The organism is Mucilaginibacter sp. 3215 (assembly GCF_050433785.1).
Taxonomy (GTDB): domain Bacteria; phylum Bacteroidota; class Bacteroidia; order Sphingobacteriales; family Sphingobacteriaceae; genus Mucilaginibacter.
This window is the reverse complement of sequence record NZ_JBNPWO010000010.1, coordinates 115,343-205,472: the sequence shown is the minus strand read 5'-3', so window position 1 is coordinate 205,472 and position 90,130 is coordinate 115,343. Positions and strand designations below refer to the sequence as shown.

The window sequence follows — 90,130 nt, the reverse complement described above, 5'->3', positions numbered from 1 at the left end:
ATAAAAAACATGCTCATTGAACCTAAGAAACGGAAAAAAGCAGCCTTTGAGATTGTTTACGACATATTCAATCCCTTAGGTTAACGGATATGGTGACAACACCAACATCGGCGAAGAGTAATTCTACTGGTTACAACATCAACATCGGAGAGAGGCTTATCGATCTCTTCTTTTTTAAAGAATAGGATACTGTGTAAGGAAAAAATAAACTCCTGCCAAAATAATAAATGCAAGTATAAAAATACTGAGGGCAATTCTTAAAGGAGTCCAAAACATAGTAAGAAGAAAATTGATAGAGCTAAGATAATGAATCAATGCTCTTTGAGACGCTAAACTTCTTCATAAATTTCCAATTTCATTACAAAAGCTACAAAGTCTGTTGCAATTAGAAATAAATCATTACCAGGCGGACTTTCGTGATGGAAATAATAAATGTATTCGTAGTCAGCCTGCCGAAGGCTCATACATATAATATCTCCTAATTCGCCATCACAGATTGGTAATAGGCCAACGGGTAATTGTTCCTGAAAAGTTGAAAGAACTTGAGTTATTGATAATCCATTATTTCCGATAATACAATAAAAATCGCCAACACTTATTTTATTTCCCTTTAGCATAATTGGATTTACGTCAATACATTTCGCGCAAATAAGTTCTAAAAAGGAAAAAGCACCTATATCTATATATAAGTCTTTGTAAGACTGCGGCAAAAGCGAATTAAATGTTACCTCTATACTTAGAAAGGCGCTTTCCACTTGTTGCTTATGATCGGCACAAAAGAGATTCTTTTCAACTCCTCCAATTGACTTAAGCTTTTCAATCATGTTATTGTAATATAAACTGGCGTGAATTCGTCCCTTCTTGCGCTCGTTTTCAACGAGTGCTTAATATGGTTTGGCGATTGTATCGCCTGTGCGTTATAAACGCAAACCCAGCTACGCACTCGTTACAAACGAGCGCGAGCTTTTTTCTTCCCCTTTGCCTGTGTCCTCACGGGCAAATATCATCATAATACCATCTGCTCAAACAACCTGTTCAGCGTAGCCTCCGCATCAGCAGTCATACCCGGATGCACTTTGGACGCCTGTACCACCGTACTGCGTGTAGCCGTAAGCCAGCGGAAGCGTGAGGGCTGATCAAGCTGCGCTATTGGCCCTGCATCCTTTTCGCCATTGCAGATGCGCTCAAGCGAATTGATATTTTCCTTCAGGCAATCCAGGTCCAGGTCACCGCAAAAGGCAGCTAACCTTGCATCATCAGCCTTGAACAATACCTTTAAAAATTTTTGTTTGGGACAAAACAGGATCACCCCTATATTGATAAACTCTTCGCGCTCCACCCTTGGTACAACGCGGATTATGGCGTACTCAAATACCTGCATATAGGGCTTGTTTTGCGGCGTTAACAAATACTTCTGAAGCGGCCAACCGGGTTATCAAAAACTCGGCATATATATTCCGCACTTCGTCAGGCGTTTCTTCAAAATCGCGGTAGGTGATCCATTCATCGGGGATCAAGGCTACAATATCACGGATCTTTTCGGGTGTTAGTATCTCCTTAAATTCGACATCAACAATGTCAAGCTGGTTGGCGCGGGGCAGCAGCACATGGTCTTTCACCTGTAAAAACGGGCGGGTAGCCATTTCCTGCCAGTTATTCCATGAGTGATGAAAATACAGCGCGGCGCCGTTATCAATCATCCACAATTCTTTATGCCATATCAGCATATTGGTATTACGGGCGGTACGGTCCACATTGGTAAGCAAACAATCGAACCAAACTATTTGCGAAGCCAGTTTGGCATCAACCACAGTAACTGCCGGGTCGAAAGTGATTGCACCCGACAAATAATGCAGCGCAAGGTTAAGCCCTACACTAAATTTCAGTAAATCCTGAATTTCTTCGTCGGCTTCTGAGCGACCGAAAGCTTCATCAAGATTGGCGAAAACCAATTCGGGCACTTTAAAACCCAACAGGCGTGCTATTTCGCAGCCAATAAGTTCGGCAATGAGGGCTTTTACGCCCTGTCCCGCTCCGCGGAATTTCAGTACATATAAAAATTCGTCATCAGCTTCGGCAATGGCCGGTAATGACCCGCCCTCGCGCAAAGGCGTTACGTAACGGATCACGTTAACGGTGCGGAGCTGTGGTGGAGTGTAGTTCATAGTTTAAATTAGCAAAAGCCAGCGTTAGGGATTGCAGCGGATACCGGCCTGTGGCTAATGCCTGTGCAGTATGAGCGGAAAGCCCGGCCAACGCCCAAATTATTCTTTAATTGGGCTTAGGTTTTAACCAACATACATTCGCCGCTCAATTGCCGCGGTGGCTGTTACTTTTGTCTTGATGCAAAAGTAACCAAAAAATCAAGTCAGCAGAGAGGTTTCTTTGCCGCACAGGCTGCCCTCCATGCCTCGCCATGCCTTTGCCCTGCAAAACAGGCATAACCACGGCTGCTAAATTTTGCCTGGCCTTACCCGTTCTTCTTCCGGCAAAATTCGCTAATGCCCTTGCAACCACACAAGCCCAACATTGTTCTGCCTGTTTTCACCCGAAACTTATCTGCTGACGGAAAAGTTCCGTTTTATATAATCATTTATCTAAAAAAGAGAATCCGATTAATCCTAAAATCCCAAAAATCACGGTTCAGAAAAATAATATTACCCTCCCCGGTGCCTGCTGACATAGGGCTGTCATTACCCCTTTGTTATTTTACATCATAAAACAAACAACAACACTTATGGACACTTTGAAATCGTTATTGCAGGAGATGGAGCAGGAAGCTCAAACCACCGAAAAAATGCTGAGCCGCATCCCCGACGATAAATACCAGTGGAAACCGCACCCTAAAAGCATGACCATTGAACAGCTATCTACCCACATTGCTGAATTACCTACCTGGGTTACTATTACCTTAAATACCGACGAACTGGATTTTGCCACAGTACCTTACGAGCCTAAAAAGGTAAGCGGCACTGCCGATTTGCTGAAGTTGTTTGAGGATTCATTGGCCGACGGCTATTCGAGCCTGCAAAAAGCTGATGGTAGTACGTTTGATAAAACATGGACGCTGCGTAATGGCGAACAGATCCTTAGTCAACGTACAAAAGCAGAAGTGATCAGGATGACTTATTGCCAGATTGTGCACCACAGGGCACAGTTGGGAGTTTATTTACGTTTACTGGATATCCCGATACCGGGCAGCTACGGCCCAAGTGCGGATGAGCAGGGCTTCTGAAAAAACAGGAGTAATAAGATCAGTTTTTAAATACAAAAGCAAAGCAGGCAAAAGCGTGCTTTGCTTTTGTATGTTTTGCACTCAACTACGGTGCTTTGACAGCTTGCCTGTGTTTATTTCTTCAAGGAAGCCATTTTCATTAATAGCATATCGGGCCTCAGAGGTATCGGTATCTATCTTATAATTAACGGTCTTTACTTTTTTGTTCCTGATCTTTTTGCCAAATATGAACATCGGCAAAATGAAAACCGCAAGCAGGACTACAACTTGTAACAGGGTTGTGTACATAACGTCTAACATAAAAATTTAAGTCTGATTGGTACCCATATAACGTTATCGGGAGAGAAATGGTTCGCCTTTTTAATGTTATTTTATACCCATCATGTGTACATACAGCTAAATGTGTGCCATACTTATATCTGACGCTCTGTGTTACCTTAATATTACATTTATGCTGATATTTAATTGATTTATAATTAAACGTACCAAACACTGCGCTATCATATTGATAATAGAGCCTATCGTTTTGAAATAAATAATATACAGTACAGATTAGTGATTTTAGTACAGTGGCGAAGTATCGTTAACAGGCGAAATTTCATGGCTTAAGACTTATCAAACCATGTCATATCGATGGCGCTTTTTATTTGTTTTTAAACTGCCTCTGAAATGGACAGGATTTTAAATAGCCGGAGATATTTCAAGAGAAATCCAATAAATCCGAATAATCCGCCCAAATCCCGGTTCAGAACATGGGCGTTGCCTGCGGCCCGTGCTATACGCTCATACTGCACAGGCATTAGCCACAAGGCAGGTATCCGCTCCTATCACTAACGCGCCCCGCGCACCATCTTTAAATGTATTTTACACGTCATTACGATTTTTTCAGGGGAGCCGCGGTGGTTATCCAATGACATAAATTACAAAAGCGTTCGTGAGGACACCATATGTGTTCGGAAGATTTTTAATTCCCTCCCCTGGGAGGGGTGCGGCTGGATTTCGTGGTGGCAGGGAGGGGTTTATACTTCATTTCGGGCGAATAAGTCTGTGAATGAAACCCCTCCCAAGGGAGGGAATCGCACAATCCTCGCTTTTTTTTCTTCCAAACACTTCTGGTGAGGACACGAACGCCGGGTAATGAATTAATTTAATCTCCCCAATCCGTGTCCCCCACGGATCGCCTGTCATTTGCATCAACAGTAACACCAGCTACAACCCGTAAAAAGCAGCCGCATTCGCACCAAAAAACAACTCTTTCTCTGACGCAGAAAGTCTTTCGGCATACAGGTTCATTACCTCCATTGTTTTTTCATAGCCTCCGGCCAGCAAACATACCGGCCAGTCGGAGCCGAACATTACCCGGTTGATACCGAAAGCGTTGAATACAATATCAATATAAGGGATAAAATAAGCTGCCGGGGTGTTGTCCCAGTCGGCTTCGGTAAGCAGGGCCGATACCTTGCAGGATACATTGGGATAGCTTGCCAGCTTTTCGATATCCTGTTTCCAGCCATCTATTTTCCCGGCTTTGATGTAGGGTTTGGCCATGTGGTCGAGCACAAACTTTTGATCCGGAAATTCAGCTACCAATTGCGCGGCATATGGCAAATGGTTAGGAAAGATGAGGATATCATAGGTATAGCCGTGTTTACCCAAAGCGGCAATCCCTTTTTTAAATGCCGGATCAAGCATATATTGCTCATCGGGCTCCGACTGCAGGATATGCCGGAAGCCTTTAAGCTTTTCGTATTTCTTAAAATGATCCAGGCGGTCTTCCAGGTCATCGGCTTTCAAATCTATCCAGCCTACTACCCCTTTGATGAAGGGGTTAACGGATGCCAGATCTAACAGAAATTCTGTTTCCTTTTCCGACTGATCGGCCTGAACGGCGACACTGCCATCCATGCCGTGTTTTTGCAGTACAGGTAACAGGTCTTCGGGATAAAAATCCCGCCCTATTACCTGCATGTCTTCAGTGATCCAGCTGTCCCTTACCGGGTTGTATTGCCAGAAATGCTGATGTGCATCAATTTTTAGCATAAGCTATCAGGTTTTGTTTTGATTCGCCAAGGCCTTCAATACCTAATTCTACCACGTCGCCTGCTTTTAAGTAGATCGGCGGCTTCATCCCTAAGCCAACACCTGCAGGTGTACCTGTCGAGATAATGTCGCCCGGCAGCAGGGTCATGAACTGGCTGGTATACGAGATCAGGTGCGGCAGGTTAAATATAAAGTTTGAGGTAGTACCGTCCTGCATGGTTTCGCCGTTAACTTTTAGCCACAGGCGCAGGTTATGCGGATCAGCAATTTCATCAGGTGTAGCTAAAAACGGACCAAGCGGCGCAAAGGTGTCGCAGCCTTTACCCTTATCCCAGGTACCATTACGCTCCAGTTGAAATTCGCGCTCGCTTACGTCATTGTGCAGCACGTAACCGGCTACGTAGTCCATAGCCTCGGCTTCTTCCACATACGATGCTTTTTTGCCGATAACCACAGCCAGTTCCACTTCCCAATCGGTTTTTACAGAGTTTTTAGGGATCATGATGTCATCAAACGGACCAACAATAGCGGTGGTTGCTTTCATAAAGATCACCGGCTCGGGCGGCAGCGGCGCATTGGTTTCTTTAGCATGGTCGGCATAGTTAAGACCAATACAAACCAGTTTCGAAGGGCGCACGATAGGACTGCCTAAACGTACATCATCAGCAACTTCGGGTAGTAAGTTATCTTTTATAAAATCAGCAAGGCGGCTAAGTCCGTCAGTTTCAAAAAACTGTTCGGTGTAATCTTCGCCGAAGGCCGATACATCGTATTTTTTATCATTCAGGATAACTCCCGGTTTCTCTTTACCGCTTTCGCCAAATCGTATAAGCTTCATTTGTATGTTTTTAGTTAGTTGTCAGTTTAATAATAGTATCGTTAGGGTCGGTTGCCACACCGCTAAGATATACAAACACGCCCTCGGTTTGTTGTTTAAATTTCACCGCGCTGCCATCGGCCAGTAATGCTGCTTTAGTTACTTTTCCTTTTAATTGCGGAATGAAAACGTATGGTTGTTGCGGTGCTGTCATCACATGCACATACAGGTTTTTATCTTTTTGAGTGATAACTCCCCATGGCTGTGCCGGAATACCGCTGCCGCGGGTACCGTAAATCGCTTCGCCATTTTTTTGTACCCAGGCGCCTACAACAGCCAGTGTATCGGTAAATTCAGGCTGAATTTTGCCGTTTGGCATCGGGCCTATGTTCAATAAAAAGTTGGCGTTCAGGCCGGCCGCGTTAACCAGGTAATGGATAATGCGTTTAGATGATTTAAAGCTCCTGTCGGTAATGTTAAAGCCCCAGCTATTGTTAATGGTTTCGCAGGTTTCTAGGGGCAGGGCACCAATTTTCGATTTGCCGCTGAAACCGGTGGTGTTAGCGCCAGGCAGGTCTTTCTCAAACATCTGGAAATCCTCGCCTTCTTTAGGTTCAAGGTGATGGTTGTTGCCTACCAGTATAGCAGGGTTCAGTTTATGGATCAATCCGTAGATCTCGTCATAATGCCAGTTAACATCACGCTCCCAGTGGCCATCAAACCAAATGCCTTTAACGCCGGGGTATTTGGTAATGAGCTCCGTAAGCTGCGCTTTCATGAAATTGATGTAGCTGTCCCAGTCGCCATTTGCGGGCTTGCCGTCAACTATCGGACTGCCGTAGGCGTAATCTTTACGGCCCCAATCCAATAGCGAATAGTAAAAATGCAGTTCGATGCCTTCCTTAACGCATTCCTGCGCCAGTTCCATCAAGGGATCTTTGTGGTAAGGCGTAGCATCAACAATATTGTACGGCGATGCTTTAGTACCAAACATGCTGAACCCGTCATGATGACGCGAGGTAACGGTGATATACTTCATGCCGGCTTTTTTGGCAAACATCACCCAGTCGTGGGCATTAAAAGCCTGCGGATTAAAGAAATCGGCCAGGCGTTTATAACTATCATAAGGGATATGTTTTTCGTTCATCACCCACTCGCCCGCGCCCAGTTCACTATAAATACCCCAGTGAATAAACAAGCCAAATTTCATATCCTGGAAGTTTTGCCTTGCAGCAAGGTTGTCGGCCGTTGGCGTGTAGGTTTGAGCGCCCGCGCGTACGGCGCCAAGCAACATACCCATTAATAATAGCTTTTTAATCATATCAAGTCAGGTTTAATTGTTCAGGGTGATAAAGCCGCCATCGATAGGGTAATCGGTACCGGTAATGAAACCAGCCTCGTCCGAACACAGGTATAGAGCCAAAGCGGCTACCTCTTCCGGTTTGCCCATCCTGCCTATCGGCTGGCTTTTAGAGAGCTTTTCGAAGATCTCCTCTTCCCTGCCCGCATAGTTTTTAGCAATAAAGCCATCCACAAAAGGAGTATGCACCCTTGCCGGTGAAATACAGTTACAACGGATATTATCATGCAGAAAATCACGTGCTACAGATAAAGTCATGGCGTGGATTGCACCCTTGCTCATGGAGTAAGCAAACCTGTCGGTAATGCCAACGCTGGCTGCTATGGAAGCCGTGTTGAGGATCACGCCGCCGCCATTGGCTTTCATTGCCGGGAGGGCCGCGTAAAGGCAGTTGTAAGCGCCTTTAACATTCACGTTAAACACACGCTCAAAATCCTCGGTACTGGTATTATCTGCCCTGCCAATATGCGCTATGCCCGCGTTATTGATCAGGATATCTATCTTACCTATTTTGGTAAAAGTATCAACCACTTGCTGCTGGTTACTAACATCACACGCATAGCCGGTTGCTTTGCAACCTGCCGAAGTTATTTCAGTTACGGTATCGGCTGCCGCCTGGTCATTTAATTCGATGATATGAACTTCGGCACCCTGTTGTGCAAATAATACGGCCATAGCTTTACCTATGCCGCTGCCGCCGCCGGTTACAATTACTGATTTATTGGTTAGTTTGAACATAAGCCCTCTCTAAATCTCCCCCTAAAGGGGAAGACTTTGTTTTTATGGTTTATCAATATTTCTTCTTTGCTTCCCAAAAACGATGGGAACGCGCGATTCCCCTCTTGAGAGGGGTGTAGGGGTGTGTTTATGCTTCGAAAACAAATCGTAAAAACACACCCCTGCTTACGCCCTTTCCCTTCGCGCCCCCTCTCAAGAGGGGATTTAAAAACTTCGCCGTTGTGGTGTTGTCAGCAACAACTTTATGCCTCCACGCCATTCAAAAGTCCTCCCCCTCCGGGGAGGGTTGGGTGGGCCTGCTTACAACTTCGCCGTTGTTGGTGTTGTCACCAACAACCTTCTATATTACAACGACACCCCTCTCTTCCACGGAATAAAATCATCCTGGCCAAGTTTTACCGATTTTGGTTCTGCTTCGCCGCTGGCTACTTTTATCACGTAATCCAGAATCCGCTCGCCGGCCTGGTGAATGGTCTCAGAACCTTCAATAATGGTACCGCAGTTAATATCTATAATATCGGGCATGCGCTCAAACATGGCCGTATTGGTTGATAGTTTGATGACCGGGGTAACCGGGTTGCCTGTAGGCGTACCCAAACCTGTGGTGAATAGTACGATGTTGGCGCCTGCACCAACTTCGGCAGTGGTGCTTTCCACATCGCTGCCGGGGGTACATAGTAAATTCAAACCCGGTTTGGTTACTTTTTCCGGGTAGTCCAATACCGCTGTTACCGGTGAAGTGCCACCCTTTTTCGCCGCACCGGCCGATTTGATAGCATCAGTGATCAATCCATCGCGGATATTACCCGGCGATGGGTTAGCATAAAAGCCCGATCCATCCGCCTCTGCACGTGCATTGTAAGTAGTCATGAGGTGCATGAAACGGTTAGCGGTTTCAACATCGATACAACGGTCGCTCAGTTCCTGCTCCACACCGCAAAGCTCAGGGAACTCTGAAAGGATCACGGATCCGCCCATGGTAACCAGCAGATCGGATAAATAACCCAATGCCGGGTTAGCCGAAATGCCCGAAAAACCGTCCGAGCCGCCGCATTCCAAACCAACGCACAATTTTGACAACGGTGCAGGTTGACGGGTAGTTTCATTGGCTTTCACTAAACCCGCGAAGGTTTGCTTCAAAGCTTGTTTTAATAATTCGCTTTCGGTACCTACTTTTTGCTGTTCCAGTACAACCAGCGGTTTACTGAAATTGGCATCGCGTTTGGCAATTTCATTTTGCAAAATGCTTACCTGCGCATGCTGGCAGCCTAAGCTTAATATGGTTGCGCCGGCCACGTTGGGATGGGTAACATAACCGGCTATTAAGCCGCAAAGTGTATCGGAATCCTCACGCGTGCCGCCGCAACCCATACTATGGCTCAAAAATTTAATGCCGTCGATATTTTTGAACAAGCGTTTAGAGTTTGGCTTATCTTCGGATGCCTGGATATCAGCGTTCAAAATTTCCTCAACAGATTTACCGGCCTGGTAAAGTTCCATCAACTGCTCCACATCGCCCTCGTAGCTTTTGGCTTTTTTGTAGCCCAGCTTATCAACCAGTGCTTCCTTTAATACGTTGATATTCCTGTTTTCGCAAAAAACCATCGGTACCACAATCCAGTAGTTACCTGTACCTACCGAACCATCGGCACGGTGGTAGCCCATAAAGGTTTTGCCTTCAAAGTTAGCCGTATCAGGCTGGTGCCATTGTAGTTTGCGCTCGCCAAGGTGAAAACCTTCGGCCGCGTGGTGTACATTTTCGGTAGTTAACAAACCACCCTGCGGTATGACGGCCGAGGCTTTGCCTACCAGTACGCCGTACATGTAAATTTCCTTGCCTACCGGCAGCTCGTTAATGGCGAATTTATGTTTAGCTGCTACTTTATCTACCAGTGTAAAAGTCTGTCCATCAAACGTGATAACGGTTCCCTGCGGCAGGTCCTGTAAGGCTACGAGTACGTTATCATGCGGATGGATCCTTAAATATGTTTCTTTTTGTGTTGACATTATTTGTATATGATCGGTCCTTTTTTTAGTAAGGACAATATTTTTTGCTTATTGCTGAAGCGTAAGTTCAATTACCGGAATTTCATACGGCGGTTTTTGTGCAGGCAGCGTTAACTCCAGGTCGTCACCGCTGCCCTCCTTATATAAAAGCTCCGAGCTGTCATTTAAAAACTGCGCGTATTTGATCTTGCCTTTGTAACCAGGCAAAACCAGCTTGCCTTGCGGATAGTTAAACAAATGTATATACAGTTTACCGGCGGCTTTGTTATAAGTAAGCTTGGTTCCCTCGGGTATTTTATAAGTATCAGGAGCAAACGTGCAGTTGTATACCGATTTGCTGTTGGCGTGCATCCAGTAAGCCAGGCTATCCAGCGCGCGGGTAGCACGATAGTCAAACTCGCCGCGGGCGGTTGGCCCTACATTCAGGATCAGGTTGCCGCCATTGCTTACCGAAGTAATTAACAGATCGAGCAGTTGACGATGGGTTTTCCAGGTATTTTCATCACGGTAGTACCCCCATGAGCCCGAAAAGGTTTGGCAGGTTTCCCAGGTCTTGCCGCGGTATTTAGCTAACTCGGCGGTGCTTACCTGTTCAGGGGTTTCAAAATCGGCGCCGTCTTTATACTCTTCCAGGTTAAGGCGATTATCTACAATGATGCCTGGCTGTAACTTCCTGATCAGCTTAAGCAATTCAACTGATCCCCAATCGTCTTTACCTTTACCATGCCCATCCTTACGGGGGAAAGAAAAATCAAGCCAAAGGATATCGATTTTACCATATTTGGTTAACAACTCGGTGATCTGATCGCGCATATACTGGCGGTATTTGGCCATATCGCGTCCTTTGTTCAGCTTAGCGTATGATGCATCACTTTTATCGGCAGGTGACTGCGGATGATGCTCATCTATTATATAATCGGGATGGTGCCAGTCTAACAGTGAATAATAAAAACCCACTTTTAAACCCTGTGCCCTGAAGGCGTTCACATATTCACGTACCAGGTCGCGTTTGGCTTTGGTATTGGGAGCTTTATAATCGGTAAATTTTGAATCGAACAGGCAAAATCCTTCGTGGTGCTTGGTGGTCAATACCGCGTATTTCATTCCGGCTGCTTTGGCTTGCTTTGCCCATTTTTGCGGGTCAAAAAGATCAGGGTTAAACTGGTCGAAATATTTCTGGTAACCTGCATTATCAATTTTTTCGTTATGCTTTACCCATTCGTGGCGGGCGGCCTGCGAGTATAGGCCCCAGTGAATGAACATGCCAAAACGGTCGTCCTTCCACCATTCCATGCGTTTCTCTTTCTGGGCGTCGGTTTCGGTGCCTATCATTTTTTGCGCAAATACCGATGGGGCCATCAGCAATACAAACATCAACAGTAATTGTAGTTTCTTTAGCATAACTATTCTATTTATAAGGAGAAAATTTTGTCCATTAAAACCCATTTTGCACCTGCGGGCGCATTTTTTACCGGCGACTGATATCCCCACATCAAATCTTCCCATTCCTTTACTTTAGGGTTTGCCGCATCTAAAGCTGCCGATTTTTCGAAACTGAAAGTATCATCAACCTCCATGATCATGAACATGCGGCTATCAAAACGGTAGATCTCCATTTTGGTGATTCCTTTGGCGATAATACTGTCATGAATTTCGGGCCAAATAGCCTGGTGATATTTTTCGTATTCGGCAATGAGCGCCGCGTCATCTTTCAGATCGAGGGTTAAACAGTATCGCTTACTCATAGAATAGCTCTCAAAAAAGTTTATATCGGTAATACAAAGAAATAAGGTTTGCAGGTAAATAGTTATCGGGAATTAAACAAAATGTTCAACTATTTTGGCATAGATCAGAACCATGCTTTTCAGGATTAAAGGATTGTCCTGATTTTTTCTGAACCGGGATTTTCAAGGAATCTATTGGGTGAACCGGCTTTTTTTGAATTGTTTAAATGGACAAAATTTAAATATTTCGACTATCATCCCGGCAATCCTTTAATCCCGAAAATCACGGTTCAGAATCAATCAAATCCTAAATATTCCTTTTGGTGTACTTCTACCGAGCCGGAGATATTATCATGATTAAGGAATATTACGATATGGAAAAAATCATTATCAAACAGATAGATGTCGTTTTTAATATCAGAGCCGTGGAGTTTCATGATCAGGCCCATATGTTTTGCCTGGCCTATTAAGTTAATGATGTGTTGCGGTGTAGAAGTGGTATAGGTAACGGTACGCAATATAGCCCCGCTGCTTAGCTTGCTGTTAACGCCTATTACAATGGTTTCTTCCTTATTATCCGGCCCTATCCTGTTCAGGTGCTCAATGCTGTTGCCATTAACATCCTGGAGATACTGGCGCTTGAATTTTTTTCCGAGGGTAAGATAGTTGTGTGCTTCGGCGTTTGAAAGATTGGAGATATTTGCCAGATCATTAATGGTTATGCTTTGGGCAAATAACGTTGCGCTGCAAAACAACAATAAGGCAATTAACAGGGTTCTCTTCATTTTTTAACTTACCAAATATACTTTTTACTATTTAAAATAGTCGCCGGGATGATAGGTGCGCTGCGCATGCTTTAAAACATCTTTTTTGTAAAACAGCACGTCCTTAAATTTACCGTCAATAATGCCCTGCTCCTGATCGGTGAAGTTTTTTGATGCAGGGTCAAAAGAGCTGCCGCCGTTTACGATGCTTTTAGCCCTTAACCGTGTACCAAATTCCACAACAGCGATAAAACTATTGCCCGAATATCCATACCGCTTGTTGGTGTTCATGGTGCGGCTCTGGAACGAAGGCAGCTGTCCAAAGCCCGATCCTGTTAAACCAACCGGGATACTGGGTTTGTTATCATCAAAGGTAATGCCATCATCCGGGCGCTGGTAACGGTTCATCTCTCCCCACTCCACTTTCCAGGTGCCAAAACGGCTTTGCAAATTTTGAAGTACATCGTTTAACCAGGCCAACTGCTGCGCCGGACTTATGGTTTTAACCAGCGTTTGAAAGCGCCGGGTAATAAAAGTGCTTTCCTGATCGGTTTGAGGCGGCGGCAGCGCTTTCATCATCAGGGTGCCCCATTCAATAGCAAGCGAACTGGCTACAGAATGGATAGCGGTATTCCTGTCCCACTGCTGCAGGACCTTTATTGGCCCGGCAAGCGATTGCTTAACCGAATCGGGAGCGGCGTCATAAGCTTTGAAAAGTGATGGTAACAGATCATCAAAAGCGGCCAGGTAGTGGTCATACCCTTTGGCTACCAGGTCATCAAGCGTAAGGTTTTTCGCATCTTTTAAAATCCTGATAGCAGTTACCGCCCGGTAGTTTTCACCGTCGGGGGCCATGTAAACCGGGTATTTACTTTTATCCGGACTTGACGTGCCCGACGCCGTATACGGCGTTGAATTACTGTTCTGGATCCAGCCGGTGGCGGGGTTGGTATTGGTGATGATCTCGCTCAGTTTGTGGACACCCTCCCATTCGGTAGCTGATGTGCTGCCATCAACCGGCAGGCTCCAGTCATACTTAGGGTTGCGTTTAGGAATATAATTGCCATACCAAAAAATGATATTCCCTTTATCATCGGCATAAACAGTGCTGTTTGTAGCGTTTGATACCATGTTCATGGCCTTTTTGTATTCGGCCAGGGTATTGGCTTTGGTGATCAGCCATGACTCAACCAGGGCATTGTATGAACGGTTGTTGGCTTTAAGTGCCAGCCATTTACCATCCCTTGCACCCAGCACCGGGCCATGATGGGTATAATAGCCTGTTATAGAGCGCTGTTCAATCTCATTGTTATTCTTTATTTTGAAAGATAGTTCGCGGGTGATAACGGGCCTTAGCTTACCATCATATTCGTAATACCATTTACCATCCTTTTTGCTCACCTTTTCGGCATAAAGGTCGGCTACGTCGGCATAGGCACTGGTATGCATCCATCCGCAGTGCTTGTTGAAACCCTGATAAATAAAAAACTGGCCCCAGGTAACGGCCCCGTACGCATTAAGGCCTTCATCGCTTACCAGCTCAACCTCACTGCGGAAATAGAACGGCACATGCGGATTGATATACAACAAAGCATGGCCCGATGCCGATTTGGATGGTGCTATAGCAAAGCCATTTGAACCGGTTTCGCGCTCGTTCACCATATCATAAATATTTTTTGCGGGCTGGCTGATCACCGCGCCAAGCTTTTCGGGGGCGGTACTGTAAAAGTCTTTGGTTTCGCTTAGTTTAATGCCCCCGGTTTCGGTAGCGGCAACGCTGCCATCGGTAAACATCAACGCGTACCAGGGTTCAAAATGTTTAAATACTTTGGGTTTTACTTCGGGATGTTTGTACAGGTAATAATTAATGCCATCGGCAAAAGCATCCAATAGTTTCCGGAACCAAGGGGCGCTTGTTTTGTAATCTTTGATGGCGTCGGCACTATCGGCAATCAGTTGCAGCTGCACATCGGTATATAAATTAGTTTCGCCGTCAACCTCGGTCTGTTTACCTAACTGGTAAAGGTAGTTACGTTCAATGCCTTTAAAGTTATCTTCGCACTGGGCATACATCAATCCGAAAACAACAGCTGCATCTGTTTTTCCATAAATGTGAGGAACTCCCCAATTATCCCTGATAATGGTTACTGACTTTGCTAATGTTTTCTCCCGTTTTATTTCCTTTTGATTAATTTTTTGAGCAAAAACCAAAGCAGGAAGAAACATTGAAACAATAATAAAATTTGCTTTTATAGTAACAGCAATTTTACCAAACAATTTATCCATATAAATGTGAAGTAAACGAGGCTTTTTAAAGATTTTGAGGTAAATTTGGAGATTAATTCATAATAATTACATAGCAGCGCCGTTTTTATTCAAATATTTACAATCGGCTTTTTGAGGTAATTATTTGCTGTACTTTAAAACTGTACAGTTAACATTTGATAAATTTCTGTACCGGTTTCCACTCCGGTATCCGAATATAAAGAGCTTGGGTACACATTTAAGATGATATCTGAGATTTAGTTGATTCAATATCATTTGAGACGTGATATTGTGTGCGTTCCGGGGTGAGATACGGAACGCATTTTTTTTATCTGCTACGCTCAATTTCACTTCGCGTCATTTTGCTTCGCGTCATTAGGTCATTTACCTTGAGTCATTTTGCTTTGCATCATTAAGTCATTTGTTTGTATTTCATGGCTCAATAATTCCAAAAAACAGTTGCATATCGCCTTTCAAAATGACTCAATGACGCGTAGCAAAATGACGTAAAACAAAATGACGCGAAGCTAATGACGCGAATCCGATGACAACCATTGGTTTCGGTACCACGCCATAGCTAACAACACCATGCGGTTATAGGTTTCGAGGCCCTGGGGCTGGTTGTTGGCTTTCAGGAAATTATCGTAAAAAATACTGCTTATAGCACCCAGCTTGTTTTCATAGGCCAGCCAGTAATTGCGCTCGGTGATATAATCGCTGCGTACATCTTTACTGATGAGCGCTTTGAGTTCTTTATGAGCAAGGGTATCACGGGCACCAAGCGAATGCATGAATTCCTGCACGGCGAGATGATATGCCGAATAACGCAATAACCTGTCGTGCGATTTTACGGCGATGACAAAACCCGCAAAATCAGCTTCATCTTCGGCCCCATACCCCATTTGGTGCGACATTTCATGACATACCACAAAGGGCCGGTTAAAAATGGGCATCTGGTAATTTACCTGGGCTTCGGAGGTGAAAGGGTTATAATAGCCCGAGGTGCCAATATAATTTAATAAGAGCGTCAATATCGATGGTTTAATATCAGGATTATAAGCCCTGAAATTAACAGAATCTTTACTGAGTACGCCAATGGCATGCCGTGCTGTATTATAAATATGGGTATTACTTTGGGCCCAGTCTGCCGGTGTAAGCCGTGCACGGGTAACGTTGGCGCTGTCAATCAGGATGCGGGTTACGGCTTTAAGATCGGCGGTTGTAAAAGCCGTGTCGCTGAGCCCAAGCCGCTCGGAGGCCGGCAGCCTGAAATAGTTCATTCCCCACAACAAATAAAAAGCCACAATACCCGCCTGGATACCTATAACCAATCCTAAAAAAAGTCTCCCCGCCATTTGGAACCTTTTTTTAAACAGCAAGACCATTAACCTGATCACCGCATAGATCAAATAAATAACCACGGCTATATATATAATGTCGCCAACACTAAACGGAAATACGTTTAAAATGGAATGAAAAACCCGGCAAATGATAATGTAAAAACCATTGGCATAATAACGTTCAACAGCGGCCGGATGATCAGCAAACAGCATCAGCAAAAAAATAGCCAATGCCAATGATATTATCGCGATGATCCTTTTTAGTACAGGTTTTTTGTTGGTTGGGTAGCGCATTATCTAAGGTAAATATAGCGCTTTAGGGTTCAGGTTTAAAAAAGAATGCTTTTGCGCGCTAAAAACCCGGGTAATAGAAAAAGCCCCCTTGGCAGGAGGCTTTCAAAATTGTGAAAAATAAGGTTACTGAATATCATTTACTTACAGACACCGGCACTACAATCTTATCCCAGAACATGCAAAAGCTTTTTGCATCAACTGTATAAACTAATCTTTCGTGCATCGGCGCGGCTTTGGTTTTTACGTTTACACGCAGGGCGTCTTTTGACTCATCGTATTTAAACGCGCCCCATTGTTTGGCCACTTTGTTAAAGATAGCTGTCCAGGTACCGTTTTCGGCAGGGACCAGGAAGAAGCTATAAGTACCCGCTGCCAGTGGTTTACCTTCAACTTTGATATCTTTTGTTGTTGTGAAAGTTGTGGCCTCGTTAGCACCTGCACGCCATACTTTACCGTAAGCTTCAAGACCGCCCCAAATTTTACGGCCTTTAACCGATGGGCTGCCATAGTTAATAGTAATAGTTGAACCAGCCGCTGTACCGCTAACGCTATCGCGCGGGCTTGCTGGTTTGTCCTGGGCAAAGGTTACCGCTGATACTAATAAGGCGAAAGCAAACAGGAATGCTGCTTTGAGCTGAAATGATTTTTTCATAAGATTTCTCATAAATTGTTTAATATAAAGATAGATTGAAATTTGGTTTAAAAACAACTATTCGTTTAAATACCTTCGAGAGGTGATTTTAACACATAAAACACTGAAAATAAACACCTGGTGGTTAAACTATTTTGATTTTATATTGTTTAATAATTGAAAGATCATATTGCAATTAGGAATCGACCGGAGGGATTCATAGCCCAAAGGTTAAACAATTGTTGTGGTTTTTTTACCCTGCCTACCATGGCAGGGTTTTTTATGCGCCGGCATCATTGTACCTTATAAGTTAATATGCTCCGTCCTATATTGCCTGCTTCATCAATACCCTCCATCACCAAACGGTAATTACCTTTGCTATCTGCATTAAAAAAATCAAACGAGGCATTGCCATCTTTGTCAGTTACAATATCGGGGTTCCAATAAATAGCGGTTCTTGCGTCAGGTTTCTTATCAGCACCTGTTGATGCTTCATAAACCGGTGAATAAAAGGTACGGGCTTTGTAAAAACCCCTTGCTGTAAAATACAGTAAGCCTGGCGACATCACATTATTTGAAACAACCGGAGCTTGAGTTTTCCGCAATTTGAGCACCAATACCCCATTTGCCCCTCTTACACCATATATGGTAGCATCGTTATTTTTTAACACATTTACACTTTCAACATCAGCAGCATTGTAATTATCGATACTTGTTCCGGCCGGTATTACGGTATCATCAACTACGATCAACATTGGCCCTCCCTGCATGGCCGGGTTCACCTTATCAGCCAGGTAGGGTACGCCTTGTCTCAAAACAACACCATTTAAACGGCCCTGCAACCCGTTTGACAGGGTGCTTTGGTCTCGCAGGTTATTTTTCCCCAAAACCTCTGTAGTAAGTTTACCGGCATTAATACCTCTTTCATTAATAGTAACCGCATTAAGTGCCCTGCTATTCGCATCAGCTATGTAAACCGGCTGTTGCGTTGTTTTATCAAAGCCCGCACCGTTTACCCCCTGTGCCGGGCTCATCAAATCTCCGGTTTTAATATTTGTTAACGCCTTTGCCAGAGAAATGGATATTTTGGTATTACTTTTCCCTTCGGCTGTTTTAGCCTGGATCATGAACGGGGTTTTATCATCATAAACCAGGTTTTTGAAAGTAAAATTACCATCCTGATCGGTGGTTTGTGTTAATAAAGCCCCGCCTGCCTGCGGCATCAGGGTTACCGTACCGCCATCAACCGGCTTCCCCGAAATTGTTTTTACCTGGCCCGATACATCGAAACCGTTTTCGGCAGTATAAGCTACGGCAGTGTTGTTGTCATTGAGCACTTGCTTCCACTCAAAGTGGCGATACCCCTGGGTTAACATCAATACATCCAGGTTAAACCGGGTATCATTGCTAACATCAGCAAAATAATAATTGGGCTGCTCAATTGCCCCTTTCAGATCAGACGTTAGCAGCAGACTTGATAATATGCTATTTTCATCATCTCCGGTTACAGACGCTTTACCGGCATCAATAACTGCTGCTGATAAATAGCTTTTAACCGCCTCTCCGTTTTTGTTTTTAGTATTGATAGCAATATGCACCTTTCCTCTTACCGGGTATAAAGGTTTATCGCTAACAGAGGTAATTGTTAACAGGTCGGGATTTTGGATAAATACCAGGCGCTCATTGAGTGGTTCGCCCTGCTCCGAAAAAAGCGTTATCCGGGTTATACCTGTTTTAAAATCTTTTTTATTAAGATTTAGGTCGAGCACCTGGTTATCAAGCACGGTTTTTACCGAGCGGATACTACCGGCCGAATAAATAATTATACCTATTTCTTTGTTCTTATTTTTAAGGTAATAAGCTTTATTGGCATTTATTTCAATGCCAAGTTTATCCGGATTATCATTGTTAACCATCAATGTGATCCCCTCGTTATCGGCTTTCGGTAAATCAACTATCGCTTTGGTACCATCGGCATATGTTAAATCAGCTTTATAAATTTTACCTGCTTCGGCAGTAATAAATATAAGCCCCATGCCCAGGTGTTTCGATTCAAACCTGGTTACTTCGGCATTGGTGTTATCAACCACAACACCTTTAACATCAAGCCCCGGCCCGTTTGCACTTACAGCTTTAAAGGCCAGTTTGGTTGGTATACCGTTTACAAAACTTCCCCCTTCCGGAAAAAAAGCGATGTTAGGTTTACCTGCTTTAACCACTAACGCTTTATTGCCCGCAAATGCCTTCCCATTGACGTTTACCTGCCGGTCAAATAAATTCTGCCCGTTATCGATCATCCATTTAGTATAAGCCCTGATACGATAGGTTCCTCCGGGCAAGATACCGGGAAGACTAAAATCACCTGCGGCCGAGCCATTAACCACTTGCAGCGGGATTGTTTGCAGCAGAGAATCGGAGGGGGTAACCAGGTCGACATGCAACATGCCGCTTAACTTTGAAGGCTCATGCTGTTCGCCCAGGGTTACATATGCTTTAAAGTATATGGTATCGCCTGCATTGTAATTAGGTTTATTCAAATGCAAGTACACTTTTTCAACCGCTTTATTGGCCGATAAAGTTTGCAGGCGCGATACCACAGCATCTAAAGAAACGGAAGGTAAAACCGGTTTATTATTTTGTGAAAAAACAGGCACAGAGCAATACCATGCCGCTAACAGCGATAAAACTATCTTTTTCATAAGCGGGATAATAGCAGGTTAAACTGGTTATATAATGGCAATTAAATATAAGTATTTATTTGCAAAAACACTCATTTTAAATTAGTTATACCCCCTTGCAAAACCGCGCCTGCTATTGCGTCAGTTCGGCATCCTGCTTCATTTCTTCCCAGTAGAGTGTTTCAAGGTAAATACCGTTTTGAATAGCTACACGCGCACGTATTTTTTCTAATTCGGCTTTCACTTCTTCATTGCTGAGCTCCCTACCCAGCGAATGGTAATAAATGGCGTAACCTGTTTTGCTGTTTACGCATTTATAATGCTTTTCCCCGGCTTTCATAATTGGATTGACTAATATAAATACAATACTGCAGATGGCAGGATTGTTTTAATTAAACTTAAATGTTACACAATTTTCTTCATTCAATATACGAGTTTCTTTTCACTTTAAATCAACAAGTTATAATATCACTAATTTTGTTTTATTACATTGGCCTAACTATTCTTAACATTAACTTAACATTTGGCATCATATTAATGGTTACTTTTATCCGCTGAATAATTTATAGTGACATATTTTAAAATCCGCTTAATATAGCTACTGTAAATTCACGACTGATAAGACAGATCAATGAAGAGCACTAACTCAAAATCGATATTTCCGAACTCAAACCAGGTTTTTTACGATTTGTTCAACACTGCTGTAGCCAATGTTACCGAAATGGCCAGGCTGTTGGATGAAGCCGTTAACGCCTCAACATCATACGAGCAAAAGTTTAATTTTGCTCATATTGATAAGCTGAAATTTAAGAGTTATGAGATAACACACAGGGTATTTTCAGAATCGGGCCGGACGCTGATCTCGCCGTTTAACCGTAAGGATATGTGCGACCTGGCATCGGCAATTGATGACGTAGCTGACAGGATCACCATGGCCGCCCGCAGGATAAATCTTTACAATGTCCCCGCTATCACGCAGCCTATGGTAGAGTTATCGGCACTGATTCTTAAAACCAGTACCGAGCTTGAGAAAGCTGTTAACGCGATGAATAACCTGAGCAAATCGGCAGAGATTTTTGAACTTTGCAGCAATATCAAAAAACTGGAGGCCCAGGCCGATTCAGTTCATAATAAAGCCTTTGCCGACCTGCTCAATAACGAAAACGACCCAATCGAATTAATTAAATACACCGACGTTTTTGCAGCCATGGAAACTGCAACCGACAGCTGTGAAGATACAACGCTGATCATTGAAAGTATTTTGATCAAGAATGGATAACCTCACCCAACCCTCTCCAAAGGAGAGGGCTTTAAATAGATATTTTAAACAAAAAAAGCGATGATAACTAATCGCTTTTTTGTTTTTAAAGTCCTCTCCTTTGGAGAGGGTTGGGTGAGGTTATTTCCCTTTATCAGTTTGAGGGCCATTGTCACCTCCATTATTATCCTGATCATTGTTTCTCTCTTTTTCCCGCTCCTTCTTAAATTCAAGCTTGCCAAACTTATAACTCAGGCTTATGCCGAACGACTGTACCGGCACCAGCCTCACGTTGGTTGAGTAAAAGTTGCTGCCAAAGGTTGATGAGCTTTGACTCACATATTTAGCAAACGGATTGGTAGCCGTAAGGCCGATGCTTGCTTTTTTATTCATGAACATTTTGCGCATGGCAAAATTGTAAAACACAAATTTGGGATTGGTACCCTGGATGCCCTTTTGCGATGAGTTGTAGTTACCAAAAAACTCGGCGCTCAAATCATGACCAAAGCTATATTGCGCGTTGAGGTTAAGGCGGTACGCGAAAGCGCTTACATTGGCGAAACCAGGGTTGGTGCTGCGTCTGTCGCTGAAAATCATATTGGTACGCAGGCTTAGCTTACTGGTTACCGGCACCGAAGCATAGATATTGATGCCGATGCGCTCCTCCGAGCCTATATTATAACGCTGGTTTAATGACACATCGGTATAAGTAGTACCGTTTACATCAAACGTGGAGTAAAAGGTAGTGAACTGTTGGATATCATCGGTATTACGGCGATAGAAGGCCGCTATGTTGATATTGGCTCCCTTATCATATGATTTGTTATAACCCAACTCAAAGTTGTCGCCCTTTTCGGGTTTAAGATTTGGGTTACCGGTGCTGATATTATGCGGGTCGCTGATGTTCAGGAAAGGGTTCAGGTCGCCATAATCAGGGCGCTGAATGCGGCGGGTGTAGCTTAATTTAAGTGATTCGCCGCCGTTTCCAAACTTATGAGAGAAAACCAATGATGGCGCAAGGATATTATAAGATGGGATATTTACACCCTGAAAATCGGCTGTAGTAGTGGTATACTCATCCCTTAAACCAGCTTTCACATCCAAAAACTTATCAAATACCGATGTTGATGCCGACAGGTAGTAAGCATACACTTTACGGTCGTAAGTAAAACCATAGGTTTGGCTTGGGTTAGGCACAAAGGTATTACCGCCAAAAAGCGTATCCGTTATAACGTTGTTGTTAATATGATTAAATACAAGCTTACCACCTGTTTCCAGTGTAAAGTTTTTGCTTACCGGCTGGGTATAATCAACAGAAATATCGGTCTCCCTGTCCTTACCCGGATTGTTGTTGGAGATACCGGATGAGGTTATGCCCGAATCATAATCCTGCCGCTGGAACGAACTGAACGAATTACGGCCAAAACTTGATGAATATAATACATCAAGCTCCTGTCCTTCTTTGGCGAAAGTTTTTTTGTAATTCAAACTTACATCGGTTGAGTAGCCACTGAATTTACTGCTTGAGTTACGGATACTCCTGATATCAGATATCGGGTTACCTGCTGCGTCAACCTCGCTTTGATCCTGGTTGGTAATTCCGTTGCCATGGTTACCGAAGTGGTTAAAACCTACGCCTGCGGTCAGCTGATCTTTAGGGGTAATATCCCACGAAAAATTGATCCCTGATTCGTAACCATTACGTTTAAAGTTATTACTTCCCTGCTGGAACAAGGTAGTTTTATTATTGGCCGAATCAGTTGATACGCGGTTACGGGTATTAGGTGCATTAGTATTAATTTGGGCATTACCGCTAAAAAAAGCATTAACACCAAAATTGCCTTTGCGGGCATTCAGGTTAAATGAACCGTTTTCGCGGCGGGTACCTGCCGATAGGTTAACGCTGCCGTTAATGCCCTGCACTTTGCTGTCTTTCAGGATAATGTTTACGATACCTCCCGTACCGGCCGCGTCATACTTAGCGCCCGGGCTGGTAATCACCTCAATACTTTTGATCTGGCTGGCCGGGATGCTGGCCAAAGCATCGGCAAGGCTGGCCCCGAAAATGCTTGATGGTTTGCCATTGATCAAAAAACGGATATTAGCATTGCCCTGAAGCTCCACATTACCATCAATATCAACCGTGATCTGCGGTACTTTTTTCAATACATCAATAGCTACACCGCCCTGTGCACTTAAATCGTTTTGAGGGTTGTAAACCATTTTATCTATCCGGTTTTCAACAGTAGGTACTTTGGCAGTTATGGTTACGCCTTTTAGTTCATTGGCAACCGGAGCCAATTTGATCTCGCCCAATGATACGGCTCCATCTTTAACCATTACATGTTCGATAGTTGCTTTCTGATAACCTAAAAATTCGGCGGTTATTTTATACTCCCCGGCGGGGATGTTATTTATGCTAAAATTTCCTTTGGGATCGGTGCTGATGCCATTGAAGGGTGAAGCGGCGCCTTGTTTAAATACAGATACGGTGGCATAGTCAACCGGCAGCTTTGTAGTGGCATCGGTAACTTTACCGGTGATTTTCCCCTTGGCTCCGGGGGCAGTTTGGGCGTGTAAGGTGGTTAAAAAAATAAAAGAAAATAATATCAAAAAAACAGATTTCATTATAAAATACGGGTGTTTGGAACCACAAATTTTATAAGAAAGATTGGATTAAATCTGAATTAAATGGTATTGAAGTGTATTTGTTACAATATGTTTTTGTTATGTATATATGCTTGTTACATTGTATATGAGCATGTTACAAAAAGATTAGAAAATCAATACAATTGTGCCGCCGATGATAAGCAGCGCGCCTATAGCGTTTTTTAAAGTTAAGGGTTCGCCGAGGAAAATAACAGAAAGCGCGATGGCCAAAGCAACACTTAGTTTATCAACCGGCGCAACCTGGCTTACCTTGCCCAATTGCAGGGCGCGGAAATAACAAATCCATGAAAGGCCGGTTGCACAGCCAGACAAGATGAGGAAAGTCCAGTTGGTTTTAGTAAGACTGCCGATACCGCCATGAGTTCCTTTAAAAAGTGCTATGGCCCAGGCCAGGATTAGGATTATGACGGTGCGGATGGCCGTAGCGAGATCGGTATCAACTCCTTTAATCCCTATTTTGGCAAAAATGGCTGTAAGCGCTGCAAACAGTGCCGAAAGTAATGCGTAGATCCACCACATAATGATCAGATTTTGTATTTAACTTGCAACAAGCTAAATGCAAATTTGCTTAGGCATTCTGTACAAAATCTGTGAGATAGCTGTCAGTCGTACTCAAAATCCAGAATCTGTACAAATTGGCGTTTTAACTTTATCAAAAAAACGTTTTGAAAATACTCATCATCGAAGACGAAGAAGGCCTGCGCGAAAGTATTGAAGAATATTTTACCGAAGCCGGTAACATTTGTGAAACCGCGGCCAGCTATGCAGCAGCGCTCGCTAAGGTTGAATTATACCGTTACGATTGCATCCTGCTGGATATCACCCTGCCCGGAGGTAATGGTATTGATATATTAAAAAAGCTTAAAGCCAATAATTATACCGACGGTGTGCTCATTATATCGGCCAAAAATTCGCTCGATGACCGCCTCCAGGGCCTTGACCTGGGTGCCGATGATTATCTGGTAAAACCCTTTCACCTGTCGGAATTGAAGGCAAGGGTATCTGCCATCATCAGGCGTAAAATGTTCAATGGCAGCAACGTGCTTAACTTTAACGAGCTCAGTATCGACCTGATGGCTAAAACCGTAGCTGTAAACGGCACGCCGGTAAAGTTTACCCGCAAGGAGTTTGCATTGCTCATCTATTTCATCTCCAATAAAGGCAAAGTAATTTCAAAAAACGCCATTGCCGAACATTTATGGGGCGATGGCATCGACCTGGCCAATAATTTCGACTTTATTTATTCGCACATCAAAAACATCCGCAAAAAAATAATGGAAGCCGGCGGTAAGGATTATATTTATGCAGCCTATGGCATGGGTTACAAATTTGCCGATCAATAATGAAGCTTTCGGAAAGGTATAACCGGGTAAATTTAATTGCTACTATCGTTATCATGCTGATAACGGGCGTTATTTATTACCAGGCTATCAGCCTCATCCTTACTAATCAAAAAGACAATTCACTTAAGGTTGAAGAGCAGGAAGTTTTTGATTATGTAAAGCTCAATCACCACCTGCCCCAGGTTTTTGACTCGAAAGACCAGCGGATCACCTTTGTTTCGGCCGATCCTAACTCGGTTAAACGCGATTTTTTTAACACTACTTATTACCGCGAAAAAGACGAGCCGGAATCAGGCCGCGGCCTGGTCAGTTCGGTGACAGTTGGCGACAGGTATTATAAAATTCTGATAGTTGAATCGAAAGTAGAAACGGAAGACCTGATCCAGATCATCTTCGGCATTACCATTGGCGTTATCTTATTACTGCTGCTGGTGCTGGTAATTACCAATCGCCTCATATTGAGCCGGCTTTGGCAGCCATTTTACAGTATCCTGAGCGAGTTGAAACTATTCAACGTTACCGACAGCCGCGAAATGCCATCTCCCAATACTACTATCGACGAGTTTAACGAACTCCAAGCCGAAGTTACCGCCATGGCCGAAAGGGTAAAAAAAGACTATAAAGACCTTAAAACATTTACCGAAAACGCCTCGCACGAATTACTTACCCCTATCGCTGTGATCAACTCCAAGTTGGACACCCTGATCCAGACAGAAAACTTTAGTGAGCATCAAAGCAAGTTACTCAATGACCTTTACAGCGCGGTATCGCGCCTGAGCCGGCTTAATCAATCATTGTTATTACTGGTCAAGATTGAGAACAAACTACTGAATGACCGCCAGCACCTGGATTTACAGGAACTTATAGATGATTTGCTGTATCAATTAGAAGATATTTTCCACGACAAAGAAATAACAGTTATTTCAACAATTGGCGAAAAGGAAATTGATGCCAGCAATTACCTTATTGAGATATTATTAAATAACCTCATCATCAACGCGGTTCGGCATAACCGTACAGGCGGCGAGATCATCATCAGCCTCACAGCCGAAAATTTAACCATCAAAAACACCGGCGAACAGGTAGCCTTAAATCCTGAAAATATCTTTACCCGCTTTCATAAAGCATCCACATCTGAAGGCAGCGGGCTGGGGCTTACCATATCCAAACAGATCTGCGAAAGTTTGGGTTATCAGCTGGTTTACAGTTATAAAGCACCTTATCATATCTTCACGGTTAACTTTTAAATTTGTTACACCGCCCCTACCAATTTTTTCCAGAATTATCGTGTAGCTTAGCTATTATTTAACACAATACGCATTATTTTGACCATCCGGATAAAATGGGTTATCGGCTTTTTATTTTGCCTGCTTAGTGCTGCTACACAGGCACAAACCTACAATCTTGAACATTATTTGGAGCTTGCCAAAAACAACAGTCCGCTATTAAAAGACCTGCAAAACCAGGTTGCTTCAGGCCAATTGGACAGCCTCCGGATCAGGGCAGGTTACAGGCCACAGGTTAGCGCTAACAGTGCAGGACTTTATGCCCCGGTTGCCGGCGGCTATGGTTATGCGCCTGCTATAACCAACGAACATACACTCAATGCACTATTGGGTATTAATCAATCGCTGGATAGCAAAAAAAATATCGCCGCGCAGATAGATGCAGTTAAGCTGCAATCGCAATCGGTGCTCAATACCGCTAAGATCTCTGAGCAGGATCTGAAAAAAGCAGTCACCGCGCAATACATCGCCGCATTTGGCAGCCTGCAGCAGGTAAAATTTAACCAGGAAGTGATCACCCTGCTTAACCGGGAGGAAGCGCTGCTTAAAAAACTGACCCGCACCAATGTTTACCGCCAAAGCGATTACCTTACTTTTCTGGTTACCCTTAAGCAGCAGGAACTAACCCTGTCGCAGGCAAGGCTGCAATATAAAAATGACTATACAACGCTTAACTATTTAACCGGCATTGCCGATACCAGTTACATCGAATTGCAGGATCCCGGTATTCAAAAAACTATCCGGGCCGATATCAGCAACAGCATCTTTTTCAGCCAGTATAAAACGGATAGCCTTAAACTGGTGAATAGCCGTGCATTAGTTGATTTCAGCTACAAGCCCAAGATCAACCTGCTGGCCGACGGCGGTTACAATTCTGATTTCCTGAGCGGACCAGCCTATAAAAACTTCGGGGCCAGCGTTGGTTTTAGTTTTACCCTGCCATTATATGATGGAGGCCAGCGTAAGATCCAGTACCGTAAGCTTTCGTTAGAAGAGGATACCCGGCGCAGCTATAAAGCGTTTTTTGATACCCAATACCGCCAGCAGATTGCACAGTTAAACCAGCAGATCGAGGGTTCCGAAAAGCTGTTAGCACAAATTGATGACCAGATGAAATACACCGAAAGCCTGGTAAAAGTTGACACCCAACTCCTGCAAACCGGCGATGTGCGGGTAGCCGACCTGGTGCTGGCGATTAACAATTATCTTGCTATAAAAAACCTTAAAACACAAACCAATATTAATAAGCTGCAGCTCATTAATCAGCTCAATTATTGGACTAAATAATATGAAATTTAAACATATATACCTGTTTGCAGGCCTTTTAACCTTGCTGTATAGCTGCAAAGGCAATACTCAACCTGCAGATGATACCGGCGAAGCAGAAACAGCCGCTCAAACGCCCGTAACCGTAACCTCAGTCGCCGATAGTGCTATGGTTGATTACATTGACCTGAGCGCCACATCCGTTTTTCAGCAAAAAAATATTGTGAAGGCTAATGCTAACGGCTACATCCAAAAGGTAAACATCCTGCCGGGGCACTATGTAAATAAAGGCGAGTTTTTATTCAGCATAAAAACCAAGGAAGCGCAAAGCATTGGCAACAGCATCAATGTGCTGGACACTACGTTTAAGTTTTCGGGCGTAAATAAAATAAAAGCTGCCGGTAATGGCTACGTTACCCAACTCAACCATCAACAAGGCGATTATGTGCAGGATGGCGAGCAGCTTGCCGTGATCAGCGACCGCTCAAGCTTTGTATTTGTGATGCAATTACCCTATGAACTGCGTAGCTATGTAAAAAACAACCAGACCGTACAACTTATACTTCCTGGCGGCGAAAAACTGATGGCACAGGTAAGCTCATCAATGCCCGCTGTTGATTCACTATCGCAAACCCAGGGTATTGTGCTTAAGGTGAACAGCGCCAACCCTATCCCCGAAAATTTGGTGGCCAAAGCGCGGATCATTAAGTCGATACGCCCGCATACGCTATCTCTTCCAAAATCGGCCATACTAAGCAATGAAACACAAACGGAGTTTTGGGTAATGAAGCTGATCAATCCTACTACCGCTGTAAAAACTGCCATAACCAAAGGCATTGAAGCCGGCGGCAGAGTGGAAATTTTAACCCCCAAATTTTCGCCAGGCGATAAAATTGTAGCAACAGGTAATTATGGACTGGCAGATACTGCTAAAGTGAAAATTGTAGAGTAAGCCCCTCTAAATCTCCCTTAAAGGGAAGACTTTTAAGAGAGCTTTAAAAAAGAGATACAAGAAAACTTTCTGACCATCCCACGATCAGAGAGCTATGTTAAACCTTTCCGCCGATTGGCTGAGCGGGTTGAGTGGGGTTTATACTATGAACCAGCGAAAAAATTACTTCATAACCCACCGCAAGCCTTTAGGCCTGGTACTTGCCCTGATTATTATGGGCGGTTTGTTTGCCTATTCAAAACTGCAAACTTCGCTTTTTCCTGAAATCACTTTCCCAAAGATCAAAATCATTGCCGACGAGGGCCTACAGCCGGTAAATAAAATGATGGTTACGGTTACCAAACCCCTGGAAAATGCCATTAAGCAGGTGCCGGATCTGCAACTGGTACGCAGTACTACCAGCAGGGGAAGCTGTGAAATTTCGGCCCTGCTCAACTGGAATGCCGATATCGACCTGAGCCAGCAGCGTATCCAGTCGAGCATCGACCAGATCAAGAATGACCTTCCTGCCGATGTAAATATCAGCGTAGCCAAAATGAACCCTTCCATTTTACCGGTAAGCGGGTACACACTGGAAAGCCATAACCTGTCCCCTATCGAATTAAGGCAATTAGCTACTTACACGGTAAAACCATTCCTGTCGCAGGTCGACGGGGTATCGGAGATCAGGGTAATCGGCGGTAAACTCAAAGAATACTGGCTCACACTCGATCAGCAAAAAATGACCTCATTAGGCCTTACGCCTGATATTATCAGCAATACGCTTGCTACTACCAATTTTGTAAAATCAGAGGGTTACCTGTCTGATTATAAGCGCATGTACCTCACTGTTACTGATGCTACCATCAACGCCAAAGATCAGCTGGAAGACCTTGTGATCAGCAACAACCGTAAAAGGATAGTACGGCTCAAGGATTTTGCAAGCATCCAGGTTAACGAAGGGATTGAGTATACCCGCATCAACGCCAACGGGCACGATGGGGTACTGATAGCCGTAGTAAAGCAACCCAATGCCAACCTCATTTCGGTTAGTAATGATATGGCCGATAAGATTGACGCGCTGAAAAAACTACTCCCGCGGGGTGTAAGTATCCGGCCATATTATATTCAGGCCGATTTTGTGAACGACTCGGTTAGGAGCGTAAGCGACAGCCTTTGGGTAGGCTTGCTCCTGGCTATTATTGTGGCGGTTATCTTCTTAAGGTCCTTCAAAGCAAGTATTACCATATTGATTACCATCCCGGTTACACTCGGGCTTACACTGCTCATATTGTACTGGCTTGGCTATACTTTTAATATCATGACGCTGGGTGCTATCGCAGCATCCATAGGGTTAATTATTGATGACGCCATTGTGGTGGTTGAACAGATCCATCGGGTACACGAAGAACACCCGGACGAGTTGAGCAGCCATTTGGTACGCAAGGCTATTGATTACCTTTTCCCAGCCATGGTGGGTTCATCTATCAGTACCATCGTAATTTTTATTCCTTTTGTTTTGATGACGGGTGTGGCCGGGGCCTATTTCAAGGTACTTACCGATACCATGATTATTACCTTGCTGAGTTCATTCTTTGTAACCTGGATCGGTTTACCGGTAATTTACCTGCTCGTAACACGTAAGCCTAAATTAAATACAGCAAAAGCCAAGGCAGAAGAAATACACACAGTTAAGCAACAAAAGTGGGTAAGCTTCTTTATCCTGCGCCCTTATGTAAGCATTATTATTATTGCCGCGTTGGCTGCCGTAATTGTGATTGTCCCCCCATTGCTGGAAACAGGATTTCTGCCTGATATGGACGAAGGCGCCATCGTGCTCGACTATAAATCACCTCCGGGAACATCACTGGAAGAAACCGACCGGATGTTGCGCCAGATAGAAAAGCAGATCATAAAACATCCGGATGTAACTGCCTATTCGCGCCGCACGGGTACACAAATGGGCTTTTTTATTACAGAGCCTAACAGCGGCGATTATCTTATACAGCTAAAAAAAGATCGCACCAAAAGCACCGAAGAGGTGATCAGCGATTTGCGCAAAATGGTTGAAGAAACCCAACCCGCGCTGCAGGTTGAGTTTGGCCAGGTGATATCCGATATGCTTGGCGACCTGACCACATCGGCCGAACCTATCGAGATCAAAGTATTTGGTGATAATCAGCAAACATTGCAAAACCTGTCAAGGCAGATAGCCGGGCTGGTTGAAAAAGTAAAAGGCACTGCCGATGTGCTGCCGGGTATTGTTATCGCCGGTCCTTCGGTAAGCATTCAACCTCATTACAGCAAAATCGCACAGTATGGAATTACAGCTGCCGATTTGCAAATGCAGATCCAAACCGCGCTGGAAGGTAATGTAATAGGCAGCTTACTGGAAAAAGAACAACTTTCACCCATCCGCATGGTTTACCCGGGTAACCGCTCGCTTAACGTGAATGATATCCATAACCTTCACATATTTTTACCCAACGGCAAACTCATCCCTATAACCGAACTCGCTTCGGTAGAGTTAAGACCCGGCGATGCCGAGATCAACCGCGAAAACCTGCAAAGCATGAACGTAGTAAGTGCCAGACTGGAAGGCAGCGACCTGGGTACCGTAATAACGGCCATTCAAAAAACAATCCATGATAACGTAAACCTGCCAACCGGCTATCATGTGGAATATGGTGGCGCTTACGCCCAACAGCAGCAGTCATTTAAAGAGTTGCTTATCATCCTCATAACTGCCTGTTTACTGGTTTTTGGTGTGATATTATTCCTGTTCAGGCAGTTCAGGATAGCGCTCCTCATTTTGGTGATTGGCATTTTAGGTATCGCCGGCAGCTTCCTGGCCTTATTTATTACCGGTACGCCGCTGAATGTGGGCAGCTATACAGGGTTGATCATGATTGTAGGCATTATTGGCGAAAATGCCATTTTCACCTTCCTGCAGTTTAAGGAAAGCACTATCGAAAATGAAAATAAAAACATTGACGCCGCTATAACCTTTGCCATCAGTACCCGTTTAAGACCAAAACTGATGACCGCTTTGGGGGCCATTATAGCCCTGTTGCCGCTTGCTTTAGGCATAGGTGCCGGCGCACAATTACATCAGCCACTGGCTATTGCGGTTATAGGTGGATTTTTAGCGGCGTTGCCATTACTGCTTATTGTTTTACCGGCAATGCTACGTATATTGTACCGCAAAGGGTTTACCACTCATTTGAACGAAATTAATGAAAGCCACCGCGGTTAACACAGCATTTTTACAGATTCGGGACTTAATTTCATGGCAATAAACACTCCCGAAAAATGAAAAAGCAAATTTTGGCCGTAGCCTTGCTTATTGCAGGTATAACTCCTTTTAAACTGAACGCGCAATCCTATGTGGCCGATAAAACCATCGCGCTACCGGGTGATGGCGGTTACGACTACCTGGCTATCGACAAGATCAACCGTAATCTTTATGTATCGCATGGTACTGCTGTAAATGTTATTAACCTGGATACCGAAAAGCCGGTTGGCGTTATTGATAACATGAAAGGCGTTCACGGTATAGCCATTGTAAATAAACTTAATCGTGGTTTCATTAGTGATGGCAAGGCAAATGCGGTAGTAGTTTTCGATCTCAAAACATTTAAAACCATAACTACCATTGCCCTTACCGATGCTAATGGCCCGGATGCCATTATGTATGACCCCTACTCCGACCGGGTGTTTACCTTCAACGGCGAAAGCGATAATTCATCGGTAATTAACCCGGCAACACTGAAACAGGTTAGTACCATAGCACTTGGCGGCGGTCCTGAGTTTGCAGTATCGGACGGTAAAGGTAAAATCTACAATAACCTTGAAGATAAAAGCAGCCTGGATGTTATAGACAGCAAAAGCCTTAAGGTGATTAAAAACTACCCCCTTGCCCCCTGTGGTGGCCCGACGGGCTTAGCGCTTGATGCCGCTAATCAGAAATTGTTTACCGTTTGCCGTGAAAATAAAGGGGTAAGTGTTGTTGATATCAAAACAGGTAAAGTGACTGCTACCCTGCCTATTGGTGCCGGTGTTGACGCTGTAGTTTACGATCCTGAAACCAAACTGATATTTTGCTCATGCGGCGATGGCACCACTACCATCATCAAACAAAAATCGGCTGATGAATATGAGGTGATCCAAACCCTAAAAACCGCCGAAAGGGCGCGCACCATGGCACTTGATGCCAAAACCCACAAAATTTATTTGAGCGTTGCACAGTTTGAACCCGGCACACGTAAAGCCGTTCCAAATACTTTTAAAGTGCTTGTTTTTAAGCAAAACTAACGTAAATTGTATATAAAATTTATATGAAATGATCGTGAAGATTTTGTTTATTCCTAATATTACTAATTAATTTTTACAAAACAATGAACTTTTGTGTACGTTATCGTTATATTTAACGTTTTAACACTATATGATTAAAAAGACTGATTTTGTTTATTCCCAGGAGTCTGAACCTCATCGTATCCGCACAAAAAAAATCTTGAAGGAGTTTCCGCAACTGCGAAAGCTTATAGGCAAAAACCCAAAAACCATATGGGCCATAGTTGGTTTAGTAGCTTTCCAGGTTGTTTTAGCCTGGTTTGTACGTGATCAATCATGGTGGATAGTTTTTGGAGCTGCCTATTTACTTGGCGCTTTTGCCGATCACGCATTGTTTGTAATGATCCACGAATGTACACACCAGCTGCTGTTTAAAAACCGTAACGCAAACCGCTGGGCATCCATGTTTGCCAATTTACCGCAGATATTGCCAAGCGCTATTTCATTCGAAAAATACCATATCAAACATCACTCCTTTCAAGGCGTTCATGAGCTTGATGCCGATTTGCCAAACCGCTGGGAAGCAAAACTGATCAGCAATTCATTTTTTGGTAAAGCAATCTGGCTGCTGTTTTTCCCGGTATTTCAATTGTTCCGTTTGTCACGTTTAAGGGAAATCCATCCTTTTGACGGCTGGATCCTGACAAACTGGTTATTACAGGCAGCATTTACAACTGCAATTGCTTACTTTATGGGCTGGCATGCCGTAGCGTTCCTGCTGTTAAGCTTCTCGTTTTCGGTTGGCCTGCACCCACTGGGCGCACGCTGGATTCAGGAACATTACCTTACCGTTACCGAAGAACAGGAAACATACAGCTATTATGGCAATTTTAACGCGGTAGCATTTAATGTGGGCTTCCACAACGAGCATCATGATTTTCCTTCTATCCCATGGAATAAACTTCCCGAGATCAGGAAAACTGCCCCGGAATATTACGATACATTATACTATCATACCTCATGGACCAAACTGTTTTTCCAGTTTTTGTTCGACAGGGAGATCTCGTTGTTTAACCGTATCCTGCGTAAAGACCGTGGCCGCGTAGCGCTAACAGATATTTCAAAACCGGATATTGACCTCACCAAGTCCGAAGCAACAACGCCGGAGCTTATAGACGTTGAGAAATAATAAAACAAAAAGGGCCTTAAAAGGCCCTTTTTTGTTGGTAGCACCCGCTGCCGCAAGCGTCCCCGCTTGTGTCCCGCGTTTAGGTATACAACCTGATTAGCCTCTCGCATAGCTTAGCATGATACCCACAAGCGAGGACGCTTGCGGTAGCGATGGACTAATTCAATCATTTCCCGTGAATAATTTTAGTTATTCTACCGTCACTTTTTTGAATTTCAATATGAGGAACCCCACCATCCAAATTAGATGATAACGTGCCGTTAATAACCCATATACTACCATCCACCAAGGTAGCTCTGAAAGGTTTTTTATCATTCACCTGTTCTCCATAAATATTAGGCAAAACTGCTTCGGCTATTTTAATGGCGGTTGCAGCATTAGGCACATAGCCATCGGAACGTTTCCAATGAGGTTCATTGTTCTTTTTTGAACAAGCTGAAGTCATGATAAATAAGGCAGATATAAACAGTAAATGAACATTTATTTTACTCATAAGATTTAGGATCAATAGAATAAATCTACTAATGTTTTTTCACATTTCCCCTTGCATCTCACTAACTAATCTTCGTATTTTGCTAATAAAATTAGCAAAATGAAATCTATAAGTGTGGCAGCCCAGCTCATTATTTTTAGCCGTTATATCGGTCAGCAGGTTATGGTCATTAGTCTTTTAAACAATAGCGAAGTCAATATTGGCGTCCTTAGTGGAGTAAAACATAATGCCATAGCAGTTGATATTGACGATGTAATACGCTGGATCCCGCTTTATGATAACTTCAGGCTTTGCGAAATTAAGTTACTTTTAAAGCCCTTAAAAAACTTACGCCTGATGTTGTTTCTGCAGCAAACGACCTGCCCGTAAAGGCGTTCATCACTCTATATTACCAGCAACTGGGCTATGATATGCCTGTTTTTATTGAACCCGGGCATCCCTGTAATTGCAAATATGTTCAGGAGCTTGAACTGGCCGATTACCGTACCCCTGCAGAAATATTCCGGCAAAATGCTTTATTACATGCTTTTGAATCGGCATAAATGTTTCATGGTACGAATATTGTGCACCATTTGCCCTGTTTGTTACTTAATTTCATATAATCGTAACAAAATCAAATAATTAATGTCAACTTCATACTAATGCGCTTTATTTGCGTTATTGTTTGCAAGAAACAGAATGAGCCGGTCAAAAAAATTAAATATACTAATACCCCTTGTATCCCTGCTTTTCATGGGGGCCTTTGCCAAGCACAGGCTTTTTGACAGGCAGGATATTACAGGCACGCTGAATGATAAAGAGATGGATGAAACGTCGGGTATTGCGGCATCGTCTATTAGTCCCGATATCTACTATGTACATAACGATAGCGGCGATACCAGTCGTTTTTTTGCTATAACAGCCGAAGGCAAACTTAAATCAACCATTTATTTTAAGGGAGATAGTACTCAAAAGCTGGGTGTACAGGATTGTGAAGATATTGATGTTGGCCCCGGACCGGAAAAAGGTAAAAGCTACGTTTACCTTGGCGATATAGGCGATAACAATCAAAACAGGCCATATATTACAGTTTACCGCATGGCCGAAAAAAAATCATGGGCTACAGGTGATAAGGCTATTACAAACACACAAGCTGTACGGGCAGATTTTAAATATCCGGATGGCCCTAAAGATGCGGAGACGTTGATGATTGATCCGATAGGCAAACAATTGATCATTGTAAGCAAAAGAGGTGATACCGTTGCGGTTTACACCAGTCCGTTAAAATACCAGGCCAATACAACAACAGTATTAACCAAGCGCTGCAAATTGTTCTTCGCGGGTTTTAAACCTTTTAAATGGATCACGGCCGGCGATATCTCTAAAGATGGGCAGCAGATCCTGCTAAAAAGTTACGACAAAGTTTACTACTGGCGCCGCCAGCATAACGAACCCATATGGGAAACCATGGTACGTAAACCACGCGAGCTCGTATATAAAGTTGAAAAACAGGGCGAGGCGATAGGTTTTCAGCCCGATGGTAAAGGCTACTACACTACAAGTGAAGGAGTTTTTTCGCCGATATATCATTACGATGTGCCAAATTGATCTTTATAAAATCAGCTAATCAAATAAAAAGCGTCATTGCGAGGTACGAAGCAATCCCTAACTATACAGGGTGGCCCTGCTCATCGGGGATTGCTTCGTACCTCGCAACGACGCGTGTTTTTTATCTCCCTACCCTAAATCCTTACATAACCCTAATAAGCTTTACGCCATGCGGTGGGATTTTGAAAGTGTATTTGTGGTTAACCGCTATCAGGTATTTCTGTTCCCAAACATCGCGGGCTTTGGTAAAGCCTTTTAACAGCTTGTCATTAGCTTCCAGGTTAACAGTTTGATATTTATCAGATGTGTTAAAGAAACCTATTGCTTTTTCACCTTTAGTAAGCTCTTTTACCCAAATCTGCTGCTCATCTGTTTTAGAAGCCTGCCTTGCACCTTTGCCTAAGGCATCCTGGTCAATAGCCAGTACTTCATCATTGGTTAACAAGCTAAGCGTAAACCTGTCCAGGTGCCCCATATCGCAGCCGATTAACAGTGGCGCAGATAGCAAGCTCCATAAACTGATGTGGGTATATTGCTCATCATAGGTTAAACGGCTATTGTGCAGGCTTGGCCCCCAGCCTACTTTGCCAACAACCAGCATATCCGGATCATTAAAATGCCCCGGACCAGCGTAAGGCGAAGCAGGATCCTGGCTAAAGCCAATATCGCTCATACTTCTCCAGGTATCCTGGATATCGCCGGTGGTACGCCAGCTGTTACCGCCGGTTTCGGCACCCCATTTCCAAACATCGCCCCAGCCGTACTGGCAAAAACTAAACATAATATCGCGGTTTACCTTGTTTAAAGACGTCCGCATTACTTCGTATGGTTTCTTAAGTGCAGGCAGGTCGGGATGCGGCGGGGTAACTTCCGAGTACGAGCACCAGTCGTATTTTAAATAGTCAAACCCCCAGTCGGCATAAGTTTTGGCGTCCTGGTCTTCATGCTGCCAGCTACCCAAAAAGCCGCCGCAGGTGCGCGGGCCAGGCGATGAATAGATCCCCGTATGCAGGCCAAGGCTGTGTACATAATCAGTTAAACCTTTCATATCCGGAAACTTACTGTTAGCTACGATGGCACCATCGGCAGCACGGTTTTCCGCCTCCCATCCATCGTCGATATTGATATAGTTCCAGCCGTAAGCACTTAATTTCTCCGACATTTCTTTAGCCGAGATCTTTACTTTTTCATCGTTTACACTCAATCCCCAGGCGTTCCAGCTATTCCAGCCAAGGGCCGGGGTAAGGCCGATTTTATCACCAATGCTAATAGTTAGTGTTTTGGTTTTATTGCCTAAACTATTGGTAACCGTAAGCGTTACAGGATAATCTCCCTTTTGGCTTACCACACCTGTAATGATACCGGTTTTAGCATCAAGCGTTAAGCCGGCAGGCAAGCCCGCAGCTTTATAGGTAAGCGGCTTTTTACCGGTTGCCGGGATCAGATAAAGGAAAGGGTTACCCGGCCTTGCACCGTAAACATCGGCTCCGTTAATTTTTGGCCTGGGCGAGGGGTAAGGCGTAAGCACATAAGGCGTGGTTTCCGTTTTAACAATCTCTTTACCCGATTTTTGATCTGTAAAAGTATAGGCTATGGTATACGACTTTTTGGCTAACCGGGCTATCACAAACGAATAAGTAAAAGGCTTGCCGGCGGTAAAGTTTGCAGGGTTTGTTTTTTCGTAGATCACCGCGCCCGTTTCAGGATCGGTAACTTTAAAAGCCAAAGTACCCTGGTACTGGTATTTATTGGTGGTTACCAATTTGACTGATTTGGCCAGGCTGTTATTTTCCCGGAAAGTAAAATCGCCATCGGTATTAACTGTAACGCGATCCATTACATCGGCCATGGCAATAGAAAAGTTATCGCCGTAAATACCGCCATCTCCCCCGGTATCATAAATGCGGATGGCCAGCACATTTTCTTTATCCCACAAAATTGCCGGATCTGAAGCCGGGATACTATAAGTGCGCGGGCCGTAATGGCCATCTTTAATGTTTCCGCTGTGGCCACCATATTTAGCGATCAGCTTTCCATTCAGGTATACCTCGTCATTATCATCAACACTGGCCAGGCTTAAGCGGAGACTATCCTTTAAATAAGCTTTTTCCTTAAGCAATGATGGGATCACTACATGGACGCGGTACCAGCCGAAGCCATCGTAATTAGGATGCCCCTGCGGTTCCCAGGAGTGGGCTACATCAATGTTTTGCCAGTTTTGATCGTTAAAAGTTGGGGACGACCATTGGGCAGAATCACCCACAGCAAATTTCCAGCCTTTGTTAAGCTGAACATCCTGTGCAGAAGCGCCCAGATATGTACCACCCAACAATAGCAATGCGGTAAAAATTTTCTTCATTATTATAGGTTGTTTAAAAGTGAAAAGCGAAACAGGATTTCGCCCGGTTAGTATGCAGATTTAAAGGTACAATGATTTTGAATAATTGGAAATGTATCATTAACATTTATTTAGAGATAGTCAAAAAATGCCCCCAAATACAAGTGAAAGTAAAAAACTGAACCCGGCGTTAACTATCAGGCTATTGCAGTACAGTTTTTGTTCATCAATCGATAATACTACCGGCAGTAAATTTAATGTACAGTTTACGTTTTGGTTTAATATCGATTTTACATTTACCGGTGAAAACAACAGCTATGAAAAAGACTTTTTTAACCTTAGCCCTTGTAACAGTTTGTATTGCGGTTTGCTTTGCAACCATTGCCGGAATTGCCGGAAAATGGGAAGGCAAGCTTGAAACAGAAACCGGAGAAGTTTACCCACTACTTTATAATTTTCAGATTGATGGGGACAAACTAACCGGCACAGCCAAAACACCTAAGGGCGATATGCCGATTGAAGACGGCAAAATAACCGGCGACAGTTTTAAATTTACCGTAAGCATCGAAGATATCCACATTGCCCATACAGGCAAATTCTATGGCGATTCGGTAGGTGTTGATATTGAAGCCAATGGCTCAAAAGTACATAGCACTTTAAAAAGAGCGCAACAACCTTAATTTCCTGATTTAAGAATTACATGATATTTAAATTCCATACCATAAAATATCATATAATCATTTCATCCTATAAATCAAGGTGCTTATATTTATAAACCAAAATTCACATTTATGAAAAAAAAGATTTTTACTACTACGCTATTGGTAAGCTGCTTTATGATATGTCTTGCAGCTATAGCTGATCTTAACGGCAAATGGGCAGGCAAGCTAATCACAAGCGACGGCCAGGAATATCCACTGCTTTATAATTTTAAGGTTGATGGCGATAAACTGACCGGCACAGCCCTAACTCCGGAAGGCGACGTTGACATTAAAGAAGGTAAAACAAATGGTACCGACTTTTCATTTACAGTAGCCACCAGCGGTATCACAATTCCGCATACAGGTAAATTCATGGGCGATTCGATTAGCGTTGAACTGGATATCAATGGCTCAAAAAGCAGCTCGGTATTGAAAAGATCTGTTGAGAAGAAATAATTTTCAAATAAGATCGTCATGCCGAACTTGTTTCGGCACCCCACTTTCCAAGTGCAGCTTTGCATGGCCTACCTGCCTATGGGATCCTGAAACAAGTTCAGGAAGACGTGAATAAAAACATTAAAAAAGAAAAACCTTGCTGATGAGCAAGGTTTTTCTTTTTTAATTTAAACTTAAAGGCAATAAAATTGTATATAGTTTAAATTACGGCATATAGGCATCTGCTTAAACTATATCAACAATGAAAAAAGAGTTCCTGGTGATCAGTGCGTTTATTATTATTACCGCTTTCAGTTTTATTTCGATGGCCGATATTAACGGCAGATGGATAGGTTCGTTAGCGCTTCCGGGCGATGATCATTTTCCCTTAAGCTACACCTTTAAGGTAGACAGCGGCAAACTTAGGGGTACAGCTCATGCTCCGCAGGGTGATGTAGCTATTACCGACGGCATGATCAATGGCGATAATTTCTCTTTCAGTATCCCGGTACCGGGAGGCAGTTCGCCCCATACGGGTAAAGTTTATCAGGATTCTATTGGTATGAACCTGGTTTACAAAGGCCAGCACCTGCATGCTACGTTGAAAAGGGATAAGTCTTAAGTCGAAAGTTCTAAGTCTTTAGTCATAGATAGTGCGGCAATTTTTCAGGTCAAAAGTCAGATTATTGTATGACTTATAGATTGGGACTATAGACTTTGAACTAAATGTTGTGGATTAAACCCACAGGGCGTACCTTTGCGCCATGCTGCAACGTATTACAGCCTATTTACTCATCTTTTCGCTGATCACGGTCAACTTCTCGCGGTTTTTTATTTTCGCAGGTTTTGAGCTGAACAGGAATTACATTGCTACCAAGCTTTGCGAAAACAGGAACAAACCCTGGCTCCATTGCGATGGCAAATGCTACTTCGCGAAAAAGATCAAACAGGCAGAGGACAAGCAGGCCAGCGACGAAAGGCAGTCGCAAAAGAGCCTCTTCCAGGAGGTTTATGTCATCAGCTCAACTGATGTTAAATTCCACTCCAGCCTGTTGCAGGTTATTTCAACCCCTTATACCCCCACCGTACCGGCCGATCGCCCGGCTACGATATTCCAGCCTCCGCAGTTAGGATAATCATTTCATTTTTATTGGTTTTTGATTGATGGTATGGTGTGAAAACTATGTCATTGCGAGCGAAGCGTGGCAATCGCATGCTTTACAGAGTAAGCTTTTTTATCTTTTGCGATAGGATCGTATCTGCTGCGTATGATCGGATTTAAACATTCCGTCATTGAAAGGTACGAAGCAATCCCAAACTATACCGAGAGCCTTGCATAGCCACCCTCCTGATCGGGGATTGCTTCGTACCTCGCAATGACGGGTAGAAGACACCTTTACACTCTCCCGTCAATCAACCCACACCCTACTCTACCCATTTTTACACCGGGAGGTAACTCCTGTAATACTATATAATGAAACGATATTTAATCCTATTTATAATTTTTATACTCGTTAAAACCCTGGCCCTCGGCCAAACTACTATACAAGGCACCGTTACAGATGCCAATACCCATGAAGCCATCGCGGGTGCATCAATTTGCAATGCCGATGCTGCTACAGGTGCAAAGCTTGGCATGACTAACGCCAAAGGGCACTTTAGCATCAATGCACAAGACGTTAACCGGCTTAAATTTGCCATGGTTGGTTACAGCGCACGCATTATTGAAGTATCTGCCATAAAAGGCCAAAAACTTGACGTTGCCTTAGAGCCTTCAACTGTAGATCTGCAACCTGTTGTAGTAACCGCCAGCCGCGAAGGCCAGGCCAGGCAGGATGCCCCTATTGCCATCAGTAAAATCAATTCCACCCAAATTAAGGATACCAAAGCCACTGCCCTTTATCAGTTGCTGAACAAGGTTGCAGGTGTTTACATGGTGAACCTGGGTAACGAACAGCATACCATGGCTATCAGACAACCTATTACCTATAACGCACTCTATTTGTATATGGAGGATGGTGTCCCTATCCGCCCTACAGGCATCTTCAACCATAACTCGCTGTATGAGATCAATATGTCGGGCGTTAAGGATATCGAAGTGATCAAAGGGCCGGCATCATCGCTTTATGGCAGTAACTCCATTGGTGGCGCGGTTAACTTTATTACCCAGGGCCCGCCTACAGGTTATGCAGGTAATGTTTCTGTTCAGGGCGATAATTATCATTACCGCCGTGTTGATGCCGACGGCGGTTTTACCCAGGACAAATTTGGTTTGTATGCAGGCGGATATATTGCCCACCAAACCGACAGCTGGCAGGATTATTCTGATTTTGATAAGTACTCGGCCAATTTTAAAACTACCTATGATTTCAGTGCCAAAACAAAGCTTACCACTTCAGCTGCCTATAATTATCTCAACACCCAAACCCCGGGTAGTTTAGACAGCGCCCGGTTTTATGACCGCAGCTATGGCTCCAACCAACGTTTCACCTATCGCAAGGTAAAATCGTTTCGTGCCGGCACCCGCCTGGATCATCAGTGGAATGACAAGAACAGCACTTTTGTAACACTCTTCTTTCGCAATAACTCCACAGCACAATTACCAAGCTATTATATTTCCGATGTTCGCGACGTTAATGGCGTTTACAAAAGCAGCAACGGCCAGGTAAACGATCAAAAATTCAACAGCTATGGCTTACTGGCACAGCACCGGGTTGATTTTGATTTCCTGCATTCGAGGCTGATTGGCGGTGTTTATATGGATGATAGCCCGAGTTCATATTATGCCCAATATCTTGATATCACCAAAGATGTAGCCAACAACTACTACACCGGTTTCAGTAATACAGGCAGGTACATTGATAATTACAAGATCAAGTTGTTCAACACAGCGGCTTATGTCCAGTATGAAGTCAAGCCTACGGAAGCATTAAGAATTGTAGGCGGTTTACGTTATGACAGGGTACATTACAATTTTGATAATGAGATCCCTGCCGGGCAAACCAAATACAAACAACAGGAAACAAACAATTTCAATATCGTTGCCCCCAAACTCGGCATCACCTACAACGTTGGTAATAACAAAGGCCTTTACGCAAACTACAGCGTAGGTTTTCAACCGCCCGAAACCGGCGACTTGTACAGCTCGCGCCAGCTTACCCAGCTTAAACAGGCCACTTTTGATAATTACGAAGCCGGCGGCTGGTTTTCCGCTTTTAACAAAAAGCTATATTTTGAGCTGAGTGTGTTTGATTTAGAAGGCCATAACGAAATCATTAACCAATTGCTGCCGGATAACACTACCCAGAACCAAAACGCAGGCGCAACACGTCACCGGGGGATTGAATACTCGCTTACTGTGGCCCCGGTTAAAGAGCTTACCTTCAGGTTTAGCGGTACCAATGCCAAACACACCTATGTGGAATACAGTGAAGTGACCACCAATTACACCACTGGTACCAACACGGTTACCAACTATGATGGCAAACGCATGAACAACGCGCCGGCCTGGGTTGCCAACTCCGAGCTCAGCTACAAGCCGCAATACCTGCCCGGCTTCAGGATAGCAACAGAGTGGCAGCACATCAATCAATACTACACCAACCCTGCCAATACCAAAACCTATTCAGGTTATGATATTTACAACCTGCGCCTGGGTTATGATGTAAAAAGCAGCGTATTAAAAGGCGCGGGCATCTGGTTCAATGTGCTTAATTTAACCAATAAGCTTTACGCTACAACAGTAACCAGCAGCCAGTACGGCGATACTTATAATGCCGCGCCGCCACGTACTTACACCCTGGGCATCAGTTATTCATTTTCAAAATATTGATCAATGGCATCAACAACAGTAAAAAGCAACTTTTATAAATGGCACCGGGTGCTGGGCTTAACAGCCCTCATCCCGGTGATCTTCTGGACACTAAGCGGTCTTTCACACCCATTCATGTCAAACTGGTTCAGGCCTTTAATTGCGGAGGAAGTGTTTAAACCGCTACCTCAAAGCCGGATGAAACCGGTACTCAGCATCCAGCAGGTACTGGATAAAAATAATATCTCCGTTATCCGGAACTTCGGACTGGTTAACTTTAATCACAACACCTATTACCAGGTGCTGGATAAAGATAGTGTGTACAATTACTACTCAGCCAATGATGGGGTATTGTTAAAAAATGGGGATAAGCTATATGCCACTTATCTTGCCCGCTATTTTACGCAGGATTCAACATCTAACATTAAAAAGATCGATCTCCAAACAACGTTTGATGGGCAATACCAGCCCATCAATCACCTTTTGCCTGTTTGGAAGATTAGCTTTGATCGTCCCGATGGCATGGACATTTACATTGAAACCAGTCAGAGCCGCATGGGTACATTTAACAACAATACCCGCAAGGCTTTCCTTTGGCTGTTTGAACAGTTCCATACCTGGCAGTTTTTGGCTGATATCGGCGGCGATATTTTTCGAAATGTAGTATTACTCATCATCATGGTGGTAATGCTGTTCGCCCTCATCAGCGGCTTAACTGTTTATGGTTTAATGTGGAAAAAGTTTAAATCCGTAACTCAAAAGCGAAAAGAAAATGGCGGTGAGGACAAGCGCATCGTTCATCGTTATCACCGGCAGATAGGCCTTATTGTTTCCTTTGTGATGTTTACTTTCGTGATCAGCGGGGCTTTTCACCTTGCCGTAAAATTGTATAACACCGAAACACCAAAGCCTGATTATGGGCAGGTGATCGACAGGAAACAGTTGGCTATTTCCAACCTTCAGCTTCCTGTTACCGACAGTATCATCAAGAGGATAGCTGCGGTTAGCTTTGGTGGTAATACTTATTACCAGGTAACTGATAAAAAGCAGATCTCGTACTTTAACACCTTAACCGGCAAAGAACAAATTAACGGCGATGAGGATTATGCCCGTTTTTTAAGCACCTACTACCATACCAGCCTTGATGCTGATAAATTTTATGGCAGGGTAAAAGTTAACCAGGTAAAGCAGTTTGATAACGAGTACGGTTTCATCAACAAACGCCTGCCGGTTGAAAGGGTAAGTTATGCCGACGGCAGCAATTGGTATATTGAAACTACCTCATCAAAGCTGGCTACAAAAGTTGCAGGAATTGACAGGGCCGAAGGGCTTTCTTTTATATTTTTACACAAATATTTCGGCATGACCTGGGCGGGTAAAGATATCCGCGATATAGTGAGTATGCTGGCCGCCTTAGGTGTGCTGGTAGTATCGTTATTCGGGTTGGCCTCATTCATCAAAAACAAATAATCAATGAAAAAAAGCTTTATCATTTTAGCCTTAGCCGGCCTTGCCCTTGGCGCCTGTAACAGTGCGGTTAAAAGCAACGGCAAAACCGACAGTACCTCAACCGTAAAGAAAAAAGGAAAATACACCTGCACCATGCACCCCGATCTTACCTTTGATAAACCCGGCACCTGCCCTAAATGCGGCATGGCCCTGGTTGAAAGGGATACTACAGAGGATAAGAAATAATCGTTTTAATTCTGCCTCTGACCCGTCATTGCAAGGAAACACCAGGTAAACCCCGAAAAAAAAAGTAATGATGTATAAAACATATTTTAGAGATGGCGCGCGGGGCGCGTTAGTGATAGGAGCGGGTACCGGCCTTGTGGCTAATGCCTGTGCAGTATGAGCGTATAGCACGGGCCACAGGCAACGCCCATATTTATAATATCGATCAAAAAAATATATTTAATAACCAACAACTTACAATCACGTCATTATAAGATAACGAAGCAGTCCCAAACCGTACAGAGAAACGTGCATAACCACTCTGCCTCATGGGGATTGCTTCGTAATGACGCTTTTTTGTTTTGCTATCTTGCACACAGAAAATGTGCTCAATTTCTATCCGTAACAATTACAGCTTCCACCCGTCTCATACTTACAAACAATATAACTTATATCCTGTTATACCCCCTGTTACAAATAAATCACTAATTTTGGCGCTGATGAAAAAGGTGGAAGTATTAAAAATGATTGACCTGGTTGAAGAGATCAAGAAACTTGATGATCTCATACAACAAAGCCGTAAGAAAAAAACTTCTGACTTTGTGATCAACCAGTACGAGGCAAAAAAACTTAAGCTTATTGGTTCAACTATCACTGAACTGGCTTCCGCTCCCATTCAATCAATCGAAAGCTACCAGCTTATTCAAAAGATCCTAAATAAGTATTACCCCAACATTTCTGAAGAAGCTCTGCTTAATGACGATGACATCAGCAAAATAGCAACCGCTATTTAATTAAAGCCGCTTGTTAAAAAGGCGGATAAATGGATGCCGTTTGCTCCAGCGATTCATCGCCTTTCCAAAACACGGTACCGGGATGAAAATGTTTCCATGAGTGCCAGTATTCCTGGTAGGCCTGAATTTTAGCAAGGCGCTGCCCTTTTTGCAAACCTGCCAGGCATAAGCCGTCCCAATCCCAAACCGAAGCGGTTTCCTCGTCGGTAAGCATGCCTTTATCATCCAGTTTAAAATGAAGGGTTTTACCGCTTACTGATGTATTCCAGGCATGATAGCTGAGGCTGTCCTTTTCAATGCCAATAAGCAGTGAACTTTTGTTCAACTCGTCGTTTAACAGGCGTTTGGCGTACATGTGGCGCCAGTCGTAAGCTTTGGCTTTGCCGTTTATGATCACACCAATTACCCAGCTTTTACGCATCAGGGAATCTTTGTTTTTTATAGTGCTGTCGCGGTCGATAGCCTGCACACGGTCATAGTTTTTCAGGTCGGCATAGTCTGCGGTGTATAGCCTGCCGGGTTGTAAAATGAGCGTTTCGGGATGTTTCTGTAACCAGGCCGCCAGGGTTAATTGCTCATAAGGCAGCTCGGTTAATTGTTTTCCTTTCAGCTCCCCAACAGCCGCGTTACCGGTTGCCTGGTACCACCAGGTTTTGGTGTTTTCATCTTCAATTATGGCATTGTAGTGCCTTGCCCCAACCAGCCTGAAGTTTTGCCTTACTCCGTTTATAACCGGACTGTAAACCCTGCCCGTACGGCACATGGTGCAATAAGTAACCAAAACAGGTTTATCGCCTACATCGTCCTGCAGTTTATGATGATAGCCCAGGTAGATGAGCGGATAAGCCTTGGCTACACCGTTGTTTACAACACCCACTACCAGGTAGCTTAGCGGCACCCTGTTTTTTAATCCGTTGGCAAAAACAGCTTTTGTGGTTTCTTTAAACATGGTTTCGGCCTTATACATATAATCGGTTATGTAAAAGCTGCCTATACAAAGCACAAAAACAGCGGCTTTAACAGCCTTTTGTTTAAAGGTATTTTTAGCGTAGAATTTAAACAGGTACCAAACAATGAATAGCAAGCCAATCAAGCGCAGCGGCATGATCACCTTTTCGAGATAATAACACAGGGTTATGGCATTCAGATCCTGGCTGCCGGGAAATGGCATGAGCAGGTAAGCATGAACAAGGCCGGGCACCACCAGTAAAATGATACCTATCCAGAATATTTTAGCACTGTTCCATCTCATGCTTATTCAATAAATCTTCAGCGTTGGGCTGTTACCTCAATAAGTTTATAATTGGTTTATAATTTCCTAATTTATAAAAATTTACATATTACAAAAAATTATCGCCCAAATAAAACGATCGGCGATTATTGCTTTTTTCCATTCTCCACGCTTTTGATCTCTTCCTTACGGTCTTTCTTAAAATCAAAGCTGTTAAATTCCGGCGTTTGCGGCAGGTCAATGGTATAGCTTGTTAACGTTTCAACTTCAATGGTGATATCATCTGCAAGCAAATCAATGATATGGCCCCCACCGGTTTTATCATCAGATAAAAAATGGAAATGGTAGCCGCTGATATGTGCTCCTTCCATCAGTGCGGGGATCTTAAAACCCATGAGATCGCCTTTGATGTGCTTAAAATCAAAAAAATGCTGCCTGTCAAGCATCGCCGCCAAGGGCACATAAGGTTTATCAACCGGCGGGAAAGCCCTTGTTTTAACCATACTAAAATTTCCTTTGATGTGGATAGCGTAGATCCCGTTCTGGTTGGTTAAGATACTGTCGAGATAGCTAAACAGTGCCGATTTAGATAAAGGCTTATTACACTTATATGTTTTTTCGGCATGAAAAAAGCAAACCACAGCATAAGGGGTTTTGCCGGTATCGGCAAGTTGGGTTGTTTTACCCGTTGACTGGGTTTGATAAAGCTTGCCGTTAAACACCATGAGCTCGCCATCAAGCCTGCCTGGGGCGCCCAAACCAAAATCACCGTGTTGTTTTAATTGTTTATACTGATAATAGGAATCATACAAGCCGCCAATAAAGCCTGCAGCATAACCTGCGCTGAATAAATTTTTATCTGTTGTTTTTTGTTGTGCCGATGTTTTAAGGCTTGTAAAGATCATTAAGAGCGAGAAGCATCTCAGGCATAAATTCTTCATGAGGGGGACGTGTTTTTAAAGCCATAAAAGTAGCTCAAAAATCACTCTGGCATCTAACGAAGCCTGTTAAATTTTACTTTGCCCTTACGGGGTTAAGAATTACAGGCCTTAAATTTGTTTAAACATTTAAAATGGAAATGATGAAAGTAGAAATATGGTCGGATGTGATGTGCCCGTTTTGTTATATAGGCAAACGCAGGTTCGAGGAAGCGCTGGCCGGCTTTGAAGGCAAAGAACAAATTGAGATAGAATGGAAAAGCTTTCAGCTAAACCCCGATCTTAAAACCAACCCCAATATCAGCATTAACCAGTACCTGGCCGATATAAAAGGATGGACGCTTGACCATGCCGAACAGATGAACGATCATGTTACCCAAATGGCGGCACAGGCGGGCCTTACCTATAATTTCAGCAAATCGGTTGTGGCTAATAGTTTTAACGCGCACAGGTTAGCTCATCTGGCCAAAAAACATGGATTGGGAGACGCTGCCGAAGAAGCTTTGTTCAGGGCATATTTTACTGAAGGCCTCAATATTGATGATACCGAAACCCTTATTAAAATGGGCACGGCGATTGGCCTGAACGCTGAAGAAATTAAACAAACGCTTGAAAGCGACACCTACGCCGACGATGTAAAACATGATATTGCCGAAGCTCAATATTTAGGTGTGCGTGGTGTTCCGTTTTTTGTAATGAACCGCAAATATGCCGTATCAGGGGCACAGGAAGTGGCCGTATTTAAAGATACCCTTGCAAAAGCATTTACCGGCTGGCAGGAAGAAAACCCCAAACCAGCGTTTGATACAATCGAAGGCGAATCATGCAGCCCCGATGGCGACTGTAAATAATTGAAAAAATTGTAAACCTTTCTTAACATTATTTGTATCAAATAGTTTTTCTCCTACGTACAAAGAGCTAAAATACTTATATTTAAACCGTAAAACCATAAACTATCACTCTTTGTATATATGAAAAAAATTTACTGCAAAGTAATTACCCTTCTTTTAATAGCAGCTTCGGTAAGTAGCTGCAAACTTGACCCTCCTCTCGGCCCGGATAAAGAAACAAAAGCTATTGACGTTGTCCCTGCTACAAATACAGGAACGGGCACTGGTACGGGAACCGGGACAGGCACTGGTACGGGAACCGGGACAGGCACTGGTACAGGAACCGGGACAGGCACTGGTACAGGAACCGGGACAGGCACGGGAACTGGTACAGGCACCGGGACGGGGACAGGTACAGGAACGGGCACAGGAACAGGAACCAGCACTGCCGACGATGGATCTGATTACCCAGCTACTTCGCAGGGAACCATCTCCTACCAGGTTGATGGGGGTGCCAAGGTTGTAAAGAGCGGCCCTATGCTTACATCTATCGATCAAAGTCCGATATCTACTACCGGAACTACTATGATTTCGTACATCAATGGTAATGGTTCGGACATATTTCAGTTAGGAGCCAATACAGTGGTCGCAGGCACCTATGATCTAATAGATTTGAATGTTAATTTGGGTGCAAATATAGATGCTACTTTTTTGGGTGGCAAAGTTAAGTTTACAACGTTAAATCATTCAAGCGCAAGCAAAGGAAATGCAGTAGGTACTTTCAGGGCTGAGTTTAAAAACCTGAGTACCGGTATATCATATGTCGTTGTTGGCTCCTTCAATGTAAAAACTTAACAATATAAAACAAGATTATAGAAGCGTTCGCTTTCAGTCAATTACAGGCTAAGCGAGCGCTTTTCCATTTATATAGTGTTTAATTCACCTAAAAGTAAAAAACGATTTAGCTTATTAAAAGTACAATTAATTGCCTTATATTTGTGGCAATTAACCATAGTGTCATTTAGACACTATGGCAATACTAAAACATGAACAATTTCCCGCAAAAAACAGATATCATTAACAAACTAACGCTCCGCATTGCCGTGGGTGCTATGTTTTTTATGGCGGGGTTAAGTTTCTCCAGCTGGGCATCGCGTATTGCTACTGTTCAGCAAAATTTAGGTTTATCAGATGCCGGTTTGGGTGCCGTGTTATTTGCCCTGCCTGTAGGCCTTATGTGTTCCCTGCCTTTTTCGGGCTGGATCATCACCAAAATAGGCAGTAAAAAACTCGTTATCGCCGCGCTATTGGTTTATGCTGCCGCATTGGTGAGTTTAGGCCTCGCACAAAATACGTTTCAACTTATCATCTGCCTGCTATGCTTCGGCTTTGCAAGCAATTCTGTAAACATTGCGGTAAACACGCAGGCAGTGGCTACCGAGCAGCTTTACCAGCGGCCCATTATGGCTTTTTTTCACGGACTGTGGAGCCTGGCCGGTTTTACCGGAGCAGGTATAGGCACGTTCATGATAGCCAACGGCATTATCCCTTTTCATCATTTTTCATTAATGCTGATCGTGATAGCGATTGGCGTGGCCGTAGCTGCCCGTTATCTGAAAGATGATAAAGTAACCGATTCCGGGCCTGTATTTGTAATGCCCGATAAATCGCTCATCAAATTAGGTATCATAGCCTTCTGTTCCATGATTTGCGAAGGCGCCATGTTCGACTGGAGCGTGATCTACTTCAAAAAAGTGGTGCTGGCTCCCGAGGCGTTGGTTGGCATAGGCTTTACTACATTCATGTTCACCATGGCAGGCGGACGTTTTGTGGCCGATTGGTTTGCTCACAAGTTTGGCTTAAAACGCACCTTACAGGTTAGCGGCTCATTAACCGCAATGGGTTTGTTAATAGCCGTAGCTTTCCCCTATGTTTATACGGCCATGGCAGGCTTTTTACTGGTTGGTGCAGGTGTATCATCTGTAGTACCAATGGTATACAGCGCTGCCGGTAAATCAAAAACTATGTCGCCGGGCGTTGCACTGGCTGCAGTATCAACTATTGGTTTTATGGGCTTTTTAGTCGGTCCGCCGGTTATCGGTTTTATAGCAGGAATTGCTACCCTCAGGGCCTCTTTTATCCTGATTGCCTGTATGGGAATTTCGGTAGTAGTGGTATCAACAATGGCCAAAATTGATTCGGATAATACCAAAGAGGAATTACCCAACGAAACAACAACCGTTGATTTTAGTCCTCCTGTTCCAAATCCGCAGCGGCAGGATTAAGCAGGTATTCAAACTGCTCGTACCCGTTGTGAAAAATAAACTTCAGCCTTTCCTTCGGTAAATTAATATCCAAAGCCATCAGCGCAAGCGTTTCAGGCAGGTTATCCCTTATCAGTTTAAGATCCGTAACATGCGGCATCTCCACAAAAATATCATCTCCCTGGGGCTTGATCTCCCAACCATTTAAATGAGCGTTTTTCAATGTATTTATCCATTTTTGCTGATAGTTATTCATAATATCCGGTTTCATTGATAAATGTTTTATGGCCGGGTTTTGTTTTAATACGATGTAATCGGCAGATCATCTCACCAAAAAATCAAACTTAATCCCTATTTTAGGCATCTATGAAACAAAGCTACCCTATTGATAAAATCACGCAGCCGGTAAGCAAATTCATAAACCAGGAACATACCGGCGGCATAGTGCTTTTTATCAGCGTAATTGCGGCTATCATATGGGTAAACTCGCCTTTTCGGCACAGTTACCACCAACTTTGGGAACTCAAACTATCGCTCGGTTTTGATAAATATGTTTTAAACCATCCCCTGCACCTTTGGATCAACGACGGCCTTATGGCTTTGTTTTTCTTTGTGATAGGCCTCGAGTTAAAACGCGAGTTCATGGCCGGCGAACTATCCTCTGTAAAAAAAGCTTCATTACCGATGTTTGCCGCGTTGGGCGGAATGCTGGTGCCTGCTTTCATCTTTTTCCTTTTTAATACCGGTAAGCCATCGGCCCATGGCTGGGGGATTCCGATGGCTACAGATATAGCCTTCGCGCTGGCTTTACTATCTATGGCGGGCAAACATATTCCATCCTCTGTAAAAGTTTTCCTATCAGCATTGGCCGTTGCCGATGACCTCGGCGCTGTTTTAGTTATTGCTCTTTTTTACAGCAGTCACATAGCGCTTGTGCCGCTTACCTTTGGGGTTTGGCTGCTGGTGCTGCTGCTTATCGGCAATAAAATGGGGATCAGGAGTACCGCTTTTTATTTGATCATAGGCTTCGCTGTTTGGATAGCTTTTTTACTTTCAGGCGTCCACGCAACTATTGCGGGTGTATTGGTGGCTTTTACTATTCCAGCACGTACCCGCATCAGCGAGATCAGTTACACCCAATCTGTAAAGCAATACCTTACCGATTTTGAAAACGAGCAGCCCAACAACAGTACGCTTATAACGCCCGAACAGCACCACATTATTGATAAAATAAAAAAGCTGAGCCTTGACGCCGAAACTCCGCTGCAAAAAATTGAACACATCCTGCATCCCTGGGTAGCTTTCGTCATCATGCCGCTTTTCGCTTTAGCCAATGCCGGGATTATTGTTAGCCATGACTTTTTCTCGTCACTGGCCAACCCTGTTAGCATGGGTGTGGCTACAGGCCTGCTTGCCGGCAAGTTTACAGGTGTATTGCTCTTTACCTGGCTCATGGTAAAATTTGGCGCACAATTACCCGCAGGTTCATCCTGGAAACAAATGACAGGTGTGGCTTTGCTTGCAGGCGTAGGTTTTACCATGTCCCTTTTTATATCGGCACTGGCCTTTGATCATGCCGAAATGATTGACCAGGCCAAATATGGGATCCTGTTAGCGTCCTTGCTGGCCGGGATATCGGGTGTAGCTGTTTTAAGCAAAAAGTCGAAGGCTTAAAGCATAAAGCCAAAATGAATGTATTATCCACCTCCTCTATGAACCATGAACTATCATCCATGAACCGCAAGGCTACTGCTTCCAATTTGGCTTACCATAAATGCCCAGTGGTGTTATGCGGTTTTGGAAAATGGTTTGCGGGCTATTATAAAACTTTATAAAATCACCGGCGCTGGTTTGGCCGGGGTATGGAACGTAATAATGATGATCGTTTCCGTTGCGCCATGCCATTACGTAGGATACTTTATGCTTAGCGAGGGTTTGCAGTATTATATCCGTCCACCAGTTGGACATGGGGACACCTTCATAGCCGGTTTCGGGCAGGCATGTTATTTTATGGTGTTTTACAGCGATGCCATCAACAATGGCAAGGCGTTGATCCAGCTTAGCTTGAAAACGCTCAACGCTTTGCGTACAATAATTATCAAAGCCTATAAAATCCGCGTAAGCATCGCCGGGATAGCGTTCCAAAAACTCATATTCCGATTCAAAATCAGCCGCCGAATATACGATGAGCAAGTTATGCAGCTTCTTTTTATCCCGCAGGTAATCGATAGTAAAACGCCACAGGGCTTTAAATTCATCGGGGGTACAGGTGTTTTTGCACCACCAAAACCAATTGCCCGTAAGCTCATGAAATGGCCGGAACAATATCGGGATAGCCTCGCCTTCCGGGCCTTTCATTTCAGCTAAATAATTGGCCGCACGATCAAGATATCCAACATATACATCATGAAACGCGCCGCCGGGGATAAGATCTTTTACGGTATGCTGCGTGGTATCCCAGGCGGTTTTGCCATTGACCGGGTTATCCATATGCCAGCAAAATGTATTGATGCCGCCGCGCGCATAAACATCTTTAACAAACCGCTTCTGCTGTTCAAAGGCGATTCCGTTAATATCGTGAATGCTGTCGTGCTCAATCCTGGCCAAATCCCAGCCATACAGGGCCGGGTATGATCCGGTAACACTCTTAACATCTGAGCGGTCCGGTTCATTACGCCATCCCACACCATAAGCCAGGTCATCGTGGTGACCAAATATTACCCCCACGTTAAGCAGGCGCTGCATACTGTAAAAAAGCTGCCGGGCTTCGGTTGTGGCATGTTTATCGGCAGGTTCAAACAGCTGCGCCATAGCGGTTGAACTATGGATCAGCAGGTATAAAACAGCAATCCTTCTAAAAAATTTTATCATATTCACTGCCGCTAAGTTACACCATTTGAAGGCCTGCTTTGTCGCTAATTTATCGGGCCTATACGCCTGATAATTTCAATACACGCACGGCTGTTATGATAGGGGCATTTCCAAAGCCCTGCTTTGTCCTCGCCGGGCATAATACTGCCATCGGCTTTGATACCCCAAAACCATTCACCGTTTTGTTTATCCAGTATTTTATCTTTTATAAAAGCCCAGTTTTTAAGGACCAAGTGAAAGTATTTATCACTACCGCTAACCTGCCAGGCGTTGTAAAAACCTACCATAGCTTCGGCCTGTACCCACCAGTGTTTTTCTTTGATGAGGTGATCATCCGCCGGTTCATATTCATACCATAAGCCACCATCAACGTCTAAACCCTGTATAGTTGCTTCTGCTATCGCGATGCAAGTGCTGCTGACCCTTGTAATCATTTCATGATTGCCGATAACTTCAGCGGCCTCCAGTAAAAGCCATGTAGCTTCAATATCGTGCCCATACGATATGGTTTCCGACCGGCGGTTCCAATCCTCATCAAAAAACAGCACGAGGTGCCCGGTTCCAGCATCAATAAAATGATCAAAAAAATTATTGATCAGGGTTTCAATCTGCTGTTTAAGTCCGTCATCGGGCCAGATGCGGTACAGGTTGGTATAAGCTTCCAGTACGTGCAGATGGGTGTTCATGGTCTTTTTCTCATTGGCATCCTTAGCGCTTAGCCTAAGATCGCCGAGCGGCTGCCAATCGCGCGTGAAAGCTTCGAGATAACCCGTTTTATCCTTGTCGTAACTTTTATTGATCAAAAGATGATAGAGGCCGATGGCTTCCTCCTTTACCCTTTCCGATTTCGAAGCTATATGATATTCACTCAGCGCGTAAATGGTAAAGGCATTGGCATATACCTGTTTTTTTGTATCCAACATATCGCCTTTGTAATCAACCGACCAATACACGCCGCCAAACTCATCATCAACAAAATGAGCTTTGATATAATCATAGGCCCGCTTAGCTGCCTGTAAATAAGCTTCATCAGGATTTTGATTATAAGCAGCAGAAAAACTCCACAGGATGCGCGCGTTTAAGACCGAACCTTTGGGGGCACCGGGAGTAACCTGGTTATCACGGTTAATCTTGCCCCAAAAACCACCGTTTACTCCATCTACAGTATAATTAAGCCAATAGTTGAGGATATTTTTCAACTCACCTGTTAGCTCATTGCTGAAGACAGCAAGCTGATGATTTGAAACAGTATTTGATGGTTGAAGCATGTTTAAATCTCTGTTCAGGCGCCGGCTCCCTGTAATTGGCTTAAAGCTTTATTTTTATCGATAATATTGTACACTGCCTGTACCGATGAGGCCGAACGCAAACCATCGGCCGGTGTGTTCATGGCATAGTCTATCAGTTTATCAATTGTAGTAGTGGCTACATGCATGCGGGTATCTGAGGACGCATAATAAACATAAACCGATCCGTTATCATCGGCTATCCAGCCATTACAGAACACTACATTGGATACATCGCCGATACGCTCCTCACCGACCGGTGCCAAAAAATAACCTGCTGGTTGGTAAAGTACTTTAGTAAGGTCATGAAGGTCGGTCATAAACATGTACAACACATAACGTAAACCAGCAGCTGTATTGCGTACGCCATGCGCCAGGTGCAGCCAGCCTTTTTCCGTTTTGATTGGCGCCGGGCCCTGGCCATTCTTGGCTTCGTAAACGGTATGGTAGCTTTTATTGTGAATGATTGTTTCATGGTCAACAACCGCGTGCTCCATAGTATCGCACAAGCCAAAACCTATTCCACCACCGGTCCCTGCACTGATAAAACCATCCTGCGGACGGGTATACAAGGCATACTTACCATCAACAAACTCGGGGTGTAATACCACGTTGCGCTGCTGGGGCGAGTTGGTTTTCAGATCGGGCAGGCGCTCCCATTTTACCAGGTCCCTGGTGCGCGCGATACCGCAGGCTGCTATCGCCATCGACTGATCATATGACGGGGCTTCGGGGTCACGGCGTTCGGTACAAAACAGGCCATAGATCCAGCCATCTTCATGCTGGGTAAGGCGCATATCGTACACATTGGTATCGGGCTCATCGGTTTGGGGCAGTTCAACCGGGTAATCCCAAAATTTAAACCCATTGATCCCATCAGCACTTTCGGCCACAGCGAAAAACGATTTCCGATCGGCGCCTTCAACCCTCGCTACCATAAGGTATTTGCCGTTAAACTTTATAGCGCCGGCATTAAAAACCGCGTTAATACCAAAACGTTCCATTAAATGAGGGTTGGTTTTAGCATCAAGATCATATCGCCACTCAAGCGGGGTATGGGCGGCAGTAAGCACAGGATATTTAAACCGGCAAAAAACACCGTTGCCTGTTTCCTCAACCTGGTTTTGCCGGTTAATCAATTGCGCTTGTTCGGCCTGTAGTTGAATGAGCCTTTGGTTAAATTCCTGCGTCATATAGTTTTTTATCAATAGTCTTTTAATTTATTCCACCATGTTTTTTTCAGTATGGTAATAGTAACCACCAGTATGGCTATGGTAACTATGAGCGATGCTTTTTGTGCCAGTATCAGGTACATGGGCAGTATGGTAAGGCAGCATTGTGTAATAGTACCGATAACCACGTTGAACATGTTTAGCTTAAAGTTTTTGTTAGGCACAAATGATGGATTTTTCTCCATTACCAAAGCCTTAACAGGCCCCCAAAAGCCCCACGGCCTTACGGTGGTATAAAACGACCGCAACACGGTCATATCCGTTGGCGCTGTAGCGTACGAGCCGATAACCGAGCCCCCCAGCGAGATGACAAACAGCACCGGGAACCAGTACAACAGTTGGATCGAAGGGATAATAAGCGAGAATATCATGGCTGACAAAATCCCCGAAAGCATCCCGTAAAAAAAACCGTTGGCATTAAAGCGCCACCAATGCCATTTAAGTACGTTACTGGCTATATAACCGCCATAAAGTGCCGATACTATCCATTGCAGCACACTGTTCACATCCTTTACAAAAAAGCCGAGTATCACGCCTACCGCTACCACAAAAACCCCCACCATGTAATTGGCGGTGATGATTTTTTTGGTAGATGCCTTCGGGTTGATGTATTTGAGGTAGATATCATTCACAATATAAGCCTGCGCCGCGTTCATGGTACCGCTAAAGGTGCTCATGAAAGCCCCAAGCAAACCGGCCAGCAGCAAGCCAACCAAACCAACGGGCAAAAAGTTGTTGATCACGGCCGGCAGGATGCGTTCAAAATCAATAGCCCCTTTGGCGTCTTTCAAATCCATTTGGTGATAAAAAAGTACACCCAGGATAGTTAAACTCACAATAAGCGAATAACGGATAGGCAGCAGGATGATATTTACAAAGCCGCTCATTTTGCTGGCCTCTTCGGGCGAGCGGGTGGAGAGGATCTTTTGCATATCATAATTAGGCGCGGGCCCGGCAACTGCCGCGAAGAAACCTTTAAAGGTCATCATCATGAAAAACAGGCCGAACAGCGAATAACCATCTTCTTTGATCTTGTTATTTACCTCGTTGATGATTCCCGTCCAGCTGAGGCCAAGATTTTTACCAAAAAAAGGGCTATACCAGCCATCGGGCACATTGAGGTGGTTGCCGCTGAGTTTGCCTGCAGCTATGAAACTGATCCACACGCAGGCTACGGTCATAATGCCGTACTTGATCATATCGCCCAATACAATACTATGCATGCCGCCTATGATAGAATAAAACATGGCAAATAGTGTAAATATGATCCCGTACATATGCGGTACATACTGAGGCGCCACGTGGAAGGGCACATAAGCTTTAACCAAATCCCAGGGGATAAATATTTCAATGAACTTGCCCAAACCGATAAATCCGTAGGCTAAAAAACCGAAACAGCTCAGTAGCGCGAAAGCGATAACTACCACATTTGACCCTTTTACTCCCGGCCCGGTTTTACCGAAACGGGTTGCCAGCCACTCGGCACCTGTTGCCGCGTTTGAGCGGCGCAGCCAGCGCGACAGATACATCATCAAAAACACCTGGTTAAATACCGGCCACAGCCAGGGGATCCAGATGCTTTTCATGCCATAAACAAAGCACAGGCTTACCATCCACATGGTGCCACTGATGTCGAACATATCGGAGGCATCGCTTAAACCCAGTTTATACCAGGGTAAAGATTTGCCGCCCAGCATGTAGCTTTCCTTATTTTCGCGGGCTTTTTTACGGTACCATAAACCAATAAAAATGGTGCTCAGCAGGTATAAAACTATAATGGCAACATCAAGTAAGTGTAACTTCATCTTGTCTGATTTTGTCTGAACCGGAATTTTTTGAATTAAATAATTGTCAGAATACTACAATCCTGGTTTAAAAATGGCCAAATACAATAAATTCGACGAATTCATAAATTCCAAAAATTCGAGTTCAGACACCCTAACTGTCATTACTCAAAAATGAATTTATTATCAGCAACTTTATAATACTTTTTTAACCTTATATTTAACTTTATCGATAGGCTGATACATTTTTAACCAGCCATGAAGCCAAATAAATACCAGTTAAATAAATACGCGGTTTCCGGTATAGGTTTCCCTGAATTCTTTGGGAATACACATTTTTTTACGCTTAAAGATCCTGTTGAAATTGGAGATATTGTTAAAGCCGCATTTATAGGCAATTTCGGCTACCGTGGTTGTAGAGTCAATAAGCATCCTGGAAGCATGCCCAAGCCTGATCTCGTTCAAACTGTCAATAAAGGTTTTGCCCGTGCGCTTTTTGATAAACCTGCTAAATGAAGCTTCGGGCATATTGGCAATTTTAGCTACTTCGGCAAGGGTGATTTGCTTGTTATAGTTAATGTTCATGTGCTCAAACACTTTTTCGATGCGGCGGCTGTTGTAGTAAAACTTCTCATTTGTAAAGCTTGGATCCGACAGCATTTTCATATTGCGAGAAATTGACAGGTCATGAAGAATGGACAGAAGCTCTAATACGGAGTCAAAACCGCTCTTTTTATCCAATTGCATAATCCTGTCTTTAAGCGCGTAAATAGTGTCCGATGAGAAAGAAATCCCCCTTTGCGAGCGCTCGAGCATGCTTTTTACAAAACTTAACTGATTTCGCTTCAGAAACTTTTCATCAAACAGATCTTTATGAAACTGGATGGTAACTTCAGTTATATCTTCGCTTTGACATTGGTGCGTAAACCAGGCATGGTATAAGTTTGGGCCTATCAGCGCCAGCTCTACTTCTTCAATAACCTCAATATGGCCACCCACTACCCTTTTGGCCCCTTTGGCGTTGATAATTAAATTAAGCTCGTATTCGTCATGATAATGAAGCGGAAAGTCAAATTTCTTTTTTACCCTCGAAAAAATAGTAAAACAATCACTTGGCGTTAGCGGAGTTATCTCCCGCATTACATTACTTGTAGTCATAAAATCCCACTAAAATAAGTTTACTAATTAATGATACTAATTTAACACTTTTATACTTTCAAAATGTCAATTAAACAATTAATTATTAATTTTCGTTACTTCATCGCCTATTATGCCTCCTTACAGCACCGTAACCAATTAAAATGTGCCTGCAGGGTTTAACGTTAGTTGTATGGCAAAATCACAGTTAACCTCACTATCTGATAATTTGCCGTTAATATCAAGCCGTGAAAACTCAAATGAATTTGGCAGCGCGTTTTAAAATGCCTGGTAATACAGTATAATATAAGGCAACTTATCAAAATTTTACACTTCATTAACTAATATTTTAGGGGCTGTACTGCGCTATATAAATTTTAACTTTTAGGTTTGCAGACAAATTGGTTTAAACATTTAACCCAAACGGTCAAAGGTTTATTTAGCCGTAATTTAATCTGTCATTAATACTGTATTGATAATTTGCCGGCAGAGATTTTGGCCGGCCTTTTGCTACAGCATTTTATAATTGATTTAGCATCAAATGTACTTTTAATGCACGGGCAAGATGTAATACTTTTTTTTCATTATTTAGTTTTAAATTACCAAAAACGTTTAAATTACTACTGTAAACACTCAAAATAAAGCATCGATGCCTAATACTTTTATGTCATTTTATCAATTAACAAACTCTTTTTAAAACGATTTAAAAAGTTGCCCAAAGTATCTTAGTGAAATAAAACACGGTACAGCAAACAAACACCTGCGGGTTTTGTAGAGTTACCATACGCATATACAAGTACATTTTTAATGGACAATACGCAAAGCATAACCAGGCATACAAACAAAAGATTCGTGAAGCTTAAACAAAGCCTGAGCGACTTTTTTTTAACGCTTTATCGCATAAATCAGTTTATCATCCGCTTTTTTAAAGAAGCTTTTGTACCGCCTTTTGAACTTAAGGAAGTTATACGCCAGTGTTATGAAGTAGGTGTGCGTTCATTTACCCTGATATCGGTTACGGGTTTTATTGTGGGGGTTATATTTACCAAGCAATCAAGGCCATCATTATCACAATTTGGCGCCGAATCGTGGTTGCCCTCGCTGGTATCTATAGCCATTATGCGTGCGCTTGCGCCATTGGTTACCGCACTGATAGCATCCGGAAAAGTAGGCTCAAGCATTGGCGCCGAGCTGGGATCCATGCGCGTTACCGAGCAGATAGACGCGATGGAAGTATCGGGCACCAAACCATTTAAATACCTGGTATGTACCCGCGTGCTGGCTACCACGCTTACTATTCCAATTTTATCAACCTATACAGGCTTTGTGGCTTTATTTGGCGGGTATTTAAATGTAACCATGAACGAAGGCACCACCTGGACAACTTTTATACAGGAAGTTTTTGAGCCGCTAACCTTTACCGATTTTGTGGCATCGCTTATAAAATCAATTGTATTTGGCTTTACCATTGGCATTGTGGGCTGCTACCAGGGCTATAACTCCAATAAAGGAACCGAAGGCGTGGGTAAAGCTGCAAACGGCGCGGTAATTACCGCCATGTTCCTGGTGTTTATTGAAGAAGTTATTATTGTACAGATAACCGGCTGGTTCCGCTAATTTATGGAGATATGAAAAAGGCAGCAGTACAGACAGATCATAATAACCCGGTTATCAGCATCAGGGGCTTAAAAAAAGCTTTCCAGGATTATGCCGTGCTCCGCGGTATCGACCTTGACCTGTACCAGGGCGAAAACCTTGTGGTGCTTGGCCGCTCAGGTACAGGTAAGTCGGTACTGATCAAGATCATATCGGGCCTGCTTAAACCCGATGAGGGTATGGTAAAAGTATTCGGCCAGGACATCGCTCATATTACCGAAGATGACTTACAAAAATTACGCATCCGTATAGGCTTTTCGTTTCAGAACAGCGCTTTGTACGATAGTATGACCGTGCGCAAAAACCTGGAGTTCCCGTTGGTGCGTAACAAACGTAACCTTACCCGCGCGGAGATCAATACCGCGGTTGAAACGGTGCTTGACGCGGTTGGACTTTCGCAAACCATTAACCAGATGCCATCCGAGCTTTCGGGCGGGCAGCGTAAGCGTATAGGCATTGCCCGCACGCTGATCCTGAACCCCGAGGTTATGCTGTATGATGAACCCACTGCCGGCCTCGACCCTATAACCTGCATCGAAATCAATGACCTGATTAACGAGGTGCAGCAGCGGTATAATACATCATCCATCATTATAACACATGACCTGACCTGCGCCAAGCAAACCGGCGACAGGATAGCCATGCTCTTAGACGGGCAGTTTCAGCGCACCGGTACTTTCGACGAGGTGTTTAACACCACCGATAGCCGGGTGAAACCATTTTACGATTACAACTTTATTGAATAACACTTAGATAAGATATACCATTATCATGGATCCAGCAGAAAACAGAAAATCGATCATAGTAGGCATATTCCTGGCACTCGGGCTCATATTGTTTATATTGGGGGTATTTACCCTGGGCGGCCAGCAAAAAGCCTTTGTTAAAAATATAAAGTTAAGCGCCGTATTTACCGATGTTGCCGGTTTAAAGAAAGGTAACGCCATTTGGTTTTCGGGCGTTAAAGTTGGTACTATCAGCAATATCAAATTTATCGGCCCGTCAGAGGTCCAGGTGTATATGAATGTTGATGAGGCTACACAGCAATACATCCGCCGCAACGCGATGGCCAAAATAGGCTCAGACGGTTTGATAGGTAATAAAATTATTGTGATAGAAGGCGGAACCGCACAGGCACCGGTAATTGAAGATGGTGACGTACTGCAATCCGAAAAAATGCTCTCGACCGATGACATGCTTAAAACCCTGCAGGATAATAACCAAAACCTGTTAGCCATCACTAACGATTTTAAATCATTAAGCCATAACATATTGCAGGGTAAAGGTACCGTTGGCGCATTATTAGCCGACAGCACCATGGCGATACAACTGCGCGGCGCCATGCGCAACCTGCAGGCCACTACTCAAAGTGCTGCTTTAATGGCTGTACAGCTTGACCAGTTTAGCCGTAAAATGAACACCAAAGGCGGCCTTGCCGATAAAATGCTTACGGATACAGCTACCTTTGCTCAAATTAAACAGGCTGTAGGCCAACTGCAGCAAACCGCAGCAAACGCTTCAACACTTACCAGCAATCTTACCAGGGCAAGTAACAAGCTTAACACTACCGATAATGCTCTGGGTGTATTATTGAACGATCCCAAAGCGGCGGTGCAAACACAATCGGCCATTAATAACCTGCAGGCAGCATCTATCAAATTAAATGATGATCTGGAAGCTGTTCAGCATAACTTTTTCCTGAGAGGTTTTTTCAAAAAGAAAGAAAAAGCAAAGGCTGATAGTTTGAAAGGGAAACAGTAATTACTTAAAAACTTATTTCTATTTCCTTTTTGAGTGGCTCATGCCGTTGTTGGTGTTGTCACCAACAACTTTTTTGCCTGTTTTGTCTCTTATAATCACGAAATCACCATTTGCTATGCACGTAGTAATTGAGCGGCGCGGAGTTGTTGGTGACAACACCAACAACGGCGAAGACTTTTAAAATACAATTCTTTTTAAGTCCCTCTCTCCCGGAGAGGGATTTAGGGTGAGGCAAAAAAAATGCGTTCCGTATCTCACCCCGGAACGCAATCCCGACAACATCTCATTGATATCGATCAATTATCAACAATCAGATACTTAAATAAACAAAATTTTAAAATATCCGATTGTTTACACCTAATGTCCTTTTTCAGATCAAATAATTTTATTTACACCGGGGACTTTCACCAGCATCGACGACAACAGAAAACTGCCTGTCACAGCCAGCGGACCAACAATCAACAATTTATAAGCCGGATCCATTGGCCAACTTATGGCAGCCACCGAAAGGGAGATGAGCACCAAGGGATGAAAAATATATACGCCGAATGCTGCACGCGACATGCTTTTCCCAACGGCGGATTGCCCTGTCCACTTATGCTTCGCGATGATCAATAAGGCTGACATAATGAAAATACCTGTAAACTGTTCCCAAAAGGCGTACATTAACGATTGCCAGTGCCCCTCTCCGCTAAACGTTTCGATAGAACTATGCGTGCTTTCTTTTATAAAATAAATTGCCGGAAATACCGCAAAAATCATAAAAGCTGACAGCCATGCAAACAACCTACCTGTTTTGATATCAAAACTGTTAAGCCAGTTGTTTCGTGATGCTATTATTCCCATCCAAAACATGCCTATGTATTGCGCAAAATGCCCTAATTGAAAGCCAACCGGCTTAAGTATCCACCCAATTGGAAAAACCATTCGTACGATATATGAAATTAACCCTAATGCCGCAGCAAATATGATAATGGAAAAAGCTGATGGCGCTTTTTTTAACTGTTGGCTTTGGGGCCTTATCATTGAATTGATCAGCACAAAAATTAAGCTGAATAACAATAAAGCAGCTACAAACCAAAGTACCCCAAAATCTATCCATCCATCAAAACCACCTAAATATTGAAGATAGGTAACCTGATGCCCTTCAGCAAAACGGTACACAATATAACTCAGCACCGGCGACAGGATAAATGAGTAAAACACCAGCGGGACACCTAAACGCTTTAATCTGTCGGCAGTAAAACGTGCAGTGCTTTTCTTTTGCAATGACGACGCCGTAAAGTAGGCCGAAATAAAAAAGAATAGACCCATAAAAAACGACTGATTTACGGCCACGAAAAGCGACATAGGTATAATTGCCCCTGTATGTGTTGTTTTATCCGTAAAATACCAGCCTCCCGGCGCTCCGTAAGTAATAAAAGTATGGTGCAGCACCACCAAAACCGTCAGCGCAACTTTTAAATTATCAATATAAAGCAGTTTTGAAGTGGCCGGATTCAGGACGTTATTTTCAACAGGGGGAGGATCGGTTAACAGCATATTAGGGAATTGTTTCAGACACTAAGATACCATAAACTTCTACATGTTACACCCGTGGCTGCATCGTAGTAAATTATATACAATTACAGGCAATAAAAGCGATGTGAAATCTCCCCTTTTTACTTCGCACATTTTGCGTAATTTCTCTTTAATTTGCAACATATCTTCGATACATTTCGTTGAATATTAAAAACATACCATTTAACGGACCCTAATTTGAATACGCGGTTACAAACATCTGCACCCATGGGCCAGAGCAAATCGGCAGCCGTACTTAACCTGTACAACAGTTATTCAGCAAAGCTTTTAGGCTACATTTATGAGGTTGTGCAAAATAAGCCGATAGCTGAACAGTACCTTTCAGCTGTTTTTAACGATGTACCAAACGAGCTTGAGGAATTTTCAAAAAGCGGAACAAGCGCCTTTTGTCGTTTGCAAATCATGGCGCGCGAAAAATTGGTCCACTTTTTTGAGGCGTTAGAAAATGATACCGATAAAAGAGCCTGGGAAAATTTACCCTGGGTCAATAACCGGTATGTAACTTTAATGCCCCCCTTTCAACAGCAGGTTTTTTGCGATATTCATTACCAATGCAAATCGGCAGGAAGCATTGCTATAGAACTGAATAAAACAGAAGAAGAAATCAGAAAAACGTTAAAAGAATGTTTTACCATTATCAGGAACGGGAGGAACAATGAAAGAGTACATTGATAGTGGCATACTTGAAGTTTTTGTAATGGGCGCAGCTACCGACGAGGAAGCAAGGGAGCTAATGTACATGAAGGCAAAATACCCTGAAGTAAATGAGGCCCTGAAGCAATTGGAAACAGATATGGAAAAAATAGCAGGTGAAATGGCTATTTCACCGCCTCCGCATATGTGGGAAAAGATAGAAGATGAGATAGACGGCCTTATCCGCCTGGAAAATCCGGCACAACCGGTTAAATTCCGCACTTCAGGCGATGATCAGAATAAGCATAAAAAAGCACCTCCCGAGGATCAATTCATCTCGATTGAATCGGAATCGAACCATATGCGCCTGCATAAATCGTGGCGCTGGATCTTTGCTGCTGTGTTTGTGCTAGGGAAGATCTTTTTAGGCTTCGCGATATATTTTTACCTTGAAAACCGCCAAACCAGACAACAATTACAGGAGTTAAAAACCGAGATCAGGGAATTGAAGAAAAGATAGAGGTTGGTGGTTGGAGATTAGAGGTTAGATTTATTTAAAAAAATATTTGAGGTATCCCGAGGGATGCCTTTTTTGTTGTTTATTAAACCACCACCTCTTAACTTTAGCTTATGGAAAACGACTATCTAACCAGTGTAAAAAAGCAGTTTGCTTATTACAAATCCCTCGGCGAAAAAACGTTTGAACAACTTACCGACGAACAATTATATTGGCAATATAACCCCGAATCAAACAGCATTGCCATGATCGTGAAGCACATGGCAGGCAATATGATTTCCAGATGGACTGATATTTTTACTACTGACGGCGAAAAACCCACCCGTAACCGGGAAGCTGAATTTACCCCTTCTACCCCCACCCGCCAAACAATTACCGAAACCTGGGAACAGGGATGGCAATGCCTTTTTGATACGCTTGATAAACTAACCGCCGACGATCTCGGTAAGATAGTCTATATCCGCAACCAGGGCCATACGGTTATGGAAGCCATTAACCGGCAACTGGCCCACTACCCCTACCATGTTGGCCAGATCGTTTTTTTAGGTAAGATGCTTTGCGATGAAAACTGGCATTCATTATCCATCCCCAGGGGGCAGTCTGAAAATTACAATGCTGATAAATTTGCTCAGGAAAAGCGAAAGGTTCATTTTACGGATGAGAAATAGCTTATTCAACCCATGAATTAAAAACACGTTCTCTGGGCTGTTAAAACGATATTTTTGAATGTAGAGACGCATAATTGCGTCTCCTGCTTGCCATTTACGCTACCTGATACGCTTTTGAAATCGGCCTGTCCTCTGAGAGACGCAATTATGCGTCTCCACAAAATTCATTTTTAAACAATTCCCGGCATCACGCTTGAAATCGCAGCTTTAAACATTTTTCGAATAAATTTCCGCAACCGATTAATTGCATTTATATTTGCAATCGAACGGTTGCAAAAAGAGACTTTTATGAGAAGAGATGTATTTCAGGCCATTGCCGATCCTACCCGCAGGGCCATTATTAGTTTGCTTGCTTTGCAGGCTATGACACCCAATGCCATTGCCGAACATTTTCAAAGCAGCAGGCAAGCTGTATCCAAGCATATTCAAATCCTGAGCGAATGCCAGCTGGTTAATCAAAAACAAACCGGTCGTGAAATTTATTATCATTTTAACGCACAAAAAATGAAAGAAGTGGATGTTTGGATGGACCAGTTCCGCGCCCTGTGGGAAACCCGTTTTAGCCAGTTAGATAACGTGTTACAAAACCTAAAAAACAAACAGTCATGACAAACAACGAAACAGTATTCACTAAAGACCTGCAAAACAAAAGGCTTAATGTGGTAAGAACTTTTGACGCGCCACTCAATTTAGTATGGCAGGCATGGACCGAAAGTGAGATCCTTGACCAGTGGTGGGCACCAAAACCTTATCGCACCGAAACAAAAACAATGGACTTTAGGGAAGGCGGCTACTGGTTATACCAGATGGTTGGCCCGGAGCATACTGAACATCCAACATGGTGCAAGGAAGAGTATAAAACCATCGTAGTTCCGCAAAAAATTGCCAATGCTGTTTCCTTTTGTGATGAAAATGCGGTAACCAATACCAATTTCCCTGTTATGAACTGGGAAAAGAACTTTACAGGCGAGGGTGAGCATACTACCGTTAACATCGATATCTATTTTGACAAAGTGGAAGATATGCAAACCATTGTTGGTATGGGCTTCCAGGAAGGCTTCACTGCCGGCTTAAGCAACCTGGATCATTACCTGAGCACAGCTTTCAGGATCAGGAAAGACCTGAAGCCCAACAACTCGCCGAGGGTTACCACCTATTTAAACTTCCCGGGGAACACTGAAGAGGCTTTAACCTTTTACAAAGAGGTTTTTAAGGGTGAGTTTACCGGCAAAAAACTTACGCGGTTCAGTGATATAGAGTTGCCGGCTGAGGTCCGGATGAACGAAGCTGATAAAAAATTGATCATCCACGGCGAACTTACCATTATGGGAGGCCACGTACTAATGGCTACCGACGCGCCGGAGAGTATGGGCTTTAAACTGCAAACCGGCAATAATATGCACATCAACGTTGAACCCGAAAGCCGCGAAGAAACCGAGCGCCTGTTCAATGAACTTTCGGCCGGTGGTGTGGTTACCATGCCATTGAGCGATATGTTCTTTGGGGCATACTTCGCAGAGTTTACTGATAAGTATGGAATTAACTGGATGTTGAATTATCAGAACGCCTGAACCGGGATTTGGGGGATTTTTGGATTAGTGGGATTTTAATTGCGATTTTAATATAGCATAACGTCCCATCAGGGTCTCTCGCAGAGGACCCTGATGTATACACCATTCAGGTCCGTGTCTTGTCCTGAAAATCTACTTGCGCCCGTTTGCAACGAGCGCTTAACGTGGCTCAGCGATTGCATCGCGAATCGCATTACAAATGCGGAACCATATTAAGCACTCATCACAAATGAGCGCAAGTTCATCGGCAAATCATCAAATAAAAAAATCCGAAATCCCAACTCCCAATTCCGAAATCAAAATCCTATCTTTGCCCATGCAAGAAAAAATCCTCATTCTTGACTTTGGTTCGCAATTCACCCAACTTATAGCGCGCCGCGTCAGGGAGCTCAATATTTATTGTGAGATCCACCCCTTCAATCATTATCCCGAAATTGACAGCACTGTAAAAGGTATCATTCTTTCCGGCAGCCCTTATTCTGTAAGGCAGGAAGATGCTCCTCATTTCGAATTTGAAAAATTCCATACCACACGCCCTATTTTAGGTGTTTGTTACGGTGCGCAGTATGTTGCCCATTTTCATGGCGGCGAAGTATTGCCTTCAAGTACCCGTGAATACGGTCGCGCCAATTTGGAATATATTAAACAAGATAATCCATTGTTTAAGGATGTTCCTGGTGGCTCACAGGTGTGGATGTCGCACGGCGATACCATTGCTACCATTGGCGATAACTTTGAGGTAATTGCAAGTACCGATAGCGTTAAAGTTGCCGCTTACCAGGTAACCGGAACCCAAACTTACGGCATCCAATTTCACCCGGAAGTTACGCACAGTATTGACGGCAAGCAATTGCTGCAAAACTTTTTGGTTGACATTTGCGGTTGCAAACAAGACTGGACACCTGATTCATTCATCGAAACCACAGTTGCCGCTCTTCGCGAAAAACTGGGCGATGACAAAGTAGTACTTGGTTTATCAGGCGGCGTTGATTCGTCGGTTGCGGCAGTATTGCTTCACCATGCTATCGGCAAAAACTTACACTGTATATTTGTTGATAATGGCCTTTTGCGTAAGGATGAGTTTGAGCAGGTGCTTGATTCATACCAGCACATGGGCTTAAACATAAAAGGCATCGATGCCAAACAACGTTTTTATGACGCGCTTGCCGGCTTAACCGATCCAGAAAAGAAACGTAAAGCTATCGGCCGCGTGTTCATCGAAGTATTTGATGATGCCGCGCACGAAGTACAGGATGTGAAATGGCTTGGCCAGGGCACAATCTATCCCGACGTTATCGAGTCGGTATCAGTAAAAGGCCCTTCAGCTACCATCAAATCGCACCACAACGTTGGTGGTCTGCCTGATTTTATGAAACTTAAAGTAGTTGAGCCACTTAACACTTTATTTAAAGATGAGGTAAGGAAAGTAGGTAAAGCTTTAGGTATCGACCCTAATATTTTAGGTCGCCACCCTTTCCCGGGCCCGGGCCTGGCTATCAGGATTTTGGGAGACATCACGCCTGAAAAAGTAGCGATATTACAGGAAGCTGATGCAATTTATATAAACAATTTACGTGCTGCCGGGGTTTACGATAAAGTTTGGCAGGCCGGCGCTATATTTTTACCGGTACAGTCGGTAGGCGTAATGGGCGATGAGCGTACTTACGAAAACGTGATCTGCCTCCGTGCCGTTGAATCGGTTGACGGGATGACCGCCGACTGGTGCCATTTACCGTACGACTTGCTGGCCAAGATCAGCAACGAGATCATCAACAACGTAAAAGGAATTAACCGGGTAGTATATGATATCAGTTCAAAACCACCGGCCACCATTGAGTGGGAATAAGTGGTTACCGTTTTTTTGCATAGCCTTGCTGCTGGCCGCGTGTTCACCCAAAACGCGGCCGGTAGCAACTACCGTAAAAAAACCGACTGATACCGAAAAAAAGCCCGGCAATACTACCGAAAAACTATCAGATAAGCCCTCGGAACAAAAGGTGGCTACTATAGCCATGATCCTGCCTTTAAATCTTGAACATTTAAATCCGGCTCAAAAATATAGTCCTATACAATTGAGCCAGGCCAATATCGCTGTTGAATATTACCAGGGATTTAAGCTCGCCCTTGATTCACTTACAGCATATGGCAATAATTATAAGCTACAGATCTTTGACTCAAAGGATGAGGCTATGCAGGCGCATGATCTGGCTTTAAACGCGTTTATACGTTCAAGCGATTTGATAGTCGGCCCGGTTTTTCCGGATGGGGTGAAGGCATTTTCCGGGGCGTTATCATATTCAAAGGGGCCAATTTTATCTCCCTTATCGCCTGCCAATCCAAGCACAATTAAAAGCAAAAATTTAATCACTGCTATTCCGCCGCTTGAATATCATGCCTGGGGCGCAGCCGAATATCTCAACAGAACGGTTAAGCCTAAAAAGATCTTTATTCTGCGTTCGGGCTTTAACCAGGAAAATGATTACGCTGTTAATTTTAAAAAGGCTATCGACAGCTTAAGCAAAAAGAAGGTAAAGGTTACCAATGTATATGTGGTACGAGGAAAACTCAGCAGCCTGCTGCCGCAGCTTTCTAAAACAGAGAAAAATGTGTTTGTGATCCCTGCAACCGATCAGGCATTTTTAGGTGTGACCCTCCGATCGTTAGATACATTGAACAAACACTATCCGGTTATGGTGTTTGGGCACCCAAGCTGGGAGAAGTTCAGTTTCCTGAAACCGCAACTTTTACAACGTTTGAATACGCATATTACCTCTACCGAAAAAATAAATTACAAAGCGGGGGCTACAATAACATTTTTACGTAACTATAGGCGTGCTTATCACGTTGAACCGACCGAATACGCCATTAAGGGTTTTGATGAAGGATTGTATTTTGGAAAGCTACTCTTTACGGATAAAGGTATGCAATCTATAGAAGGAACGGATTTTACAGGTTTGCATAACGGCTTTCATTTCATCAAAAAGCCGGGCCTGGGTTGGATCAATACCCACGTAAATATATTAATGTATACTAACTTTGAGCTAAAACAGGTAGAATGAAGGCTATAAATCAGCTTAAAACGTTTCAGCGAATTTTGGGTGAATACCCTGCCGATACGCCACTAAGTAAATTTTTACCCGGCTTTTACCGGCAAAACAAACAAATGGGCTCAACCGACAGGCGGGTTGCCAACCGGTTAGTATACAATTACTTTCGCCTGGGCAGGGCATTGCCTGATGTTTCTGAAGATGAACGCCTGTTAGTTGCCGAGTTTTTATGCAACACCCAAACCAACTCTTACCTGCAACACTTCAAACCAGAGTGGGCTGTATGTATTGGTTTTAGTGACGATGATAAACTGGCCCTTGTAAAAACCGCCTACCCTGATTTTAAACTGGCAGATGTTTTCCCATGGAGCAGACAGCTTTCAGAAGGGATTGATAAAGAAGCTTTTCTGAAATCATTTTTTTGCCAGCCCGATCTGTTTATCCGTGTGCGCAACGGTTATGATCATTTGGTAAAGGCCGAACTAACCAAAGCCCAGGTTGTTTTTAAAGATGAAGGCAACGGCTGTTATTCGCTGCCCAATGGTACCCGCCTCGAAACCATATTTCCCAAACAACACTGGTTTGAAGTGCAGGATTATTCATCGCAGCAAACAGGGAATTATTTTAAGCCTCAGCGCTGGGATAGCTGGTGGGATGCCTGCGCAGCATCGGGTGGTAAATCATTATTGCTGCATGAAGATGAGCCTAACATCAAACTGGTTGTATCCGATATCCGCGAATCTATACTGGCCAACCTTGATGAGCGTTTCCAATTGGCCGGATTAACCAAATACCAGAAAAAAGCACTCGATCTTACCCAAAACATTGATTCAGTGATGCATGATTACGCTTTCGACGGGATTATCCTGGATGCCCCCTGCAGTGGCTCGGGCACCTGGGGACGTACACCCGAAATGATAGCCCAGTTTGATATGCACAAGATCGAGTTTTTCCAAAAGCTTCAGAAGAGTATTGCCCAAAACGTGATGAAATATCTTAAGCCCGGCAAGCCGCTCATCTATATTACCTGTTCTGCCTTTAAAGGTGAGAATGAAGATGTAGTTGATTATTTAGTAAACGAGCTTGGTTTAAAACTGGAAGAGAAAGCGGTATTAAAAGGCTATGAACGTAAGGCGGATACCATGTTTGTGGCAAGGCTGAGCCCCCCGGCCCCCTAAAGTGGGAGTGTATAGTAGATAGGTGTTATAATATCCGTAGCCAGAAATAGCTATTTAATTCTTTCAAGATGCTTCCTGATATTTTTAAGTGAGGTTGCTTTATCTGCATACACTTCCTCTAACCTATCAACGATATTTATTTCCTGAATCAAATTCATAAAGGTTTCTTCACCTAAATAACCCGTTAAAGCTATATCAACGGCAATATCCCGAATGGCACTGTTTCCTTTAAAATCAGATATATTGATGTCAATATCTAATGTTCCATCGTCAAAACGGTAAAGGATATATTTCCAATCGCTGGCATCCACTATGACGTTTTTACCTGTTTCATTTTCCATTTCCCAGGTACCGGCCCAATCTTTGGGTGGTTTGGATGGCAAGAATTTCCAGCCAGGACAATCGGGTGCCATAGTAATTATCTTTCGGGTAAATTCTAATTGTGCAATATTAAGATTGGGAGAGATAGCAAAAAATAATATATTTTCTTCCCATGGGCCAATTTCCCAATCAAAACCACCAAGCTCGCCAACATGTTTATCCAATAAGTTAACGAAATAAGCATCATTCGGATTCATCAATAAATCTGCCGAAACAGTTTTAAACCAATCCCAAAATCTTGATATACTCTCTGAGTTCAAATCAACCATATATAATTAGAATCAACACTCCCCTTTAGGGGGCCAGGGGGCTACAAATGCGTATTACTCCGGAAAAGCTTAATCGCGATAGCCAATAAAATAATCCCAAAAGCTTTACGCAGCACGCTTAAACCTATCGGCCCAAGCAGCCTTTCAAGCCATTTTACATTTTTTAGCACCAGGTAAACCACAAGAGTATTCAGCACAATGCCCACAAGGATATTTTGTGTTTGATATTGCGATTTAAGGGAAAGCAGCGTGGTCATAGTCCCGGCACCCGCAATAAGCGGAAAGGCAAGCGGTACAATGGATGCGGCCTGTGGCAATTCCTCTTTAAAAAAATCGACACCCAGGATCATTTCCATGGCGATGATGAAGATCACCAATGAGCCCGCAATGGCAAATGAAGAAATATCCAGACCTATTACAGCAAGCAGTTCATCCCCTATAAAAAGGAACGTTACCATAAGCACCAGCACAGCTATGCTGGCCTTTTCCGATTCGATATGACCTACACGCTGCCTGAGCTGAATAATTACCGGTATGGCACCCAAAATATCAATAATTGCAAAAAGGATCATCGTAACCGAAATGATCTCTTTAAAAATAAACGGGTGCGGCATGGTGTCTTTGAATTTATTCTTTTTTCTTTAACCGGATACTTAGCAGCAATGCCGCCAAAATATAGCATGAAGATAAGAAGAAAATAGCATGTACAGATAGCAAAGCTGCAAAGCCTGCGGTAACCGGGCCGAGGGTTTGCCCTATGGAAGCATACGATTGGTTGATGCCCAAGATCTTGCCTTGTTCTTTATGGTCAATATGATCGGCAATTATGGCGTTGAGCATAGGATTACGCAAACCGTTAAACAGGCCATAAATACAAATGCCCATAACAAAAGGAATAAAATGATTGGTGAGCCCGGTAACAAACATAGCTACAAGGCATAGAAATGTAGAAAGCAACAGGATCATTGATTTAGATGAAAACCATTTGGTGAACAGCGGCACACAAAGCTGCATGATAATACCGCTTACTCCGAAACCGGCATACAAAATACCGATCTGCGTAGGGTTGATCTTCAGTACATCAACAGTAAAAGTTTGAAATGCTATGATCATGGTAAACTGCGCCATGGTAAGCATAAAACCGGTAAACACAGTTGTGCCGATAACCGGTCGTTTAAGTGTAGTTATCAGCGAGGTAAACGAAAATGTAGTTTTTTCCGAGTTCTTTTTTGTTTTATCGGGCGGGTTGGTTTCCTTTAAAAAGAACAGGCTGCAAAGTGTGCCTATAAGTGAAATGCCAGCCGCAAAAAAGAAAGGTACCTGCATACCATACCTGTTCAGGAAACCACCAACGGCCGGCCCAATCACAAAGCCAAACCCAAAAGCAGAACTTAGTATACCGAACCTTTTTGCCCTATTATCCGGCCTTGCCGTATCCGATACCATGGCCTGTGCCACAGAAACATTTCCTCCTGTTAGCCCGTCCAAAATCCGGGCTGCAAAAAGCATGATCATGCTCCGGGCTTCGGCAAAAAGGATAAAGGAAATACAGGTACCTGCCAGGCTGATCACCAGTAAAGGCTTTCGTCCCCATTTGTCAGACAGGGAACCCAAAACCGGTGTGGCAAAAAACTGAGCTACTGAAAAGGATGCGGTGAGGATACCTAATGTTTCGCCGGTAACGCCAAAGGTTTTACCATAAGAGTAAAGTATCGGTACAATAATGCCGAACCCTAACGAGTTGATGATACATACAAATACTAATACCCACAGGTTTTTATCGCCCTTCATGAAGCGGTATCATTGGTTTACTGGTATAAAAAGAGAATGTAACAAAAAAGGTTCTGAAAATTCAGAACCTTTTTTGTTTATGATAACATTGTTATGATTACTCAACAAATTTAGGGTTGATAGGGTTATTAGCACCTTCAACTTTACCATGGCGTACATGTGAACGTTTGATACTGTAACCAAAGTAAACGGCAAAACCGATCAGTAACCAAACGATAAGCCTTGCCCAGTTTTCCCAGCCTTCGCTCGCAATCATACACAGGCAAATGAGGGTACCAAGCGGGCAAACTATCATATAAGCCGGAGTTTTGAACGGGCGTTCAATGCCAGGGTCGGTTCTCCTTAAAATAAAGATACCAATACATACAAGCACAAAAGCAAACAGTGTTCCTATACTCACCATATCGCCTACATATTTATCAGGAATAAAACCGGCAAACAATGATACAAACACAAAGAATAACCATTGCGATTTGTAAGGGGTACGGAACTTAGGGTGTAGCTTTGAGAATACTTTAGGGATCAAACCATCGGTGCTCATGGTATAAAATACACGGGTTTGGCCCATCAGCATCACCAGGATCACCGAAGAAAAACCTGCAAGTATCGATACGGTAACAAATGAAGCCAGCCATCCATAACCAGGCATAGCGGTTTTGATAGCGTAACTTACTGAAGCTTCTTTACCCTGAATCAGGAAATCTTTGTATGATACTAAACCTGTTAACACGTGCGAAAACAGAATATAAAGTGCAGTACAAAACACTAACGATATCAAAATACCTTTTGGCATGTCTCTCTGTGGGTTCTTAGCTTCCTGAGCGGCAGTTGAAACCGCGTCAAAACCAATAAAGGCGAAAAACACAACGCTTGCACCGCGTAGTACACCAAGCCATCCGTGGTTAAAGGTATCGGCATAGTCAACTACGCCGGCACTCACTTTAATTTTACCTGCATCGGCAGGGATGGTATATGGGGTGTGGAACGCTGGGTTAATAAAATGCCAGCCTAAACCAATGATCATCAATACTATGGCAACTTTTACAATTACGATGATATTATTCACAACTGCCGATTCTGCAGTACCACGAATCAATAACAGCGTTAACAGGAACAGGATCAGAATAGCCGGCAGGTTAACAATACCTCTTGTACCCATTTCGGCGGCGTACATACCTGCAGTGGTATTTGACACTTCCATAAACGAGTGCGACCATGCGTATGGTATATGCACGTTAAAGAAAGTGGTTAGAAATTCATTAAAATACTGCGACCAGCCAATTGCAACTGTAGCGGCACCAAGCGCGTATTCAAGCACTAAGTCCCAGCCAATGATCCAGGCAATAAACTCGCCCATGGTAGCATAAGAATAGGTATAAGCAGATCCAGCGATAGGAATCATACTGGCAAATTCTGCATAGCACAAACCGGCCAGGGCGCAACCGGCGGCTGCTATAAGGAATGAGATGGTAACCGCAGGCCCGGCATGTTCACCTGCCGCAGCTGCCGTACGAACGAAAATACCGGCACCTATAATCGCGCCGATACCGAGTGCTATAAGTGAGCCAACGCCTAAGGTTCTCTTGAGCGACTTCTCCGTCTCTGCCGAAGCAGCCATTAGTTGAGCAATCGGTTTTTTAATAAATAATTTCATTTTAAATTAGTAAGATCAGTCAAAAATTAAAAATTTACATTTCCCCAAACGTACTTAAATTTATTGAAAACATAAAGCGCCGAATGAAACAACAGTTAAGTATTAATTATCAAAATATTAAACTGTTAAATGCTATTAAATCTATAGAGAATCGGATTTTAAAGCTGAGTACAGAACGCCTAAAGTTCAAATCAAATAAACCGGCAAATCCCACAGCAAACTGCCACTCTCTATAAACTGCTACTGCCACTCACTGCAAATTGCTCACTGCTACTGCCAACTGTTACTGCCACTCAAGCAAACTGCCCACTGTTACTGCTCCCCTTCCCGTTTCACCAGCAACACTTCATCATTATCTAATAACAGGTAGCCATACTCATAATTAAAAAAATAGGTCGACCCGGTTTTGGTTTGATAAATACTGGTAATATGGTCAAAATCAAAACCTTTTGCAGTAAGCTTTTTTCGGGTTGTTTTGGTTTTGCCCGTGGGGTTCAGCTCTTCAAGCACGCGGCGGTTACGGCGAAGGATATTATTGATATTACGCACCAGGTTGTAGCTATTACTATTGAGCTGGTTATTGTAATTATTGCGGCATAGATCATTACAAAACTTTTTGTCGGCACGGCCTTGTAGGGCTGTACCACAATCTAAGCATACTCTTTCCTGGTTCATAGCATAAAGGTAACGATTAAATTATCCGTTTGCAAACGCTTACAAACGGATACTATCGACTATAAACGGTTAATATCCGGCTAATTTTTCTTGCCCTCCCCACCTTTGTATCGTTAATTCAAACAAACAATAAACGATAAATATTAAAACTATGAACTCATTAAGAAACAGTGTACGCCTAGTAGGCAACTTAGGTATGGATCCGGAAGTAAAAGTATTCGACAGTAATAAAAAGATGGTACGCCTGTCCATAGCCACCAACGAAAGTTATAAAAACGATAAAGGCGAGAAAATAACCGATACCCAGTGGCATAACCTGGTTTTTTGGGGGCCACAAGCCAAACTTGCCGAAGACCTGCTAAAAAAAGGTGATGAAGTTGCTGTAGAAGGCAAACTGGCTAATCGTAATTACACCGACAAAGATGGCGTTAAACGTTATGTATCCGAAATAGTAGTTAATGAGTTTTTAAAAGTGGGCGCAAAAGGCTGAAGAGCAAATGGCGATACGCCAAAAGCTGTGGGGCATTGGCGGGTAAAATCGGTAGATACAAGAGCCCAGGTATCGCCTAAAGAAGAACACCCTTTACGGGAAGCTTGAGCGTAGGTTTAAGCTTCCCGTAGGTATTTATCTGGAACGTTATCTGATATTCTGCGCCTGAACTAATTTCTCTATCTCTGGCAGTTGCTTCTTATATCTTTCTGCATCCCAGTTTTTAGAGTAATCTTTCATTGGCGGCATCCCCATTGCCCTGCGTCGGTCATCTAAATGATCAACATCAACAATAGGATAGACATATATTTTGCCTGTTTGTTTATCTGTAAATCCCTGGCTGCCGTAAACTTGCTTTTTGCCGGTCCGCATATTGATCCTGTCTTCAAGAATGGCAAGGTTGCTTGAAAGTATTTCGCCGTTTTTCTCCGCGGTTCTGATCAGTGGTAAGTAGTTTTGCTGCGTTTGCAAATCGGCATGTTGGATTACCAGGAACAAAGCCTGGCTACCTGTAATACCTACTTTTTGTGGACCAAGCCAACCATACTTTGTTAGTATAGTATTTACCCTGATCAAATTTTGACTGTCAGTTTTATGCATAACGTCTTGCAGGCTATCGGCAACGTTGATTTGTGCATTATCTCTTTTTGCCTGCAGATATTTTATTCTAACCGATTGATCTGATTGATAAATAGAATCCAAAACTATCATTAATGACCTGTTTAACTTACTACTATCAATGGTGAATGTGGTAACCTGCGCAAAAGAAGCAGCACACACAAACAAGAAAAAACTAATGCAAATCAAATATTTCATTCTGCACAGGCTTATATCCACTCATTTGCTGATTACTTATATCTGCGTTTTACACCAGGATACGATCATGGGGTAAAGATCGGCCGTTTTTAAGTTTCTATTTTGGCGGTGTAAGCGTAACAGCTCCTGATCAAATTCTTTAAAGTGGATAAAATTCCGACGCTCTACCATTAGAGCTTCGCGGCGTTCAATCACATAATCAGCTACCGGTTTGTCATAATTATCAGCTATATAAAGACAAAAAGCGGCGTGGGTCATATATTCATTAAACACGCTGACAGGGTTTTCATAAAAATCGCTGCTATTACCTGTCTTGGCCCAAACAGAACGCTTTGAAAATATGCTGTCAATTTGTTTAGCGTATACACTTGTTGTAGGGTTAATATAATTATGATCTATCTCCGTAAATACAATGCCTGTCATTAAACCTTCGCGTTGTTTTTCTGAAAGTTCTTTTTCACGGTCATACCTGTCTGTTCCGCATATAAACATCGCATTTTCGGTAAATAGTTTATTTTCGTCGTAGTCATAGGTAGCATAACGTTGTGTACTGTGCGAACCGCCAATAAGCGGAGAGGATACTATCCTGTATGATTGGTACTTCCGTTTCGGAAATTGATTTTCAAGCCAGGTCCACATTTGCCTCACCGGTAATAGTGTCTTTTGACGTGCAAGTTGTTGCCGGTAATAAGGTAAATTCTGCTGATAAAACTTCCTGAAGTTAGACTTTGCAGCAAAATCTTCAACCAATGGCTTTAGCTTTCCAAACAAGCTGCTATCGGCAAGTTCATTGCCATAAACATAATAGTAAGGCCCGTTGAAAAGCAATTTTGTATTTTTTGAACCGGGTACTGTATCCTGGAAATTAAACGCAAAACTATTTTCCCGGAACTCATAGTATTTACTGCCGTAAAGACTATCCGGAAAACTCAACGCTTTAAACACTTTATGGTCCATATAAGGTTTAAACCAACTTACCACCTTTTTATAGTAATCACCTTCTTTGTTCAGATCAGTAGCTTTTTGCCCGGCAGGCGAAAGCGTCCAGATGATATTGGCCAGCTCATAAGGTTCGGGGATATCAAATTGTATATTATTAAGATTTTTTGCCATATAAGCTTTCGGGAAGGAATTAGAGATATCATTAAAGTGAAGTCTTAAAGTACTACTACCTTTTGGCGATTCAAGCTTAATGTATACTACGTGACCGTATGGCAGGTTATTATGATAGTTTATCTTCACAGAATCTTTCCCGTAGTAAAAAGTAGCATATATGCCAGTTGTGGCATCAGTACCGGGGCTGGTTTTGAGGCCGCTGACGCAATAAGCTTCTTTTCCAGGAAATTTTGAAAAACTAAGCCTGACCGAATCGTCGGGGCAAAATAAGGTTTTAGGATAGGTTTCGGTTACAGCTTGCCCGAAAGCGGCATTAATGATCAATAACGTGATAAGTGTAAATAAAAGGCGCATAGGTTTTATATTATACCCCAATTTAAGAAATTCCTACACAATTACCTACTTTAAGATGTAAAAAATATAACCATTGATTAAAACTCGCAGTTACGCATCAGCCCCGAATGCCTTAATATACGCGGTTCTTTCCACAATAGAATGAATAACCCCGTCAAGTTGCTGCGATGTAGTATCAATATGCTCGATGATCTCCTTGTTGAGTGGGTTTTGCAGATCATCGTTATCAAACAGATTAACTAAACCCAAAATAGTAGCTACCGGCTTACGCAATTCGTGCGAACTGATATTGGCTATGGTTTGCAGCCTGTGGTTTTGCTCGCGTATGTTATCTTCGGTTTTTTTGCTTTCTATCAACACCCTCAAAATATTCACCGTGCGTTCAATGATATTTAACTCCTCCTTATTTGGCTTACGCATGGTATGGTAATAAATGCCAAATACAGCCAGAACCTTTGAGTTTTTCGAACTCATTACAGGCGACGACCAGCAAGCCTTTAGTCCGTACGGTTTAGCAAGACCAACATAATCAGCCCAAAGCGGGTCGTTTTCAATGTCGCTTACTATAACCTGCTTACGGTGAAATGCCGACGTACCGCACGATCCTACATTGGGCCCTATTGATAAACCTTCCAGTTGATTACTGTAAGCCTGTGGCAACCGCGGACCGGCAAGCGTATGTAATTTCTCCTGCTTATCGTCAACTTCCAAAACAGAACAGATCATATCCGGGAAGATCCTTTCAATTCCCATAAGCAGCTCGGTAGCAGATTGCGCCAGCGTATATTGTGACATCGCGTTTAATTCCAGCACCTTCTTTTCAAGCTCCAATACCCATTCCTGCATTTTTATTTCCGTTATATCACGTATAAAAACAGCCAGCTGATCCTGATAAGGGTATATATTGATCCGAAGCCAGCTGTTTGAATAGGCATTTAAATATTGTACCTGTATGGATTTTTTGCAGGTTAACGAAAGTTGAAACTCGCTCTCTACCGATTCAGTTAAACCAAGACTTTTAATCTCCATAAAATTGGCCTCAGCAAGTTCGGTTAAACTAAGGTTAGTCATAGCCTGGAACGCCGGATTAAAGGAAATTATATCCCAGTTGGCATCAAGTACAATAAAGCCTTCATTGAGGCTTTGAATAGTATGTTGAACAATATCATCTTCTGATTGGCCAATCATGCCGGCCAGTGTATTCCCGCTCGAATAAATCAGGTTATCATCCTCATTCAGTATTACCGACCAGATAATACTAAAGTAACACCCGTCTTTAGCTTTAATACGGCTTTGATAGCCAACTAATTTTTTATTAAGCAGAAGGCTGTTTTGTGACTCTGTCTGGCGTTCTTTATCTGCCGGATGGCATATAGCTTCAATATTTATACCCGTTAATTCCTCATCGCTATAGTTAAGAGTATTACGAAAAGCATGATTGGTATGCATGATCACGCCATTCATATCCATGACAAAAAAAATATCTTTTGAATGAGTAAAGAGTGACGTAAACCTTGTGTCCATACGCGGCAGGTATAACATAGTTATAATAACTAAGTTATAAAAAATGTTTGCAATATTATCTAATATTTCAAGGGGTAGTTGCTGCTACAGGTATTATTTTTCCGTTAAAAAATTTGCTCCCGGTTAAGGCAAAATCGGCGATATATTTTCCCATTTCAAATGCCATTACCGGCGATTGATAACCCGGGAAAGCTTGTTCCAGCATCTCGGTTTGTGCCGATCCTAAAGCCAGGCAATTTACTTTAACACCTTGTTCAGTAAATTCCTGGGCCAAACACTCGGTTAGTGTATGCAAAGCTGATTTACTTGCCGAATAAGCCGCAAGGCCCGGAAATTTAGCACTCCCTTGAAAGCCGCCCATACTGCCAATATTAAGGATATGTGACCCGGAAGGCATTAAAGGTACTAAAGCCTGGATAGCGCGCACATGGCCAATAAAGTTGCTTTGCAGCATCTCTACAAAATCCGATTCGAGCAATTCGGTAAAAGGTTTATTGATGAGCACACCTGCATTATTGATTAAAATATCAACCCGGTTATCAAAATGCGATGCTACAAAATGCTGTAAGCCTTCATAATCGTCATGTACAATGTCAAACTTTAAGGCAAACAACTGGCAATCGGGGTTTAAGCCGTGGGCTATCTCCAACAAACGCTCCAGCTTATCCTGTGAACGGGCCAGTGCTATTACCTTGTGGCTACCTGATAGTATCAGTTCAATTACGGCTTCAAAGCCCACGCCGCTGCTGGCGCCGGTTATTATAATGTTCATATGCCCCCTACCCCCCTAAAGGGGGAATGATTATTTATTATTAATTTTCATTTTTCACGCGTCCTTGCCTCGTTCCCCGCAATGACGCGTGATTTATCCTCTAAGATGATAAATCAACGCTAAACTACCAATTTTTGCTCAACCGGGTGCTTGATCAGGTAAAAGCCATCGCTGATGAGCTTGCCGTATTCAGGCTCATTACTTCCTTTTTGCTCCAAAAAATGTTTGATCTCGGCGGCTAATTCTGAGTCTACGTTTTCGTGATCGAGTATTTCCAGGATCTCAAGGGCACAAAGCCAATCGTCATGATGATCTTTTTGGAGTTGCTGCCATACATTGCCTAAAAAACCATAATCCCCATGGTTAACGCGGCAATTGCGTACTTGCTGGTAAAGCTTGTGCAGTTCTTTGGTTTTATGATCATGCACAGCATGATGCGTTTCTGTCTTTGATTTAAAAACAATGGTTTCGTAAGCTTCCCTATCTGCGGCGCCGCAAAATACCGAAACAACTTCCTCGCCAACAGCCATATCATAAACACCCCAGGCCGGATCAAACAATACCATTCCATTATCATCAGTAACGGTTACATCGTTGAAAGTGACCAGGCAGATCTTATCCTTTGGCGAAAGAATATTTTTCACCATACCTTTTACTGTAATGCCGCTTTCAAAATGCAATTCCGCGTGCTGCCCTTTTACTATGCCTGCCGTTTTTAAATCTTCTTCCGAAAAATCTTCTAAAGCAATACCGCTGCCTTTCAATTTACCAACCGGCGAACTGAAACCATCCTTATGATAATCTTTACCATGGCCTTTTAACTGTTTATTGCTTAGGGCCAGCGCGGTGGGGCCGGTGGTTTTTATAAAATAAGCTTTGCCGCCTGCATCTGTCTTAAAATCGGTAATGTTACCCGAAACCTGCAAGCCCGAACTGTAAACAGCCGTACAGATGTTCTTACTTTCAACAGCCTTGTTTAATCCGTAAGCACCACCTTTTCTGAAAGCCATGGTATTGGCAAACTCTTCCAGCACGCTGATCAGGTTCTGAAAATCGGGGGTTACAAAAAGCTGGGGCTGTGGCTTGGTGATATCATAAGGATATTTAACAGCGTCAATAGTATACCATAGCTTTTGAACATCTTTATTCATACACGTTGAACTTTCGCCGATTGAGGAAAGCAGGCCTGCACCATAGATTTTTGGCTGTTCAAGAGTGCCTATTAAGCCATACTCTACCGTCCACCAGTGTAAGCGGCTTAGCAACGCCATTTCCGAAGGTTCACCCATATTCTCCTGGCAATAAGTTACCAGCTCTTCGGCTTTAAGGATTTCCTGTTCATCGGCATCGGGCATTTCTTTTAATATCGATAAAGCCCGGATAGCCTCATAAAGCTCAAAATCCTGTGCCGAAAACATGGCCTTGGCCCCTATCGATCCAAAATAGCTCAGATATTCATGATAATCCTTATCGGCAATAATGGGCGCATGCCCCGCCGACTCGTGGATGATATCGGGCGCCGGGGTATATTCAATATGTTTTAACTGGCGAATGTCCGCAGCTATAACCAGCACCCTGTAAGCCTGATACTCCATAAAGGCCGCCGGCGGGATAAAGCCGTCGACCGTAACAGCACCCCAGCCAATTTTGCCGAGGGCATCATTCATCTCCTGTAAATTGGGAATATGTTCAATAGTTAAACCTGCTTTTTGCAAGCCGGGAATATACGGGTAGTAAGCGACATCCTTTAGATAACTATAATTTTGACGCATGACATAGCGCCACACCGCATGATCGATAGGCGTATAATGCTCGTAGTGCTGGTCGACAATAAATTGTTTTAAATGACCGGGCAATGCCGCAACTTGCGGATTATTAAAATCATTAAAATGGCTCATCGATAACTAACGGTTTATATAATAACGCCAAGTTTAGCAGATGGTTGCCATGAAAACAAGTTTCAGTTTATTATTCTGAAATTAAAACTGAGGCAGAATATTATTCTTCTATCGGGTGATTTTCCAACTTTGGTTCTTCGCCTTTTTTAAGACCAGCTTCCAGTCGCTTAGGAATAAGAACATAATAAACACCTAATAAAGCTACAATAATTGAGATGAGATAAAATCCAAAGCTCAGGTAAACAGCCATGTCTTCGGCCAGGTTAAACTGCCGGGCCAATGTAAGGAACAGCGCGTCGCGGATACCGCCACCGCCCAAACTAAACGGAATAATTGCCGCTAACGACGAGAAAAGAAATGACAGCAGATACGGCGCAAACTTACCATTGAAATCCTGCGCAAGCAGTAAACAAATAATGGTAAGCAATTGCATGCTTTGTACACCTATGGCTTTTAAATGTGCCTGTATAAAGTTGTGGGTATATTCTTTAAAAAATTTGCGGGCTACGGCATAATAGATCACCGAACCTACCGATACTATACCAAGCGGCCAGGCCAGGTGATAGGGGAAACTTGGTATTAAAATTACCAAACCAACTACAATGGCCCCTATGGCCCAAAAGCCGCTAAGCCTGTCAAACAGGATGGCCCAGAACACTTTTTTTGTAGGCAAATGATAGCGTTTGTGCAGCAGGTAAATTTTGTAACCATCGCCGCCGATACCGCCGGGCAATAGCACATTATAGCACAAGCCAAGAAAATACAGGCGCAGGTTGAAGCGCCAGTCTAACCGCAAACCGATGGATTTGAAATAGCTCAATAACCGCCATGATGAAAAAAACATCGACCCGATATAACAGGCTATCGCGGCGGTTAACCAGGCGCGGTCGGCATGGATTAAGCGATATTTAATTTTCGCAAACGGAACCTTACTGAATACATAGTAAAGCAACCCCCCGGTTACTGCTATAATAAGGATTACTTTTATAACGCCCCAAAGCTTACCTTTCCAGGTTTTGTGTTCGGCACCTTCGTCAATGATGTCTTCTGTTTGTGTCATTCGGCTGCAAAGCTATGTTATTTTTTTATTTCGATGTATCGGATAGTCAATTAACAAAAAAACTTCATTTTGTTTTCACAAACATTAAAACCAGTAAATCAGGTTATTATTTCGGGGAGGGAGCAATGTAAAATGGCAAAGGCAATCTCACACCAGTGTAATCGTACTTTCAACTGAGTGTAATCATAATATTAAATGGGTGAAATCCTTGTTACAAAGTGTTATTTTTGCGCAAATTTTTTGGAGATGAGTAAAGTAAAAGTTGGTTTAGTACAAATGAGCTGTACTGCTGATAAAGAGCAGAACCTGCAGAAAGCAATTGTTAAAGTAAGGGAAGCGGCTGCTAAAGGCGCGCAAATAGTTTGTTTACAGGAACTTTTTACCTCGCTTTATTTTTGCGATGAAGAAAATTACGACAATTTTAAGCTGGCCGAAGCTATTCCCGGCCCATCAACCGATGAACTTTCAAAAGTTGCTGCCGAGCTTAACGTGGTGATCATTGCTTCACTGTTTGAAAAACGTGCTCAGGGTGTTTATCACAATACAACCGCGGTGCTTGATGCTGATGGAAGCTATTTAGGCAAATACCGCAAAATGCATATCCCTGATGATCCGGGCTTTTACGAAAAATTTTACTTCACTCCCGGCGATTTGGGGTACAAAGTATTCAACACCAAATTTGCCCGTGTAGGTGTATTGATCTGCTGGGACCAATGGTACCCTGAAGCAGCGCGTATTACCGCTTTAATGGGTGCCGATATATTATTTTACCCAACCGCTATCGGCTGGGCTACTACACAAGATGAAGCAACCAACGTTGAACAATACAACGCATGGCAAACCATTCAACGTTCGCATGCGGTAGCTAATGGTATACACGTAGTAAGCGTGAACCGTGTTGGCGAGGAAGCCGGTGTAAAATTCTGGGGCGGTTCGTTCTTTGCTAACCCATTTGGTGCTATTATACACCAAACATCACATAACGATGAGGAAGTAGTAGTACAAGAGCTTGATCTGGATAAATCTGATTACTACAGAAGTCACTGGCCGTTTTTACGTGACAGAAGAATAGACAGCTATCAGCCGATAACTAAACGCTTGTTAGACGAGGACTAACCCGTCTCCCACATGTCATTGCGAGGAGGAACGACGAAGCAATCGCACGCAGTACAGGGTCACTCTGTATAGTATGCGATTGCCGCGCTACGCTCGCAATGACATGCTGTTTATTACATTTGCATTAACCAAATTATGAGCCAACAAATATCAACCATATTAACACCCGCCTCGCAAGGCTTTTCTTTTCCCGCCGAGTGGGCCAAACATACGGCTACCTGGCTAAGCTGGCCTCACAAAGAGGCATCATGGCCTGGCAAGATCGATACCATTTACGCGCCTTACATTGAGTTTATAAAGATTGTTACCGAAGGCGAACTGGTACGCATTAACGTGACTGATGCTGATATGAAAGCCTCGGTGATTTTCCAGTTGCAAAACGCAGGTGTTGATCTTAACAAAATAGAGATCTTTGAATTCCCGACCAACGACGCCTGGTGCCGCGACCACGGTCCGGCGTTTTTGATCAACCCGACTACAAGTCAAAAAGCTATTGTAGACTGGGGTTATAACGCATGGGGCGGTAAATATCCTCCATTTGACCTGGACGATGTGATCCCGACCAAAATAGGTAACCACTTTGGCCTGCCGGTATTTAACCCCGGCATTGTAATGGAAGGCGGATCAGTTGATTTTAACGGCAAAGGCACTATATTAACTACCACAGCCTGCCTGCTCAACAAAAACCGGAACCCGCAACTTAATCAACAGCAGATTGAGGGCTACCTGCAAAACTACTACGGCGCCGAGCAGATCCTGTGGTTAGGTGATGGTATTGTAGGCGATGATACCGATGGCCATATCGACGACATCACCCGCTTTGTAAACGAGGATACGGTTGTTACCGTTGTTGAGGAAGATAAGAATGATGAGAACTACCACATCCTTCAGGAAAACCTCGAAACATTACAAACCATGCGCCTGCTTAACGGCAAACAGCTAAACATTGTTGAATTGCCCATGCCTGATGCAGTGATTTATGAAGATACCCGTCTGCCGGCTTCATACGCCAACTTTTACATTGCCAATTCAGCGGTAATAGTACCTACCTACCGTTCAAAGAACGACGATAAAGCGCTTGACATATTGACCCAATGCTTCCCCGACCGCAAGGTTGTCGGCATTGACAGCACCGACATTATCTGGGGCCTGGGCAGTTTCCACTGCCTGAGCCAACAGGAACCAGAATAAGACCTCACCCTGCCCTCTCCTTTGGAGAGGGTTCTTTTTTATTAAAAAGGTTGTCATACGGCCTGCAAAGCGCAGTACATGGTTTAATAGTGGGGCGTATAAGATTTCGCCTCACGCCATTACACTTCCGCCACCTGTTCGTCAGAAATAACAATTCGATCTTATCAACGCTAATCTCATTCTTCTTATTTTGTTTCTTTCATCTTGACCTCTTGCCGCTTTCTATATCTTGCTTCTTGACTCTTGACTTCCTGGCTCTTGCCGCTCCGCTTCTTTTTCACCGCCTTTATCCCCTACTTTACCGACTTCTCCCCTTACATCGCCAGGTATTGATTGTACCGCCTGCCCCATCGCTGTAGATTTGGGTAACATTAAAATTTAAAGCGATGAACAACGATATAATAAACACCGAAAACAAAAGAAATGGCAAAATCATGTTAGGAATAATTTTACTGGCCGCCGGTGGTTTATTTCTGATAGATCAGCTTAATGCCTTCCTTATTCCCGACTGGCTTTTTAGCTGGCCAATGTGGTTCATAGCCTGGGGCGCTTACATGGGTGCTAAACACGACTTCAAGAAACCATCATGGATCTTCATGATACTGTTAGGCCTGATATTCCTGGTAAACGATAACGTTAATGACGCCGACCGCATAACCTGGCCAATAGCCCTTATGCTGCTTGGCACCTGGATAGCCATCAGGCCTGCCAAACAAGCCGACAGGGACTTCTGGGAAAAGAACGAAAAAGCTAAACAACACTTTGATTTTGAGCAACCCAAAACCGAAGCTTAAACTCAACCATCCATCATATATATCAAAGCCGGGGCATTTTTAAAAAGCCCCGGCTTTTTGTTTATACTAATGATAGCTATAATCTAAAATCCAACCCCTCAACCTATGTTAGCTTAGTGTTCAACTTTTTTAGGTGTAAACACCTGGTTATTTTTATAAAATACAAATGACTAATAATCAACCATTTGTATTTTAGTATTTATCATCAATTGGCCCTATTTGAACAAATACATACTGATAATCAACAACATAGATATTCAGGAAATAAAAGCTGAACACCCGTTTTTCAAAAATTGAACACCCGCGATAAAACCTAATTTGAACGTTGATTATTTGCATTTTAATTCTTTTGGATATTCTGCCATCCGCTTATTCAGCCCCGAAGATTTATTTGCCGGGATAAAGCCATGCCTAATTTTCCCGATAAAAACCGTCGCAACATACATTTTTTTATTTTTGCCGGATGATAAATAATCACCCGCAACTTTTTCACCGCCAAAACCTCCCCTTTTACCGATTTCTTTAAATACATCGCCAATTTTTGTTTGGCTCAACTATAATGTTACCTTAGTTTTGGATATGATTTTAATTTGCAGATAATACAATGAACAACGATATAGAACATCCAAAAGATCCCAACAAAGGCAAATCTGTTGCCGGGATCATTTTACTTGCTGTAGGCGGCATATTGCTACTTCAGCAATTCCGAATTTTTTTCATACCCGCTCATCTTTCCCTGTGGCCCTTATGGCTTATCTTTTGGGGGATATACATAGGTGCAAAGCATAATTACAAAAAAGCATCGTGGGTATTGCTGGTAGCTTTAGGTACTATATTCCTGATCACCCAGAACATTAACAATTCCGATCGGATAGTTGGCCCCCTGGCTGTAATCGGCTTTGGCATGTGGCTGATATTAAGACGCAACAAACATTTTGATCCGCAGCAGTGGAAAAACGATTTCAAAGGAGAAAAATGGACCAACTGGGATAAAAAAGAGCCTTTTCAATTTGAAAAAACAGAGCCTGTGGTTGACTACACCGTAAAAGATGAAGGCGACCCGATCCCTCCGGTTGATCCCTACGCTCAAAAACAGCAGCAATACAACACCAAATACTCCGGCGATGATTATATCGATACCGTATCCATTTTTGGCGGGGTTAACAAAACAATCCTTTCCAAACAGTTCCGCGGTGGCGATATCGTAAACATATTTGGCGGTGCCGAACTTGATTTTACGCAGGCAGATATTAATGGCCGTATCATCATCGACATCACCCAGATCTTCGGCGGCACTAAAATTATTGTGCCATCAAACTGGCAGGTAGTATCTGACCTGGCAGCGGTTTTTGCCAGTGTTGATGATAAACGCATCAGGAGCACCGCAAGCGTAGGCAGCGAAAAGGTGCTGGTACTTAAAGGGGTATCCATATTCGCGGGGGTAGATATCCGCAGTTATTAATTAAGGCAGCTAATTACGAAAAGCATAAACAACATGAACTGGTACGTAGCAAAATTAGTTTTCAGGGTGATAAGCGGGGATGGCGACCATCAGGCGCAATTTGATGAGCAATTAAGATTGATCAGTGCAGATAATGAACTGGTGGCTTATGAAAAAGCCAACCGGATAGGTCACGCCAACCAGGATAGCTTTAAAAACATTGAAAAGCAAACCGTTAAATGGCAATTTATAGATGTGGCCGAACTTAACCAGCTTGGTGAACTTACCGACGGCACCGAGCTATACTACAACATACATGAAACACCCGATGCCGACCTGTACATTGCCTGGGCGCATCATAAGTCGGCCTTATTGGGCATCAGAAATTAAACCTTAAACCACAAGAAAGCAACCCGTTTTGGAAGTTCCATCAATACAATCATCAAAACTATACGCGGCATTTGTAATATGCGGTGTGGCCTGGGCCGCACTGCAAACTTACATCATCCATAGTTTTGGGTTTTTATGGTTCACCGCCGCCACCGATGGCTTGTTGAGCGCCATATTGCTTTCATGCGCATGCTGGCTTATCAACAATAACTTACGTTACTATCAACCGGGCAAGGGAAGCTACATTAACC

The 90,130-nt window shown here is 43.4% G+C and carries 84 protein-coding genes (1 of these 84 only partly in view); 42 read left to right on the top strand and 42 right to left on the bottom strand.

Translation table 11 applies throughout. The annotated features are described in order from the left end of the window. Positions 1–329 precede the first annotated feature (329 nt). The 3 genes from ABIC84_RS17650 to ABIC84_RS17640 form a co-directional block, all read right to left on the bottom strand. Positions 330–824, bottom strand: coding sequence for an SMI1/KNR4 family protein (locus ABIC84_RS17650; RefSeq protein ID WP_426585399.1), 495 nt, complete (start codon positions 822–824; stop codon positions 330–332). Between the two features lie 182 nt (positions 825–1,006). After that, positions 1,007–1,381: a DUF3037 domain-containing protein gene (locus ABIC84_RS17645; protein ID WP_090528220.1), complete on the bottom strand. Its 375-nt coding sequence runs from the start codon at positions 1,379–1,381 to the stop codon at positions 1,007–1,009. Next, positions 1,368–2,165, bottom strand: coding sequence for a HipA family kinase (locus ABIC84_RS17640; RefSeq protein WP_429264382.1), 798 nt, complete (start codon positions 2,163–2,165; stop codon positions 1,368–1,370). The genes ABIC84_RS17645 and ABIC84_RS17640 overlap by 14 nt, the downstream gene beginning before the upstream one ends. 572 nt (positions 2,166–2,737) lie before the next feature. Here ABIC84_RS17640 and ABIC84_RS17635 point away from each other — a divergent pair. After that, positions 2,738–3,235, top strand: a complete 498-nt coding sequence (locus ABIC84_RS17635) for a DinB family protein (RefSeq protein WP_429264381.1) — start codon at positions 2,738–2,740, stop codon at positions 3,233–3,235. 81 nt (positions 3,236–3,316) lie between these two features. Here ABIC84_RS17635 and ABIC84_RS17630 read toward each other — a convergent pair whose 3' ends face one another. From ABIC84_RS17630 to ABIC84_RS17565, 14 genes are all read right to left on the bottom strand, one after another. After that, positions 3,317–3,523 (bottom strand): hypothetical protein, encoded by a 207-nt coding sequence (locus tag ABIC84_RS17630; protein WP_091166886.1) that lies wholly within the window; start codon positions 3,521–3,523, stop codon positions 3,317–3,319. A 921-nt stretch (positions 3,524–4,444) separates the two neighbouring features. Beyond that, positions 4,445–5,275, bottom strand: coding sequence for an amidohydrolase family protein (locus ABIC84_RS17625; protein ID WP_429264380.1), 831 nt, complete (start codon positions 5,273–5,275; stop codon positions 4,445–4,447). Next, the gene (locus ABIC84_RS17620; protein WP_373612805.1) at positions 5,262–6,113 is read right to left on the bottom strand and encodes a fumarylacetoacetate hydrolase family protein; all 852 of its coding nucleotides are present in this window, start codon (positions 6,111–6,113) and stop codon (positions 5,262–5,264) included. Before ABIC84_RS17620 ends, ABIC84_RS17625 begins: the two co-directional genes overlap by 14 nt. A 10-nt stretch (positions 6,114–6,123) precedes the next feature. Beyond that, entirely contained in the window at positions 6,124–7,413 is a 1,290-nt protein-coding gene (locus ABIC84_RS17615; RefSeq protein WP_373612804.1) for an alpha-L-fucosidase, read from the bottom strand. 12 nt (positions 7,414–7,425) lie between these two features. Further along, positions 7,426–8,190 (bottom strand): SDR family NAD(P)-dependent oxidoreductase, encoded by a 765-nt coding sequence (locus ABIC84_RS17610; protein ID WP_429264379.1) that lies wholly within the window; start codon positions 8,188–8,190, stop codon positions 7,426–7,428. 345 nt (positions 8,191–8,535) lie between these two features. After that, a complete protein-coding gene (locus tag ABIC84_RS17605) occupies positions 8,536–10,197 on the bottom strand; it encodes a UxaA family hydrolase (RefSeq protein ID WP_429264378.1) in 1,662 nt (553 codons plus the stop codon). A gap of 48 nt (positions 10,198–10,245) precedes the next feature. Further along, on the bottom strand, positions 10,246–11,598 hold the full coding sequence (locus ABIC84_RS17600; RefSeq protein ID WP_429264377.1) for an alpha-L-fucosidase: 1,353 nt from the start codon (positions 11,596–11,598) through the stop codon (positions 10,246–10,248). Positions 11,599–11,609: 11 nt separating this feature from the next. Then, positions 11,610–11,942 carry an L-rhamnose mutarotase gene (locus ABIC84_RS17595; protein WP_426585381.1) on the bottom strand — a complete coding sequence of 111 codons (333 nt, stop codon included), beginning with the start codon at positions 11,940–11,942 and terminating at the stop codon, positions 11,610–11,612. Between the two features lie 275 nt (positions 11,943–12,217). Continuing rightward, positions 12,218–12,706: a hypothetical protein gene (locus ABIC84_RS17590; protein WP_090528258.1), complete on the bottom strand. Its 489-nt coding sequence runs from the start codon at positions 12,704–12,706 to the stop codon at positions 12,218–12,220. 27 nt (positions 12,707–12,733) lie between these two features. Further along, complete coding sequence (locus ABIC84_RS17585; RefSeq protein WP_429264376.1) at positions 12,734–14,971, bottom strand: penicillin acylase family protein; 2,238 nt, start codon at positions 14,969–14,971, stop codon at positions 12,734–12,736. Between the two features lie 506 nt (positions 14,972–15,477). After that, positions 15,478–16,584, bottom strand: coding sequence for a DUF3810 domain-containing protein (locus ABIC84_RS17580; RefSeq protein ID WP_429264375.1), 1,107 nt, complete (start codon positions 16,582–16,584; stop codon positions 15,478–15,480). Between the two features lie 133 nt (positions 16,585–16,717). Continuing rightward, positions 16,718–17,236: a DUF2911 domain-containing protein gene (locus tag ABIC84_RS17575; RefSeq protein ID WP_090528267.1), complete on the bottom strand. Its 519-nt coding sequence runs from the start codon at positions 17,234–17,236 to the stop codon at positions 16,718–16,720. A gap of 272 nt (positions 17,237–17,508) precedes the next feature. Next, a complete protein-coding gene (locus ABIC84_RS17570) occupies positions 17,509–19,914 on the bottom strand; it encodes a TonB-dependent receptor (RefSeq protein ID WP_429264374.1) in 2,406 nt (801 codons plus the stop codon). Between the two features lie 112 nt (positions 19,915–20,026). Beyond that, entirely contained in the window at positions 20,027–20,233 is a 207-nt protein-coding gene (locus tag ABIC84_RS17565; protein ID WP_090528273.1) for a hypothetical protein, read from the bottom strand. 291 nt (positions 20,234–20,524) lie between these two features. On the opposite strand from ABIC84_RS17565, the gene ABIC84_RS17560 reads away from it, so the two are divergent. Continuing rightward, positions 20,525–21,172: a DUF47 domain-containing protein gene (locus tag ABIC84_RS17560; protein ID WP_426585372.1), complete on the top strand. Its 648-nt coding sequence runs from the start codon at positions 20,525–20,527 to the stop codon at positions 21,170–21,172. A gap of 120 nt (positions 21,173–21,292) precedes the next feature. Here ABIC84_RS17560 and ABIC84_RS17555 read toward each other — a convergent pair whose 3' ends face one another. Both ABIC84_RS17555 and ABIC84_RS17550 read right to left on the bottom strand, forming a co-directional pair. Next, positions 21,293–23,779 carry a TonB-dependent receptor domain-containing protein gene (locus tag ABIC84_RS17555; RefSeq protein WP_429264373.1) on the bottom strand — a complete coding sequence of 829 codons (2,487 nt, stop codon included), beginning with the start codon at positions 23,777–23,779 and terminating at the stop codon, positions 21,293–21,295. A 147-nt stretch (positions 23,780–23,926) separates the two neighbouring features. Next, positions 23,927–24,340, bottom strand: a complete 414-nt coding sequence (locus ABIC84_RS17550; protein ID WP_129571406.1) for an EamA family transporter — start codon at positions 24,338–24,340, stop codon at positions 23,927–23,929. Between the two features lie 146 nt (positions 24,341–24,486). Between ABIC84_RS17550 and ABIC84_RS17545 the strand changes: the two genes are divergently transcribed. The 7 genes from ABIC84_RS17545 (at position 24,487) to ABIC84_RS17515 (ending at position 34,129) form a co-directional block, all read left to right on the top strand. Continuing rightward, positions 24,487–25,164, top strand: coding sequence for a response regulator transcription factor (locus ABIC84_RS17545; RefSeq protein ID WP_090528286.1), 678 nt, complete (start codon positions 24,487–24,489; stop codon positions 25,162–25,164). Further along, positions 25,164–26,411 (top strand): sensor histidine kinase, encoded by a 1,248-nt coding sequence (locus ABIC84_RS17540; protein ID WP_429264372.1) that lies wholly within the window; start codon positions 25,164–25,166, stop codon positions 26,409–26,411. Before ABIC84_RS17545 ends, ABIC84_RS17540 begins: the two co-directional genes overlap by 1 nt. 78 nt (positions 26,412–26,489) lie before the next feature. Continuing rightward, complete coding sequence (locus ABIC84_RS17535) at positions 26,490–27,737, top strand: TolC family protein (RefSeq protein WP_429264371.1); 1,248 nt, start codon at positions 26,490–26,492, stop codon at positions 27,735–27,737. 1 nt (position 27,738) lies between these two features. Continuing rightward, positions 27,739–28,668: an efflux RND transporter periplasmic adaptor subunit gene (locus ABIC84_RS17530; protein WP_429264370.1), complete on the top strand. Its 930-nt coding sequence runs from the start codon at positions 27,739–27,741 to the stop codon at positions 28,666–28,668. A 145-nt stretch (positions 28,669–28,813) separates the two neighbouring features. After that, positions 28,814–31,903, top strand: coding sequence for an efflux RND transporter permease subunit (locus ABIC84_RS17525; RefSeq protein ID WP_429264369.1), 3,090 nt, complete (start codon positions 28,814–28,816; stop codon positions 31,901–31,903). A 56-nt stretch (positions 31,904–31,959) separates the two neighbouring features. Further along, positions 31,960–32,961, top strand: a complete 1,002-nt coding sequence (locus ABIC84_RS17520; protein WP_429264368.1) for a YncE family protein — start codon at positions 31,960–31,962, stop codon at positions 32,959–32,961. Positions 32,962–33,091: 130 nt separating this feature from the next. Beyond that, positions 33,092–34,129, top strand: a complete 1,038-nt coding sequence (locus tag ABIC84_RS17515) for a fatty acid desaturase (protein WP_429264367.1) — start codon at positions 33,092–33,094, stop codon at positions 34,127–34,129. Positions 34,130–34,295: 166 nt separating this feature from the next. Here ABIC84_RS17515 and ABIC84_RS17510 read toward each other — a convergent pair whose 3' ends face one another. Continuing rightward, positions 34,296–34,622 carry a YbbC/YhhH family protein gene (locus tag ABIC84_RS17510; RefSeq protein WP_429264366.1) on the bottom strand — a complete coding sequence of 109 codons (327 nt, stop codon included), beginning with the start codon at positions 34,620–34,622 and terminating at the stop codon, positions 34,296–34,298. 99 nt (positions 34,623–34,721) lie between these two features. On the opposite strand from ABIC84_RS17510, the gene ABIC84_RS17505 reads away from it, so the two are divergent. The 3 genes from ABIC84_RS17505 (at position 34,722) to ABIC84_RS17495 (ending at position 36,209) form a co-directional block, all read left to right on the top strand. Next, positions 34,722–34,991 (top strand): hypothetical protein, encoded by a 270-nt coding sequence (locus ABIC84_RS17505; protein WP_429264365.1) that lies wholly within the window; start codon positions 34,722–34,724, stop codon positions 34,989–34,991. A 41-nt stretch (positions 34,992–35,032) separates the two neighbouring features. Further along, a complete protein-coding gene (locus ABIC84_RS17500; RefSeq protein ID WP_429264364.1) occupies positions 35,033–35,164 on the top strand; it encodes a hypothetical protein in 132 nt (43 codons plus the stop codon). A gap of 136 nt (positions 35,165–35,300) precedes the next feature. Beyond that, complete coding sequence (locus tag ABIC84_RS17495; protein WP_429264363.1) at positions 35,301–36,209, top strand: hypothetical protein; 909 nt, start codon at positions 35,301–35,303, stop codon at positions 36,207–36,209. Positions 36,210–36,351: 142 nt separating this feature from the next. Here ABIC84_RS17495 and ABIC84_RS17490 read toward each other — a convergent pair whose 3' ends face one another. After that, entirely contained in the window at positions 36,352–38,568 is a 2,217-nt protein-coding gene (locus ABIC84_RS17490) for a putative Ig domain-containing protein (protein WP_429264362.1), read from the bottom strand. Positions 38,569–38,864: 296 nt separating this feature from the next. Here ABIC84_RS17490 and ABIC84_RS17485 point away from each other — a divergent pair, with 296 nt between their 5' ends. From ABIC84_RS17485 to ABIC84_RS17450, 8 genes are all read left to right on the top strand, one after another. Then, on the top strand, positions 38,865–39,227 hold the full coding sequence (locus ABIC84_RS17485; protein WP_429264361.1) for a hypothetical protein: 363 nt from the start codon (positions 38,865–38,867) through the stop codon (positions 39,225–39,227). Between the two features lie 111 nt (positions 39,228–39,338). Further along, entirely contained in the window at positions 39,339–39,704 is a 366-nt protein-coding gene (locus ABIC84_RS17480) for a hypothetical protein (protein ID WP_429264360.1), read from the top strand. 241 nt (positions 39,705–39,945) lie between these two features. Continuing rightward, positions 39,946–40,305, top strand: coding sequence for a hypothetical protein (locus tag ABIC84_RS17475; RefSeq protein WP_429264359.1), 360 nt, complete (start codon positions 39,946–39,948; stop codon positions 40,303–40,305). Positions 40,306–40,447: 142 nt separating this feature from the next. After that, positions 40,448–40,819 (top strand): hypothetical protein, encoded by a 372-nt coding sequence (locus ABIC84_RS17470; RefSeq protein ID WP_091217873.1) that lies wholly within the window; start codon positions 40,448–40,450, stop codon positions 40,817–40,819. A gap of 338 nt (positions 40,820–41,157) precedes the next feature. Then, entirely contained in the window at positions 41,158–43,515 is a 2,358-nt protein-coding gene (locus tag ABIC84_RS17465; protein WP_429264358.1) for a TonB-dependent receptor, read from the top strand. A gap of 3 nt (positions 43,516–43,518) precedes the next feature. Further along, positions 43,519–44,964: a PepSY domain-containing protein gene (locus ABIC84_RS17460; protein WP_429264357.1), complete on the top strand. Its 1,446-nt coding sequence runs from the start codon at positions 43,519–43,521 to the stop codon at positions 44,962–44,964. A 3-nt stretch (positions 44,965–44,967) separates the two neighbouring features. Further along, a complete protein-coding gene (locus ABIC84_RS17455) occupies positions 44,968–45,189 on the top strand; it encodes a heavy metal-binding domain-containing protein (RefSeq protein ID WP_429264356.1) in 222 nt (73 codons plus the stop codon). 479 nt (positions 45,190–45,668) lie between these two features. Continuing rightward, complete coding sequence (locus tag ABIC84_RS17450; RefSeq protein WP_090528337.1) at positions 45,669–45,962, top strand: hypothetical protein; 294 nt, start codon at positions 45,669–45,671, stop codon at positions 45,960–45,962. Between the two features lie 13 nt (positions 45,963–45,975). Here ABIC84_RS17450 and ABIC84_RS17445 read toward each other — a convergent pair whose 3' ends face one another. Then, complete coding sequence (locus tag ABIC84_RS17445; protein ID WP_429264355.1) at positions 45,976–47,214, bottom strand: DUF3179 domain-containing (seleno)protein; 1,239 nt, start codon at positions 47,212–47,214, stop codon at positions 45,976–45,978. Between the two features lie 125 nt (positions 47,215–47,339). Then, positions 47,340–48,134: an acetolactate decarboxylase gene (budA, locus tag ABIC84_RS17440; protein ID WP_426585335.1), complete on the bottom strand. Its 795-nt coding sequence runs from the start codon at positions 48,132–48,134 to the stop codon at positions 47,340–47,342. A gap of 137 nt (positions 48,135–48,271) precedes the next feature. Between budA and ABIC84_RS17435 the strand changes: the two genes are divergently transcribed. The 3 genes from ABIC84_RS17435 (at position 48,272) to ABIC84_RS17425 (ending at position 51,246) form a co-directional block, all read left to right on the top strand. Beyond that, positions 48,272–48,982 carry a DsbA family oxidoreductase gene (locus ABIC84_RS17435; RefSeq protein WP_426585333.1) on the top strand — a complete coding sequence of 237 codons (711 nt, stop codon included), beginning with the start codon at positions 48,272–48,274 and terminating at the stop codon, positions 48,980–48,982. A gap of 120 nt (positions 48,983–49,102) precedes the next feature. Beyond that, positions 49,103–49,816: a hypothetical protein gene (locus ABIC84_RS17430; protein ID WP_429264354.1), complete on the top strand. Its 714-nt coding sequence runs from the start codon at positions 49,103–49,105 to the stop codon at positions 49,814–49,816. A gap of 191 nt (positions 49,817–50,007) precedes the next feature. After that, positions 50,008–51,246 (top strand): MFS transporter, encoded by a 1,239-nt coding sequence (locus ABIC84_RS17425; protein WP_090528348.1) that lies wholly within the window; start codon positions 50,008–50,010, stop codon positions 51,244–51,246. On the opposite strand, the gene ABIC84_RS17420 is transcribed toward ABIC84_RS17425, so the two are convergent. Beyond that, a complete protein-coding gene (locus ABIC84_RS17420; RefSeq protein ID WP_426585329.1) occupies positions 51,209–51,496 on the bottom strand; it encodes a hypothetical protein in 288 nt (95 codons plus the stop codon). The two genes, ABIC84_RS17425 and ABIC84_RS17420, sit on opposite strands and share 38 nt — an antisense overlap. A 95-nt stretch (positions 51,497–51,591) precedes the next feature. Between ABIC84_RS17420 and nhaA the strand changes: the two genes are divergently transcribed. Continuing rightward, positions 51,592–52,899: a Na+/H+ antiporter NhaA gene (nhaA, locus tag ABIC84_RS17415; RefSeq protein ID WP_426585327.1), complete on the top strand. Its 1,308-nt coding sequence runs from the start codon at positions 51,592–51,594 to the stop codon at positions 52,897–52,899. Positions 52,900–52,971: 72 nt separating this feature from the next. Here the strand turns inward: nhaA and ABIC84_RS17410 are convergent, their stop codons facing one another. From ABIC84_RS17410 to ABIC84_RS17390, 5 genes are all read right to left on the bottom strand, one after another. Further along, positions 52,972–54,096, bottom strand: a complete 1,125-nt coding sequence (locus tag ABIC84_RS17410; protein ID WP_426585325.1) for a glycoside hydrolase family 26 protein — start codon at positions 54,094–54,096, stop codon at positions 52,972–52,974. 44 nt (positions 54,097–54,140) lie between these two features. Further along, complete coding sequence (locus ABIC84_RS17405; protein ID WP_429264353.1) at positions 54,141–55,364, bottom strand: AGE family epimerase/isomerase; 1,224 nt, start codon at positions 55,362–55,364, stop codon at positions 54,141–54,143. Between the two features lie 14 nt (positions 55,365–55,378). Then, the gene (locus ABIC84_RS17400; protein WP_429264352.1) at positions 55,379–56,575 is read right to left on the bottom strand and encodes a glycoside hydrolase family 130 protein; all 1,197 of its coding nucleotides are present in this window, start codon (positions 56,573–56,575) and stop codon (positions 55,379–55,381) included. An 11-nt stretch (positions 56,576–56,586) separates the two neighbouring features. After that, positions 56,587–58,419 (bottom strand): sodium:solute symporter family protein, encoded by a 1,833-nt coding sequence (locus ABIC84_RS17395; RefSeq protein WP_429264351.1) that lies wholly within the window; start codon positions 58,417–58,419, stop codon positions 56,587–56,589. 258 nt (positions 58,420–58,677) lie between these two features. After that, positions 58,678–59,556, bottom strand: coding sequence for an AraC family transcriptional regulator (locus ABIC84_RS17390; RefSeq protein ID WP_354486131.1), 879 nt, complete (start codon positions 59,554–59,556; stop codon positions 58,678–58,680). A gap of 831 nt (positions 59,557–60,387) precedes the next feature. Here ABIC84_RS17390 and ABIC84_RS17385 point away from each other — a divergent pair. Genes ABIC84_RS17385 through ABIC84_RS17375 form a run of 3 tightly spaced genes read left to right on the top strand, consistent with a single transcriptional unit; the run spans position 60,388 to position 62,952 of the window. Beyond that, positions 60,388–61,152, top strand: a complete 765-nt coding sequence (locus tag ABIC84_RS17385; protein ID WP_223266281.1) for an MlaE family ABC transporter permease — start codon at positions 60,388–60,390, stop codon at positions 61,150–61,152. A gap of 11 nt (positions 61,153–61,163) precedes the next feature. Beyond that, positions 61,164–61,937, top strand: coding sequence for an ABC transporter ATP-binding protein (locus ABIC84_RS17380; RefSeq protein ID WP_429264350.1), 774 nt, complete (start codon positions 61,164–61,166; stop codon positions 61,935–61,937). Between the two features lie 25 nt (positions 61,938–61,962). Further along, positions 61,963–62,952, top strand: coding sequence for an MlaD family protein (locus ABIC84_RS17375; RefSeq protein ID WP_429264349.1), 990 nt, complete (start codon positions 61,963–61,965; stop codon positions 62,950–62,952). 375 nt (positions 62,953–63,327) lie between these two features. On the opposite strand, the gene ABIC84_RS17370 is transcribed toward ABIC84_RS17375, so the two are convergent. Beyond that, positions 63,328–64,494, bottom strand: a complete 1,167-nt coding sequence (locus tag ABIC84_RS17370) for an acyltransferase family protein (RefSeq protein ID WP_429264348.1) — start codon at positions 64,492–64,494, stop codon at positions 63,328–63,330. A gap of 246 nt (positions 64,495–64,740) precedes the next feature. Here ABIC84_RS17370 and ABIC84_RS17365 point away from each other — a divergent pair, with 246 nt between their 5' ends. From ABIC84_RS17365 to ABIC84_RS17330, 8 genes are all read left to right on the top strand, one after another. Then, positions 64,741–65,205: a hypothetical protein gene (locus tag ABIC84_RS17365; protein ID WP_373612768.1), complete on the top strand. Its 465-nt coding sequence runs from the start codon at positions 64,741–64,743 to the stop codon at positions 65,203–65,205. Beyond that, the gene (locus ABIC84_RS17360; protein WP_429264347.1) at positions 65,189–65,686 is read left to right on the top strand and encodes a hypothetical protein; all 498 of its coding nucleotides are present in this window, start codon (positions 65,189–65,191) and stop codon (positions 65,684–65,686) included. Before ABIC84_RS17365 ends, ABIC84_RS17360 begins: the two co-directional genes overlap by 17 nt. Before the next feature lie 110 nt (positions 65,687–65,796). Continuing rightward, positions 65,797–66,351 (top strand): DUF1572 domain-containing protein, encoded by a 555-nt coding sequence (locus ABIC84_RS17355; protein WP_429264346.1) that lies wholly within the window; start codon positions 65,797–65,799, stop codon positions 66,349–66,351. Between the two features lie 288 nt (positions 66,352–66,639). Beyond that, positions 66,640–66,960, top strand: coding sequence for an ArsR/SmtB family transcription factor (locus ABIC84_RS17350; protein WP_090528388.1), 321 nt, complete (start codon positions 66,640–66,642; stop codon positions 66,958–66,960). Beyond that, positions 66,957–67,922 carry an SRPBCC domain-containing protein gene (locus ABIC84_RS17345; RefSeq protein ID WP_429264345.1) on the top strand — a complete coding sequence of 322 codons (966 nt, stop codon included), beginning with the start codon at positions 66,957–66,959 and terminating at the stop codon, positions 67,920–67,922. The genes ABIC84_RS17350 and ABIC84_RS17345 overlap by 4 nt, the downstream gene beginning before the upstream one ends. Positions 67,923–68,238: 316 nt before the next feature. Next, positions 68,239–69,768, top strand: a complete 1,530-nt coding sequence (gene guaA, locus ABIC84_RS17340) for a glutamine-hydrolyzing GMP synthase (RefSeq protein WP_090529629.1) — start codon at positions 68,239–68,241, stop codon at positions 69,766–69,768. Then, a complete protein-coding gene (locus ABIC84_RS17335; protein ID WP_429264344.1) occupies positions 69,725–70,981 on the top strand; it encodes an ABC transporter substrate-binding protein in 1,257 nt (418 codons plus the stop codon). The genes guaA and ABIC84_RS17335 overlap by 44 nt, the downstream gene beginning before the upstream one ends. Further along, positions 70,978–72,147 (top strand): RsmB/NOP family class I SAM-dependent RNA methyltransferase, encoded by a 1,170-nt coding sequence (locus ABIC84_RS17330; RefSeq protein WP_429264343.1) that lies wholly within the window; start codon positions 70,978–70,980, stop codon positions 72,145–72,147. The genes ABIC84_RS17335 and ABIC84_RS17330 overlap by 4 nt, the downstream gene beginning before the upstream one ends. Before the next feature lie 50 nt (positions 72,148–72,197). Here ABIC84_RS17330 and ABIC84_RS17325 read toward each other — a convergent pair whose 3' ends face one another. From ABIC84_RS17325 to ABIC84_RS17305, 5 genes are all read right to left on the bottom strand, one after another. Next, positions 72,198–72,797, bottom strand: a complete 600-nt coding sequence (locus ABIC84_RS17325; RefSeq protein ID WP_426585295.1) for a hypothetical protein — start codon at positions 72,795–72,797, stop codon at positions 72,198–72,200. Between the two features lie 41 nt (positions 72,798–72,838). Beyond that, positions 72,839–73,411 (bottom strand): MarC family protein, encoded by a 573-nt coding sequence (locus ABIC84_RS17320; protein ID WP_090528400.1) that lies wholly within the window; start codon positions 73,409–73,411, stop codon positions 72,839–72,841. Between the two features lie 13 nt (positions 73,412–73,424). Beyond that, positions 73,425–74,588 (bottom strand): MFS transporter, encoded by a 1,164-nt coding sequence (locus ABIC84_RS17315; protein WP_426585293.1) that lies wholly within the window; start codon positions 74,586–74,588, stop codon positions 73,425–73,427. A 97-nt stretch (positions 74,589–74,685) separates the two neighbouring features. After that, on the bottom strand, positions 74,686–76,242 hold the full coding sequence (locus ABIC84_RS17310) for an amino acid permease (RefSeq protein WP_429264342.1): 1,557 nt from the start codon (positions 76,240–76,242) through the stop codon (positions 74,686–74,688). 312 nt (positions 76,243–76,554) lie between these two features. Continuing rightward, positions 76,555–76,917: a hypothetical protein gene (locus ABIC84_RS17305; protein WP_426585291.1), complete on the bottom strand. Its 363-nt coding sequence runs from the start codon at positions 76,915–76,917 to the stop codon at positions 76,555–76,557. 151 nt (positions 76,918–77,068) lie between these two features. Here ABIC84_RS17305 and ABIC84_RS17300 point away from each other — a divergent pair, with 151 nt between their 5' ends. After that, a complete protein-coding gene (locus ABIC84_RS17300) occupies positions 77,069–77,407 on the top strand; it encodes a single-stranded DNA-binding protein (protein WP_090528414.1) in 339 nt (112 codons plus the stop codon). 147 nt (positions 77,408–77,554) lie between these two features. On the opposite strand, the gene ABIC84_RS17295 is transcribed toward ABIC84_RS17300, so the two are convergent. From ABIC84_RS17295 to ABIC84_RS17270, 6 genes are all read right to left on the bottom strand, one after another. Next, entirely contained in the window at positions 77,555–78,223 is a 669-nt protein-coding gene (locus ABIC84_RS17295) for a DUF6624 domain-containing protein (protein ID WP_426585278.1), read from the bottom strand. Between the two features lie 36 nt (positions 78,224–78,259). Beyond that, the gene (locus ABIC84_RS17290; RefSeq protein ID WP_429264341.1) at positions 78,260–79,693 is read right to left on the bottom strand and encodes a hypothetical protein; all 1,434 of its coding nucleotides are present in this window, start codon (positions 79,691–79,693) and stop codon (positions 78,260–78,262) included. 90 nt (positions 79,694–79,783) lie between these two features. Then, positions 79,784–81,217: a PAS domain S-box protein gene (locus ABIC84_RS17285; protein ID WP_426585274.1), complete on the bottom strand. Its 1,434-nt coding sequence runs from the start codon at positions 81,215–81,217 to the stop codon at positions 79,784–79,786. 67 nt (positions 81,218–81,284) lie between these two features. Beyond that, complete coding sequence (locus ABIC84_RS17280) at positions 81,285–81,989, bottom strand: SDR family NAD(P)-dependent oxidoreductase (protein ID WP_426585272.1); 705 nt, start codon at positions 81,987–81,989, stop codon at positions 81,285–81,287. Between the two features lie 119 nt (positions 81,990–82,108). Then, positions 82,109–83,887 carry an aromatic amino acid hydroxylase gene (locus ABIC84_RS17275; protein WP_426585270.1) on the bottom strand — a complete coding sequence of 593 codons (1,779 nt, stop codon included), beginning with the start codon at positions 83,885–83,887 and terminating at the stop codon, positions 82,109–82,111. 100 nt (positions 83,888–83,987) lie between these two features. Continuing rightward, a complete protein-coding gene (locus ABIC84_RS17270) occupies positions 83,988–84,947 on the bottom strand; it encodes a lysylphosphatidylglycerol synthase transmembrane domain-containing protein (protein ID WP_429264340.1) in 960 nt (319 codons plus the stop codon). 246 nt (positions 84,948–85,193) lie between these two features. Here ABIC84_RS17270 and ABIC84_RS17265 point away from each other — a divergent pair, with 246 nt between their 5' ends. The 3 genes from ABIC84_RS17265 (at position 85,194) to ABIC84_RS17255 (ending at position 88,048) form a co-directional block, all read left to right on the top strand. Next, positions 85,194–86,063 (top strand): carbon-nitrogen hydrolase, encoded by an 870-nt coding sequence (locus ABIC84_RS17265; protein ID WP_426585266.1) that lies wholly within the window; start codon positions 85,194–85,196, stop codon positions 86,061–86,063. A 135-nt stretch (positions 86,064–86,198) separates the two neighbouring features. After that, a complete protein-coding gene (locus tag ABIC84_RS17260; protein WP_429264339.1) occupies positions 86,199–87,254 on the top strand; it encodes an agmatine deiminase family protein in 1,056 nt (351 codons plus the stop codon). Between the two features lie 386 nt (positions 87,255–87,640). Further along, positions 87,641–88,048 (top strand): LiaF transmembrane domain-containing protein, encoded by a 408-nt coding sequence (locus ABIC84_RS17255; RefSeq protein ID WP_426585262.1) that lies wholly within the window; start codon positions 87,641–87,643, stop codon positions 88,046–88,048. A gap of 329 nt (positions 88,049–88,377) precedes the next feature. Here the strand turns inward: ABIC84_RS17255 and ABIC84_RS17250 are convergent, their stop codons facing one another. Continuing rightward, the gene (locus ABIC84_RS17250) at positions 88,378–88,602 is read right to left on the bottom strand and encodes a hypothetical protein (protein ID WP_426585260.1); all 225 of its coding nucleotides are present in this window, start codon (positions 88,600–88,602) and stop codon (positions 88,378–88,380) included. A gap of 50 nt (positions 88,603–88,652) precedes the next feature. On the opposite strand from ABIC84_RS17250, the gene ABIC84_RS17245 reads away from it, so the two are divergent. The 3 genes in view from ABIC84_RS17245 to ABIC84_RS17235 are tightly spaced (at most 33 nt apart) and all read left to right on the top strand, a layout consistent with a single transcriptional unit that may run on beyond the window. Further along, complete coding sequence (locus tag ABIC84_RS17245) at positions 88,653–89,510, top strand: LiaF transmembrane domain-containing protein (protein WP_426585258.1); 858 nt, start codon at positions 88,653–88,655, stop codon at positions 89,508–89,510. Positions 89,511–89,543: 33 nt separating this feature from the next. Beyond that, positions 89,544–89,879: a DUF4288 domain-containing protein gene (locus ABIC84_RS17240; protein ID WP_110583047.1), complete on the top strand. Its 336-nt coding sequence runs from the start codon at positions 89,544–89,546 to the stop codon at positions 89,877–89,879. A 28-nt stretch (positions 89,880–89,907) separates the two neighbouring features. Further along, on the top strand, positions 89,908–90,130 hold the start of the coding sequence (locus ABIC84_RS17235) for a sensor histidine kinase (RefSeq protein ID WP_426585256.1). 812 nt of this gene lie beyond the right edge of the window; 223 of the gene's 1,035 nt are visible here — the first part of the coding sequence; its start codon is at positions 89,908–89,910; its stop codon lies off the right edge, out of view.

Excerpts from the sequence above, each read along its gene's own strand:
- ABIC84_RS17650 (WP_426585399.1), bottom strand. The coding sequence starts at position 824 with ATGATTGAAAAGCTTAAGTCAATTGGAGGAGTTGAAAAGAATCTCTTT.
- ABIC84_RS17645 (WP_090528220.1), bottom strand. The coding sequence starts at position 1,381 with ATGCAGGTATTTGAGTACGCCATAATCCGCGTTGTACCAAGGGTGGAG.
- ABIC84_RS17640 (WP_429264382.1), bottom strand. The coding sequence starts at position 2,165 with ATGAACTACACTCCACCACAGCTCCGCACCGTTAACGTGATCCGTTAC.
- ABIC84_RS17635 (WP_429264381.1), top strand. The coding sequence starts at position 2,738 with ATGGACACTTTGAAATCGTTATTGCAGGAGATGGAGCAGGAAGCTCAA.
- ABIC84_RS17630 (WP_091166886.1), bottom strand. The coding sequence starts at position 3,523 with ATGTACACAACCCTGTTACAAGTTGTAGTCCTGCTTGCGGTTTTCATT.
- ABIC84_RS17625 (WP_429264380.1), bottom strand. The coding sequence starts at position 5,275 with ATGCTAAAAATTGATGCACATCAGCATTTCTGGCAATACAACCCGGTA.
- ABIC84_RS17620 (WP_373612805.1), bottom strand. The coding sequence starts at position 6,113 with ATGAAGCTTATACGATTTGGCGAAAGCGGTAAAGAGAAACCGGGAGTT.
- ABIC84_RS17615 (WP_373612804.1), bottom strand. The coding sequence starts at position 7,413 with ATGATTAAAAAGCTATTATTAATGGGTATGTTGCTTGGCGCCGTACGC.
- ABIC84_RS17610 (WP_429264379.1), bottom strand. The coding sequence starts at position 8,190 with ATGTTCAAACTAACCAATAAATCAGTAATTGTAACCGGCGGCGGCAGC.
- ABIC84_RS17605 (WP_429264378.1), bottom strand. The coding sequence starts at position 10,197 with ATGTCAACACAAAAAGAAACATATTTAAGGATCCATCCGCATGATAAC.
- ABIC84_RS17600 (WP_429264377.1), bottom strand. The coding sequence starts at position 11,598 with ATGCTAAAGAAACTACAATTACTGTTGATGTTTGTATTGCTGATGGCC.
- ABIC84_RS17595 (WP_426585381.1), bottom strand. The coding sequence starts at position 11,942 with ATGAGTAAGCGATACTGTTTAACCCTCGATCTGAAAGATGACGCGGCG.
- ABIC84_RS17590 (WP_090528258.1), bottom strand. The coding sequence starts at position 12,706 with ATGAAGAGAACCCTGTTAATTGCCTTATTGTTGTTTTGCAGCGCAACG.
- ABIC84_RS17585 (WP_429264376.1), bottom strand. The coding sequence starts at position 14,971 with ATGGATAAATTGTTTGGTAAAATTGCTGTTACTATAAAAGCAAATTTT.
- ABIC84_RS17580 (WP_429264375.1), bottom strand. The coding sequence starts at position 16,584 with ATGCGCTACCCAACCAACAAAAAACCTGTACTAAAAAGGATCATCGCG.
- ABIC84_RS17575 (WP_090528267.1), bottom strand. The coding sequence starts at position 17,236 with ATGAAAAAATCATTTCAGCTCAAAGCAGCATTCCTGTTTGCTTTCGCC.
- ABIC84_RS17570 (WP_429264374.1), bottom strand. The coding sequence starts at position 19,914 with ATGAAAAAGATAGTTTTATCGCTGTTAGCGGCATGGTATTGCTCTGTG.
- ABIC84_RS17565 (WP_090528273.1), bottom strand. The coding sequence starts at position 20,233 with ATGAAAGCCGGGGAAAAGCATTATAAATGCGTAAACAGCAAAACAGGT.
- ABIC84_RS17560 (WP_426585372.1), top strand. The coding sequence starts at position 20,525 with ATGAAGAGCACTAACTCAAAATCGATATTTCCGAACTCAAACCAGGTT.
- ABIC84_RS17555 (WP_429264373.1), bottom strand. The coding sequence starts at position 23,779 with ATGAAATCTGTTTTTTTGATATTATTTTCTTTTATTTTTTTAACCACC.
- ABIC84_RS17550 (WP_129571406.1), bottom strand. The coding sequence starts at position 24,340 with ATGTGGTGGATCTACGCATTACTTTCGGCACTGTTTGCAGCGCTTACA.
- ABIC84_RS17540 (WP_429264372.1), top strand. The coding sequence starts at position 25,164 with ATGAAGCTTTCGGAAAGGTATAACCGGGTAAATTTAATTGCTACTATC.
- ABIC84_RS17530 (WP_429264370.1), top strand. The coding sequence starts at position 27,739 with ATGAAATTTAAACATATATACCTGTTTGCAGGCCTTTTAACCTTGCTG.
- ABIC84_RS17525 (WP_429264369.1), top strand. The coding sequence starts at position 28,814 with ATGAACCAGCGAAAAAATTACTTCATAACCCACCGCAAGCCTTTAGGC.
- ABIC84_RS17520 (WP_429264368.1), top strand. The coding sequence starts at position 31,960 with ATGAAAAAGCAAATTTTGGCCGTAGCCTTGCTTATTGCAGGTATAACT.
- ABIC84_RS17515 (WP_429264367.1), top strand. The coding sequence starts at position 33,092 with ATGATTAAAAAGACTGATTTTGTTTATTCCCAGGAGTCTGAACCTCAT.
- ABIC84_RS17510 (WP_429264366.1), bottom strand. The coding sequence starts at position 34,622 with ATGAGTAAAATAAATGTTCATTTACTGTTTATATCTGCCTTATTTATC.
- ABIC84_RS17505 (WP_429264365.1), top strand. The coding sequence starts at position 34,722 with ATGAAATCTATAAGTGTGGCAGCCCAGCTCATTATTTTTAGCCGTTAT.
- ABIC84_RS17500 (WP_429264364.1), top strand. The coding sequence starts at position 35,033 with ATGCCTGTTTTTATTGAACCCGGGCATCCCTGTAATTGCAAATATGTT.
- ABIC84_RS17495 (WP_429264363.1), top strand. The coding sequence starts at position 35,301 with ATGAGCCGGTCAAAAAAATTAAATATACTAATACCCCTTGTATCCCTG.
- ABIC84_RS17490 (WP_429264362.1), bottom strand. The coding sequence starts at position 38,568 with ATGAAGAAAATTTTTACCGCATTGCTATTGTTGGGTGGTACATATCTG.
- ABIC84_RS17485 (WP_429264361.1), top strand. The coding sequence starts at position 38,865 with ATGAAAAAGACTTTTTTAACCTTAGCCCTTGTAACAGTTTGTATTGCG.
- ABIC84_RS17480 (WP_429264360.1), top strand. The coding sequence starts at position 39,339 with ATGAAAAAAAAGATTTTTACTACTACGCTATTGGTAAGCTGCTTTATG.
- ABIC84_RS17475 (WP_429264359.1), top strand. The coding sequence starts at position 39,946 with ATGAAAAAAGAGTTCCTGGTGATCAGTGCGTTTATTATTATTACCGCT.
- ABIC84_RS17470 (WP_091217873.1), top strand. The coding sequence starts at position 40,448 with ATGCTGCAACGTATTACAGCCTATTTACTCATCTTTTCGCTGATCACG.
- ABIC84_RS17465 (WP_429264358.1), top strand. The coding sequence starts at position 41,158 with ATGAAACGATATTTAATCCTATTTATAATTTTTATACTCGTTAAAACC.
- ABIC84_RS17460 (WP_429264357.1), top strand. The coding sequence starts at position 43,519 with ATGGCATCAACAACAGTAAAAAGCAACTTTTATAAATGGCACCGGGTG.
- ABIC84_RS17455 (WP_429264356.1), top strand. The coding sequence starts at position 44,968 with ATGAAAAAAAGCTTTATCATTTTAGCCTTAGCCGGCCTTGCCCTTGGC.
- ABIC84_RS17450 (WP_090528337.1), top strand. The coding sequence starts at position 45,669 with ATGAAAAAGGTGGAAGTATTAAAAATGATTGACCTGGTTGAAGAGATC.
- ABIC84_RS17445 (WP_429264355.1), bottom strand. The coding sequence starts at position 47,214 with ATGAGATGGAACAGTGCTAAAATATTCTGGATAGGTATCATTTTACTG.
- budA (WP_426585335.1), bottom strand. The coding sequence starts at position 48,134 with ATGAAGAATTTATGCCTGAGATGCTTCTCGCTCTTAATGATCTTTACA.
- ABIC84_RS17435 (WP_426585333.1), top strand. The coding sequence starts at position 48,272 with ATGATGAAAGTAGAAATATGGTCGGATGTGATGTGCCCGTTTTGTTAT.
- ABIC84_RS17430 (WP_429264354.1), top strand. The coding sequence starts at position 49,103 with ATGAAAAAAATTTACTGCAAAGTAATTACCCTTCTTTTAATAGCAGCT.
- ABIC84_RS17425 (WP_090528348.1), top strand. The coding sequence starts at position 50,008 with ATGAACAATTTCCCGCAAAAAACAGATATCATTAACAAACTAACGCTC.
- ABIC84_RS17420 (WP_426585329.1), bottom strand. The coding sequence starts at position 51,496 with ATGAAACCGGATATTATGAATAACTATCAGCAAAAATGGATAAATACA.
- nhaA (WP_426585327.1), top strand. The coding sequence starts at position 51,592 with ATGAAACAAAGCTACCCTATTGATAAAATCACGCAGCCGGTAAGCAAA.
- ABIC84_RS17410 (WP_426585325.1), bottom strand. The coding sequence starts at position 54,096 with ATGATAAAATTTTTTAGAAGGATTGCTGTTTTATACCTGCTGATCCAT.
- ABIC84_RS17405 (WP_429264353.1), bottom strand. The coding sequence starts at position 55,364 with ATGCTTCAACCATCAAATACTGTTTCAAATCATCAGCTTGCTGTCTTC.
- ABIC84_RS17400 (WP_429264352.1), bottom strand. The coding sequence starts at position 56,575 with ATGACGCAGGAATTTAACCAAAGGCTCATTCAACTACAGGCCGAACAA.
- ABIC84_RS17395 (WP_429264351.1), bottom strand. The coding sequence starts at position 58,419 with ATGAAGTTACACTTACTTGATGTTGCCATTATAGTTTTATACCTGCTG.
- ABIC84_RS17390 (WP_354486131.1), bottom strand. The coding sequence starts at position 59,556 with ATGACTACAAGTAATGTAATGCGGGAGATAACTCCGCTAACGCCAAGT.
- ABIC84_RS17380 (WP_429264350.1), top strand. The coding sequence starts at position 61,164 with ATGAAAAAGGCAGCAGTACAGACAGATCATAATAACCCGGTTATCAGC.
- ABIC84_RS17375 (WP_429264349.1), top strand. The coding sequence starts at position 61,963 with ATGGATCCAGCAGAAAACAGAAAATCGATCATAGTAGGCATATTCCTG.
- ABIC84_RS17370 (WP_429264348.1), bottom strand. The coding sequence starts at position 64,494 with ATGCTGTTAACCGATCCTCCCCCTGTTGAAAATAACGTCCTGAATCCG.
- ABIC84_RS17365 (WP_373612768.1), top strand. The coding sequence starts at position 64,741 with ATGGGCCAGAGCAAATCGGCAGCCGTACTTAACCTGTACAACAGTTAT.
- ABIC84_RS17360 (WP_429264347.1), top strand. The coding sequence starts at position 65,189 with ATGAAAGAGTACATTGATAGTGGCATACTTGAAGTTTTTGTAATGGGC.
- ABIC84_RS17355 (WP_429264346.1), top strand. The coding sequence starts at position 65,797 with ATGGAAAACGACTATCTAACCAGTGTAAAAAAGCAGTTTGCTTATTAC.
- ABIC84_RS17350 (WP_090528388.1), top strand. The coding sequence starts at position 66,640 with ATGAGAAGAGATGTATTTCAGGCCATTGCCGATCCTACCCGCAGGGCC.
- ABIC84_RS17345 (WP_429264345.1), top strand. The coding sequence starts at position 66,957 with ATGACAAACAACGAAACAGTATTCACTAAAGACCTGCAAAACAAAAGG.
- guaA (WP_090529629.1), top strand. The coding sequence starts at position 68,239 with ATGCAAGAAAAAATCCTCATTCTTGACTTTGGTTCGCAATTCACCCAA.
- ABIC84_RS17335 (WP_429264344.1), top strand. The coding sequence starts at position 69,725 with ATGATATCAGTTCAAAACCACCGGCCACCATTGAGTGGGAATAAGTGG.
- ABIC84_RS17330 (WP_429264343.1), top strand. The coding sequence starts at position 70,978 with ATGAAGGCTATAAATCAGCTTAAAACGTTTCAGCGAATTTTGGGTGAA.
- ABIC84_RS17325 (WP_426585295.1), bottom strand. The coding sequence starts at position 72,797 with ATGGTTGATTTGAACTCAGAGAGTATATCAAGATTTTGGGATTGGTTT.
- ABIC84_RS17320 (WP_090528400.1), bottom strand. The coding sequence starts at position 73,411 with ATGCCGCACCCGTTTATTTTTAAAGAGATCATTTCGGTTACGATGATC.
- ABIC84_RS17315 (WP_426585293.1), bottom strand. The coding sequence starts at position 74,588 with ATGAAGGGCGATAAAAACCTGTGGGTATTAGTATTTGTATGTATCATC.
- ABIC84_RS17310 (WP_429264342.1), bottom strand. The coding sequence starts at position 76,242 with ATGAAATTATTTATTAAAAAACCGATTGCTCAACTAATGGCTGCTTCG.
- ABIC84_RS17305 (WP_426585291.1), bottom strand. The coding sequence starts at position 76,917 with ATGAACCAGGAAAGAGTATGCTTAGATTGTGGTACAGCCCTACAAGGC.
- ABIC84_RS17300 (WP_090528414.1), top strand. The coding sequence starts at position 77,069 with ATGAACTCATTAAGAAACAGTGTACGCCTAGTAGGCAACTTAGGTATG.
- ABIC84_RS17295 (WP_426585278.1), bottom strand. The coding sequence starts at position 78,223 with ATGAAATATTTGATTTGCATTAGTTTTTTCTTGTTTGTGTGTGCTGCT.
- ABIC84_RS17290 (WP_429264341.1), bottom strand. The coding sequence starts at position 79,693 with ATGCGCCTTTTATTTACACTTATCACGTTATTGATCATTAATGCCGCT.
- ABIC84_RS17285 (WP_426585274.1), bottom strand. The coding sequence starts at position 81,217 with ATGGACACAAGGTTTACGTCACTCTTTACTCATTCAAAAGATATTTTT.
- ABIC84_RS17280 (WP_426585272.1), bottom strand. The coding sequence starts at position 81,989 with ATGAACATTATAATAACCGGCGCCAGCAGCGGCGTGGGCTTTGAAGCC.
- ABIC84_RS17275 (WP_426585270.1), bottom strand. The coding sequence starts at position 83,887 with ATGAGCCATTTTAATGATTTTAATAATCCGCAAGTTGCGGCATTGCCC.
- ABIC84_RS17270 (WP_429264340.1), bottom strand. The coding sequence starts at position 84,947 with ATGACACAAACAGAAGACATCATTGACGAAGGTGCCGAACACAAAACC.
- ABIC84_RS17265 (WP_426585266.1), top strand. The coding sequence starts at position 85,194 with ATGAGTAAAGTAAAAGTTGGTTTAGTACAAATGAGCTGTACTGCTGAT.
- ABIC84_RS17260 (WP_429264339.1), top strand. The coding sequence starts at position 86,199 with ATGAGCCAACAAATATCAACCATATTAACACCCGCCTCGCAAGGCTTT.
- ABIC84_RS17255 (WP_426585262.1), top strand. The coding sequence starts at position 87,641 with ATGAACAACGATATAATAAACACCGAAAACAAAAGAAATGGCAAAATC.
- ABIC84_RS17245 (WP_426585258.1), top strand. The coding sequence starts at position 88,653 with ATGAACAACGATATAGAACATCCAAAAGATCCCAACAAAGGCAAATCT.
- ABIC84_RS17240 (WP_110583047.1), top strand. The coding sequence starts at position 89,544 with ATGAACTGGTACGTAGCAAAATTAGTTTTCAGGGTGATAAGCGGGGAT.